This window comes from Krasilnikovia sp. MM14-A1259, from assembly GCF_047159535.1.
Classification (GTDB): Bacteria; Actinomycetota; Actinomycetes; order Mycobacteriales; family Micromonosporaceae; genus Actinoplanes.
The window spans coordinates 4,612,975-4,725,229 of record NZ_BAAGAJ010000002.1 but is presented as its reverse complement, the minus strand read 5'-3'; the positions used below and the strand labels follow the sequence as shown (position 1 = coordinate 4,725,229).

Below are 112,255 nucleotides of genomic sequence, written 5' to 3'. Positions count from 1 at the left end.
CACACCGGGCCGTCGCGTAGCGCAGGAACTTGCGGGATGGGCCGGCGAAAGGCAGCCCGGGGATTGCCGATCCGAACACCAGGGGCGCCAACAACCGGAGGGTCGAGGAAGAAGCCCGGGCCAGGCGAGACGCCTGACATGCGGTGCTGGGTGACGTCCGCAAGCGGCCGTGGATTGGGGTGTCAAGGCCACCTGAGCTGAGAGTGGCTTTCGCTGTCATGGCGAAGTCCATTCCCACATCCGACCCGGCCCAAGGTGAAGCGTTCTCTCAATTCCCGCATGGAGCACCGAACGCCGTGATTTCGGGCGTTCAAAACGAGCCGATCAGCCGGAATCGAGTACTGAGAAATCTCAGGAGAATCGCTCTGGGAGAACCGTATCCACAGCCCACAGATCGCCTGATTCGGCGCTGAACGCGTAGAGCCGATTCAGTCAGCCGTTTTCGGGCACCTGCATGAGGTGGTGCTCACTTCGTGCATGGAGAGTCCGTAGCCACTGGCGGCGGAACCAGCACAAGCAAATGGGGCACGCTGCCGGACGGCCGCGTGCCCCATTAGGACGCCCGACCGTCGTGCCGGCGCGGCGCAGGTCCGTTCAGCGTCGGTCGCTGTCGCCCTCCTGGTCGACACCGATCATGCCGACGATTCGCTCCAGGTCATCGACGGTCGCGAACTCGATCGTGATCTTCCCTTTGTTCCGGCCGATGTCGACCTTGACGCGGGTGTCGAACCGGTCGGAGAGCCGGTCCGCAAGATCGTTGAGCGCCGGGGCGTGAACCTTGGGGCGCCGTGTCGGCGCGGCCTTCTTCGCCGGACCGTCCGCGAGCGCAAGCGAGACCAGCTCCTCGGTGGCGCGTACGGAAAGTCCCTCGGCGACGATGCGCAGCGCCAGCTTCTCCTGTGCGTCGCCATCATCGAGGCTGAGTAGCGCCCGAGCGTGACCCGCAGAGAGCACCCCCGCCGCCACCCGCCGCTGGACGGGAGCGGGCAGGTTCATGAGCCGAATCGTGTTGGAGATCTGCGGGCGGCTGCGGCCGATCCGGCGTGCAAGTTCCTCGTGCGTGGCGCCGAACTCGTCAAGCAGCTGCTGATAGGCGGCCGCCTCTTCGAGCGGGTTCAGGTTCGCTCGATGGATGTTCTCCAGCAGCGCATCACGCAGCATGGCGTCGTCACGGGTGTCGCGGATGATCGCGGGGATGCTTTCCCGGCCGATCGCTTGGGCCGCGCGCCAACGCCGCTCGCCCATGACGAGCTCGTACTTGCCGTCGCCGATCTCCCGCACGACGATCGGCTGCAGGAAGCCGACCTCTTGGATGGAGACCTTGAGCTCCTCGAGCGCCTCTTCCTCGAAGACATGCCGGGGCTGCTTCGAGTTCGGCTCGATCGAGGTGACCGGAAGATCGGCGAAGCGCGCTCCTGGGACCGGTGCAAGCCCTTCGTCAGCCGAGGCGTCCTCGACCGGTTCCGGTTCACTCTCATCGGGGCCCATGAACTGCGCCGGGGGAGCAGCCGGCGGCGGCGTAGCGGCCGGAGGTGCCACCGGCGCGGCAGGCGCGGGCGCCACGGCCGCGGGCGCGGCAGATACAGCCGCGGCAGGGGCAGCCGCGGGCGCGGCGGGCGCGACCTCTGGCGGCGCCTCCTCGGTGGCGACGGCCGCCCCGGATGGTGGCGCCGTGGGAATCAACGCGCCCAGGCCCCGTCCGAGACCTCCCCGTGGCCGGTTCTTCATGCCGTGCCTCCCGTGTTGACCCCGCGCATCGCAAGCTCCAGCGCGGCTTCGAAGTAGCTGGTCGCGCCTCGCGAACCCGGATCGTAGGTCATCACGGACTGGCCATAGCTCGGAGCCTCCGAAACCCGGACGTTACGCGGGATCACGGCTTGGAGCACCTTGGCGCCGAAGTGGTTACGGACGTCCTGCTCGACAGCGTCCGCCAGCCGCGTACGGCGGTCGTACATCGTGAGCAGGATGGTCGAGACGTCGAGCGTCGGGTTCAGGTGCTGGCGCACCAGGTTGATGTTGTTGATGAGCTGGTTGAGACCCTCAAGCGCGTAGTACTCGCACTGGATTGGGATCAGCACTTCCTGTGCCGCCACGAGCGCGTTCACCGTCAGGAGGCCGAGCGACGGGGGGCAGTCGATGAACACGTAGTCGAACGTCTCCGGGTGCGCAGCGATGGCCCGGGCCAGGCGCGACTCTCGGGCCACCACGGAAACCAACTCGATCTCAGCGCCGGCGAGGTCGATGGTCGCGGGAACGCACCACAGGTTCGGAATGCCCTCGACTCCCTGCGCCACCTCGGCGAGCGGGACGTTGTCGATAAGGCAGTCGTATACGTCGGGCACACCCGCGTGGTGCGGCACGTTGAGCCCGGTCGAGGCGTTGCCTTGCGGGTCGAGGTCGACCACGAGTACGCGGTTTCCGTGCAGGGCAAGCGCAACGGCAAGGTTCACCGTCGTGGTCGTCTTGCCGACCCCGCCTTTCTGGTTCGCCACGCACAGGATGCGGGGATGGTCCGGCCGCGGCATGGTGATCTCACCGCTCGGGTTGAGAATCTGCACGGCACGCAACGCTTCCATCGCGAGCGGGGGATCGTCGTCTCGCTCCGATGTTTCACGTGAAACAGCTTCATCGTCGGCCGAAGCGGCGGCGGAAGGCGAAGTTGGCGGAACCGGCACGGAGGCGCTTCCGGTCGTCGGCCCCGTACGTGGCGCGGGCGCGGGGCGGCGACTCTCTTCCTGACCATCCTCCTCAGCCTGGTCGGCCGAAGTCGATGTCGGCGTGCCGTACACCTGACCCGCGGCCGTCTGGCTCCCGTGTCCGTTTGCTCCGCGTGGCTGCGGCACGCCTTGCTCCCCCCTGTCGAACCCCAACCCGGGCGGATCGGAGACAGCGATTGGATCGGTTTCACGTGAAACACCGTTCCATGCGCCACGGCCACCGTCGACACCTCTGCCGTACTCCTGCACCGTCTTATCCCTGCCTGGTTGGAATGGATCGGACCCGCGAACACTCACCCTGGCACCGTGTGGCGATGCGTGGGATCCGGCAGAAGGCGGTGGGGTGACGCATGCGTCCACCGTCGGGTCCACACTATCGACGCGCGGCCAGCCTACGGCCGCGGGGCGTGGCTCGCCACGATTCTCCGCCTGATGAGGCCTTGAGGGCGACCCCGATCCCGCTTCGAAGACCATGAATCCCGACACGAAACGAAGCGCCACGGCACCGGGCGGGGGAGCCGGGCACGGCGGCCAAACGTCGCGACCTGCACCGGGTCGCTTGGTCATCGCGTTTCCCGCCGGCCGCGTTGTGGAAGCCGCCCCGAAATCCGCCGACCCCGTGACGGAAGGCGCGCAGCAATCCGCCGGGCCCGTGACGGAAGCCGCGCCGAGGTCCGCCGCGCCCGTGACGGAAGCCGCCCCGAAATGCGCAGGGCCTACAACCGAGGGCGCCGTGAATTCGGCCGGCCCCGCGACGGGAGTCGCTTCGGCATCCGCCGGCTCCGTCACAGAAGCCGCCCCGAAGCCCAATGGCTCAGGCGCGGGAGGAGGTGGCTCCACCACAGGACCGACTGATACGGCGCTGGGGACGGGCGACACCTTCGCACCGGACGCGGACGAGAGCGACACCCCCGCGATCGGCTCGAGAGCGGCCGCCACTACCGCGCCCGAGGTGGATGCGGCAGATACGGGAGCAGGCGGTGCCGCCGGTTGACCCGGCCCCGATGCGGCGCGTGGAACTCGTCCGGCTCGCTTGCGTGCTCCCCGCCTGCCCATCTATCTCCTCCGCGTTCTCCCTTGCCCGGAGCCGCGTTCCCCGCCGCCACGCGTGGGCCGCCCCGTACCGGTCGCCCGCGCGGACGACCTCGACCGTGGCGGCACGACGTCCCGTTCCCGCACGATCTCAACGACCGTGCTGGGGGGATCGATCACGCCGGCCCCGCAGGACCGGATGACCGGGTCCGAGCCGCCGAGGCGGTGGATCACCTCGCGGTGCTCCGCCACCTCCTCCGCGGCCGAGGCCCCCTTCAGTGCCAGCAGCCGGCCGCCGACGGCGGCGAGAGGCAGACACCAGCCGGCGAGCCGGTCCAGCGGAGCGACCGCCCTGGCGGTGACGACGTCGGCGGCGACGGGGGGCCCGCCGGCGACCTCTTCGGCTCGGCCACGGACGACCGTCACGGTCGCGTCGAGGCCGAGCGTTGTCACCGCCTCGGACAGAAAGGCGGTACGCCGTGCCAGTGGTTCGACCAGGGTGATGGTGAGGTCCGGCCGGGCCACAGCGAGCACGATACCGGGCAAACCAGCACCGGATCCGACATCCACCACATAAGCGCCTATAGGGATTAGATCCGCCAAGACGGCGCAGTTGATGAGATGCCGTTCCCAGATCCGTGGGGCTTCGCGCGGCCCGATCAGGCCACGCACCACACCGTCCGTCACGAGCAGTCGCGCGTACGAGGTGGCAACCGCGAGCCGATCCCCGAAGACGCGCCGCGCAGACTCGACCAGCTCGGTGGGAGGGTCGGGTGATATCGAGCCTGCAGGCGGGCCGGAGTCGCCCGGACCAGAAGGCTGTGCAGACGACGGCGGCCCGGGCAGTTCAGCACCCGGGCCGCCGTCACCCACACCGAAGCGAGGTGTGGTCATCGCGTCAGTCAGCCGGCCGTACCACGATGCGCCGGTTCGGTTCGACGCCCTCCGACTCGCTCTGCACGCCGCTGATCGCGTTGACCACGTCGTGCACGCACTTGCGCTCGAACGCCGACATCGGCTCCAGGCGTACGGCGTCGCCGTGCTCCTTGACCTTCTCGACCGCGTTGCGGGCGACCGCGGCCAGTTCCTTGCGCCGGCTGGCCCGGTACCCGCCGATGTCGAGCAGCAGGCGGCTCGGCGAACCGGTCGCCCGGAAAATCGCCAGCCGGGTCAGTTCCTGCAGCGCCTCCAGGGTGGCGCCACGCTGGCCGACCAGCGGCTGCAGCCGGCCACCGACGACCTCGACCATCGGGCGTCCGCCGGACACCAGTTCGTCGATGTCTCCGTCGTAGTCGAGGATGTCGAGCAGACCCTCGACGTAGTCGGCCGCGATCTCGCTCTGCCGGAACAGGTCGCTGTCGGAGGAGCCGGACTCCGGCTTCTCCTGCTCGCCGCCGGCCGACGATGCGCTGCCGCTCTCCGCGGAAACGCCACCCGCCTCCGGGTCCACGGCTTCGCTGGACTGGGCGGCGCTGGGCGTGCTGGTGTCGGTCACGGTGTCATCTCCGTACTCTCGTGCCGGACCTGCCGGTCCGCTGTTTCCCGCGCCGCCGGTGTCCGTACGCCGACGCGGGCAGGTCTCTGCGGCGGGGGCCGCGCTGCGGGCCGGCGGCCCGCGCGCCGGCTATCCCTGGGGTTTGTTCGCCGGTCTGGCGCCCTTCTTGGGATTGGTCGGCTTGGCACCCGGCTTGGGCGCGAGAGCCTTGGTGTCGACCACGGGGCTGTTCGACTCGTCCGCCGCGCTCGCCTTGCCGCGGCCGAACAGGCCGCCCGTGCGTGCGGGCTGGACCGGGCTCTTGGCGGAAGTGCCCTTCGCGGCGCCGGAACCACCGGCCGGGCGCGCGCCCGACGAGCTGCGACCGGCCATCTGCGGCGGCGGGAACTTGCGCAGCACCCACTGCTGCTGGGCGAGGGTGAAGAGGTTGTTCGTGACCCAGTAGATGATGACACCGATCGGGAACAGCGAACCCGAGATCAGCAGGGACAGCGGGATGCCGTACAGCATCAGGCGCTGGATCATCTTCTGCTGCGGGTCCTCGGCCCAGCCGGTCTTGAGGATCATCTGGCGGCTGGTCATGTACGTGGTGGTCATCATGACCAGGATCAGCACACCCGCGACCACCTTGACCGTGGCGCTGTGCGCGCCCAACGCCACCAGGTCGGCCGGGGTGGAGCCGAACTTTGCGGGCAGCGGGGCGTTGAACAGCGCCGCGTGCGTGGCGGAGTTGAACTGTTCGACGGTCCAGCCGTACAGCGTCTTGTTGGTGTTGTCGGGGTGCAGGCGGCGCAACACATGGAACAGGCCCAGGAAGACCGGGATCTGCAGGAACATCGGAAGGCAACCCATCAGCGGGTTCGCCTTCTCCGTCCGGTACAGCTCCATCATTTCCTTCTGGAGCGTTTCCCGGTCACCCTTGTGCTTCTCCTGCAGCTCCTTGACCTTCGGCTGCAGGGCCTGCATGGCCCGCTGGGATTTGATCTGCTTGACGAAGACCGGGAAGAGGATGACCCGGACCGTCACCACCAGGAAGACGATGGCCAGGACCCAGGTCCAGTTGGTACCTAGGACCCGCTCTTCGGGGATGCCGATGGCGGCCCACAGGTCGTGCCAGCGCAGGAGGATCCACGAGATCGCGTAGTAGATCCAGTCGAGACTCAATTCAGGCTCCTGTCACATCGGCAGGACGGCGACGCGTCGGGTCAGGTACCGGGTCGTACCCGCCGGGGTGGAAGGGTTGGCAGCGCAACAGCCGCCAGATCGCCAGTCTGGTCCCGCGCAGAGCGCCGTGCCGCGACAACGCCTCCTGGGCGTAGGCACTGCACGAGGGGTAGAACCGACAGCGGGCCGGCAGTGCCGGGCTCAAATACCGACGGTACGCGACGACTGCGCCGATCATCAGCCGGGCGACCGGCGAGCCGCGTCCCGTCGGTCGCGACCCTGTTTCCGGCGCGCGGTCGTCCGCCGTCGGGCCCGGCCCCGTTGCCTGCGTTCCCCCGTCCGCCGAAGGGTCCGGGGAGTCGGCGGTCACCGGCCCCGGCCCCGGCGCGGCGCGCTCGCGGCCGCGAGTGCCGCCCCGAGGTCGGCGTCGAGCGCGGCACCGGATGCTGCGGCGGCCGCCGGCAACGCACGGACCACCAGCAGGGCGCCGGGCGGCAGCGTGGCGAGCCGGGGTCGAACCAGGTGGCGCAACCTGCGCCGGACGCGGTTGCGCACGACCGCGTTCCCGACCGCCTTGGACACGACGAAGCCGGCGCGTGCCGGGGAGTCGGAACTCTCGGCAGGCGCCGGCTCGTCAGAGATCGGCGGGATGCTCAGGTGAACGACCAGCGTGCTGCGACCGGCTCGGCGGCCGCCGCGGACCGCTGCGGCGAAGTCGGTGCTACGCCGCAGTCGTTGCGCCGCGGCCAGCACGATTACCTGGGCATTCCGGGCCCGGACAGGCGTCGGCTCAGGCCGACAGCTTGTCGCGGCCCTTGGAGCGGCGGGAAGCGAGGATGGCACGGCCGGCCCGGGTGCGCATGCGCAGCCGGAAGCCGTGGGTCTTCGCGCGCCGGCGGTTGTTCGGCTGGTAGGTGCGCTTGCTCACGTCAGAAACTCCGTCTTCGTGCTACGTGCATAGGGGATCGGCTGCAAGACGCCACTCTAGCAGAGCGCGGCGGAGCAACCGTTCGACCCTACGCAGGGCCAATTCGCTGGTCAACCACCTGCGGGGATGGCGCGCTGCCGTGCCCGGGCCGCTGAACTGCAGACCGGTCGATGCGTGCGTCGATGAACATCAGGGGACGCCGTACGGGCGGACGGCGGTTGAAGCCGGTGCCACCGCGCTGTTAGCGTGCCCGTTTGCCGGTCTCCCCAAGCGCTATTCGCATACCGCATAGAGGGGGCCAAAACCGGACAAGGCGGTTAATCGTTCGGCACGGTGAGCCTGTTTTCCCGCGCCAGCACAGGCTCCGGGGAATCTGCCGACCATCCGGCCGGGGAGCGACCGCCAAGGTGTGCACAGGTTGTGGATAACCTGTGGACAGCCGGCGGCGCCATGCACGTGAAGCACGTATGAATGTGCTGGGTTGTGGGTGACGACGGGCAGAGGCGGAAAGCCGGACAAGGCACCGGGGCGTCCGGTGGCGATGGGGGTGGCGCGGCGGTGGCCGATTCGGTCGACCTGAGCGAGGTCTGGACTGCGGCGACGAACGAGCTGGCCGACGAGATCGTGTCGGGCCAGCAGCGGGCGTACCTGCGGCTCACCCGTCTGCGCGCGATCGTCGAGGACACCGCGCTGCTGTCCGTCCCGGACGCCTACGCCCGCGACGTCATCGAATCGCGGCTGCGCCCGGCGATCACGGACGCACTGTCGCGCCGGCTGGGCCGCCCCATCCAGGTCGCGGTCACGGTGCGCCCGCCCGACGACGGCTCCGGCCACCCCGGCACGGTGTACGGCACCCCGCCTCCCGAGGGCTACGGCAGCCCGGCACCCGAGCCCGACAACCGGCCCGGCCACTACGCGGACGACCGCGACCACGGCGCACCCCCGTCCGGGTACGGCACCGACGGCCTGCCATACCCGCCGGACGAGTTCGACCCGGATCGGTACGGCGCGGCACCGACCGGATCCGCTCAGCACTCGGCCCCGGCCACCCCGTACCCCCGGGGGGTGCCGGCCGCGCGCGACGCGCAGGATGCGCTGTTCGCCGCGCCCGTGCCGCAGCCGGCCCAGATGCCCGCGCCCGCGCCGACCCATCCGGCGGCCCCGCACCAGAGCGCCGGCCGCCGCGAGACCGAAGCGCCGCGCCGCGAGGCCCCCCGGCAGTCTCCGCACTATCCGGAACCGCCCTACCCCGAGCCGCCGAACGAGTCCGGTCGCCTGCTGGCCACCGATCCCGGTCCCCGGCGCAACGACCGGGCGCCCGGGCCGGAGCGCCGCGACGAGTCGCTGCGGATGGCCCACGCCGGCGACAACGGTCCGGGCCGCGCGATGGACATGCGGGCGCCCAACAGCAACCCGCGGCCCGGCGGAGACGGCGGCAACCGGCTCAACCCGAAGTACATGTTCGAGACGTTCGTCATCGGGTCGTCCAACCGGTTCGCGCATGCCGCCTCCGTCGCGGTGGCCGAATCACCCGCCAAGGCGTACAACCCGCTGTTCATCTATGGCAGCTCGGGACTGGGCAAGACCCACCTGCTGCACGCGATCGGCCACTACGCCACGACGCTCGGCCACGCCCGCTCGGTGCGGTACGTGTCGACCGAGGAGTTCACCAACGACTTCATCAACAGCCTGCGCGACGACAAGACCCAGGCGTTCCAGCGGCGCTACCGCGACGTCGACATCCTGCTGATCGACGACATCCAGTTCCTGGAGAACCGCGAGCGCACGCAGGAGGAGTTCTTCCACACGTTCAACACGCTGCACAATGCGAACAAGCAGATCGTGATCAGTTCCGACCGGTCGCCGCGGCAGCTCGCCACGCTGGAGGACCGGATGCGCACCCGGTTCGAGTGGGGCCTGCTCGCCGACATCCAGCCGCCGGACCTGGAGACGCGTATCGCCATCCTGCAGAAGAAGGCCACCCAGGAGCGGATGTACGCCCCGGACGACGTCCTGGAGTTCATCGCGTCGCGAGTGTCGAACTCGATCCGCGAGCTGGAGGGCGCGCTGATCCGGGTGACCGCGTTCGCCAGCCTGACCCGCTCGCCGGTCCAGCTCTCGCTGGCCGAGGAGGTGCTGCGGGACTTTATGCCGGACGGCGCCGGCCCCGAGATCACCGCCGACCAGATCATGGTGTCCACCGCGGACTACTTCGGCGTCAGCCTGGAGGATCTGCGCGGCCACTCGCGCTCGCGGGTCCTGGTCAACGCCCGCCAGGTCGCCATGTACCTGTGCCGGGAGCTGACCGAGCTGTCCCTGCCCCGCATCGGCCAGGCTTTCGGTGGCCGTGATCACACGACCGTGATGCACGCCGATCGCAAGATCCGTCAGCACATGGCGGAACGCCGATCGCTGTACAACCAGATCGCGGAGCTCACCAACCGGATCAAACAGAACACCTGAGTACCTCTCGCCCCTCCGGCCGGCTTACACGCCCGTGCCGCAGGGAGGCCCGCCCGGGCCGGTGCCGCTCGGCGCCGGCCCTTCTTCGTACCTGCTGAACCCGGCACACCCCGCCACGCCGATGAACCAGCAGGGGCAGCACGGTCCCGCCTCATCCACACGCTGCAACACGAACGTGTCGTGCCAACGTTTTCCACCGGCTATCCCCAGCCGTTGTCCCCACCCGTGGACAACGGTCGACCGCGTTACCCACAGATGTGGACGACTCATGGGGAAATCGATGTGGACAGACACGGAAAGTGACGAGACTGTCCACCGCCTGTGGACGAGTGTGGATGGCCTGTTGAAGGTTCTGGGGACGACGAGTCCGTGCCGTCGCGGCGTTATCCCCAGACCCGGGGACAACCCCCGTGGATTTCCGGTGGACAACCGGTGGACAGCGGTGGACAACCGTCCCCGGCTCGGCGACTGTGGACGCAGACCCCCGTTCGTACCCGGGTTACCCACATGTCGGACACCGGTGGATAACTCTCTGACCAGCACGAACGGCAGTTCTCCACACTGTGCACAGGACCGATGAAGACGACTAGTTATCTCTTCTAAGACAACAAAAACCAATCATCAGCGTTGGGGAAGGTGTGGATGGGTTCGGATTGGCCCGCCCATGTCAGGCTCAGTTCTCAGCACCGGGGTCGGGCGCGCGGCGGGACCGTACGCGCCCTAGAGTTCGGTGGTCCGCCCCTACAGAGGAAGCCTTGCGGAGGACAGCATGAAATTCCGGGTGGAGCGCGACGCGCTCGCCGATGCCGTGGCATGGACGGCCAAGAGCCTGCCCAGCCGTCCATCGGTGCCGGTGCTCGCCGGCGTCATGCTGCGCGTGGCGGACGGGAGACTGCACGTCTCCGGCTTCGACTACGAGGTCTCCAGCCAGGTCAGTGTCGAGGTCCAGGCTGACGCCGACGGCGCCGCGCTGGTCTCCGGCCGCCTGCTCGCTGAGATCACGAAGGCGCTGCCTGCCAAACCGGTCGACATCGCAGCCGTCGGATCGCACCTCGAGCTGGTGTGCGGCAGCGCCCGCTTCACCCTGCCCACCATGCCGGTGGAGGACTACCCGACGCTGCCGGAGATGCCGTCCAGCACCGGCACGGTCGACGCGCAGACGTTCGCCGCCGCGGTGGCGCAGGTCGCGGTCGCCGCGGGCCGCGACGAGACGCTGCCGATGATGACCGGGGTCCGGGTCGAGCTGAACGGCACCACCCTCGCGATGCTCGCCACCGACCGGTACCGCCTGGCCATGCGCGAGATCGAGTGGGCACCCGACGACCCCGAGGTCAGCCTCAACGCGCTGGTGCCCGCCAAGACGCTGAACGACACCGCCAAGGCGCTCGGGCCCCTCGGCGGCGGGGTCACCCTCGCGCTGGCCCAGGGCACCGCGGGCGAAGGCATGATCGGTTTCGCAGGCGGCACCCGGCGCACCACCAGCCGCCTGCTCGACGGCGCGAACTACCCGCCAGTGCGCTCGCTGTTCCCCGCCAGCCACAACGCCGAGGCGCGCGTGCAGGTCGGCGCGCTGGTCGAGGTGGTTCGCCGGGTCGCGCTGGTCGCCGAGCGCACCACCCCGGTGCTGCTGAGCTTCAGCGCCGACGGCCTCGTGGTCGAGGCGGGCGGCACCGAGGAGGCCCGGGCGAGCGAGGCCATGGAGGCTACGTTCACCGGCGAGGAGCTGACCATCGGCTTCAACCCGCAGTACCTGATCGACGGCCTGCAGAACCTGAACGCCCCCACCGCGGTGCTGTCCTTCGTCGACGCGTTCAAGCCCGCGGTGATCTCGCCCGCCGGCGAGGACGGCGAAATCGTGCCCGGATACCGCTATCTGATCATGCCGATCCGGGTAACGCGCTGATACTGAGCTGAAGTACGCACACGTAGGGGGACATCATGCAGCTCGGCCTCGTCGGTCTCGGCCGGATGGGCGGCAACATGCGGGACCGGATGCGCGCCGCCGGTCTCGAGGTCATCGGGTACGACCAGCACAAGGAGACCTCGGACGTCGCCAGCCTCGCCGAGCTGGTCCAGAAGCTCGCCGCGCCACGCGTGGTGTGGACCATGGTCCCGTCCGGCGAGATTACCGAGGGCACCATCAACAAGCTCGCCGAGCTGCTGTTCCCCGGTGACATCGTCATCGACGGGGGCAACTCCAAGTTCACCGACGACGCCCCGCGCGCCGAGCGGCTCCAGGCCAAGGGCATCCACTACCTGGACTGCGGCGTCTCCGGCGGCATCTGGGGCAAGACCAACGGGTACGCACTGATGGTCGGTGGCGAGACCGAGATCGTCGCGCACTGCCGGCCGATCTTCGACGCGCTCAAGCCGGCCGGCGAGTTCGGCTTCGCCCACGCGGGCCCGCACGGCGCCGGCCACTACGCCAAGATGATCCACAACGGCATCGAGTACGGCCTGATGCACGCGTACGCCGAGGGCTACGAGATCCTCGAGGCCTCCGAGCTGGTGCAGAACGTCCCCGCCGTGATCAAGAGCTGGCGTGAGGGCAGCGTCGTCAAGTCCTGGCTGCTCGACCTGCTGGACCGCGCTCTCGACGAGGACCCGACGCTCGCCGGGATCCGCGGCTACGCCGAGGACACCGGCGAGGGCCGGTGGACCGTCGACGAGGCCGTCCGGCTCGGCGTGCCGGCCAACGTCATCGCCGCGTCGCTGTTCGCCCGGTTCACCTCCCGCCAGGAGGACTCGCCCGCGATCAAGGCCGTCGCCGCGCTGCGCAACCAGTTCGGCGGCCACGCCGTCAAGCGCTGAGGCAGCCATGTACGTACGCCGGGTCGAGCTCACCGACTTCCGCTCGTACGAGCGGGCGGCGGTCGACCTCGAACCCGGCGTCACCGTGCTGGTCGGCCCGAACGGCACCGGCAAGACCAACCTCGTCGAAGCCCTCGGGTACGTGGCCACCCTGGACAGTCACCGGGTCGCCACGGATGCCCCGCTGGTTCGCGCGGGCGCCGCATCGGCGGTCATCCGCTGCGCGATCGTCCACGACGGACGGGAACTGCTCGTCGAACTGGAGATCGTTCCCGGCAAGGCGAACCGGGCGCGGCTCAACCGTTCCCCGGTACGCCGCGCCCGCGAGGTCATCGGCGCACTGCGCATGGTCCTGTTCGCCCCCGAGGACCTGGAACTCGTCCGCGGCGACCCGGCCGAACGCCGCCGGTACCTCGATGAACTGCTCGTCGCCCGGCTGCCCCGGTTCGCCGGGGTCCGCGCCGACTACGACCGGGTCGTCAAGCAGCGCAACGCACTGCTGCGCACCGCGTACCTGACCCGCAAGGTCGGCGGCACCCGCGGCCAGGACCTGTCCACGCTGTCCGTGTGGGACCAGCACCTCGCCCACCACGGCGCGGAGTTGCTGGCCGGGCGGCTGGAGCTGGTCACCGCGCTCGCCCCGCACCTGACCAAGGCGTACGACGCGGTCGCCGCCGGCCGGTCGTCGGCGGCCATCACGTACTCGTCCGGGTTGGGTGAGGTCCTGGCCCCCGACCGCGCGGCGCTGGAGCTGGCCCTGCTGGCCGCCCTCGAGGAGCGCCGCGCCTCGGAGGTCGAACGGGGTGTGACGCTGGTCGGCCCGCACCGCGACGACCTCGCGCTGACCCTGGGGGACCTGCCCGCCAAGGGCTACGCGAGCCACGGCGAGTCCTGGTCGTTCGCGCTGGCCCTGCGGCTTGCCGCGTACGACCTGCTGCGGGCCGAGGGGATCGAACCGGTGCTGGTGCTCGACGACGTCTTCGCCGAGCTGGACGCCGGGCGCCGGGAGCGGCTTGCCGCGCTGGTCGGCGACGCCAGCCAGCTGCTGGTGACCTGCGCCGTCGCCGAGGACGTGCCCGCCGCGCTGCGCGGCGCCCGTTACGACGTCGCACCCGGGACGGTGACCCGTGCCGCCTGACCCCGCAGACGCCCGTCCGAGCCGGCGAGCCGGCGGAGCCCCCGACGCGGCAGCGCACGCCACGGGGCAGTCCCACCAACGCGGCCCCACAGGCCACGCCGTTCCCGCCGGCGCGAGCGGCCACGCCGGTCCGTCAGGCACGGCGAGAGTGAGCGGGCAGGACGGTCCAGCGGGCACCCCAGAGGTGAGCGGCCACGACGGTCCGGCCGGTCCGGAACTGGCCCGTGCCGTGCTGGACGCGGCGCTGGCCCGGCGCCGTGCCGCCCCGCGTACGCGCCGGTCCGGTGGCGGGGCCGACGGAGGCGGTCGTCGGCTGCGCGGCTACTCGGGGCCCGGACCCGACCCGAGGGACCCGCAGCTGTTCGGCGACGTCCTGCAACGGCTGATGAAGCAACGCGGCTGGCAGAAGCCCGCGGCCGAGGCCACGGTGTTCGGTGCCTGGGAGAAGGTCGTCGGCCCGGACATCGCCGCCCACAGCCACCCGGTCAAACTCGACGCGGGCGTGCTCACGGTCGAGGCCGAGTCCACGGCCTGGGCCACCCAACTGCGTCTGCTCGCCGCGAACCTGCTCAAGCGCATCGCCGCCGAGGTCGGCAACAACGTCGTCACCCGGCTGAACATCCACGGCCCGGCCGCACCCTCATGGAGCCGCGGCCCGCGCCGAGTCCAGGGCCGGGGCCCCCGCGACACGTACGGCTGACCCGTCCGGCTCAGTAGTCGGCGAAGATGGCGAAGCCGCGCTCCGCACACCGGCGGTAGAAGCCGGCCAGCACGGCAAGCTCCGTACGGGCGAAACTCCAGTGCGGCGCATTGCCCGCGTCGTCGCGCAGCGCAGCCAGCCGGTGGTCCAGCCAGCGAAGCTGCTGCTCCGCGAGCCGCCCGCCCGCCACGGCCGCCCGCAGCACGCCCGCCACGCTGTCGAACGTGACCAGGTCGCCGTACTCGTGATGCCCCTCGACGAACCGTTCGAGCCCGCCGGCGATCCACGCGCAGCCGTCCGGGTCGATCACCGGGTCCTCGTCCTCCGCGGCCGCGTCGGTCGCGTACAGGACCCCGTCCAGCCCCAGGAGAAGGTCGACCAGCTCCGTGTACGCGGTCGCCCGCACCGTACCGGTCTTCGCGATGTGCAGCGCGAGCGCGCCGGTCGGCGCCGCGATCTCGGGCGCCTCCGCGATGCCGCCGAAGTCGACGAACTCGGCGGGCGCCACCGGGTCGTAGAACTGGTTCGTCCGCGGCCAGCGCACCGCGACGTTGTCCAGGCCCTTGTCGTGCGCCATTGGGGGGCCACCTCCTCGACCTACCCTTGCGGCCGTCCGGCCGTACACCGGCCCGCGCGGGGAGGTTACGACACCGCCACCGGTGGCCGTGAGGCAGTGTCGCAGCGCGTGGCCCTCGGGTGCGGCAGGCGCGCCCCACCGGGCGGCGCCGGATTCCTGGGCCGTTGCGGTCAGGCACCACTTCCGTGTAGGGGGAGACGCGGATGGCGCCCTGCGAGCCGCTACGGCAATCTGAGGCCCCGGAATGGGTGCCGGACCCTCGAGAACTCGCTCCGGCGGAGTAGAATCGCCGAAGACCGGGAAAACGCCAGCATGACGATGATCCGTCACGCTGCGCGATTTTTCCAGCCGATCACGATCCGCGGGTGACCGCGGCGACCGGCGCGGCTCGGCTCCACCGGTGGTCCGCCTTCTCCCCGCGGGTTGTCGTCTGTGGTGCGCCCTGTCCGCCGGCGTCGCAAGCCGCCCGCCGACCCCGGGTCCGGCCCACACGGGCCAGGCGCGAGAAAGTGGCCGAGGTGGCAGAGAAGAAGCACGAATACGGTGCCGAGTCCATCACCGTGCTCGAGGGCCTCGAGGCGGTGCGCAAGCGTCCCGGCATGTACATCGGCTCCACCGGCGAGCGCGGTCTGCACCACCTGGTCTGGGAGGTTGTGGACAACGCGGTCGACGAGGCGATGGCCGGCTACTGCGACACCGTCGACGTCGTTCTGCGCGCCGACGGTGGTGTCTCGGTCACCGACAACGGTCGCGGCTTCCCGGTCGACCTGCACCCGAAGCTCAAGAAGCCCGGCGTCGAGGTCGCGCTCACGGTTCTGCACGCGGGCGGCAAGTTCGAAGGCACGGCGTACAAGGTCTCCGGCGGCCTGCACGGTGTCGGCGTCTCGGTCGTCAACGCGCTGTCCACCCGCATGGCTGTGGAAATCCACAAGTCCGGCTTCGTCTGGCGCCAGCAGTACAACTCGTCCAAGCCCGGCCCGCTGGAGAAGGGCGAGCCGACCACGACGACCGGCTCGACGGTCCAGTTCTGGCCCGACGCGACGATCTTCGAGACGGTCGACTTCGACTTCCAGACGATCTACCGCCGGCTGCAGGAGATGGCCTTCCTCAACCGCGGCCTGACGATCAACCTGCTCGACGAGCGTCCCGGGCAGGAGGACGAGAACGGCAAGGCCCGCGAGGTCACCTTCATGTACGCGGGTGGCATCGCGGACTTCGTGCGCCACCTCAACGCCACCAAGACCGCCATCCACAAGTCGGTGATCGAGTTCGGCGCCGACGCGAACGAGGAGGGCATGGCGGTCGAGGTCGCCATGCAGTGGAACGAGTCGTACGGCGAGTCGGTGTACACGTTCGCCAACACGATCAACACCCACGAGGGCGGCACTCACGAGGAGGGCTTCCGGGCCGCGTTGACCAGCATGGTCAACCGGTACGGCGCGGAGAAGAAGCTCCTCAAGAACGACGAGAAGCTCAGCGGCGAGGACATCCGGGAGGGTCTTGCCGCGATCATCTCGGTCAAGTTGGCCAACCCGCAGTTCGAGGGTCAGACCAAGACAAAGCTGGGCAATACCGACATGAAGAGCTTCGTCCAGAAGGTCGCCAACGACCAGCTGGCGGACTGGTTCGAGCGCAACCCGGCCGAAGCCAAGATGATCGTCACCAAGGCCTCCCAGGCCGCACGCGCCCGCATCGCCGCCCAGCAGGCCCGCAAGCTGGCCCGCCGCAAGTCGCTGCTGGAGTCCGGCTCGATGCCGGGCAAGCTGGCCGACTGCCAGTCCACCGACCCGCGGCTGACCGAGCTGTTCATCGTCGAGGGCGACTCCGCCGGCGGCTCCGCCAAGTCCGGCCGGGACAGCATCACCCAGGCGATCCTGCCGATCCGCGGCAAGATCCTTAACGTGGAGAAGGCCCGGATCGACCGGGTGCTGAAGAACAACGAGGTCCAGGCGCTGATCACTGCACTGGGCACCGGGATCCACGACGAGTTCGACATCGCCAAGCTGCGGTACCACAAGATCGTGCTGATGGCCGACGCCGACGTCGACGGCCAGCACATCCAGACGCTGCTGCTCACTCTGCTGTTCCGCTTCATGCGTCCGCTGGTCGAGGTCGGTCACGTCTACCTGGCCGCCCCGCCGCTGTACAAGATCAAGTGGAACAAGAAGGGCGACGACGCCCAGTACGCGTACTCCGATCGGGAGCGCGACGGCCTCATCGCGCTGCGCCAGCAGAAGAAGGCCAACGCCAAGCCGGACGACATCCAGCGGTTCAAGGGTCTCGGCGAGATGAACTTCCTGGAGCTGTGGGACACCACGATGAACCCGGCTACCCGGACGCTGCGCCAGGTGACATTGGATGACGCCGCCGTCGCCGACGAGCTGTTCAGTGTTCTCATGGGCGAAGACGTCGAGGCACGCCGGACGTTCATCCAGCGCAACGCCAAGGACGTGCGCTTCCTGGACATCTGACGGGTGGGTCGGCGGTCATCGAAACAACGCCGACCAGTGGTTATGCACAGTCCCCCACTAGTTTCCACAACGTTATCCACAGCGAAATGCGTAGCTCGACCCTTGATGTCGGGTTCCACTGCAAGTAAGGGTTAACTGTGACGGACACTCCCGAGACCCCTGGCGACGAGCCCCAGGACGACGTCGGCGGCGGCGTGACCCAGCGCATCGAACCGGTCGGCCTTGAGGTCGAGATGCAGCGCTCGTACCTCGACTACGCGATGAGCGTCATCGTGGGCCGGGCCCTGCCGGACGTGCGCGACGGCCTCAAGCCGGTGCACCGCAAGATCCTGTACGCGATGTACGACTCCGGCTTCCGCCCGGACCGCGGCTACGTCAAGTGCGCCCGCGTCGTCGGCGAGGTCATGGGCAACTACCACCCGCACGGCGACTCGTCCATCTACGACGCGTTGGTGCGGATGGCGCAGCCGTGGTCGCTGCGCTACCCGCTGATCGACGGCAACGGCAACTTCGGCTCGCCGGGCAACGATCCGCCTGCCGCGATGCGCTACTGCCTGACCGCGGACGCCCTGGTCAGGACCCCGTTGGGCTCGGTGCGGATCGGTGACATCGTCCCGGACGCGGCGCCGAACTCCGAGACCGACATCGACCTCAAGGTCTACGACCGCAACGGCGACCCGGTCCGGGCCACGAAATTCTTCCACTCGGGCGAGCACCCGACGCTCACGCTGCGCACCCGCGAGGGCTTCGAGCTGACCGGTACGCACAACCACCCGGTCCTGTGCCTGGTCAGCGTGGCGGGCGTGCCGACGCTGCTGTGGAAACTGCTGGCGGAGATCCAGCCGGGCGACCGGGTTGTCATGCAGCGGGTCGTGCCCGACGAGGTCGGCATGCCGATGTTGGAGCACCTCGAGGCGGCGGTGCTGGCCGGAGCGTTCGTCAGCGAGGGATGGGCGTCGGAGAGCCGCGCGGGCTTCAACAACGTCGACGCGAGCTTCTTTGCCCGGGTCGTCTCCGCCTACGACATCGCGGTGGGTGGTCCGCGCTACGTGGGTAGCCGGACGATCGCGTCCGGCAGTGTGCTGCACGAGCTCGACATCCAGAACCTGGGCGCACTGCGTCGGAGCGTGCTCGGGGAGCTGATCGGGGCGCGCAGCGCGGCCAAGTTCGTCCCCTCGTTCGTGTGGGCCGGTCCGGCCGCCCTGAAGCGGGCGTTCCTGCAGGCTCTGTTCGAGGGCGACGGGTCCTCGTCGCTGCTGCCGCGCAACACCATCCAGATCTCGTACTCGACGCGCAGTGCCCGTCTCGCGGCCGAGGTCCAGCAGTTGCTGCTGGAGTTCGGCGTGGTGGCCCGGCAGTGCCGGTATGAGAGCGGCGAGATCAAGGTCGTCATCACGAACCGCCGCGACGCCCGTCAGTTCGCGCTCCACGTCGGCTTCCTCGGCCGCAAGCAGGCGAAGCTGGAGTCGGAGCTGGGCTCGATCCCGGCGACGAGTACGGCGATGTCCGGCGACCACGTGCCGTTCGTCGGCGACTTCATCCGTACGCATGGTGCCCGTCGGTGGACCGAGCGTGACTGGCTGGTCAAGCACAACGTCGACCGCATCGAGTGCTGGGAGCGGGACGGCGCCGAGATTGCCGCGCGGATCACCGAGCCGGGCGTGCTGGACGTCGTCGAGCCACTGGTGGACGGCCGCTTTTACTACGCCGAGGTGGCCGGCCTTTCGGACGGCGGCGTGCGTCCGGTGTTCAGCATCCGCGTCGACACCGACGACCACGCGTTCGTGACGAACGGCTTCGTCAGCCACAACACCGAGTCGAGGCTCGCGCCGCTCGCGATGGAAATGCTGCGCGACATCGACGAGGACACCGTCGAGATGCAGGACAACTACGACGGCCGGGCGAAGGAGCCCACGATCCTGCCGGCGCGGTTCCCGAACCTGCTGGTGAACGGGTCCGAGGGCATCGCGGTCGGTATGGCCACGAAGATTCCGCCGCACAACCTGCGGGAGATCGCGGCGGCGGTGCAGTGGTGCCTGGACAACCCGGAGGCGGACGAGGCGACCACTCTGGAGGCCGCGCTCGACATCGTCCAGGGTCCGGACTTCCCGACCAAGGGCCTGATCGTGGGCAAGTCGGCCATTCAGGACGCGTACCGGACCGGGCGTGGGTCGATCCGGATGCGGGCGGTCGTGGAGGTGGAAGAGGACGCCCGGGGGCGTACCAGCCTCGTGGTGAACGAGCTGCCGTATCAGGTCAACCCGGACAACCTCGCGGAGCGGATCGCGGAGCTGGTCAAGGAGGGCAAGCTCACCGGGATCGCCGACATCCGGGACGAGTCGTCCGGGCGTACCGGTCTGCGGTTGATCCTGGTGCTCAAGCGCGACGCGGTCGCCAAGGTCGTGCTGAACAACCTGTACAAGCACACCCAGCTGCAGGACACGTTCGGCGCGAACATGCTGGCGCTGGTCGACGGCGTCCCGCGTACGTTGAATCTGGCGCAGTTCCTGCGCCACTACGTGGCGCACCAGATCGACGTGATCCGCAGGCGGACGGCCTTCCGGCTGCGCAAGGCCGAGGAGCGGGCGCACATCCTGCGCGGTCTGGTGAAGGCGCTGGACATGCTGGACGAGGTGATCGCCCTGATTCGGCGTTCGCCGACGGTGGAGGACTCTCGCCAGGGCCTGATGCAGTTGCTGGACGTGGACGAGGTGCAGGCCACCGCGATCCTCGACATGCAGTTGCGGCGGCTCGCCGCTCTGGAGCGTCAGAAGATCATCGATGAGTTGGCGAAGATCGAGGTGGAGATCGCCGACCTCAAGGACATTCTGGACAAGCCGGAGCGGCAGCGGGCCATCATCTCGCAGGAGCTGAAGGAGATCGTCGACCGGTGGGGTGACGAACGGCTCACCCAGATCATCCCGTTCGACGGCGAGGTCTCGATGGAGGACCTCATCGCCCGCGAGGACGTCGTGGTGACCATCACCCGAACGGGTTACGCCAAGCGGACCAAGATCGACATGTACCGGTCACAGAAGCGCGGCGGCAAGGGCGTGAGCGGGGCGACGCTGCGGCAGGACGACATCGTCAGCCACTTCTTCGTGATCTCGACCCACGCGTGGATCCTGTTCTTCACGAACAAGGGCCGGGTGTATCGGGCCAAGGCGTACGAACTACCAGAAGCAAGCCGCACTGCCAAGGGGCAGCACGTCGCGAACCTGCTGGCGTTCCAGCCCGACGAGCACATCGCGCAGGTCATCCAGATCGCGAATTACCAGGTCGCACCGTATCTTGTGCTGGCAACGAAGAATGGTCTGGTGAAGAAGACCCGGCTGGAGGAATTTGACTCCAACCGGAGCGGTGGCATCATCGCGATCAACCTGCGGGAGGACGACGAGTTGGTGGGGGCGGCGCTGGCCAGTGCGGCGGAGGACCTGCTGCTGGTCTCCAAGCATGCCCAGGCCATCCGGTTCAACGCGTCGGACGAGGCGCTGCGGCCGATGGGCCGGGCGACCTCGGGTGTCATCGGCATGCGGTTCAGCGGCGACGACGAACTGCTGGCGATGGAGGTCGTCCGCGAAGGGCTGGACGTCCTGGTCGCCACGGACGGCGGGTTCGCCAAGCGGACGCCGATCGAGGAGTACCCCGTACAGGGACGGGGCGGCAAGGGCGTACTGACCGCCAAGATCACGGAGCGTCGTGGTGGTCTGGTCGGTGCGTTGGTGATCAGCCCGGAGGATGAGCTGTTTGCCATCACCAGCAATGGTGGAGTCATCCGGACTCCCGTGAAGCCTGTACGGCGCACGCGGGATCGGAACACAATGGGGGTCAAGCTGATGGACCTCCCAGAAGGTGTAACCATCGTGGCGCTTGCTCGCAATGCCGACGAGCCTGACGAACAGGACTAGTTGATGACGGAGACCACGGCGAAGTCGGGGAGTTCGGGGACCTCGGCAACTCCGGTCGACGAGGAGCCGAAGAAGGACGGTTCCACGCCGGCCGGGCGCGAGGCCACCGGCCGCGCGACAGTCCCCGCGGATGCCCCGTCCCCGCCGAAGTTCACCCGTGCGCCGGGCATGGCCCCGCCGCCGAACGAGCCGCCGGCCGATGGGGACGCCCCGGCGAAGGCGGACCGGCCCGGCAGCACGCAGGCGGCGGCGATCGCGAAGGGCTCGGCGGCGGTGCCGATCGTCACCAAGAGCGGCAGCAAGGGGGCGACCCCCAACGGGTCGGCCGGCCGTACCGGTGTCCTGCCGCCCGTGGCACCCGGCACCGCTGCGCCGAAGCCCGGCACCACGGCGACCGACGGCGCGAAGCGGCCCGCCGCCGCGGCGGCCGGCGCCGGGGCATCCGCGGTCGGTGCGGCCCGGGTGTCCGAGACGGTTCGCGCCGCGCGCTCGACGGTCTCGTCGGCTGCCGCGCGTGGCCCCCGCCGCGCCCGCCTGAACCTCAAGCGGATCGATCCCTGGTCCGTGATGAAGTTCGCCTTCGCCGTCTCCGTGGTGCTCTTCATCGTGGTCGTGGTCGCCACCTCGGTGTTGTATCTCGCGCTGGATGCGATGGGCGTCTGGACGGAGATCAACAAGGGTTTGGGCGACCTGGTGAGCGCGAGCGGCGGCAGCGGTTCGAGCGGCTCGGGCTTCCGGGTCACCGCGTGGGGCGTCATCGGCACATCGATGCTCGTCGGCGCGGTGAACGTGGTTCTCTTCACGGCACTCGCCACGCTGGGTGCGTTCATCTACAACGTCTGCGCCGACCTGGTGGGTGGCATCGAGCTCACCCTGGCGGAGCGCGACTGAACGGTACGGGAGGGGTCGACGCGCCGGGCGACGACTCCTCCCAGGTCCGGCGGCACGACGGGGGTCCCGATTTGAGGGACGAAGTCGGGGTACGGTAACCTTCGGTGTCGCACGCACGGGGCTATAGCTCAGTCGGTTAGAGCGCAGAGCTGATAACTCTGAGGTCGCTGGTTCGATTCCAGCTAGCCCCACCACAGTGCGTTGGCAGTCTCCGATCGTGAGAGGTCCAGCCATGCTGAAGAAGCTCCTGATCATCGCCGGTGTCGTCGGCGCGGCTGCGCTGATCGTCAAGCGGGTCAAGGCATCCAGCGACGAGCGGGCCCTCTGGCACGAGGCCACCACGGCCACCGACCTGCGCTGACGGCCGTCCCGGGGCCCTAGCTCAACTGGCAGAGCACCGCCTTTGCAAGGCGGGGGTTAGGGGTTCAAGTCCCCTGGGCTCCACCAAAGTGTCCTCTGACCTGCGGTAACGCGGAATCAAGATCACGTACGACAGTTCTACGACAGATCGTAAATGATCTTTAGTCAATCACTGGGTCGGTTGTCCCTCCGCCGCCGCCTGGAGCAGTGCCCCGACAACGCCCCGGCGACGCTCCCGGCGAGGCCACCAATGGACGTACGTCTCCAGGGTGATTTGAAGCGCCTTGTGCCGCAGCGCCCGTTGCACGTCCTTCGGGTCGGCGTGGTTGCTGATCAACGTGGTGGCGAAGAAGTGCCGCAGCGCGTGGAAGCCGCCGTGCTCCTTGGGCCATCCCGCCTTGTCCCGCCACTTGCACCATTCCTTCGACCAGGTCTTGTCCGTGAACGGGTTGCCCCGGGTGGTGGTGAACAACAACGGCACTAGCCGCCGTCTCGGCTCAGGCCCGGTGAGGTCGACCAGCTCGAATTCGGTGGGCGGGAACTCCATGACGTGGTGTGCGAGCGCCCTGCTGACCACGGGATCGAGGTCGACCGTCGCGGCGGCCGGATCCAAGGTGCGGACGCCCTTGGGAAGGCTGAGGTAAAAGCCGCCGTACTCGCGTGGCGAGTAGCGGAGCTGCTGCACCACGTGCAGTTCCTGATGAACGGAATCGACGCACCGGCCACCGTCCTCCATGCCGAGAACCTCACCGATCCGAAGTCCCTGCCCGGCACCCAGCCAGAGGGCGGCGTGGTATCGAGGCGGAACCGCGTCGAATAGCGCCAGCACGTCATCCTGGGTCGGCACCCATTTCGGTGCCCGGGAAACGCCTCGGAGGATCTGACCGAGCTTGACGCCATCACAGGGATTCTCGGTGGCCTCCTTGTCCGCGACCGCTGCGGCGAGCACGGTATCCAATAGTTCGAAGTACAGCCGCAATGACGACTTGGGTGTGTTCTCGGCAAGTCGCCGTGAGATCCATTCGAGGATCGCCGTCGTGGTGATCGCCCGGGTGTGCGGCGTCGGGTTGTTCGAACCCGGCAACCTCATGTCACCGAACTCCGGCAGAAGGTGAAGCCGGAGATTCGCGGGTATCCGCCGCCGAGTTTCGACCGCCCACGTCACGGCCCGAGAAGCGCACCAGCGGTCCGCGTACTCCCGGAACGTCAGGACCTGTTGAGCGGCCCGGCCGCGAACGACGGGAGCCACGCCAGCTCGCTGGGCGGCGTCGAAGTCCTTGGCATCCGTCTGGCGCTCGAAATACTGCGTTCCGCCGTCAAACCGAACCCGCCACCGTTTGCCCTTACCGTGCAGCTTGGACGGAAGTGGCTTCTTGTCAGGGCCGCGCTTCTTCAGGTACCACATGTCATCGACTGCCATTACGCGGCCTGCCCTTTCAGCCATTCCCGAACCTCAATCGGGTCGTAGCGAAGGTGGCGGCCGACCTTGTAGGCGCGGGGACCGGTCCGGCGGTGTCGCCATTGGTAGAGCGTCCCGGGCGGAATACGGAGGTACTTGGAAGCCTCCTGGATGCTCCACAGTTCGTCGTCATGGGTTGGGGTGGTCAATGGGCTTCCTCCTTCGGGGTCAGGGTCAGGTACACGCGGGTTTCCCCGGCGTGGCTGGCGGGGCGGGTGCTGGTCCGGCAGGTCGCGCGGCGACCGTATGCGGCGGTCAGTTGAGCGACGAGCTGGGCCTTGTGGATGGTCACGATGTCGGCGGGTCCGATGAGCCGGACCGCCAGCAGCGGGCGGGGTCTTGGTGGCATGGGCTGCTCCTGGTGGTGCTGATCTAGGGTGTGGGCATGTCGGCGTTGGTCCTGCTGGTGTTGTCGGGCTGCCTGTTCGCAACCTTGTTCGTAGCGGTGGCCGCCGCGATCGGCCTGGCCCTCGCACGCAAGCGGTAGAGCCGGGCTGGTCAAGTCACTGTGGAATTATCAAGAGACGTGTTGACACGTACGTGTCACGCGGCGGTGGGGAGTGCCGACGGCTGGTCGTCGGCGTAGTCGCGGGCTGCTTGGGCGCGGCGGCGGGCGGCGTCGGCGGCGGAGTTGGCGAGCAGGGCGTCGCCGGTGGTGATCCAGCCGGTGGCGTGGTAGCCGAGCCGATACACGACGAGGTCGGCTTGTTGGTCGTCCCACAGGTGGGGGAAGCCTTGGGTGCGCCGCCAGATGGTGCGTTCCCACCGCTTGTAGGTGTAGGTGACGGAGAAGCCGCGGCTCTTGGTGGTGATGTGCCCGCCGACGCCGTATTGGTGGGCGTAGCGGCGTAGCCGGTGCCAGCCGTCGGCGGTGCCGAGGTCCCAGCAGGCTTGGATGAGCCGCCCGGTGTGGGTGTCCGGGGCGGCGTACAGCTCGATGCTCATGTCGTCGAGGCGGCGGAAGATCGCGCCGGTGGCCTCGGTGCTCTTGGTGACGTATTTGGCGAGGTAGCCGGACAGCTTGGTCAGGTTCGCGTCGTCACCGTCGGCGTTGATGTGCACGATGTCGAGACCCTGCGCGCCCCACGCCATCTCCCAGCCGTGGCCGTTGTTGGCGGGGTGGCCGGCGGTGGCGTAGCGGGTCTTGCCGAACGCGGTTTCCAGGACGCTGGCGAACATGCCTCGGGTGACGATCCGGTCCGGCGGGACGATCGCGCCGGGGCAGTCCGGGTGGTAGCCGTCGAGGCGGATGATCGCGTGGTAGTGGATGACGCCCCGGGCCTGGAACTCGTACACCTTCAAGTACCGGCGGCGCAGGTCCACGCCGAGGCGCTTGCCGAGGCGTTCCAGCTCGCGGTCGAACTCCTGGATGGTGCGCCGCCACAGTTCGGTGGCTTGCAGGTTCCACACGACCTGGTGCCGGTGGTCGTAGCAGTCCAGGCACAGCGGCGTCCCCAGCAGGGGGTCGCTGGCGGTGTGCCGGGAGGTGCAGCGCATCTCGCGGCCGTGATCGCAGGGCTTGCCGAACGGGCGGCACACCTGGGCGCGGCAGGTGCAGCGGTCCTTGCTGCGGCAATCCGCGGCGTGGGTCTTCACGACGCGGTGGTGCACCGGCCCGAAGGAGGGGGCGGTGGCGGTGAGGAACACGGCCAGGTGCTGCCCGAGCGGGGGCAGCCCGTAGCGGCCGCCTTTGAGCCCGGCCCGGATGATCTGGTAGGTGTCGCGGCGGTACACCTCCGCACAGGACGGGCAGACGCTGGCACGGCGGTTGCCGCAGGGGGTGTAGATGACGCCGTCGGGCATCGAATCGGTGTCGATGGTGTGCATGAGGGTGCCGTCGGGGTTCTTCACGTCGATCGACCCGGACAGGCGGATCGGTCGGGTGCACGCGGCGGCGGCGGAGACGTGGTCGAGCCATTCCGGGTAGTCGCCACTGCGGACCCGGTCGCGGGCGGTAATGGTCTCGGCGGGGTCGAAGCCGAGTTGCGCGTCCGGGTGCTCGACCCGGCGGTCAGTGGTCCACGGCCAGGTCTCGGCGTTCTCCCCCACACCCACAACAGAGGTTGTGGGTGTGAGAGGCAGCGTCGAGCTGGTCATCAGGCAGTGACTCCATCGGTGGTGGCGGGTTCGGTGTGCATTCGCTGGTAGGCGTCGATCAGTGCGCCGAGCCAGGCCAGGGGGTGGCAGACGGTGCAGTCTTCGGCCCAGCCGCACTCACGGGCGGGGTGTGCGGTGTCGAGGTCGCGGGCGGCGTCCGTGAGGTGCTGGATGGTGTCGGTGGTGTGCGTCCGGTTCTTTACGTCGGTGGCGACCTGGGCGAGGGTGTGCAGCGGTGCGGCCACGGCGGCGAGGTCACCGGACCGGTTGTAGTGGTACGGGTCCGCGATGTGCAGGTCGCTGACGGTTGCGGCGAGCTGGCGGCTGAACTCGGGCAGGAAGTCGCCGTGCTGGTCCTGCTCGTCGCGCAGCAGGTAGTAGAGGACGAGGCCGTGGACCGTGCGGGTGGTAGTGGTCATGGTGGGTCCTTCCGGGTGGTGGTTGCCGTCGAAGGGGTTTCGGCGGCGTCTCCCGGACCCGCAACCTTGGTGAGGTTGCGGGCGCGAGAGGCAACGTCGAACGGTCATGCAGTGACAGGGCTGCCGTTACGGGGCCGGGTGTCGGCCGGGACGGTCGGGTGGTTTGCGAGTTGGGTGAGGATGTCGGCGGCGTCCGTGGTGGGGACGCGGAGCCGGACCGCGAGCTGGTTGGGGTTGATGTCGTCGCCGTGGCTGTGCCGGTGGGAGGCGGCGATGGTGCGGGCGCTGGCGAGCAGCGGTGCCGGGAACTTCTCCACGGCCGGGGCCGCAGCGGGTGCCGGGGCCGGAACCGAGGCGGCGGTGGCCGGGACGGTCGAAGCCGGTGCCGGGGCGGTCTTGTTCGCCGGTGTCGGGGTGCTCGGGATCTCCACCGAAGTGCTCTCGGGTGTGGCAGTGGCCCTGGTCGTTGGTGTTGCGGCGGCCGGAGGAGTCTCGGGGCGCGTGATGTCTGGTGACGGGGCGCGGGAGACGTCCGGCAGGGTTGCCGTGACCTGGTCAGTGGTGGGCCGGGTGGTGGTGAAGACGAGCTTGGACAGGGCGAAGAAGGCCAGCGCCGGGAGGGCGGAGACCATCCAGCCGAACACGCCGGGTGTGGCTACGGCGAGCTGCGCGGTCAGGGAGAAGCCGACAGCGCCGACCAGCAGCACCATCGGATAGCCCACGCTCGCATCGGGGTTGCGTCGGCGACGGCGGGCGATCTCGATCAGGGATGCGGTCGGGATGAGTTCGGAGATGACGGCGTTGGCCCAGCCGAACCAGTCGGCGGTGCCGGTGGGGCTGTGGTCGATGGTGAAGTCGTGGACGTGGTTGAACGAGGCCGCGCCGGCCATCACGCCGACGAGTAGCACGATGATGAGCAGGGTCACGTCTTGCAGCGCGTTCACACGCGACGACGCGGGACGGGACGCGGGTTTGGGTGTGGTGGTCATGGGATGTCCTCCGTGGCGGACATGGCCGAGAGGGCGATGACGCCGGTGCAGCCCAGGCAGAAGACCGGGGCGAGGCGCAGCACGGCCAGGTCGGCCGCGAGTTCGAGCGGGGTGTTGTAGTTCGCCGGGTAGACGGCGACACCGTCACAGCGCGGGCAGGGCTGGGTGCAGACCGGGCAGCGTTCGAACAGTTCACCGATCGCGTCGTCGCGTCCGGCGGGCATCTGCGTGTCGATGCAGTACAGGCAGTCGGTCATCGGGTGCCCCCAGCGGGTTCGCAGTCGAGGCATGCGCCGGTCCGGCGCGGGATGTAGTAGGGCTTCAGCTCTGCGCAGGTGGGGCAGGTGCGGCGCGCGGTCAGCGCCTTGTCGACGGCGGCCCGCTGGGCGGGCGTGGCAGTCCGCTTCGGCTTGGCCAGGTCGACGCGGTAGAGGAACGCTTTGCGGTCACCGCGACGCCACAGGATCTGGGCGGCAGGGGTTTGACCGCCGGGGCGAAGTCCGTCAGCGCGGAGCTGCCGGACCGTGGCCAGCCCGGAAGGGGCCATCTTGAAGGGGTAGGTGGGGATGCCGTACTTGCTGCCGGTGGGGTCGTAGAACACCATCGGGTCCTCCGATTCTTCGCCGGGAGCGCGGTCGTCGGCCTGGTCGTCAACGCCGTGCGGGCACGGCTGGCCGAAGGTGGGGAAGTCGTAGGTGTCGCGGTCGACGTCTTCGTGCAGGAACGGCGATTCGCAGACGGCGCAGACGATCGGGCCTTCCTCGAACGCTTTGGTGGAGAGGCGGATCTTGCGGGGGCATTCGCATTCGCAGGAGACGCCGTTGTTGTTGTTCGTCCGCTCCTTGCCGTCCCCGGTCGGTTCGGGATGCCGGTAGGCGTTGAGGGCGGTGGCGAGAGTGGTGATGGTGTCCGCGTATTCGGCGGCGGTGGTGTCGGTGAGGGTGCAGGGGGAGTAGCCGAGCCGGTCGTCTTTGCTGGCGGTGAGGCCGAGTTCGGCGGCGAGGGTGGCGAACTTCTTGTTGTGCCACCGGCCCTGCCGGGAGGTGTCCTGGATGCCGCGCGTGTCGGCCAGGCCGTGGGTGGCCTCGTGGAGCAGGGTGGTGAACACCTCGGCGGGGGTGCGCTTGAGTCCTTCGCCGGAGATGAGGACTTCGGGGAGTTGGGTGTCGCCGTGCTGCCAGCGCAGGGAGGCGAAGTGGCCCCACTTCATGGACTGGCTGCCCTTGGCGGGTGATCCGGAGCCGACGATCAGGACGGCGGCGGGGACCTCGGGGTGCCGGGTACGGATGGCGGCCCACGCGGTTTCCAGCGCGGACAGCAGACCGGCCGTGGTGAAGGGTTGACACGTACGTGTCACGTCGGCGGTGTCGGTGGTCATGCGGCTGTCCTCCGCTCGGTGTGGTGGCGGTAGGCGTTGGCGGCGGCGTGCAGCGCGCCACAGATGTCGGCCAGGTCGCGGCCGGGAGCCTTCTGCCAGTCGAAGACCGGGCCGTGTTGCCCGGCGTGGCCGTAGGCGATGAGGTAGGTGTTGAGCCATTCGACGGCGGCGGTGTAGGTGTGCCGGTCGTGGTCGGTGGCGGTGTCGAGGTACCAGCGGGGCTGGCCGAACACGGCGACCCGGATCGCGCCGATGATCGACGCCGGGTAAAGGCCGGTGCGGTGACACACGCAATTGCGGGTGCAGCCGTCGTGGTGGTCGTAGAGGCCGGCACTCGTCCAGCCATGGCGGGCCAGGTAGCAGGCGGCCCGGTCGAGGATGAGGTCCGTGTGGCCGGTCGGCAGAGCGGCGACCGTGGCAGTGGTGGTGGTCATCGCGGTTCTCCCGTCCTTAGAAGGGCTGGCAGGTGTGCTCGGGTTGCGTGCCGTGGCAGCCGCACGCCAGGTAGCCGCCGGAATCCAGCAGCGGCACGTCCGCCGCTACGGCGTCGAGGTCGGTGGTGGTGATGTGCCGCTGGTCGTAGTCGTCGGCGGCGGCGTTCAGGGCCGCGATGACCTGCTCGGCGGTACGGCCGTGCTCGTCGTTCCAGACCGCGACGTCGATCTCGGCAACGCCGCCGTTGACCCAGTCGGTCGAGGCGACGGTGAGGGTCAGGTATTCGGTGAGGACGTCGACGGCGTCGGTGAAGTCACCGCGGAGTGCCGGGTCGATGCAGGCGAAGGGGTCTTCGGTGCGGCGGCCGTAGGCGGCCATGCCGATAGCGCCCAGGGCGCAGCACGGCGGCAGTTGGGTCGTGTCGGTGGCGATGAAGGCGTAATAGTCGTCGGTTGCCCACCCGTAGGTGGTCAGGTAGCGGGCGGCTCCGCGCAGGGTCGTCGCCGGGGTGACGGTGGTGTTCTCGTCGGTGTCGGCAGCGGGGCCGGTCGGGTTTTCGGTACGGTGCATGACGCCACGTCCTTTCGTGGGCGGTGGTGGTGGCCGACGGGCCGGGCAGCTTTCCTAGGGCGTGGTCCGGTTCGTCGGCCGTTCCTATGGGGTCCTGCTGGTGGTGCCTTGGTCAGTCGTGCCAGCCGTTGCGGCAGGCGCGGCAGGTGGTGGAGCTGCGGCCGTACTGGCGCGGGTTGCGCCACAGGCGGCAGGTGGTGCACCGGATGGCGACGACGCGGCCGGTCCGGAACCGCAGACGCGGGCTAGTGGTGGTGTTCATCAGGCGGCGTCCTTCCACTGGTGGGGCAGCTCGATGGGGCTGCTGTGGGTGTGGCTTCGGGTCCACGCGGCGTAGTCCGCGACGCGGATGATGTCGGCGTTGGACATGAAGCAGGCTTTGACCAGGGCGGGGATGCCGCCTTCCGCGATGAGGTAGCCGCAGCCCTGGTTGTTCGGGTCGATCCGGTTGGAGCTGTAGCCGCGAGCGGCCCAGCCGTGGCCGAGGACGATGTCGGAGGACACGTCGTTGGTGCAGCGTCCGGCGAACCGCCAGGCGAACAGGTCCCGTAGCGACGGGGCGATGATGTCCGAGCTGGGGCGTTGGGTGGCGGCGACGACGATGATGCCGACGGCCCGGCCCCGGGCGACCAGGTCGCGTAGCAGCGCGACGAATTTCTCCTGGTCCTTCTTGTCCCCGGCGGTGGCGGAGAAGTAGGCGATCTCATCGATCGCGACGAGGATCGCGTTGAACACGTCGCGCGGGAGGAACTTCTGGCGGCGTACCGAGCGCAGGAACGCGTACCGGTTGTCCATCACGGTTTGCAGCCGGTGCAGGGTGAGGATGGCGAGGTCGAGGTCGGGTCCGACGAACACGTCGGCGGAGTCCTCCCACAGGCCGAGTTCGACCTGTTTGCCATCCAGCAGGCACAGGCTGACGTCGTGGCACAGGGCGGCGTGCCCGACGACGGTGTTGAGCAGGGATGATTTCCCGGCGCCGGGTTCACCGCCGATGAGCATGTTGCGGTAGATCAGCGGTAGGTAGACCGGGTGACCGAACTCGTCGATGCCGAGGAACAGCGGGTCGAAGATGGACATCAGCGTGCCGACGGGGACGGCCGGTGCGGCCCCCCGGACGGCGGGAACGGTGGTCATGGCTACTCCGGGGCTTTGCGGTCGAGGTGGGCGATGGTGCGGACGTAGGCGACGTCGGCCGGGCGGTAACAGATCCGGACACCGGAGATCGACATGCCCGCCGCTTCGGCGAGGTCGGCCAGCCGGTACGGGCAGGGGCGAACCTGGGTGCGGGCGTAGGCGACCAGGCGGCGCAGGCACAGGAGGGCTTGGTCGCGTTCGTCGCGGGCGGCGGCGAGGTCATCGAGCAGGGTGGCGGAGTCGAAACGCAGCGGGCGGGTCATGTCGGGGTGCTCCTTCAAGGGATGGTGGGTGGTGGTCCGGCGCGGCGCTGGTGACCAGGGGTCGACGGCCGCGCCGGAACACGTCGGGCAAGGGTTTTGACACGTAGGTGTCAGGCGGTGCGGGTTAGTTGAGGTGGGCCTTGCTCGCCGGGGCGATGGCGATCTGGTCGGGCTCGCCGAACACGGCGCTGATTGCGTCGCTGAGGAGTTGTTTGTCGACGTGGCCGTCGAGCATGAGCGTGGCGTGGACACAGCCGTGGATCAGCGAGCAGGGGTGCGGCAGGTCCAGGTCGACGATGACCACGCCGGGAGTCCGGTCGAAGGTCATCGCGGCTGCGGTCACCACGGGGTACGGGCCGTACAGGTTCACGGCGGTCGACGGGACCGGCGGGTCGTACATGTCGTCGGCGGTCTGCACGTCGAGGGTGAAGCCCAGGTGGCCGACCTCGATGTGAGTGTTGTGGTCGAACATGGCTGGCTCCCAAGGGTTAGGCGTAGTCGCTGGGGTCGTAGTCGTCCGGGGATGACGGTTCGGCCGGGCGTTGGCGGCGCGGCCGGGTGTCGTTGTCGTTGGAGGACCGTTTGCGGGGGGCCGGGACGTCGGCCAGGTTCACGCCGGTCGGGGCCTGTGTCGGCAGGGCGAGGGTTGGTGTGTCGTCGGTGTGGTTGGCGGGGACTTTGCCGGGCAGGTTCGACCGGACGGTGCCGGTCAGCGGGTCACGGCGCAGGATGTCGACGCGGATGAACGCCGCGTACCGGGTCGAGGCGGGGGCGACGCGGGCGTCGGTGCCCCAGCAGGCGGTGGCCAGCTTGTGCATCTGGTCGTCTTGTTCGAGGTTGCGGATCGACAAGCCGGGGCGGAGCCAGATCCAGACCCGTTCCCCGGCCGGGGTGGGCCGGGCGAGCATGATCAGGGGCAGGGTGCCTTCCCGGTTCGTCGCGATGAACGCGGCGAAACAGGTCCGCAGCCGGTGCCGGACGGCGAGGCAGTAGAACGGGGCCAGCATCCAGAACCGCGAGGTGCGGAACAGTGCCGGTGTGCCGAACCCGACCGTGACCAGCAGCAGCGCGAGCCACAGCGGGGTGACGTTCATCAGCCACGTCCAGCCGTAGGTGCCGGCCAACCCGATCAGGATCTCGGGTAGCCACCACCAGATGATCCGCAGCACCGGCCAGATCACGATCAGCACATACAGTGCTGAGCCGCAGGTGCCGCCGACGAGCAGGCCGAACAGGAACCCGAGGATCGGGTGCCAGTAGTGCGACGCCACCGTGGCGGTCAGCAGGCCGACCACGAACAGCGCCACCCAGAACGCGACCTTCGCCTTGCGGCGCTGGCTGTAGCGGGTCGGGGCCTCGATGACCGTGACGGTCTGCCCCTTGTTGTTGCGGCCGAACATGCCGCGACCGGTGCGCTCACTCATGGCACGCACCGCCCCGGTAGCAGCCGTCGCACTGCAGGTAGCCGGGGTATATCTCGCAGCCGCGGGCGTACCAGACCCGGCCGGTGACGGGCGCACGGTCACCGTTGGCGGCGGCCGGGAAGACGGGGTCCGGGAAGTCGCTGCCGAAAGACAGCCGCAACCGAGGGGTGTTGAGGTGGAAGGGGCGGATAGACTTGGACACGACGATTCCTCCCTGTTGCAGGGCTAGGGAATTGGGTTGAACAGGTGCGGGGCCGCACTGGACGCCAATCTCTGGCGGCCCCGCGTCCTGGACTCAGGTGGCTACAGGAGCCAGCAGATTCAGGGGATCTAGGCGGCCACCTGGCCGCTGGACACGACCACGTCCAGGGCCGAAGCCTTGAACGCGACACCGTTGCGCGTCTTGCCGTTCTGCTCCGAGACCCACGGCAGAGCCTCCAGATCGACCGGAACGACCCGGTCACCGTCCTCGGCTACCGGCTTCTCCGCACTGACGATCGTGACGTTCAGCTGACCGGACCACTTCCGGCCGACCGCACGGCCACGCCCGAACATCGGCGCGGTCCACATCGGCAGACCCGTCTCCCGGTCCAGCTTCTGAGCGCCCTTGTCGTCGAACTTCGGCACGATGTCGTCCGCCATCTCATAGATGACGTTCGTCGTGTCCAGCATCAGACGCGGCTGGCTACTGATACGAGGCTGTGGCATAGCTGACTCCCTTGATCGATGTCGCGCCCACCATGGGCGACTGACTATGCCTAGAAGCATCCATCGACAGAGGGTGACGTATTCACCACACAGCAGGACGACTCGGGACGTCCTCGTGTGATAAAGTCGTCCCTAGGAAATCCCTCCCGGGAGGCAAGCATGCCGAACGAACGTCTTCGCGACGCCCTCCACAAGCAAGGTCTGACACCCACCGAGCTGGCCGCACGCGTGAAGGTTGACCCAAAGACCGCCGAGCGGTGGGTTACCCAGGGGCGCGCGCCGTACCCGAAGTACCGCAGCGCGATTGCCGCTGCGCTCCGGGAAAGCGAGTCCTACCTGTGGCCGGATGCCTACTCCGACGAGCGTAGGAACGAGGCAAGCCAATCCGAGGTAGCCCACATCTATCCTCGCCGAGGGGCCTTACCGCCCGAGCTTTGGCAACGACTTCTCGACGGCGCAACTCGGCAGATCGGCATCCTGGCCTATGCGGGCCTCTTCCTGCCCGAGCAGCATCCGCGCTGGGTGCCCACCATGCGCGCGAAGGCCGAAGCCGGGGTACAGATCGAAATCCTGCTTGGAGATCCGGACGGTAGCCAGATCGCCGAACGGGGTGAGGACGAAGGCATCGGAGACGCGATGGCAGGCAAGGTGCGCAACGTCCTTGCCTTCTACCGGGAGTTACGAGACCTGGAGAACGTCGCCATCTACTTCCACAACACCACGCTGTACAACTCGATCTATCGGTTCGATGACGACATGCTCGTGAACACCCACCTGTACGGAACTCCCGCCGCATATGCGCCGGTTATGCACCTTCGGCGCATTGCAGGGGGTGAGCTTTTCGACAACTACACCGCGAGCTTCAACCGGGTCCTGTCGAAGTCACGGGTCGTGTGGCCCGAGGCTTGGTGAGACCATGGAAGCATGTCCCGTACGGAGTACCTGAACGATCCCAACGCACCGAAGGCCAACAGCATCGTCGTGGCCGTCACTGCCTTCGTCCTGGATCGTCAGGACCGTGTGCTGCTGATCCGACGAACCGACAACGGGCTGTGGGCACTCCCAGGCGGGGCGCAAGAGTTCGGCGAGTACATCGCGGATGCCGCAGTGCGAGAGACCAAGGAAGAGTCCGGAATAGACATCGAGGTTGACGGTCTAATCGGGATCTACACCAACCCGAACCACGTCGTCGCCTATTCAGATGGCGAGGTCAGGCAGCAGTTCTCCATTTGCTTCAGAGGTCACTACCTCGGCGGCACACCGCAGCCGAGCGATGAATCCTCGGAGGTACGATGGGTTCCCCGCAGCGACTTGGACTCAGTTCCAATCAATCCATCTATGCGGCTGCGCATCGACCACGGCTACGAGAACCGCTCAAGCCCCTACATCGGTTGACCGGGCGAGAGCGGCCTCGGTGCGGCGAACCGCCTCCATCAATTCTGGCTCCGCCTTCTTCCAGAACCGCGTTACGGGATCATCCGGGCCATATCTACGGGCGATTTCCGCAAGCCGATTTTCAACCGTGAGATCGGATCCGTCTGGTCCCGTAGTCATGTCTGCGTACCACAGCGCGTCAGCGGTAGGTGACATTTCCTGGTTGAACTCCGCAAGGAGAAGTTGGTCAAGACCCCGTTCGACGGATTCATAACGCGCGCATGAGTGATATGCAACAAGCGATGCAACCCTCCGGTCGAAGCCGTTACGAGCCAGCCACCGTGCCCCATCCAACGCATGAAGACCGGTATCTTTCAAGGGCGGAGAGTACCCGACATCGTGCAGCCACGCCGCCGACACTAGCGCATTAAAATCGACCCCAGAAATGCGCCGACCAACCTTCTCGGCTTTGGCGGCTACCGCCTTGACGTGCTGCCAGCGCACAGGCAGGGCAGCGGATAGCAGTCCCTCGGACGCCGAGGCTGCGCGCTCAGGGCTGTCATTCGTCATGCGGTGATTCTAGACAGTGGGCATTGTCCAACGAAATCCGCACCCCTTCAGCGATCAACGGCAAACGACGGGACACAGACGACGGGCAGACGACGGGCCAGCAGACGACGGGCAATTCTTGTGATGAATTTCTGTACGGGTTTAAACGGCCCGCTGGCGCGGGCCGGTCGCGCCGCCCAGCAGGGCCGCGCCGGAGGCGCGCCGCGCCGGGCACGCGCCCTAGCCTGGCGGCACGGGCGCGACCCGGGCGGTTCCAGCCCTGCGGCAGGCGCGAACGACCAATAGCCCCAGAGCCGTACCCGCAGATCGGGGCAAGGTTCCAGGGCTATTCGTAGTCGCGGGGGCCGCCTATCGTGCGGGGATGGTCGGGATCTTCGATCGACCACGGGCCATCATCGCCGGGTGGAGCCGCCGCAGGCGATGGATTGTTGCGGTCTGCCTGATGGCCGGCTTCTGCCTCTGCGGCCTGGGAGCCGTGCCGATCGTGGCGTTGCTCGACTACACGCAGCGGCAAGGCGACGCGTTCGGGACGCCCGTCGAGGCGGCCGACGCCTACCTGTTGCAGCTCAACCTCAACCTCGCGGCGGTCGGCGGCGAGCTTGATGAGGTCGGGTTGTCCCGGGCTCTCGATGCGGACCGTCGTGACGAGCTGCTGAAACAGTGGGAAGGGCTGCGGACCGAGATCGGCCGGACGGACCCGCCACCGAGCAAGCTGACCTGGTCGTCATTCCAGAGCACCAGCCAGGGCGGCGAGACGGTGACCGTGACTGTGCCGGTGTCGGCGCAGTGGTCGGGCGGGACTGCGACCAGCTACAAGAGTGAGCCGCATCCGTGGACCTTCACCGCGAGGCACCAGGACGGAGGGTGGAGGCTCAGCGCCGTGCAGCCCTACCCGTGGTGCGGCGGGTACGTGGACCAGGCGCACTGCCACTAAAGACCTGTCCTCGCCGGACGGGCAGGCTCCCAGGATGATCCCGACGGGCCGGTCCCGGCCCGAGGGTGGTCAAGGTCGGTGCGGAGTCATCCCGGCCGCCTGCCCAAGGGATGCCAGACCCCCGCCCGGCCGTCAAACGGAAGAGCTGTTTGACACCCGGGCGGCGGCCCGGCATGGCGAAGCCCAGGCGACCGGGATGACTCCTTGGGGATGGGGGCGTGGCGATGGCGGGTGCGCCAAGTCCACGGGGGTCGCTGGGGGAGCTGTCCGGATCGTCTTGATTCGTGTACCGGATAGCGGTATGACGTCGGCGGCGTGACGATGGCGTGGTGGGGCTCCTGGAATGCGTGGTCGAGCAGTTCGGCGACAGGTTGCTGGTACGGCTGTCCGGTGACCTGTCGCTGGACAGTGCCCCGCAGGTTCGGACGGCCTTGTTGAAGGCGCTGGCGGAGCAGCCCGACGCAGTGGTGGTGGACCTTTCGGGCCTGGTAGTTCGGCAGCCGCTCGCGGCATCGGTGTTCGCGGCGGTGGTCCGGCAGGCCGCGATGTGGCCGGGCACGCCGATGCTGGCGGCGACCGCGGATGAGGAGATGGCACGGCTGCTTACTCGACGCGGCAGAGGCCGAATGCCAGTATTCCGATCGGTCCAGCAAGCGCTGTCGGTGCCCGCCCGGCGCCGGATGACGCTGATCTGCGACACATTGCTGCCGGTGGCCGAGGCCGCTAGTCGGGCGCGGGAGCTGGCCACCGAGGCGTGTGCCCGCTGGGAGCTGCCGCACCTGACCGGGTCGGCATGTCTGATCGCAGGCGAATTGGCCACCAACGCGGCGGTGCACGCGGGCACGTTGGCCGCGCTTCGGTTGACGCTGGGCCGCCGACTCTTGCTGATCAGCGTGCGGGACGGCTCCACCGCCGCGCCCTGCTTGGGGGAGCCTGGGTCACTAGAACCGACCGCCGGGCGAGGGCTGCTGCTGGTGGACGCGACCGCGCTGTGGTGGGGCTGGCACCTGCACGAGGACGGCAAGACCGTGTGGGCAGGCCTGCGCGCGGGGCGGTCCGCCAGCGCATGAGCCGAACCTGCCAGTTCAGCGACGGTGCTGCGGTCGGCCGCTGGGCGGTGCGTCCAGGTGAAGGCGGCGGTGCCCGCGGGCACCGTGTCGGGGTAGGACGCGGTCATCGTGCTGAAGCAGGTCGAGCAGCTCGACGATGCTCAGCACCTTGCGGACGATGCCGTGGGCGTTGGCCACGCGGTAGTAGCAGCCGTGTCGGATGGCTGCGGCCCGGCCCTCCAACAGGCTGGTGATCCCAGCCGCAGCGAGGAACGACACCTGCCGCAGGTCGATGATCAGCTCGGTGGTCTCCGGTCGGCTGGCTGCCTGAGTGATGCGTGCGGCCAAGGTCGGTCCGACGGCTTGGTCGATCTCGCCCCGAACGATCAGGCGGCTGACTCCGTCACGACCGCGCTCTTCACACACTCTGAAACATTCCGTCGTACCCACCCCTGCCGGTCTGCCCCACCCCCGCGCGCTCGTCTCGCAAGTTCCATCCTGGCACCGAGACCAAGATCAGATAGGGATCTCCACTGACCGTCATCACGCGGTACCGGTGGTGCGTTTGGCCGGCCGCCTTCTGGATTGGAAGGCGGCCATCGGGAACACTTCCCGCCTTGGCGAGCGCTCAAACCCGATAGTTGTCAGGGGGAATAGACAGGCGATGCGGTGGGCACCATGAGTGATAACCGTGGCCCCCGAGATCTCTCCGGCGCTTGAAGGAGGAGGCCACATGGCGCTCATTCTGGTGGCTGAGGACGAGGACGACATCCGAGCCGTGGTTGTTCGAATCTTGCTTCGGGCAGGCCATGAAGTGATTGACGCCGCAGACGCCGCGGTTGCACTACACGACGTGCGGGAACGCCACCCCGACGCCGTCATCAGCGACCTAGACATGCCAGGGATGTCCGGCGTTGAACTCTGCCAGGCCATCCGTGCCTGTGCGGACACGGCCGACCTGCCCGTGATCTTCGTCAGCGGGACTCTGCTGCCGGGTGACCACCGCGCTGCTGATGCGCGAGCCACCGCGCTCCTGAGCAAGCCTTTCCTCTCGCGGGACCTCGTCGACTGCCTTGATAAGGCGCTAACCGCCGGGCATCACGATGGACTGCCTCCCATGACGTGCCCGTAGAGCCAGGGCCGCGACTCTGGGGTCGTCGGCTCCAGCAAGCCCGCACGACAGCGACGGCAGCCGCCCGACGGGAAGATCATCCGGTCGGCGTCTCCGCACCCGTCCTCATGACGGACGATTCTTGTAGGCCGTCATTTCGGCCCAACTCGACAGCTCGGGCGGCACAGTCTCCAGCATTCGCCGAAGCATCGCCCGCGCGTCGCCCTCCTGGTCAAAGTAGTGGAGCACTTCCCGGCCCTCAGCTCCACCCACGCGCCCAAGAACCTGCCATCCGGTGGCGGTGCGGACCAAGTAGACGTCATGGCGGGCCATGCCGTAGCGGCGGTTGAACCAGTGCTCCACCCGCTCGACCATCTCGGCAGCGTAGAACACGTGTACGAGACGATCAAGGTTCGCCAAGATCCACTACGACACTTCCACGACAAACGGCTGGCAAAAGCAGTGTCAAACGTCGGCAACCTATGGCAGCGCCACCGCAGGTCAAAGGGGTCAGCAAGGTCCATATGCGCGCCCGGCGATATTCGGGGTTCGAGTCCCCTGGGCTCCACCAGGCATTCTCGCAGCTCAGAGGGCATCCAGACCTTCCTCGTCGGCTTGCGAAGTCCCCGTGTTGGGTGATCCGGTCAGCGGATCGTCAGTCTCAGCCTCAAAAGCGGCCCTGGTCAAGAAAGCGGCATCCCTGCCGGTCGTTGGAGCTGGTGGAGTTCCGGTGTCGGCCGGGTCGACACGATCTGCTGGTGACGCCCGGCATGCTGTAGGCATGACTGAGGAGCCGAAAGCGCGGTCCGCCTTGACCGGCGGCACGACATCCGCTTCACCACCGGTGATCTCTGTGATGCTGATCGTCCCGGAAGCAGACGCTGCGGTTGCCTGGTACAAGGCTGCTCTGGGCGCGACAGAGCTGTGGGACCTCGGCGGTGTTGCCGGCCTTGAGATCAGTGGCGCCGCCTTCTTCCTCCATGAGGTCAATCCCCGGAACCCGGCAGAGACCAGCCCCGGCCAGGCGGGGGTCACAAGTACCCGCATCGAGGTGTTTGTTGATGACCCCGACAGCTTCATCGAGCGCGCCGTCACCGCGGGCGCTGAAGCCGGAGCGGGAATCGAGGATCACCAGGTGCCCTGGGGGACCCACCGCCAAGGCGGATTCACGGACCCGTTCGGTCACAAGTGGTCCGTAGGCGACAAGTCACCTCTGGGTCCGTTCCCACGCTGAACGTCGGTCTGCACATAGGACGCAACCGTCAGCTCGTACGCTGCGTCGGTGAAGAGACCCCAATCCTCCTGCGGCGGTGCTTGTTGCTGATCCGCTGATCATGGTGGCTGCCTGGGCAGTGTCAGGATTCCTGCCCGCTGTGTCGACCAGGGCCCGAGGGCTTTCCCGCAGCCTGCAGCTGATCGACCAGAACCAGGCAGAACCTGTCGTAGCAGACCCCGACCATGAGGTTGGCCAGCGCGTCGTTGGCCAGCGACGCTTCCGGTGTGCCAGGGAATAACCCGCGGAGCAGGGAGAATGTGTCGACCGCCTGCTGGCGCTGCTCGGCCGCCACGCAGTCACGGCCCAGGTCGAGCAGCGTACGGGCGATCTGTTGCCGGTCGGCGGCTGGTCCTTGGGCGGCGAGCTCGTCGAGGGTGAGCTTGCCCAGGGCGATATTGCGATCAGCACGCCGGATCCGGCCCGCGTACGTGGCGTGGCCGAGGTGGTGCAGCTGCAGCGTGGCCGCGGGTAGGACGCCCTGATCCGGCGCCGTGGAGTCGGGCCGGACCAGCCGCTCGTGCACCCGTCCGGTCCAGGAGACCGAGTCCGGCCGGTACAGCCGGGTCTCGAGCTGGGTATGGGGACCGGTGGGGTGCGCGCCGTCGACCTGTACCAGGAGGGCGTCAGCGGTCTCCTCGGCCAGCCGCAGCCGTAGCGCGCCGGGGTCGGCAGTCACCCGGTGGTCCGCGTCGACGGCGAGAATCCAGGTCGCCGGGCAGCCCTGTCGCGCCTCGTTGCGCGCGGCTGAGAAGTCGTCATGCCAGCTGCCGCGGGTGACGGTGGCGCCGTACCGGGCGGCCACCGCCAGAGTGCCGTCGGTGGAGCCCGTGTCGTGCACGTAGATCTGGTCGACCACGCCTGCGAGCGACTCCAGGCAGGCGGGCAGCATCGCGGCCTCGTCCTTGACGATCAGTACCGCGGCCAGCAGTGGCCGGGCCATAACTATCTGTTCGGCAGGCTGGGCCGCATGCTGAGCCGGGCCGGCCGGTCGTTCCGATCGTGAAGTGCGAAACCAGGGCCTCGAGGCCGCCGGACGACAGCCTGGGTCCTGACGGCGCCAGCGAATAGGCGTGCCCGCGGATCGCGGATGTCCCCTATCTCGGCGGGAGGATCAAGACGTGATCACCGGTAAATCATGTCGGACTTGCTCGACGTGTTCGCAGACGTCAAGACGCGGCGACGCGACGGCCCTTGAGGCCGCCAAGACCACTTGAGACAGAATCCGCCTATGCCCCTCACGAATGCGCGCGACGTCTACCTGGTCGCGGGGTCGCGGGCTGTCTCCGTCTGCGGAGACTTCCTCGCCGCCACCACACTCGCGCTCGTACTCCAGCAGGCGGGCCACGGCGGCGTGGCCGTGTCGGGCCTGACCATCGCGGCGGCGCTGCCGATCGCGTTGCTGGCGCCGCTCGCGGGCCGCGTGGTCGACCGAGTGGACAGCCGTACGCTGCTGGTTGTCGTGGGGTTCCTGCAGGCTGCGGTGTGCGGCCTCCTGGCGTACGTGAGCAGCCCGGTCCTGATCGTCGCCCTCGTTGCCGTGCTCGCGTCCGGGCTGGCGTTCACGCAGCCCACGTTCGGGGCGCTGGTGCCCGAGATGGTCCGTCCCGACGAATTCGGCAGGGCCAGCGCCCTGGTGCAGACCGCGGGGCAGATCGGGATGCTGTCCGCACCCGCGCTGGCCGGCCTGCTCGTGGGACATGCGGGGGCGCGTCCCGCGCTGCTGCTCGACGCGGCGAGCTACCTCGCGCTGGTGGGCGCCGGCATGCTGATCCGTACGCGCCGCCGTCCGGATGCCCGGAGGAGGACCACCGTGGTCACGGATCGGGGATGGCGGGTCCGTGACGACCGTACGCTCCTGGTCATGATCGCGGCGCTCGCTGCCGCCTGCGCAGGGGTCAGCCTGATCAACGTGGTCGACGTCTTCTTCGTGCGGGAGACGCTCGGCGCCTCGCCGGTCTGGTACGGCGTCATCACCGCCTCGTGGACCGCCGGCCAGCTGATCGCCACGCCGTTCGTCGGCCGGGTCGACCGCAACCGTGTGACCGTGCCGCTGATGCTGCTGGTCACCGCGGGTGCCAGCGTCGCGATTCTGGCGATCGCCGCCGTGCCGAGTGCGGCCTGGATGCTCGTGCCGATGACCGTCGGTGGGCTGTTCAACGCGGGCATCAACATCTTCAGCAAGGTCATCCTGGTGGACCGTGCCCCGTCCGAGCACCGGGGAAAGGCGTTCGCCACGTTGAGCGCGTCCGTGCAGGGCGCGATGCTGGCCGGCCTTCTCGCCGCCGGGCCGCTGGTCGACCGTTTCGAGCCGCGGCTGCTGGTGCTGGTGTCGGGCGTCGGCGGTGTGTTCGCGACGGCGGTGGCCTATCCGGTGGCGCGGGCGCGACGTGCCCCGTCCGTCACCGTGGTGCCCGACGATCTGCCGCCCCGTGAGGACAGCGTGGACAGTGGAGCGGGAGCGTCAGCCGGACGCGGGTAGTGCAGCGTCGGTTCGTGAGCCACCAGCGGCGTCCCGCGCGCGGTTACACCACGCTCGGTCGGTCGAGGCTGGATGCCAACATGTGGCCCTGTGCGCCGAAACGCCTGGCCAGCTCCCGTCGGCCGGCTTCTCCGTACTCGGCGGCGTAGGCCAGCTCGTCCAGGGTCAGCAGTTTGATGTTGATGAGCCGGATCGTGGACAGAGGCCCGGCGACCGTCGCCGGCGGCTGTGCGTCGGTCAGGCCGAGCAGAACACCGACGCGCTCGTCGGCATTGATGAAGTTGCCGGCGTACGGGTCCGGTATGCGTACGTCGTAGAGCTCCATCGACAGCAGTCCGATGTCGTCGATCAGCTCGGCGAGGCCGCCGTGGCGGGCGGCGTTGTTGCTGGTCTGCCAGACCACGTCCCACAGCCAGGAAGCGGCGATCGGGTCGATCGGGTCGGTCGTCGTGGCGTAGAACTCGTGCCCCAGCCCGTTCGTGTCCGGCTCGTCCTCGTCGTACGGGTCGGACAGGCCGTCACTGGCCAGCAGCAGTTCGCCGGGCCGGCGGCCCACCACGTACGCCTGCCGGATGTTCGGCCACGCCGGTCCACCCGTGAACACCGGGTTGACGAGATGGGTCAGCACGTCACCGTCAACGGCGCCCCATTGTGACCAGGCCGCTACCCGGGCATCGAACGACTGTCTCGTCAACTCGTCATGATCCACGGAGCGCACCGTACACAGACCTCGCAAAGCCCGGCCGCGACCTGCGAAAACCGAGCGGGCGCGAGGGTTCCTCCGGTTTGCCGTGGTGATCTAGCCTACGTGGCCATGGGTGGCATAGCACCGTGGCAGCTCATCCTCTGCCTGCTGATGACTGCGCTGATCGCGTTCGGCGCGTTCATCGCAGTTGCCGCCCTGCGGGCGGCACGCAAGCGGTAGCACTGCCTCGTGGCCGAGACCACGAGCGCGAGCTTTTTGCGTACGGATATGAGAGCCGCAACCCGGGCCGGCGGAGTTCCCCCGGCGTAGCGTGGCCGCATGGCTGATTTCGTCCATGCCGACCTGCGGAACGCGCGGTTCGAACGAGCCGACCTCACCGGCGCCCAGTTCTTCGCCGTCGACCTGCGCGACGCCCGGCTGCGCGGCGTCGACCTGTGCGGCGTCGTCATGCGCGGCGTCGAGTTGGGCAACGTCGCCATCGACGGCGAGATCGAGAACGTCACGATCAACGGGGTCGACATCGGGCCGCTGGTCGAGGCCGAGCTCGACCGGCGTCATCCCGACCGGGTCAAGATGCGCCCGACGGACCCGGCAGGTTTCGTCGAAGCGTGGGACATCGTCGAGCGGCTGTGGGCAGAGACGGTCGGCCGGGCGCGCCGCCTGCGACCGGAACTGCTGCACGAGTCCGTCGACGGTGAGTGGTCGTTCGTCGAGACGTTGCGGCATCTCGTGTTCGCCACCGATTCCTGGGTCGGCCGGGCGCTCCTCGGTGACCCGGCACCGTGGGATCCGCTGGGACTCCCGTGGGACGAGATGCCCGACACCCCGGGAGTGCCGCGTGATCGCGAGGCGCGGCCGTCGCTCGACGAGGTGCTGGAGCTGCGCCGGGACCGGATGGCCACGGTGCGCCGGTTCATCGAGGCGTTGACCGCCGAATCACTCGCTGCCGACACCGAGCCGGTCGAAGCCGCGGGCTGGCCGCGGCCGCGCAGCTATCCGGTACGCCAGTGCCTGTCGATCGTCCTCAACGAGGAGTGGCAGCACCGGCTCTACGCCGAGCGGGATCTGGCCGTGCTCGCGGGTGCATGATCCGGCAGACGACCGCGGTGGGATCATGGGCGCCGTGACGACTGCGACCTGGTACACCGATTTCGCCGAGCGCGAGGCACACGGGGTGTCGCCCGCCTACGAGCGCCTGGCGCACGCGGTCGCGAGCGACGACGATCTCCTCGCCCGGCTCGACACGCTGCCGGAGCCCAAACGCCAGCCGAACCTGCTGTTCGGGGCCGTGCGGCTGCTCGGCGGCCCGGTGCTGGACCCGGCCGCCTTCCGCCGGTACGTCATGGCGAACTGGCCGGCGATCGAGCGGGAGATGCGCGCCCGGGCCACGCAGACGAACGAGGCCGGCCGGTGTGCGGTGCTGCTGCCGGTGCTCGCCGCGTTGCCGCAGCCGATCGCGCTGCTGGAGGTCGGCGCGTCGGCCGGCCTGAATCTGTACCCGGACCGGTACGCCTACCGGTACGGGACCCACACGGTCGGCACGGGCGAGCCGGTTCTGGAATGTGCCGCCACGGGTGTGGACACACCGACGTCGTTGCCCACGTGGTGTGGCGGGCAGGGCTGGACCTGAACCCGCTCGACGTGACCGCCCCCGGGGACCTGGCCTGGCTGGACGCGTTGATCTGGCCCGAGCACGAGCACCGGCGCGCTCGGCTGCAGGCGGCGGCCGCGGTCGCGGCGGCGGATCCGCCGCTGCTGCGCCGAGGCGACCTGGTCGACGATCTTCCGGCCCTGGCGGCGCTGGCGCCGAAAGATGCCACCCTGGTCGTGTTCCACACGGTCGTGCTTTATCAGGTCCCGCCCGCGCGCAGGACCGCGTTCACCGAGCTGGTGCGGGCGTTGCCCGGCCATTGGCTCAGTCTCGAAACCCCGGATGTCCTGGGCTTCGACATGGCATCGCCGCCTGCCGCGGGCGTACACCACGTGCTCGCGCTGGACGGCCGCCCGTTGGCCTGGGCCGGAGCGCACGGCCAGGCGATCGTGGGGATCGGCTGACTCCACACCGGACACCGCAGCGGTCACCATTCACTTTCATGCTGCGTACCGGCGACCTCGCGTATGGCCGTTCGGGTGTTGTGCGGCGGCGGTCACGGGGACGAACATCCACCTGTGACGATGCGTACGGGTGGGCTGCTGACGACCGGTGAGGCGGCCGTCCTTCTGCGCTCGTCCCGGGCCCACGTCGTGGACCTGTGCCTGCGCGGCCTGCTGCCGTACGTGCGGGTCGGCGGCGACCGGAGGATCCGGCGGGCCGATCTGGAGGCGCTGGTCCACCCCAGCCTCGGCCCGGCGGAGTTGCGGTCGTTGTGGCTGCACCGGGCGGTGGCGGGAAAGCTGGTCGCCGACCCGGGCGGGGTGCTCGCGGCGGGTATGGGCAACCTGCACCGGTTACGCCGAATGCATCCGGACGGCAGCGCCTGGGAGTGGCTCGACCGCTGGGAGGTCGTGCTGGAACAGGGCGTCGAAGCGGTGCTGGACGCGCTGACCTCGTCCGCCCGGTACGCCGTGGAGTTGCGTCGCACCTCCCCGTTCGCCGGCGTGCTTACGGAGCGTGAGCGGCACACGGTGCTGGCGGCGCTGGCGGAGAGCCGCCGCGACCGGGCCCGCCCGATGAGCCCGGAACACCGCGAACGCGTGCTGCACCACGTGTGACCGATCGTTTCTTGCGCTCTGTCCGACGTATCTGACGTTCTGTCTGACGTATACAGCGGCCCGGTCACCGGGCGCTCGTAACGGCGGCCGGACGGTCACGATGCGGGCCGCGCCGGATGACCTTCAACACGCTGACGGCGCTGCGGTGCGCGCCATCGGCTCCGGTTGCTTCAGCCGGACCTGCTCGGGCCGATGGGAAGAGTGAACAGAGGGGGGTGGATCTGTGACCGGCGGCGCGCCCGCAGCCGAGCAGTTGTCGGCTGCCCTCCTGACGATGGAGAACGAGATCGTCTGGGACGCCGAGGCCGGTTACGCCGCCGCGGCCGAGCTGGAACGGCAGGCTGCCACCCTGGGCGACGAGTCGCTACTCGTACGGGCCCGGTTCTGCCGGATCTGCATGGAGATGCGTACCGGGGATCTCGCGGGGGCCGCCCGGCAGATCCACGACGTCCATGACTGGGCGGTGGCGCACGGCGACCGCAATCTGCAGGCGCGAGCCCACCTGAACTGGGCGAACATCCACCGGCTGTCCGGTGACGTGGCCAAGTGCCTGGAGCACTCGGTCAGCGCGGTCGAACTGCTCGACGACGACGCCACCCCGTACATGCAGATCAACCACCGCACGCGGCTGGCCGACGCGCTGGGCCTCAACGGCGCGATCGACGCCGCGCGGGTCCGGTACCGCCAGGCCGAGGAGCTGGCCCGGGAGCTGGACCAGCCGGAGCTGCTCACCATGTTGCTCAACAACTGGTCGTACACGGAGTACACCAGCGGCGACTTCGTGCGGGCTCAAGAGGTGGCGCGGCGACTCCAGGCGCACGCCGACGAAAACGGATTCGAGCTCGACCCTGCCGCGCTGGACACCATCGGGGTGATCCAGATCGAGAACGGCGAGTACGCCGCGGCCGTGGACACCATGCGCGCGTGCCTGGCCCAGTACGAGGCCGGCTTCAGTGACGACGCCGACGACCTCGCCGAGTATCAGCTCACCATGGCCCGCGCCCTGCGCGGGCTGGGCGCGGTCGAGGAGGCGCAGGCCAGCCTGGACGCCTCCCGGGAGCTGTGCATCGAGCGGGAGCTGCACGAGGTGCAAGTCCGGGTGCACGAGGAGCAGGCGGAGCTGCACGCCCTGCGCGGGGAGCACGCCGCGGCGTTCGCGATGCACAAGGCGTTCTTCGCCGCCCATGAGCGGCTGGGCTCCTTGCAGCGGGAGGCGCAGGCGCAGAACCGGCTCGCGGAGTTCGAGACGGCCGAGGCGCGCGAGGAGGCGGAGCGGTTCCGCGAGCAGGCCCGCCGCGACCCGCTGACCGGCCTGCACAACCGCCGGTACATCGACGAGGAACTGCCCGGCCTGATCGCCGCCGGGTACGAGCTCACCGTGGCGATCGTCGACCTGGACTACTTCAAGCGGATCAACGACGAGCTCTCCCACGAGGTCGGTGACCAGGTGCTGGTGCGGACGGCAGGAGTGCTGGAACGCGAGCTGGCCGCGGCCGTGCCGGACGGTTTCGTGGCCCGGATGGGCGGCGAGGAGTTCCTCCTGGTCCTACCCGCGACGCCGGTCGCCGCGGCGGCCGCGCAGCTCGACGACATCCGGCGGGCCGTCCGGGCGCACGATTGGCGTGATGTCACCGGCGGCCTGCCGGTCACGGTCAGCATCGGGGTGGCGGGCGCCGACGAGGCGTCGACGCGCAGCCAGTCGGCCGTGCTCGCCCTGGCAGACCATCATCTGTACGCCGCCAAGCGCGCGGGCCGGGACCGCGTGGTGGCCGGCCGCGAGTACCGCGCACGCGCCTTCCGCGACCGCTGAGGCATTCATCGGGAACGAAGATCATCGATGACGTTTCACGTGGAACGTCATCGACGGAGGTCGACGGAATCCCGGCGCAGTATTTCCTCGAACGCCGACCGCAGCACGGCGGGCTCCTGCGCGCCCTGCAGCGCGTACCGGCCGTCGACGATGAACGTCGGGACGCTCGTGATGCCCAGGCGGTCGGCCGCCGCCTGGTCGGCGTGCACCTGCTCGGCACCCGCTCCCGAGCCCAGGTACGCCAGGGCAGCCGCCTCGTCGAGACCGATCGTCCCGGCCAGCCGGGCCAGCGCCGGGTGTGACCCGATGTCGGCCCCGTCCAGGAAATGGGCCCGCTGCACCGCGTTCAGCATGGTGGCCTGGCGGCCCTGATGCGCCGCCCAGACGACCAGCCGGTGCGCGTCGAACGTGTTCGCCGCGACCGCCCGCTCGAAGTCCACCGCCAGCCCTTCGGCCGCGGCGACCTGGGTGAAGTGGGCCCACATCCGTTCCACCCGGGCCGGTCCGCCGAACCGGGCGGCCAGCACCGACTTCAGTGGCAGGGGCGCCGGCACCGGGGAGCGGTCGAGCTGGTACGCGCGGAACGTGACCGTCGAATGGGCGCCGAACTCGGCGAGCGCGTGTTCGAGGCGACGCTTGCCCAGGTAGCACCACGGGCAGATGATGTCCGACCAGACCTGGATGTCCATCGCGCTCCTCCCGGCTCAGGCCGACTGTTCCCGCACCTGGCGCTTGAGGCGTGCCAGGATCGCGGTGCCGCCCCGCACCCGCAGCGGGCTGATGGCCTGGCCGAGGCCCATCCGGTCGTACAGGTCGTCGGGGACCGCGAGGACCTCGGGGGTGCCCGCACCGGCCAGCCCCTCGGCGAGGATGCCCGCGAACGCGCGGGTGGTGGGCGCCTCCGGCGGGCAGTCGAAGTACGCCCGGACGACGCCGTCGGGCTGCACCTCGGCGCGCAGGAAGAACGCGGTCTGACACTCGGGGACCTGCTCCATCCCCTGGTGCCCGGCCAGCTCGGCGGGCAGGGCGGGCACCGCGTCGGAGAACTCCAGCAGCATCTCCAGCACGACCTCGCGCGGCGCGGACGCGAACTCGTCGACGATCTCGGCGAGCTTCGGCGGCATGTCGGTCACGCCTCGACCCTACGCGTGCGGGTCACGCCGGAGCCGGATGTCGAGAGCAGCGACACATCGATCGCCGCCACGATTCCGGCCCCCGCGAGCCGCGAAACCAGTGCCTGGGTCCCGCCGCGGGACACGGAGGCGTCAGTCTGCCGCGGCATCCCGGGCGCGCCGGACAACCGGCCACCGCGCCCGGGGACGATCCCGGCTATCGCGACGTGAGCAGGCGCGGCACGTCGATCAGGCGGACCTCGTCACGCTGCCCGGTGCGGCGGTCGCGCAGTTCCACGTACCCCTCGGCCAGACGGCGGCCGACCACGACGGACCGCGCGATACCGATCAGCTCGGCATCGGTGAACTTCACCCCGGCCGACAGCTGGGGCCGGTCGTCCACCAGCACCCGTAGCCCGGCCGCGACCAGCTCGCCGCCCAGCGCCACGGCCGCCTCGGTCTGCCCGTCCTTGCCGGTGGCGACGATGTGCACGTCGGCCGGGGCCACCTCGTCCGGCCAGAGCAGGCCCCGCTCGTCGTGGTGCTGCTCGGCGATCGCGGCCACCGCCCGGGACACCCCGATGCCGTACGAGCCCATCGTGGGGCGCACCGGTTTGCCGTCGGCGCCGAGCACGTCGACCTTGAACGCGTCGGTGTATCGGCGGCCGAGCTGGAAGATGTGGGCGATCTCGATGCCGCGGCGCATGGTCAACTCGCCTTCGGCGCAGGCGGGACAGACGTCCCCGGCGCGCACCTCGGCGGCCTCGATCGTGCCGTCCGGGGTGAAGTCGCGCCCGGCCACCACCGAGGTGGCGTGCTTGCCGGCCGCGTTCGCCCCGGTCAGCCACGCCGTGCCCGGCGCCACCCGGGGGTCGGCGAGGTAGCGCAGCGTCAGCCCCTGCGGGCCGATGTAGCCCTTGACCAGTTCGGGCCGCGACGCGAAGTCGTCGAACATCGTGGCCGTGGCCGGGCTCAGTGCCGCGTCCAGCCGCTTCAGGTCCACCTCCCGGTCCCCGGGTACGCCGATCACCAGCAGCTCGTCCTCGGCGCCCGGCCGGTGCACCGTGACCACGACGTTCTTCAACGTGTCGGCGGCGGTCCAATCGGTCCGGCCGTCCAGGGCGCGGGCGTTTGCCAGCGCCACGAGCGAGGCGATCGTCGGCGTGTCCGGCGTGTCGTGCACCGTCAGCGCGCCGGTCGCCGGTGTGGTGACCTCGGGCACCGGGGTGGTCACCGCCTCGGTGTTGGCCGCGTAGTCGCAGCGGGTGCACCCCACGTACGTGTCCTCGCCGACCGCCGCGGCGGCCAGGAACTCCTCGGACGCCGAGCCGCCCATCGCACCGGACATCGCGGCCACGACCGTGTGCTCCAGCCCGAGCCGGGCGAACACCCGCTGGTACGCGGCGCGCAGCGTGGCGTACGCGGCAGCCAGCCCGTCGTCGGACAGGTCGAACGAGTACGCGTCCTTCATCAGGAACTCGCGCCCGCGCAGTAGCCCCGCCCGGGGCCGGGCCTCGTCCCGGAACTTCGTCTGGATCTGGAACAGGATCAGCGGGAAGTCCCGGTACGAGATGGTCATGTCCTGGACCAGGAGGGTGAAGAGCTCCTCGTGCGTCGGCGCGAGCAGATACTCCGCCCCGCGCCGGTCGGTGAGCGTGAAGATGTCGTCGCCGTACTCGGTCCACCGGCCGCTGGTCTCGTACGGTTCGCGGGGCAGCAGGGCCGGGAACGCCACCTCCTGGGCACCGGCCGCGGTCATCTCCTCGCGGACGATCGCGCAGACCCGGTCGAGCACGAGCTTGCCCAGCGGCAGCCAGGTGTAGCCGCCCGGGGCGGCGCGGCGGACGTAGCCCGCGCGCAGCAGCAGCCGGTGGCTCGGCACCTCGGCGTCCGCCGGCTCCTCGCGCAGGGTCCGGAGCAGCATGGTGGACATTCGCAGCAACATGGTCGCAGCGTAGGGATCACGAGACGGATCGGTCACGCCGGTTTCGGGGTGTCGGCAGCGTCACGCTGCCGTGCGCCTGCCGATGCCCGGTGTAAAACTGGCGATGCATCGAGGTGAGCAGACGTTAAGGGGGCGGCCGATGGGCTGGGGCAGCTTCGTGGCGATGGGGGACAGCTTCACCGAGGGGATGGACGACGCGTACCCGGACGGCACGTACCGGGGGTGGGCGGACCTGGTCGCCGCGCGCCTCGCGGTCGAGGCCGGACCGGACTTCGGGTACGCCAACCTGGCCATCCGCGGCCGCCTGCTCGATCAGGTGCTGGCGGAGCAGGTCGAGCCGGCCCTGGCGATGCGCCCCGAGTTGATCAGTTTCGCCGCCGGCGGCAACGACGTGCTGCGGCGCAAGGCCGACCCGGCCGCGCTGATCGCCCGGATCGACCCGGTGATCGGCCGGATGCGCGCCGCGGGCGCGGACGTGATCCTGTTCCGGTTCGCGGACGTCGCGGCCATGCTGCCCGGCCAGCGCCTTGTCGGCCCGCGCGCCGCGGTCCTCAACGACGGGGCCAAGCGGCTGGCGGACAAGCATGGCGCCCACCTCGTCGACCTGCACGGCGACGACACGTTCCACAACCCGGCGCTGTGGAGCACGGACCGGCTGCACCTGTCCGAGGCCGGCCACCGGCGCGTCGCGGCGCACGTCCTGGGCGCGTTGGGTGTCGAGGTCGACGCGGAGTGGCTGCTGGCGCCCCCGATGCCCCCGCCCGCCCCGTGGCTGTCGGCCCGCGGCGCGGACCTGCGCTGGGCCGGGCAGTACCTGGCCCCGTGGCTCAAGCGGCGGCTGACCGGCGCCTCGTCCGGGGACCTGGTGACCGCGAAACGACCTGCGCTGGCGCCGGTGCCGACGGCCGAAAAGGGATAGCGTGGGCGGCATGTCCGTCGCGCCAGACCCCGCACCTTCGCTCCACGCGTACGCCCACCCGGAACGGCTGGTCACCACCGAATGGCTGGCCGCGCACCTCGGCACCCCCGGGCTCGTGGTCGTCGAGTCGGACGAGGACGTGCTGCTCTACGACACCGGCCACATTCCGGGCGCGGTGAAGGTCGACTGGCACACCGAGCTCAACGACCAGATCACCCGCGACTACCTGGATCCGGCCGCGTTCGCGGAGCTGTGCGCGGCCAAGGGCATCGGGCGCCACGACGCGGTCGTCTTCTACGGCGACAACTTCAACTGGTGGGCCGCGTACGCATTGTGGGTGTTCAGCCTGTTCGGGCACCGGGACGTGCGACTGCTCGACGGCGGCCGGCAGAAGTGGGTCGCCGAGGGGCGCGAGCTCACCCGGGACAAGCCGGCCCGGCCCCGGGCGCAGTACCCGGTGCCGGAGCGCGACGACGCACCGATCCGGGCATTCCGGGACCAGGTGCTGAAGCACATCATCAACGGCCACCCGCTGGTCGACGTGCGCTCGCCGCAGGAGTACACGGGTGAGCGCACCCACATGGAGGACTACCCGCAGGAAGGTGCGCTGCGCGGTGGCCACATCCCGGGTGCGCTGAGCAAGCCGTGGAAGTCGGCGGCCAACGAGGACGGCACGTTCAAGCCGGCCGACGAGCTCACCAAGATCTACCGGGACGAGCTGGGGCTGGTGCCGGGCGACGATGTCATCGCGTACTGCCGGATCGGCGAGCGGTCCAGCCACACCTGGTTCGTGCTGCACCACCTGCTGGGGTACCCGCAGGTGCGCAACTACGACGGATCGTGGACGGAGTGGGGCAACCTGGTCCGGGCCCCGATCGTGCGGGGGGACCGGCCCGGCGGCCTGGCCTGACACGGGACGCCGTGACTGGCCGGACATCGGTACCGTGTCCGGCCGTGACCAACACCTTCCAGGTCGATCTGCGGGGCATCGTCGACCTGCTCAGCCACCACCTGTACGCCAGCCCCCGGGTGTACGTCCGCGAGCTGCTGCAGAACGCCGTCGATGCGATCACCGCCGCCGGTACGCCCGGTGTGGTCACGATCGCGTCCGCCGAGCACACCGGCGACGGCACGCTGCGCATCGCCGATGACGGCATCGGCCTGACCGAGGCGCAGGTGCACGAGCTGCTGGCCACGATCGGCCGCAGCTCCAAGCGGGACGAGCTGGGCTTCGCGCGGCACGAGTTCCTCGGCCAGTTCGGCATCGGGCTGCTGTCCTGCTTCCTGGTCGCCGACGAGATCCGGGTACACACCCGCCGCGACGGCGCTCCCGCGGTGCTGTGGACCGGTTTCGCCGACGGCCGCTACGCCGTTGCGCCCGGCGAGGACCGCGAGCCGGGCACCACGGTCACGCTCACCCCGCGTCGCGGCACCGAACACTGGCTCACCGGCGCCACGGTGACCGAGCTGGCCCGGCTGTACGGATCGTTCCTGCCGGTCACCGTCACGGTCGACGGCACCAGGACCACTGTGGACTCGCTGCCCTGGAAGGGCGGCCTGCGTCCGGCACTGGACTACGCACAGCAGACGTTCGGGTTCCACCCGTTCGACGTGATCGAGCTGAACGTGCCCGAGGCGGGCCTGACCGGGGTCGCGTACGTGCTGCCCACGTCGGTGAACCCGGCGTCCCGGGGCGGGCACCGGGTGTACCTCAAACAGATGCTGCTCGCCGAATCCGTCGAGGGCCTGCTGCCGGAGTGGGCGTTCTTCGCCCGCTGCGTGGTGGACAGCACCGAGCTGCGTCCGACCGCCAGCCGGGAGGCGCTGTACGACGACAGCCTGCTGGAGGCGACCCGGGACGCCATCGCCGACCAGCTCCGCGGCTGGCTGGTCCGGTTGTCGGTGGCGGACCCCGGGCGGCTGCGGGCGTTCCTGAATGTCCACTATGTCAGCGTCAAGGCGCTCGCCCTGCACGACGACGAGATGCTGCGTCTGGTCGAGCAGTACTGGGACATGGAGACCAACGCCGGCCGGCTGACGCTGGCCGAGTTCCGCGCCCGGTACGGCGTCATCCGCTACGTGAAGGACGGGGACGAGTTCCGGCGGCTGGCGGCCGTGGCGGCCGCACAGGACGTGTTCCTGATCAACGGTACGTACCTGTACGACGCCGAGCTGATGGACCGGCTGGGCCGGATCGACAGCTCGATCGTCGTCGAGCGGATGGACCCGGGTGAGCTGGCCACCCGGTTCGAGGAGCTGCCCGCCGCCACGGAAGTGGACCTGATGCCGTTCCTGCTGACCGCGCAGCGCCGGCTGGACCCGCTGGGCTGCGAGGTGGTGATGCGGGCGTTCGACCCGGACCAGTTGCCCGCGTTGTTCCTGAAGACACGGTCCGCGGAGTTCTATCAGGAGCTGCGCGAAACCCGGGACCGGGCCGACGACGTGTGGGGCGGCGTACTCGACTCGGTCGACAGCTACTCCGTCACCCGGGACCGGCCACAGCTCGTCCTCAACCACCGCAACCCGCTGGTGCGCCGGGTCTGCGCCCTGGGCGACGAGGAGCTGACCGGGCTCGCCGTCGAGGCCCTGTACGGCCAGGCGCTGCTGCTCGGCTACCACCCGCTACGGCCTCAGGACACCGCGCTGCTCAACACGTCGTTCCTCGGCCTGCTCGACCGCGCCGTCCCCGGACAGGACCGGGCATGAGGTCCGTCCAGGAGCTGTGGGCCCTGCTGCGCGAGGCCAAGTCGATGCCGTCCGGTGAGGCCCAGATCGCCCTCACCGAACAGGTGCTGCGGCACGCGGACGCGTCCGGCGACCGGGAGCTGGCCTTCGCCACACGGATCCACGCGACCCACGCGTACGTGTACGGCGGCGAGCCGGCCAAGGCGTTCGTGCCGTTCTCCCGCTGCCTGAGCGACTTCGACTCCGACCCCGCCGACTTCCACCAGCGCTACCAGTACGGCCTGCTGTGGCATTTCAAGGACATGGTCTCCGCGCTGCTCAAGTTCCCCGAAGTGCCGCTGGCCCGCACGTACGCGGTGCTGGACGACATGGAGCGCCGCTACCGCGACAGCGGGTACGGCAGCCAGGCCGTCCACAAGTACCGCATGCTGGTGGCCGCGCACGTCGGCGACGACGCGGCGGCCGACGACCGGTACGAGCGGTGGCAGACCACCCCCCGCGACCGGCTCAGCGACTGCGCCGGATGCGACCCGACCGACCAGATCGCGTACCTGGCCTTGCGGGGGCGGCACGAGGAGGCGGTCGAGCTGGCACAGCCGATCCTCGCCGGACGCCTGACCTGCGTCGAGCAGCCGCACAAGATTCTCACCGCGCTGCTGGAGCCCTACGTGTCGACCGGGCGGCTGGAGCTGGCGACCAACGCGCACCGGCGTGGCTACCGGCTGCTGCGGCCGCGCCTGGCCGACCTGCGGGAGATCGGCGACCACGTCGCCCTCTGCGCACTGTCGGGCAACGAGATCCGGGGCGTGGAGATCGTGCAACGGCACGTCGACTGGCTGGACCGCGCGCCGTCGCCGTCCGCGGCGATGCACTTCGCGGCGGCGTCCGCGATGCTGCTGCGCCGGCTGCCCGCACTCGGGCACACCGAGGTGCAGGTCAGTCGCCGCGGCCGCGGCGACGTTCCGGCGGCCGTGCTCGCCGAGGAGCTGGCGGCGTTCGCCACCGGGACGGCCGCGCGGTTCGACGCCCGCAACGGCACGAGCGCCCAGAGCGGGATGATCGCCGCCACGCTGGCCGCGGAGCCGTTCCCGGAGCCGTTCCGGCTGTCACCGACGGCCCGCCCGTCGTCGGTTCGCCCCGCGCCCGCACCGGAGCCGATGGCGCTGCCCCAGGACGCCGACCCCAACGAGCTGCTCGACCTCGCCGACGAACTGGAGCGGCAGGACCGGAACGACGAGCAGACCGCCCTGATGACCGCGTACGACCGCCGGTTCCGCGCCGACGACCCCGGCCCGCTGGCCCGTGCCCGCCGGCTCATGCAGATAATCGCCGGCGGTCGATGGGCCGGGGACACCGAAGGCACGGTCGATTCGCTGGCCGTCGCGGAGTCCATGTTCCAGGAGGCGGGTGTGCCCGCGGGCGCCGCCACCGCGGTCGGCATCGCGGGCCTCACGCGGGTGATCGCCGGCGAGGTGGAGGAAGGGCTGGCCATGGTCGGGGCCGAGGTCGCCTTCCACGGTGACGGGGACGACCAGTGGGCATCGGCCGAGGCGTGCGCCCGGCTGGCCGCCGCGCTGTCGGCCACGGGGCGTCACGAAGAGGCGCTGGAGGCCCAGGATCGGGCCGACGCGTACGTGGCGAAGCTGGACGACCCGCGGATGGCCGCCCGGTACGCGATGCTCCGGGCGCCGCTGCTGGACAAGCTGTCGCGGCGCGCGGAGGCCGAAACGGCGGCCCGTTCCGCGCTGGAGTTCTACCGCGCGCACGGTCCCGGGGACCGGGTCGCCCGGGCGGCCGTGACGGTCGGCAAGCTGTTCGAGTGGGTCGCCGCGGCTCCGTGTGAAGCCGCGTTCGACGAGGCCGTCGCGTGCGGCGACACCTCGGTGGCGTTGGAGGCCCGGCTCGGCCGCGCCCGCGCCCGGATTCACCTCGACCGCGACGACGAGGCGATCGACGACTTCGTCGAGGCGATCGCGTGGTGCACCGCGCGGGGACTCACCGAGCGGGCCGCGGAGATCCGGCTGGAGCTCGCCGAGGTGTACCAGGAGCTGGAGCGCCTGGAAGAGGCCGTGATGGTCGCCGAGGAGGCCGTGGTGGTGCTCGGCCGACGCGGCCGCACCGAGGACGCGGACAAGGCCCGGAACCTGCTGGCCACCACGCATTCCGCGCTCGGCGACCCCCACGGCGCGGTGTTCTGGTACGACGCGCTGATCGAGGGCATCGGCGACGACGGCGACCTGGCCCGCCGCGCCGAGCTGCGGGGCCGGACCGCGGATCTGATGTACGACGCGGACGAGGACGCCGAGGCGGCCGCCCGCTACGCCGCGGCCGCCGACGACCTGCACGCGGTGGGCGACCTGCGCGGCGAGGTACGGGCGCTGCGCCGACTCCTGATGTCCCGGTGCTGGTCCGGCGACCTGGCCGGGGCCGAGGAGGCGCTGCGCCGGGCCGAGCAGCGGTACGAGGCCCTGGGCGGGTCCGCGCAGCGGTCGGCGCGGTGGGAGCGGGCGATGCTGGACCGGGAGGCGGCCCGGCTGATGCTGCAACTGGACCGCGCCGAGGACGCTGTGGGGTATGTCACCGACGTCCCGCAGCGGCTGCGCGAGATCCAGTACACGCAGGACGCGCAGGACGCCGAGGTTCTGCTCGGGCGCGCGTTGCTGGCGAACGGTCGCGCGGCGGAGGTGGAAGACCTGCTCCGGCCGCTGGTCAGCGGCGAGGCCCGGACGAAGCGGATCCGGCGTATCGCGGCGAAGGCGCTGGCCGAGGCGCTCGATGAGCTGGGCCGAACGGACGAGGCGGCGGCTCTGCGCGAGCGCGAGGGCGTCTAACTGGCTGAACGGTCGTTCAGGGAATGGCTTGACAGCGGGTTAAAGTTTCCGGGTGACGCTAGACCAGCAGCAGCGGACGACGGCTCCCGCGCCCCGGCGGCGCTCGCGCCGTGAGGAGATCCTGGAGATCGCCGTGGGGCTTTTCGCGTCCCGCGGCTACCACGGTGTGTCGATGGACGACATCGGGTCCGCCGCGGGCGTGACCGGCCCGGCCCTTTACCACCACTTCGCGGGCAAGGAGGCCATGCTGGTCGCCGCGCTGGTCCCGGTCAGCGAGGGGCTGCTCAGCGGGGGCCGGTCCCGGGTGTCGCGGCACAACGGTGACGCGAAGGCCGCGCTGGCCGACCTGATCGACTTCCACGTCGACTTCGCGCTGGCCAACCCGGCCGTCATCGCGCTGCACCTGCACGAGCTGGACCGCCTGCCGGACGAGCCGCGCCGCCAGATCCGCCGCCTGCAGCGCCTGTACGTCGAGGAGTGGGTGATCGTCCTCGGCGAGCTGCGCCCCGAGCTGGACGCCGGTGAGCGCCGGGTGCTGGCCCACTCGGCGTTCGGCCTGATGAACTCCACGCCGTTCCTCGGCGGCGAGGTGGACCGGCAGCGCCGGGCCGCGTTGCTGTGCGAAGCCACCGGGCACGCCCTGCTCGGCCGCTGACCCAGCGCCCTTCCCCACCCCAGAACACCGCAGAGAAAGAGCGCCATGATCGAGTCTTTGCTCATCGCCAACCGGGGCGAGATCGCCCGCCGGATCATCCGTACCGCCAAGCGGCTGGGGATCCGGGCGATCGCGGTCTACTCCGAGGCGGACGCGGGCATGCCGTTCGTCGTGGAGGCCGACGAGGCGGTCTGCGTGGGCCCGGCCAACCCGGCCCAGAGCTACCGCAACACCGAGGCGATCCTCGCCGCCGCCAAGTCGACCGGCGCGCAGGCCATCCACCCCGGCTACGGCTTCCTGAGCGAGAACGCGGACTTCGCCCGTACGGTCGAGGAGAACGGCCTGATCTGGGTCGGGCCCTCGGCGGACGCGATCACCGCGATGGGCGACAAGATCAACGCGCGGAACCTGATGGCCGCCGCGGGCGTGCCGGTGGCTCCGGGCACCCAGGACCCGGCCGCGACGGTCGAGGCGGCGCTGGAGGCGGCCGGCACGATCGGCTTCCCGGTGATGGTCAAGGCCGCGGCGGGCGGCGGCGGCATGGGCATGGCGGTCGCGAACGACGAGGCCGGGTTGCGCACGGAGTACGACAAGGTTCGCGGCTTCGCCGAGCGCATGTTCGGCGACGGCTCGGTGCTGATCGAGCGGTACTTCCCCCGGGTGCGCCACGTCGAGGTGCAGATCCTGGGCCTGGCCGACGGCCGGGTCGTGGCGCTCAGCGAGCGCGAGTGCTCCGTGCAGCGGCGCAACCAGAAGCTGGTCGAGGAGGCCCCGTCGCCCGCGGTGAGCCCGGAGCTGCGCGCCCGGTTCCTGGCCGCGGCGGTCAAGGCCGGTGAGGCGGTCGGCTACCGCAACGCGGGCACGGTCGAGTGCCTGCTGGACCCGGCCACGGGCGAGTTCTTCTTCCTGGAGATGAACACGCGCCTGCAGGTCGAGCACCCGATCACCGAGCTGATCCACGGTCTGGACCTGGTCGAGGAGCAGCTGCGGATCGCGTCGGGCGAGGCCCCCACGTTCGACCCGGACGCGTTGACCACCACCGGCCACGCGATCGAGCTGCGCATCAACGCGGAGGACCCGAAGCGGTTCCTGCCCGGCCCCGGCAAGGTCACCACGTGGGTCGAGCCGTCCGGCGACGGCGTCCGGGTCGACTCCGGGTACGCGGCCGACACCACGGTCACCCCGTTCTACGACTCGCTGATGGCCAAGCTGATCGTGCACGGCACGGACCGGGCAGACGCCATCGCCAAGGCCCGCGCCGCCGTGGCCGGGTTCGAGATCGTGGGCCCGAAGAGCAACCTGCCGTTCTTCGCCGAGCTGCTGGAGAACGACGAGTTCCTCGGCGGCGACTACGACACCGGCATCGTCTCCCGGATGAGGTGATCCACCCATGAGTGCCGTTTCGATCCGTGAGGTGGCCCCGCGCGACGGGCTGCAGAACGAGGCGCCGATCCCCACCGACGCGAAGGTGCGGCTGATCGACGCGCTGTCGGGCACGGGCGTCCGCCGGATCGAGGCGGTGTCGTTCGTGCACCCGAAGGCCATCCCGCAGATGGCGGACGCCGACGAGGTGTGGGCGCGGGCGTGGCACAACCCGGACGTGCGGTACTCCGCGCTGATCCCGAACACCCGGGGTGCGCAGCGGGCCATCGCCGCCGGGTTCACCGAGATCGAGGTCGTGGTCTCGGCCAGCGACACCCACAACCGGAAGAACCTGAACCGTTCGACCGAGGAGTCGCTGGACGACATCGGCGCGCTGATCCCGCTGGTGCACGACGCCGGGGCGACGCTCGAAGTGATCGTGGCGACCAGCTTCGGGTGCCCGTTCGAGGGGGACATCGACCCGAAGCGGGTCGCGTCGATCGTGGAGCGGGTGCGCGCGGACGGCGCGGACCGGATCGCGTTCGGCGACACCACCGGCATGGGGACCCCGCGCCGGGTCCGTGACCTGCTCTCCGAGGTACGTCCGGACCTGCTGCACTTCCACAACACCCGGGGGACCGGGCTGGCGAACATCCTGACCGCGCTGGAGCTCGGGGTGACGGAGTTCGACGCGAGCGTGGGCGGCATCGGCGGCTGCCCGTACGCGCCGGGCGCGTCCGGGAACGTGGCCACCGAGGAAGTGGTGCACATGTTGCACGACATGGGCATCGACACCGGCATCGACCTGGACAACCTGATCACGGTCGCGGAGCTGGCCGAGGACCTGCTCGGCAAGACCCTGCCGTCGGGTGTGCTGCGGGCGGGGCCGCGTACCCGCCTGGTCTGACGTCTTCGTTCACCGACGGCGCAGGGCGTGGCCCTGCGCCGTCGGTGTGTCTCCGGCACCGAAGGTCTCCTGAACGTTCATTTGGATCCGGCCCGCGCGATGCGCTAGCCTAACGATCGTTCAGGTTCGGCTCGGAAGGGGACGACGTGGCCATCGACGGTGAGGCCCTGGCTCAGGTACGCAAGCGCGTGGTGGCCGGCGGCGCCGAGCGCTACCACGCGGCGAACGCGGCCAAGGGCAAACTGTTCGCCCGCGAACGCATCGCGCTGCTGGTCGACGAGGGCTCCTTCGTCGAGGACGGCATGTACGCGAACGCGGTCGCCGAGGCCCTGCCCGCCGACGGCGTGATCACCGGTAACGCCCGCATCGACGGGCGCGAGGTGTGCGTGATGGCCAACGACTCGACCGTCAAGGCCGGCTCCTGGGGCGCCCGCACCGTCGAGAAGATCATCCGGATCATCGAGCGGGCGTACGCGACCGGCGTCCCCATGGTCTACCTGGTCGACTCGGCCGGGGCCCGGATCACCGACCAGGTCGACCTGTTCCCGGGCCGCCGCGGTGCGGGCAAGATCTTCCACAACCAGGTCAAGGCGTCCGGCTCGATCCCGCAGGTGTGCGCGCTGTTCGGCCCGTCCGCGGCCGGCGGGGCGTACATCCCGGCGTTCTGCGACGTGGTCGCGATGGTCGAGGGCAACGCCAGCATGTACCTGGGCTCCGACCGGATGGTCGAGATGGTCACCGGCGAGAAGACGACCCTGGAGGCGATGGGCGGCGCCCGGGTGCACTGCGCCGAGTCCGGGGTCGGCCACTTCCTGTGCAAGACCGAGCGGGACGCGCTGGACGTCGTGCGGCGCTACCTGTCGTACCTGCCGGCGAACTGGGAGCAGCAGCCGCCCGCCGCCGAGGCGTCGGAACCGGCCAATGTGGATCTTGCCGCGCTCGTGCCCGCCAGCGAACGGCAGGCGTTCGACATGCGGCGCTACATCAAGGGCCTGGTCGACGAGGGTTCGTTCCTGGAGATCCAGGCGCTGTGGGCCAAGGAGCTGACCGTCGGCTTCGCCCGTATGAACGGCGAGGTCGTCGGCATCGTCGGCAACAACTCGATGTTCAAGGGCGGGGTGCTGTTCGTCGACTCGGCGGACAAGGCGACCCGGTTCGTGCAGCTGTGCGACGCGTTCAACGTGCCGCTGCTGTTCCTCACGGACGTGCCCGGCTTCATGGTCGGCACGGCCGTGGAGAAGCAGGGCATCATCCGGCACGGCGCCAAGATGATCAGCGCGATCTCGGAGGCGACCGTACCCAAGATCTGCGTGGTGATCCGCAAGGCGTACGGCGCCGGGCTCTACGCGATGGCCGGGCCGGGCTTCGAGCCGGACGCCACGATCGCCCTGCCCACCGCGAAGATCGCGGTGATGGGCGCCGAGGCGGCCGTCAACGCGGTGTACGCCAACAAGATCGCGGCGATCACCGACGAGAACGAGCGGGCGGCGTACGTCGCCGACCTGCGCGCCGAGTACGAGCGCGACATCGACATCATGCGCCTGGCCAGCGAGCTGGTGATCGACGCGATCGTCGAGCCCGCCGAGCTGCGCACCGAGCTGGTCCGCCGGTACCACGCCGCCCGCGGCAAGGACCGCACGTTCTCTCGGCGCCGCCACGGCGTCACCCCGGTCTAGCAGCGTCACCCTCTTCCGACAGAAAGGGCATCGTCATGGTCGACTTCCGGCTCAGCGAGGAGCAGGAGGCGCTGCGCGCCAGCGTGCAGGAGTTCGCGCGCGAGCAGGTCGCTCCCGTGATCGCGGAGCACTACGAGCACAAGACGTTCCCGTACGAGCTGATCCGCCAGATGGGCAAGATGGGCCTGTTCGGGCTGCCGTTCCCGGAGGAGCACGGCGGCATGGGTGGCGACTACTTCGCCCTGTGCCTGGCACTGGAGGAACTGGCCCGGGTGGACTCCAGCGTCGCGATCACCCTGGAGGCGGCGGTCTCGCTGGGCGCCATGCCGATCTTCCGATTCGGTACGGCCGAGCAGAAGGCCCGCTGGCTGCCGCAGCTCACCAGCGGCGAGAACCTGGCCGGTTTCGGGCTTACCGAGCCGGGCTCGGGCTCCGACGCCGCCGCGATCGCCACCCGCGCGGTGCTCGACGAGAAGACGAACGAGTGGGTCATCAACGGCTCCAAGGCGTTCATCACGAACTCCGGTACGGACATCACCGCCCTGGTCACGGTCATGGCGGCCACCGGCACGCGGCCGGACGGCAGCAAGGAGCTGTCGACCATCATCGTGCCCTCGGGCACGCCGGGCTTCACGGTCGCGCCGGGCTACTCGAAGGTCGGCTGGTGCGCGTCCGACACCCACGAGCTGTCGTTCGACGACGTCCGGGTGCCCGCGGAGAACTTGCTCGGCCAGCGCGGCCGGGGCTTCGCCCAGTTCCTGCGGATCCTCGACGAGGGCCGGATCGCCATCGCCGCGCTGTCGGTCGGCCTGGCCCAGGGCTGCGTCGACGAGTCCGTCGCGTACGCCAAGCAGCGCCACGCGTTCGGGCAGCCGATCGGCAACTACCAGGCGGTCCAGTTCCTGATCGCCGACATGGAGCTGCGCGCCCACACCGCCCGGGTCGGCTACTACGACGCCGCGTCCCGGATGCTCGCGGGCGAGGATTTCAAGCGGTACGCCGCAGTCGCCAAGCTGCACGCCAGCAACGCCGCAATGGACAACTCCCGCTACGCCACCCAGGTCCACGGCGGGTACGGCTTCATGAACGAGTCCGCGGTGGGCCGCTTCTACCGCGACGCCAAGATCCTTGAGGTCGGCGAGGGCACCTCCGAGGTGCAGCGCATGATCATCTCTCGGGATCTGGGCCTCTGACGGTCGGTAGGCCGGGCGACCGTGTCGCGGATATCGGCGGCCTCTGCTGGCTCGCCCGGGTCCGATCCCCGACAACCGGGCCTCCCGATTCGCTTCGTATCGACGTGGGTGCCTAGGTTCAAGGGATGACGTCCGAGCATGGCACCGACCGGCCAGGTCCGGGATTCGGTGCCGTGCTGCGCGACCACCGGCGGCGGGCCCGGCTGACCCAGGTGGAGCTGGCGTCCCGCGCCGCGGTCGGTGTGCGGACCGTGCGCGACCTGGAGTGCGGCCGGGCTGCGCGCCCGCAGCGCATGACCGCCGAGCTGCTGGCCGATGCGCTCGGCCTGTGCGGGGCCGACCGGACGGATTTCCTGGAGGCTGCCCGCGGCCACGCGCCCGCGGCGCCGCCCGCGATCGATGCCGCCCCGGCCGATGCGATACCGGCCGATGCGGGGGCACCACCGGCGCCGCGGGTGGTCCGGCTGCCCCCGGCGGCCGATCTGATCGGCCGCGACGCGGACGTCGCCGAGCTGGCCGCGGAGCTGACCCGGCCGGGCTCGGAGGCCCCCGGCGGGGTGACCCTGGTCGGTCTGGCCGGGGTCGGCAAGACCGCGCTGGCGCTCGTGGTGGCGCACCGGATCGCCGCCGCCCATCCCGGCGGGGTCGCCGGCATCGTCGTCACGGACGGCTCCACGGCGGGGGAGATCCTCGGCGGGGTCGCTGCCGTGTTCGCGGCGGGGCGGCCCGACGACCTGCCCGCGCAACTGGCCGGGCGGTCCGCGGTGCTGCTCGTCGATGCGGTCGAGCGGTCCCCGGACGCGGTGGCGGAGGCATTGTCCCGGCTGCGGGAACGCGTACCGGGGCTGCGATTCCTCGCCACCGGGCGGCATTCCGTCGGCCTGCCCGACGAACGGGTGCGGCCGGTGGCGCCGCTGGTCGCCCCGTCCGCCGACAGCGGCGCGGCGTCCGGCGAGGCGGCGTCGTATCCGGCGGTCGCGCTGTTCCTGGACCGCCTCGCCCGGGTCGGGCGCAGCGAGGTCGGGCCGGACGAGGTCGCTGCCGCCGTGACGCTCGTACGCTGCCTCGGCGGACTGCCGCTGGCGATCGAGCTCGCCGCCGCGCGCGGTCGGGTGCTGACGGTCGCGGAGATCCTCGACCGGTACGGCGACCGCGTCCTGGACCTGTCCCGGCCGGACGCCGCCCGGCCCGAGACCGTGGTGTCGCTGCGCGACGCGGTGGACGCCAGCTACCGCCTGCTCGACCCCGCCGAGCGGTACGCGCTGCGCCGCCTCGCCATGTTCCGTCACCGCTGGTCGCTGCGGCTGGCGGAGCAGATGCTGGCGGACGGCCCGACCGCCGGTACGGACGTGGTGCACGTGCTCGACCGGCTGCTGGGGCTGGGTCTGCTCAGCGTGCGCGGAGCCCGGTCCTCCCGGTTCCGGCTGCTGGACGTGGTGCGCGACTTCGGCACCGAGCGGGCGTCCGCGAAGGGTGAGCTGGCCGCGTTCCGCCGCCGGCACGCGGCGGTGCTGGCCGATCTGGCGCAGCAGGCGGCGCCGGACCTGGTCGGTGGGGACCTGACGTCGGCGGCGGCCCGCCTCGACGATGTGGCCGGGGATCTGGGGGCGGCGCTGACGTTCGCGGCCGGGGAGGACCCGCACACCGCGCTGCGCATTGCCGCGGCACTGCCGTGCTGGTGGCAGTTCCGGTCCCGGGAGGTGACCGGACGGCAGTGGCTGCGCCGGCTGCTCGACGACCCGCGTACCGCAGACGCGGACCCCGTGGTGCGGGCCTGGGCGTACGCGGGACTGGCCCGGCTTGCCGGGCCGCAGGAGCGTGCGGCAGCACAGATCGCGCTGGCCAGCTTCGAGCGCCTCGGCGACGCGGCCGGCCGGGTGACCACGCACCTGCTGCTCGCCGTGCCGGCGCGGGGCGAGCCGGACGAGGCCCGTGCGCACGCCGAGGCCGCGCTGGTCCTGGCGCGGCGCCACGCGCGGCTGCGCGACGTGGCGATCGCCCAGCACCACTTGAGCTGGCACGACATCCGGGTCGGCGATCTGGCGGCGGCGCGCCGCCGGCTGGCCGAGGTGGAGCGTCTGGCCCGCCGCTGCGGCGACTACCGGGTGCGCGCGGTGGCGGTGGCGGCGCTGGCCGAGCTGGCCCGCCTGGACGGCCGGCCGGAGGACGCGGAGCGGCTGGGCCGCCGGGCGGTCGCCGAGCTGGACACGGTGGGCCTGGCCGCCCCGAACCACCGGCGCCGGGTACTGGCGACGATCGGGCTGGCCCTGGCGCGTTCGGGCCGGTTCGCGGAGGCGGCCGCGCTGCGTGACGAGGTCCCGTCCGTGTCGCTCGCCGGTACGGAGCTGCCGGGCAGCGGATTCCCGTGGGCGGGCGTGCCGAGTGCGGAGTTCTCCGCGGCGCTGCTGGACGGCGGGATCGCGGCCGGACGCGGGGAGCGGGCACGGGCCGCCGAGTGTTTCGCGCGCGCGGCCGAGGCGCACGCCGTGGGCGACGATCCGCGGGATCTGGTCGCGGCGCTGGTCGGCCTGATCGCCGCCACACCCGACCCGGCGGTACGGCGCGACGCGGCGCACCGCCTGGACGTCCTGTGCGGGTCGGCGAGCATCGCGCTGCTGCCCTGGGAACGGGAGAGTCTCGGCACGATCGCCGCCGATCCGGCGGATCCGGACGTTGCCTGAGTCGGCGGGGACGACCGGCGCTGATGTGCCCCCCACGCGCCGGTCGCCACGCCCACACGGCAGGCGGCGAGAACGCAGACTCCCCGTGATCCGTCCCGGTCGCGCCGCCTCCCCCCGGAGATCACCCTAGCCGCGGGTGACCTGCGATTTGGCCGGGATGAAGCGGTTTCGACCAGGGCGTCCGGCGGTTCTGCCGGTACTTCTGCCGGTTACGGGCGGGGTGCCGTGATCGCCTCGACCTCGCTGCCGGTGCTGCCGGCGGTCGCGCACGGGTTCACCGCGTCGCGCACGATCCGCAGGGACTCGAGGAGCTGATCGAGCTGATCCGGTTCGAGCTGGCCGATGAACCACTGCTGGACCAGTTCGAGGTGGCCGGGCAGCACTTCGTCGAGCCGCTCCAGCCCGGCCTCCGTGATCACCGCGTACGAGCTGCGCCGGTCGCTGGGGCAGGCCTCGCGGCAGACCAGGCCGTCGCGATCCATGCGGTCGACGACGCGGGTGACCCCGCTGGTGGACAGCGAGGTCTGGCCCGCGAGGTCGGTCATCCGCAGTCGCTGACCGGGTGAGCGGGCGAGGCGCATCAGCACCTCGAACTCGACCGTTGACAGGTGGTGCTGCTCGAACTGCGCGGCGAAGCGGGTGGTCAGGCCCGTGTACGCCTCGGCGAAGAGGCCGATCGCCGTGAACCGGGGGTCATCGAGGTTGATACGCACGAGACCAGCGTAACACCGGGCACTTGACAGATGGAATATTGCGGAGCGTATAGTTGCTACGTCAATTAAGTGAACCACCGAGGTGCCGGGCCACTAGGCCGGTACCCGCTTCCGAGAGGACATAGTCATGACCGAGTCCGTCGCCACCACCCGCGAGTTCCAGGGCCTGCAGATCCCGACCGCCGGCACGTACGAGCTCGACGCGGCGCACAAGCGCGTCGGCTTCGTGGTGCGCCATCTCATGGTGAGCAAGGTCCGCGGCGAGTTCGCCCAGGCGAGCGCCACCGTCACGATCGCCGAGGATCCGCTGCAGTCTTCGGTCGTCGCGACCATCCAGACCGCCAGCGTCTCCACCGGCCAGGCGGACCGGGACAACCACCTGCGTACGGGCGACTTCTTCGAGGCGGAGAAGTTCCCGACGATGGAATACCGCAGCACCGGCATCAAGTCGTTCGAGGGCAACGAGTTCGTTCTCGACGGCGAGCTGACCATCAAGGGGATCACCCGGCCGGTCGCGCTCACGGTCGAATTCGAGGGCGTCGGGCGCAGCCCGTACGGATTCGATGTCTTCGGTTTCAGCGCCACCGCGGAGATCGACCGCGAGGACTGGGGTCTGACTTACAACATGGCGCTGGAAACCGGTGGCGTCATGATCGGCAAGAAGGTCAAGCTCGAGATCGAGGGCGAGGCCATTCGCCAGGGCTGATGTCCGATTCGATCGCCAACGGCGCCGTTCCCGAGGGGGAACGGCGCCGTTGTGCATTCGCCGGCACCGCTAGCGGGTGACACGGCAGGGATGGCAAGGTGAACCGAACGCGTGCGTTCGCTCACAGAGTGGTGATCGAAGTCCGCTTTTGTCCCTGTTGTGGAAGTAGGCAAACCACCTACCCGTGAGAAACTCACGCCGCACCGTGCCGGGAGGGCAGATGGGCAAGGACCTCTCCGACGCAGCCTTCTCCTCAGAGGATCGTGCCCGGTATCGGCAGAAAGTTCGCCGGTGCCTCGACGTACTCGCTCTGATGCTCGACGCCGCCGCGTTCGAGGGCGAGAACCGGATGACCGGTCTCGAAATCGAACTCAACCTGATGGACGCCGACGCGGAACCCGCGATGCGCAACGCCGAAATCCTCGCGAACCTCGGCGACCCCGCGTTCCAGACCGAACTCGGGCAGTTCAACCTGGAGCTCAATGCCCGGCCCCGGCCGATCCACGGCGACGGCTTCGGCGAGTACGAGCAGGCCATCCTGGAAAGTCTGGGCCGCGCCGAGGACCGGGCCGAGAAATCCGACAGCACCATCGTGCTCGTCGGCATCCTGCCCACCCTCGGGCCGGAACACCTGGTCGCGAGCAACCTGTCCGCCAACGAGCGCTACCGCGCGCTCAACGACCAGATCGCCGGGGCCCGCGGCGAGCAGTTCGCGGTCGACATCCGCGGCATCGAGCGACTCCAGGCGGCGAACGACTCCATCGCCCCGGAAGCCGCCTGCACCAGCGTCCAGTTCCACATGCAGGTGCCGCCGGACCGGTTCGCCTCGTACTGGAACGCGTCGCAGGCGCTGGCGGCGGTCCAGGTCGCGATCGGGGCCAACTCCCCGTTCCTGTACGGCCGCCGCCTCTGGGCGGAAACGCGGATCGCCCTGTTCCAGCAGGCCACGGACACCCGGCCGGAGGAACTCAAGGCGCAGGGCGTACGCCCACGGGTCTGGTTCGGCGAGCGCTGGATCACCTCGGTGTTCGACCTGTTCGAGGAGAACGTCCGCTACTTTCCGCCGCTGCTGCCGGTCCTCGACGACGAGGACCCGGTCGTGGTCCTGCACGACGGCGACGTACCCCAGCTCGGTGAGCTCCGGCTGCACAACGGCACGGTCTACCGCTGGAACAGGCCGGTCTACGACGTCATGAACGGCCGCCCGCACCTGCGCGTGGAGAACCGGGTCCTGCCCGCCGGGCCGACCGTGGCCGACATGATGGCCAATGCCGCGTTCTACTTCGGGCTGGCCCGCCAGCTCGCCGAGGAGGAACGCCCGGTCTGGACGCAGCTGTCGTTCGCCGCCGCGGAGGACAACTTCCACTGCGCGGCGCGGCGCGGGATCGACACGACCGTGTACTGGCCGCGGGCGGGCGAGATCGCGGTCACCGACCTGGTCCTCGACGAGCTGCTGCCCAAGGCCAGCGCCGGCCTGGACAAGTTCGGCGTCGCCCCGGCCCATCGGGATCGGCTGCTGGCCATCATCGAAGGCCGTTGCCGTTCCTGCCGCAACGGCGCCACCTGGCAGACCGAGGCGGTGCGGGCCGGCGAGCAGCGCGGGCTGGACCGGCGGGCGGCCCTGCACGAGATGCTGCTGCACTACCTCGCACTGCAGCACACCAACGAACCGGTGCACACGTGGCCTGCTGCGTGACGTCCGTCCACTGTGCTCGGATCAGGTGTCGGCGTCGGGCTGACCCGAGCGGCGCCCGAGGCGCCGCAGCAGCCCCCGCTTGGACTCGCCGCCCGTGGATTCCGGGTTGATCTCGGCTACTGGCGGTTCGGCCGGTGGCGGTGCGACCGTGGAATCGGCACGGCGCCGTTCCGCTGCCGGGGCGGCATCGGCCGCGGCGGACGATGCGGCGGCGCGGCCCACCGCCTTCGACGAGGACGGGTTGGCCACCGGGGTCGGGCTGGTGTCGGAACGCGGCGTGGTCGGTGGCGGCGCGGTGGGCGGAGGCCCGGTCGGCGGCGGCGCGCTCGGCAGCGACGACAGAGGTACGGGCGACGCCCCCCGCCCGGCAACCGCGTCCGGCGCCGCCTTCCCCCGGGCGGTCTCCTTCGGCGTGGGTCGGCCCGATGCGCCCGTACCCGATGTGCTCCGGTCCGCTTGTGCCTGACCCGCGGTCTGGCTCCGTTGTTCCGGACCCGCGGCCTGGCTCGGTGTCTGCTCCGTCGCCGGGGCCTGAGTCGGCGGTGCCTTCCGGGGCGCCTTGCCGGTGGCAGCCCGGCCCGTGCCCTGCCTGGTGGCGGATGCCTTGCCGGTCCCGGCCCTGCCCGCGGCCGCCTTGGCCGGCGTTCCCTTCGCTGTGGAGGCGGTGGCGTCACCGGAATCCCCGGTCGGGCGCGATGCCGACTCGCTTCGGTCCGATGACGCCCGCGACGCCTGAGTCCGGGCGGCGTCAGGCTCGGGCGCGTCGTCCCCGGTGGCCTTGCCCGCGGAAGCACGGGCGGCGGCCGCGCGTTCGGTGGCCCGGCGTGGTGCGGCCGCGGTGCTCGCGCCCGTCTGCCCCGCGCCGCCGCCGGGATTTTCGTCGGCCGGACCGGCCTGTGCCGGGATGGTCACACCCGGCCGGTCCAGTCCCTTGACCTGGGCCCGCCACTGCGCCGCCGCCACGGTCGCCGCGGAACCGGCGAGCCCGGCGACCACCGCGTACGGGGCGATCAGGTAGGCCGAGTCGATCGAGCCCAGCGACCCGGTGAGCTGCGGAGCCAGCGCGAGGAACGCGGTCGCCACGAGCAGCGGCCCGACCGCACCGGACGCGGCGGCCCCGACCCCCCGGTCGCCGCGGCGCACCGCGGGGACGGCCCCGACCACTCCGAGGATCGCGGCGACCAGCAGCGTGAGTAACGCGCTGGGTACGGCCACGATGCCGTACCGGGTGCCGGGCGTGGCGAACTGCCAGCTGTTCAGGTAGGTGGCGGACGACCGGTGCAGCGTCAGCTCCACCACCACCGCGGCAGCGGCGAGGGTCCACAGCCAGACCGCGGTGGCGACGAGGTTCGCCGACGCGGGCCGAGACACCACTGCCCAGTACGCGACGACGAGCCCGAGCAGCACGCCGAGCAGCGCGTAACCCGCGGCGACCGTCTGCGGCGAAAACGTGTCCGGCCGTACCGCCGCGCGGGCGGGCAACGCGATGAGCGCGACTGTGAGTAGCGCCCCGACTGCGGCGGCGATTGCCAGCACGAACCGCCAGGGGCCGCCGGAACGCACCCGCATCCGGCCGGCGAGCACCGCACCGAACACGGTGGCGCTCGCGGCGATCCACGTCGCCCAGCCGAGACTGCCCAGCCAGACGCTGTCGTCGACGCCCGCGGTGGTCGGCCACTCGACCACGCCCAGTCCGTACCCGAGGCCGAGCTGAGCCGCGCCCGTCCCCGCGGCGATCCCGGCCGCGGCGCCGGCCTGCACTGTTCTGCCCCTCTCGGCCATGCGGGGCACTGTAGCGGTAGGTGACGATGCCTGCTAATCCGTTGCGGTCCGCCGCAACAAGGTCACGCAGCGGCTTTGCCCGCGGGATGCCGTGTAGCGCGCCCAACATTGGATACGTTGAGCCTCGGCAGGATGCGAGGGAGAGGATCCGGCGATGTCCGACGAGCAGGGGCGACGCCGCGAACCCGACGACAGCGGCCCTGGACCGGACGAGACCGGCCCGGGAGCCCGGGGAATTCAGCCGGACGAGGGGCCCCGATCGGGCGACGATGCGACCACGGCGCACCCGGGTCCACCCGGCGACACCACCGCGATCACGCCGACCCCGTCGGACGGCGACGCGACCAGGCAGATGCCGGCCGCGGCGGACCACGATGCGACCACGGAATTGCCGGCAGACGGCGATGCGACCACGCGGATGCCCGCCGCGACCGATGGCGATGTAACCACGGAAATGCCCGCCGCGACGGACGGCGACGCGACCAGGCAGATGCCGGCTGCGGCGGACGGCGATGCGACCGCCAAGCTGCCGGCTGCGGCGGACGGCGACGCGACCGCTGTGTTGCCGGGCACCGGGGCGGACCGCGATGCGACCGCGGTCCTGCCCGGCACGCCCGGCGGCGGGGCCGGGTGGGGTGCTGCCTGGGCCGGTCAGGCCGGGGTGCGCCCGCCCCGGCCCAGCGCCGCGATCGGCGACACTCGGGAGCAGTGGGCGGTCCCGGCCGAGCGCAAGCCGCGCGGCAGATGGTGGATGCCCGTTCTGGTGGGGATCGTCGTGGTGGCGCTGCTGACGCTGCTCGGCTGGGGGGTCTACATGATCCTCCAGGCGGTGAACCGTGACGAGACGCCGGCTCCGGTGGCGACCACCTCGGCGCCGACGCCGGCATCGACGCCGCCGTCCACAGCTCCTTCCACACCGCCGTCGACCGCACCGTCCACGACGGCCACCCCCGGCACGCCCGCCACCACGGAGCCGACCGGTCCCACGAGCGTGACCATTCCGGCCCTCAAGGGCCTCTCACTGCAGGATGCGATCCAGGCCCTGGACCGTACGGGTCTGGCGTACCGGGTGCGGTTCGTCCGTAGCGATGCGCCGGCCGGGACGGTCATCGACAGTGATCCCGTCGAGGGTCAGCAGGTGCCGTCGGACACCACCGTCACGTTGATCGTTGCGTCCCCGCCCTCGCCGTCCGCTGCGCCGTCATCGACGCCGACGGGCACCTCCGGCCAGCCCGGCAAGGACTGACCGGCGGATTCCGTACCGATCAGCGGTTGGTGCGCAGTGCTCGCGCGGGGACCGCACCGGAGGTCATGCCCGGCTGCCGGCCGTTGCGGGCGCGTGGGTCGGGTGCCTTGCCGACCTGACGCAGCCCGTTGGCCTGTACGAAGATCGACCGGCGTTCGACGGCGTCGCCGGCGGAGTTGAGCTCGTATCCGTCGAGCCAGACCCATCCCTCGTACGTCGGCCAGTCGTGAACCCTGATCACCCGGAACAGCATCGGCGCGGAGAATTGGACGCTCGCGGCCTTCGTCACGTGGATGACATCACCGGACCGAGGAAGCACGTCAGCTCCTGTTCTGATCTCGTCTCGGGGTGAAACGTTAGGCTGCTGCACAGTGGACGCAGATGCTCCAGTGTGCCCAGGTCATGCTCATTTGCAACCATCCGATGATGCCAATCATCTGGCGGTTACGGAAACGTCGCCTCCGCCGGTCGGGCTGAAGTCGCAGGCGGTCCGGGAACCACTTCCCGGCGGGGGTCCACCCGGGACCAACGCTCGACCGACGCCCCGCGAAACGGCGTCACTTTCTGCGTGCGGTGCATCGGCCCGGCCGCCTCGCCCAAGAACGTTTGTGACGCGCGGCCTACAGAAAGATTGCCCTACCGATCGGATCGATGCAAGTTGCATGTCAGCCGTCCGTGATTATTTGATCACGGAGGATGCTTGAAGGATCAAGAGATCAACAGACAGACTGGCATCGACGCCGCCGTCGGGGGGATACCGTGTCGATCCCTCGTAGATGTGGCGCAGTTTTCCGGAGGTCAGTGTGATCCAGCGCCGCAGTCCCACGATCCGTCGCCGTCGGCTCGGGGCTGAGCTTCGCAAGTATCGCGAATCCGCCGGTGTCACGATCGACGTGGTGGCGGAGCGAATCGGATGTTCACCGTCGAAAGTGTCCCGGATCGAAACCGGGCACACGAGTGCCACACCTCGTGACGTAAAGGACATGTTGGACATTTACGGTGTCGACGTGGCTGCTACCGAGGAATTGGTGCAGATTGCCCGGGAGGCGCGGCAAAAGGGTTGGTGGCACCCGTACAGCACCGTGCTTGTGGGGGCATATGTCGGGCTTGAGGCGGCTGCGTGTTCCGTTCGTGCGTATGAGCAACAGGTGATTCCCGGGCTGTTGCAGAGTGAGGAATATGCGGCCGCGATGATCCAAGCTGCTCGATCGGGTGACACACAGATGGAAATCAACCGCAGAGTCCACGTCCGCATGGCTCGGCAGTCGTTATTGATCCAGGACGATCCGATCGATCTTTGGGTGGTGCTCGATGAAGCCGTACTGAGTCGCCCGGTCGGCGGCGACGAGGTGATGCGGGATCAGCTCGTACGCTTGGTCGAGGCAGCGAAGTTGCCGAACGTGACCCTCCAGGTGTTGCCGTTCGCCGTGGGGGCGCACGCCGGCATGGACGGGACCTTCGCGATCCTCGACTTCCCGGACGACCAGGACCCGGCCGTCGTGTACGCGGAGAACGCAACCGGCGGGCTGTTCCTGGAGAAAAGCGACGAACTGCAGAAGTACAGCTCCATCTTCGACACCATCCAGGCGACCGCCCTCACCCCCGAGGCGTCCACGGAGATGATCGAAATGCTGGTAGAGGAGCCATTGTGGAAATTGAGACCAAGGGTTTCCGGATCGATCTGAGCCGCGCACAGTGGTTCAAGAGCACCCGTAGTGGACCGAACTGCGACAACTGCGTCGAGGTCGCCTTCGTGGACGAGGCGATCGCGGTGCGCGACTCCAAGAATCCGGCCGGCCCCGCCCTGATCTTCACGGCGGCCGAGTGGGACGCATTCGTCGGCGGCGCGAAGGACGGCGAGTTCGACCTCTGAGTTCGTCGTTCCGGCACCGCGCGGCCGGCTTCCCCGGTCACCCGGCCCGGAGAAGTCGGCCGCGGGTGAATGCGGATGCCGTACGTCCACATTTCACCGCCCGCGTCGCCGTCGCCCGACCGCACCCCGCCTCGTTGAACGCTCGAAGCGCGGACCGGACCGCGTGGACCCGGTTAATGCTGCGCAACGGCGGGCGGGCGCTACACAGCGAAGCGAGGCAGGCGGACGATGACCATTTCCGAGAATCTGAACAATGGCGCCTCCTCGGCGCAGGACCGGTTCAGCGGTGGGGTGAACGCGTACCGGCAGAACCGGCGGGACGGGCTGGCCGGTGACGCCGATGCCGAGCTGATCGGGCGCGGTGGTCCGCCGAGCCTGCCGCCCAGTTTGCCGCCGAGTCTGCCCTCAGGCCTGCCGATCCGCTCCCCGGGAATGTCGCAGAGCCTTGAACCGACCAGCGCACTGGACCGTGCGGGCAAGCTGCCGTCGCTCGACCTGCAAGGCCTTTCCGAGCCGGTCTTCCCGCCGTGGGGTGAGCCGAGCCGGTCGCTCGTACCCAGCATGTCCATGTCCATGGCGGACCACCCGTTGCTTCGTGGTCTGCTGCTGGAACTGCCGCCGCGCGGCACCATGCCGCCCTCGGACTGGCTGGACCGCTGGTTCGAGGCGGCGCGGTCGATCCTCGAACTCCTCTACGTGCAAGAGGCCAAGCGCGGCTGAACCGGACCCCGGCGCCGGAGGATCCGAAGATCAGCCGATTCGGGTCGTCCGGCGCCGGATCGGCGCGAGAACCAGGAGCCTGAGCCGGCTGTGCCGCAGGGCATGCCGTACGCCCACGGCGACCATCGCCAGCCCGGCCAGACCGATCGCCATCCCGGCGACCGTATCGCCGGGTACGGCCACCACCCCGCCCGCGATCGGCAGCCCGACCAGCGCCGCGATACCCGTGGCCTGCAACGGCGCGGCGATCAGCGGGTGCGCGGCGGCCGCGCGCAACGCGGGCGGCATGGGGGCGCGCGGCGCGGTGCTGAACGTGCCCGCCCCCCGCCGCAGGGCCAGGAGCCGCCGCAGCGTCGTACCCAGCACGACCGCTGCGGGAATGGCCGGCAGCAGCACCGCCGCGGGAGCCGCGGACGGCCCCGGCATCGCTCCCGCCACCGCGGGTACGGCGAGGAACACCACGAATCCGGCGGTGACCAGCACCGTCAGCGTCCCGGCGCGGCGGCGGAGTTCGCGGGCGGAGCCCGCGGCCGGCAGGCCGTCGGCGAGTAGCCCGGCGGCAAGCCAGATCACGGCCAGGGCACCCGCGAGTGTGAGATCTGCGGCGACGGTCATGGTGACAGCCTTCACCCGTCAGACGCGCCGCGAAACCGGGTGATGTCCGGACCCGGCACCCGTAGGGGTCCGGGAGTGTGTCAATCCAACGGGCGATGTGGCTGTCGTCGAGCAGACGAGTGTCCTAGTGTCGACTGCCAGTTGCCGACGACCGCACCCGGCACCGCGGACCCGACCTGGGGAGGTCGGCCGGGGTCCCACGAATGATGCAGGGACCCCGGCACCGGGCCGCGGTGCAGGCTGGGCCGCCGGTCAGGCCGAACGCTGGACTCGGGCCAGGCCGACGGCGCGACTGCGCCGAGACGGGACCAGGACATCCACTCCCGCGCCGGCGCCTTCCCCGGGCGTCGCCTCCCAGCCGCGGAGTTTGCCGGCGACCTTCGCCACCCGCGTGTCGTGCGGACCAGCGGCGAGGTAGAACAGCGACTCGTCCACCGTACGATCGTCCCCGCCCCAGCGGACGACTCCCTCGCACTCGGCCAGGATGTCCCGCAGCACCAGTTCCTGCAGGGGGAAGAACCCGCCCTTGGCCGCCGCGCCCGGGCGGATGCGGACCGCGGTCCCGGAGGCGAGGTTCGACTCCGGCAGGCCCTTGTGGAGAGTGCCGATCTCGCGCCAGCCGGCCAGGTCGATCCGCGGGATCTCCTCGATCTCGTAGTGGAACCGGCGAACGACGTGCAGCAGGATCGTCTCGACGTCACCGATCCACACGGCCACGCTCAGACCCGTGCCTTCCACCGGCCGGGTCCACACCTGGGAGTCGTGGTCCGCGTTCGCCTGGATCGTCCAGCCGTTGGCCGACGTCGCCGGGCGCTTCGGCTCGCGGCCTTCGACTGCCGACGCGGAAGCGGCCGGAAGGACCGAGCCGACGGCAGCGGTTGCGCCGGCGAATGCGGCGGTCCGGAGGACCGTACGCCGTGTCATCTGGTGATTCATGTATCCCGTGCCTCTTTCCGAGGTCGTCAGAACAGTTCCTCACCTACCGGCGCGGCTGAGCTTGTTGTAGTTCTCCAGCACGTTGTACAGGCCGACCAGTTCCCGTCCGTACTGCTCCGCACCGTCACCGGTGCCGTTGTAGCGGGCGAGCAACTTCTGGGCGTCGGCCTGGCCGGTCGTCAGCGACGGACGGTCGATCCCGACCTGATGGGCGTTGTAGATCGTCAGGTACGCCGCGGTGGTGATGTTGTAGTTCGGGTCCTGCAGGCGGTCCCACACCGTACGTTTGTCGTTGCCGTTCAGTGGCGTGCCGTTGATGATTCCCTGCTGGATGCAGTAGTTGCGGGCCTCCATGGCCACCCAGGCGAAGATCTGTCCCCAGCCGGTGCTGCTGTCATCCTTCAGCCCGTGCCGGACGGCGTCGTCGGCGATCGGATCGAGCGCGTTCAGCTTCCGCAGTTCCCACAGCACCGGCGCCTGGATGAGTGCCTTGCGGAGCCTCAACTGCCGGGCCAGGTTGGTGAACAGCCAGTCCTTGTCCATGACGGCGTCGAACGCCTGCGTCGTGGTGATGGCGTCGTAGGTGACCCAGTCCTTGTCCGCGGTCCAGCCCTCGCCGCCGGTCTCCGGGACGCCGATCGAGGTGAGGTACGCCTGGACGTCGGTGAGCAGAGTCGCCCGGTACTTGGCCTTGTCCAGGTCGACGTCCAGATCGTCCGTGCGCGGCACCCCAGGGTCGAAGTCGCCCTGGCCCGTGTCGCGCCCGGAGGCGATGTTGTTGTCGATCTCGATCCTGCCGTCGCCGGAACCGACCGTGACCGTGGCGATCTGGTCGAACGCCCAGTTCGTCGGCAGCGGATAGCCGAGGTTGCCGGAGAAGCCGGACGACATGTCGGACACGAACGAGGTTGCTGCGTACCCCGCGTCGGAGACGCGCTGGCACACGTTGCGGGGACCGTAGATGCCGACGCCGTAGCCGGAGAGCTCACCGATGGTGCGCTGGATACCGCTGAAGTGCGGGATGATGTGGTCGGTGACCTCGCTGTCCAGGGCGTCGTAGTCGACCGCGAAATAGATGATCGAGCCCGGCTTGAAACCGTGGATCCGCGCCCATTCGATGGCGTTGGATGCGTCTGTGCACCCCTGCTCGTAGCGGAAGTAGTCAGCCGATCGGGACCACGTCTGATAGATCGGGAAGCAGCGCAGCCCGTACTGCTTGATCGTGTCGAGTTCGCCCGGCTGGATCTGCTTCTCCGGCAGGCTCGTGCTGGACGGGTTGTAGAGGTACCGGCCGATGTATTTGTAGCCGGCGGCGACCAGCGCCTGTGCCCGTGCCGACGTCACCTTCGTGACACCGTCGCACGCCTCGCCTTTGCGGGTCTGGTCGCCGTAGGAGACGAGCAGCGAGGCCCACGTCGGGAAGTCACCGGCTCCGGTGACGGGGAGTTTCGCGAACGACTGGAAATCGCGTACGGCCGCCTGGACCTCGGCGGTGAAATTGCCGAACGCGGTGTTGCGCCCGTTGAGCACCATGCCCGCGGTGAACAGTTGCGCCCACGCGCCGGTGGCGCCGGTCGTGACCGTGTGCGACTTGAGTCCGGCCTGGGTACCGGGCCCGAACACGCCGTTCGCGGTGCCGTCGGCCATGCCCAGCTCGTACTGGATGGCGAACAGCATGGACTTGGCGACATCGCGGGAGTGGTGGCCGTCGCTGGGGATGATGAAGAAGTCCCGGCGGTTGACGTAACGGCCGTTCAGCCATTGCTGAATGGACCGGATCGCGTCGGACCCGTTGTTCACCGTGACGTAGGCGTCCATGTTGAACAGCGCCTTGACGACCTTGGGTTCGAGGGAATTTCCCGGGAACGCCCCGTCGACCCCCATGTCCTGCTTCAGCTTCGCGACGGAAGCCTGGACCCGAGCGTTGTACTCGCCGTCGATACCGCCACCGTCGTAGCCCTTGCAGTACAGGGCGGACTGGAGAATGCAGCCGAACGCCCACGACGGAACGGTGGACTGATCGAGCTTGGGAAACTTCGTCTGAAGCGTCGAGAGCGTGGTCGGCCCGAACGTGTTCGACAACGCGGTGATGCCCATCTCGTACTGCAGCGCCCGGGTCAAGGCGTACATCGTGGTCCAGCCCGTGCGGCCGTCCTCCTCCAGCTTCGATATGCCGAGAGTGGCGCCGTTGTTGTACGTGCTGTTGATGAAACGCTGAGCCCGGACGATCATGTCGTCGACATTGGACACCTGAGAAATACCCCCGCTTGTTCCGTCACGGCAGATTCTGATCTTGCCGTGGCGAAACGTAGCAGACGTATGGAAGGCCTTCGACGTGTCCGGCGGTCACCCGGCCGTCACACGGCGAAGCTGGTGACCGGCTCCGACGCGGCGGCCGGCGGGTCGGCCTTCCACAGGCCGGAGCGCTGCGCCCCCAGCCGGGCCAGGTACGCGGGGTTGAGCAGCACGTAACGCTTCCACAGCCGCTTGGGTTCCAGCCCGAGCCGCCACAGCCACTCCAGCGAGTACCGCTGCATCCACGGCGGCGGGTTCTTCAACAGCCCGGCGTGGTAGTCGAACGCGGCGCCCACGGCGAGCAGCGGCATGTCCAGCAGTGGCCGCATCGCGTACGCGAAGACCTCCTGGCGTGGGCAGCCCAGGCCGACCAGCACGATCCGCGCTCCGGACGCCTTGATCCGCTCGGCGATCTCCGCGGCCTCGCCCGGCTGCACCGCGCGGAACTTCGACGCCTCGACCCCGGCGAGCTTCAGCGCGGGGAACATCCGTTCCAGTGCGGGCACCAGGCGGTCCAGGGTCGGCTGGGTGGAGCCGTACAGGTAGACCGGAAGGCCCTCGGCGGCGGCGCGCTCCAGCACCTTGAGCGTGAGCGTGGGGCCGTAGACCCGGTCGGCGAGGTGCGTGCCGTGCACCAGGTTGAGTGCCCAGCGCACCGGCTGGCCGTCCGGGGTGACCAGGTCGAAGGAGTTGAGGCGGGCATTGTGCGCAGGGTCCTGCACGCCGGTCATGACGCCGTGCACCGCCAGCGCGGTGACCGCGTAGTGCCGGCGCTCGCGGGCGGCCGTGACGATCTGGTCGGTGGCGGCTTCGTAATCCACCGCGTCGACCAGCACGCCGAGGACGCTGCGCTTGCCCTGGGCGATCATGGGGCCGGGACCCATTTGTCGACGTTCGCCTCGTGGATCTCGCGCAGGATCATCGGAACGTCGTACACCTGCTTCCAATCCGGGTAGTCGGCCTGGAAAGCGGCATTGGAGCCGATCCACCACTTGTGGTCGCCGATGCGGTTCTGCTCCACGTACTCGGTGATCATCTGGTGGCCGCTGATCTGCTCCGCGATCGCGAACGCCTCCAGGTGCGAGCTGTTGGAGAAGCGGCCGCCGCCGAGGTTGTAGACCGCGGCGCTGCGCGGGTTGCGGAAGAACGCCTCGAACGCGGTCAGCACGTCGTGGCTGTGGATCGAGTCGCGCACCATCTTCCCCTGGTACCCGAAGATCTTGTATGTGCGCCGTTCCATGTTGCAGCGCATGACGTAGCCCAGGTAGCCGTGCAGCTCCGTCGCGGAGTGCGCCGGGCCGGTCAGGGTGCCGCCGCGGAACACGACGGTCTTCATGTCGAAGTACCGGCCGTACTCCTGGACCATGACGTCCGCCGCGACCTTGGAGGCGCCGAACACCGAGTGCAGGCACTGGTCGATCGACATGTCCTCGGTGATGCCCTCGTAGTACGGGTGGTCCGGTGCCAGTTCCCAGCGGGTCGCCTGCTCGGTGTAGGGCAGCGAGTTGGGCCGGTCGCCGTACACCTTGTTGGTGGAGCAGTGGATCACCGGGGCGTCGATGCAGTGCTCGCGCACGTTCTGCAGCACGTTGAGCGTGCCGACCGCGTTCACGTCGAAATCGGTGAACGGATCGCGGACCGCCCAGTCGTGCGACGGCTGCGCCGCTGTGTGGATCACCACTGCGATGTCGCGGCCGTAGTGCGTGAAGATCTTCGCCAGCGCGTCCCGGTCGCGCAGGTCGATCCCCTGATGGGTGTACGCCGCGCCGAGCTCGTCGGTGAGGCGCCGCACGTTCCAGGCGGTGGACGCCTCGGGGCCGAAGAATTCCTGCCGCATGTCGTTGTCGATGCCGACCACGTCGAGGCCGAGCCCGGCGAAGTGCCGGACTGCCTCGGAGCCGATCAGACCACCGGAACCGGTTACCAGGGCGACTGCCACGTACGACACTCCGAGTCTGCGGGGATGGGGAAAACAGAGGCGAGCATAACGCGGCGGCCCGCGCACCTGGCTTTTCACTCGAATGGGCCGAGTCGTGGGCGGGCCGGACTGATCAACGAAGAAGGGCCCCGCGGTGACCCGCGAGGCCCTGCATCATGGTGGGGATGGGGGGAGTTGAACCCCCACGTCCTTTCGGACACACGGACCTGAACCGTGCGCGTCTGCCATTCCGCCACATCCCCGTGGCCTTGTTGCCGATTACTAGCTGCGACAGACTACGCTGTCCCACGTCACACAGCGAGCTATATCGCCCCGCGACGCCAGGAGAGATTAGCACGGCGGCGTGGGCAGTCATACGAGGGTCAGAAGTGCCGGCAGCACTTGGCGCGAGATGCGCAAGCGGCCGCCGGATACCATCATGTCCTCGGAACCCGAGGAGGAGCCGGTGAGCGTGCTGCAGCGCTTCGAGAAGCGGTTGGAAGGCCTGGTCGAAGGGGCCTTCGCGAAGGTGTTCAAGGGTGTCGTGCACCCGGTGGAGATTCTGAATGCCATGCAGCGGGAGGCCGAGGCACACAAGGCCATCCTGGCGGGTGGCCGCACGCTGGTACCCAACCGGTACGTGATCGACCTCTCGCCGTATGACCACAGCCGGCTGGCGCCCTACGCGGCCGCGCTGGCCCAGGAGCTGGCCCAGTCCCAGGCGGAGTTCATCGGCGAGCAGGCCTGGACGGTGTACGGCGACGTCATCGTCGAGATCGAGCGGGGCGACGGGCTGGACACCGGCATGTTCCGGGTCACCGCGGAGGTGTACACCGGTGGCGAGGTCGCCCCGGTGCAACAGCCCTCGTACGACGCGGGCCCGCCGGCGTACGCGCCGTACGACCAGCAACAGCAGGGTGGCTACCAGCAACAGGGGCACAACGGGCGCAGCGTCGGGCTGGTCTCGGGCGACGGCCGGACGTACCCGTTGCAGATGGGCTCGACCGTCATCGGACGTGGTGACCAGGCCAACCTGCGCCTGCCGGACGTCGGCATCTCGCGCCGGCACGCCCGGCTCGACTACGACGGCAGCCAGGTCGTGCTGACCGATCTCGGCTCGACGAACGGCACGATGGTCAACGGCCAGCGGGTCTCCGCAGTGGCGCTCAACCCCGGCGACATGATCCAGCTCGGCACCACCACGCTGACGTTCCGAGTGGACGGCTAGCCACCTTGCCCGCATTCGTCCTCACCGTCGCCCGGTTCGGCTTCCTGATCCTGCTGTGGATCTTCGTGTTCACGGTGGTCGGGGTCATCCGCCGGGACCTCTTCGCCGGGGTGCGCTCCAAGAGCATCGTCGCCAGCCCTCGGGGGGTGGGTGGCGCGGTGCTGCAGGGCCGTCCGGCCAAGGCGAAACGCGGTAAGGCGGCACGTCAACTCATCGTGACCGCCGGTCAGCTGGCCGGGACGCGGATCACGCTGGGTGAGGCACATATCACAATCGGTCGAGCCGAGGACTCGACCCTGGTCATCACGGACGACTACGCGTCGGCCCGGCACGCTCGTCTGGTGCCGCGGGACGGTCAATGGTTCGTCGAGGATCTCGGCTCGACGAACGGAACCTATCTCGATCGCGGTAAGGTCGCCGGACCCACTCCCGTCCCCCTTGGCGTGCCGATTCGCATCGGCCGCACGTCTCTCGAGTTACGGCCATGACCCTGACCCTGCGCTACGCCGCCCAGAGCGACCGCGGTCTGATCCGAGACGGAAACCAGGATTCCGTCTACGCCGGACCGCGGCTGCTCGCCGTCGCCGACGGCATGGGCGGCATGGCCGCCGGTGACGTCGCCAGCAACATCGTCATCGCCGCCATGGCCCCCCTCGACGAAGACGTGCCCGGAGACGCGCTCGTCGACGCCCTGCGGCACGCCGTCGGCACGGCCAACCAGCAGCTCCGCGACACCGTGGACGCCAACCCTCATCTGGAGGGTATGGGCACGACACTGACCGCGGTGCTGTTTTCCGGCAGCAAGTTCGGCATGGTGCACATCGGGGACTCCCGGGCGTACCTGGTGCGCGGCGGTGAATTCGCCCAGATCACCAAGGACGACACGTACGTGCAGATGCTGGTCGACGAGGGGCGGATCAGCCCCGAGGAGGCCAGCAGCCACCCGCAGCGCTCGCTGCTCACCCGCGCCCTCGACGGCCGCGACATCGACCCCGAGTACTCGGTGCGTCAGGTGCTCAAGGGTGACCGGTACCTGATCTGCAGCGACGGGCTCTCCGGCGTGGTCAGCGCGGAGACCATCGCGGAGAGCATGCGCACCATCGCCGACCCGCAGGAGTGCGTGGAGCGCCTGGTGCAGCTCGCCCTGCGCGGCGGCGGCCCGGACAACATCACGGTCGTGGTCGCGGACGCGACGGACGCCGACATCGTCGAGCAGGCCCCGATCGTGGGTGGCGCCGCCGCCCGGGACCGGGGCAACGCCACCCGGGCGGACAGCTCCAGCGCCGCGGCCCGCGCCGCCGCCCTGCAGGCACCCCGTCCGGCGCAGCCCGAGGGCGCCGTGTACGACCGGGAGGACCCGGAGCCGAGCCGGCACCCGGTGCGCACCAGCCTCCTCATGTTGCTGCTGCTCGCCACGCTGGGCGGCGGCTTGTGGCTGGGCTGGCAGTACACCCAGGACCAGTACTACGTGGGCGCCACCGACGGCGGTCAGCTCGCCGTCTTCCAGGGCGTACCGGGACAGATCGCCGGTCTTGATCTGTCCAGCGTCGACCAGACCAGCACCGCCCGCCTCGACGACCTCACCACGGTCGCGCAGGAACGCGTCAAGCAGGGCATCCACGCCGACAGCAAGCCCGACGCGCAGCACCGCCTCGCCGAACTGACCAGCGACGTGCCGACCAACCCCAACCTCAAGCCGATCTGCGCCACCACCGCGCCGACCGAGACCGCGACACCCACGCCGTCCGCCACGCAGAACACCCCGTCGCCCCCGGCGGAGAAGACCACGTCGCCCGCGGCAGGGAAGACCACCCCGCCGGCGGCCGGGAAGGCCTCGGCTCCCGGCCGGACCATCACCCCGTCCACGTCGGCATCCGTGCCCGTGACCACCCCGGACGCTCAGGCCTCCGACCCGACCCCGCCGGTCGTCGACCCGGTCGGGTGCCGGACGGTCGGCTGAGCGCCCGCACACCGAAGTCTGGGGACCCCTTCTTGACCGCGCCCGCCGTACCGGCTGCCACACCCGCCACCACGGGTGAGATGTCGCGTATCCCGGGAATCAAGACCCGGCGCAACGCGGAGCTCGGCCTGCTCGCGTTCGCGATGACCCTGGTCGCCGTGTTCGCGGCGACGGTCGAGGCGAACCAGCTCGGCACGGTCAGCTCCGCGTTCTGGGTGCCGGCGGCACTGCTCGGCCTGCTCTTCTTCGGCCTGCACATGGTGGTGCGGTTCACCGCCCCGTACGCCGATCCGGTCCTGCTGCCGGCGGTGGCGCTGATCAACGGCATCGGCGTGGTGTTCCTGCGCCGCCTCGACCTGGCCAAGGCGATCGCCACCAAGCAGCCCATCCCCGGGGTGTTCGCGCTGACCGGTGGCCGCCAGCTCGCCTGGACGCTCGGCGCGCTGATGCTCGCGGCGATCCTGCTGCTGGTGATCCGCGACCACAAAGTCGTCTCCCGATACGCGTACACGCTCGGCCTGGTCGGCATCGTGCTGGTGATGCTCCCGGCCGTGCTCCCGGCCAGCCTCTCCGAGGTCAACGGCGCGAAGCTGTGGATCAAGCTGGGCGGGTTCTCGATCCAGCCCGGCGAGTTCGCCAAGCTGGCCCTGGTCTCGTTCTTCGCGTACTACCTCGTGCGCAAGCGTGAGGTGCTGTCGCTGGCCAGCCGCCGCTTCGTCGGCATCGACTTCCCGCGCGGTCGCGACCTCGGCCCGGTCGTCACGGTGTGGCTGCTCTCGCTGCTCGTCCTCGTCTTCGAGAAGGACCTGGGCACCGCGCTGCTGTACTTCGGCCTGTTCGTCGTCACGCTGTACGTGGCGACCGAGCGGGCAAGCTGGCTGATCATCGGCCTGGTCATGTTCTTCGGCGGCGTGTACGTGGCGTACCTGCTGGGCGCCGCGATCGGCGGCCCGTTCAAGAACTTCTACGACCGCGCGTCGATCTGGCTCGACCCGTTCAGCACCCAGTTCTACAACCGGCCGGTCGGCGGCAGCTACCAGCTCGTGCAGGGCCTGCTCGGGCTCGGTACGGGCGGGCTGTTCGGGTCCGGGCCGGGCGCCGGGTCGCCGGGCCAGGTGCCCGAGGTGCGTACCGACTTCATCTTCGCGGGTCTCGGCGAGGAGATCGGCCTGTTCGGGCTGTCCGCCCTGCTCGTGGCGTACCTGCTGATCGTGGAGCGGGGGCTGCGTGCGGCGATCGGGGTGCGCGACTCGTTCGGCAAACTGGTCGCGGGCGGTCTCGCGTTCACGCTCGGGTTGCAGATCTTCGTGATCGTCGGCGGCATCACCGGGCTGATCCCACTGACCGGCCAGACCACCCCGTTCCTGTCCGCCGGTGGCTCGTCGCTGATGGCGAACTGGCTGCTGATCGCCATGCTGTTGCGGATCTCGGACGCGGCACGCCGACCCGAGACCGGAGGCGGCCCGGCCGCCCCGGCCGGTGGTGGGCTCATGCAGCCGCCCGCGCAACTGCACGGAGCCATGACGGAGGTGATCAAGCCGTGAACGCACCACTGCGCAAGGCCGGCGTGGTCATCCTCGTCCTGTTCGGGCTGCTGTTCATCAACCTGAACTACGTGCAGGCGTACAAGGCGGACGACTACCGCACCAGCGACTACAACGGCCGGGTCCAGGTCGCCGAGTACGAGCGCCCGCGCGGCGTCATCGAGGTCGGCGGTCAGGCCCTGGCGGAGAGCAAGCCGACCGGGGACACGCTCAAGTACCTGCGCGTCTACCCGAGCAAGCAGGTCGAGGCGTGGGCCCCGGTGGTCGGGTACAAACCGGTCAACGGCGCGGCCACCGGTATCGAGCGCAGCGAGAACGAGCTGCTCGCCGGCACCAGCGACACCCTGTTCGCGGACCGGATCAGCGACATGTTCACGGGCGACAACACCGGCGGCGGCAACGTCGTGCTGAGCCTCAAGACCGATGCGCAGAGCGTGGCGTACCGGGAACTGGTGAACAACAAGCGGGGCGTCGGCAAGGGCGCCGCGGTCGCGATCGACCCGCGTACGGGTGCGATCCAGGCCATGGTGACCATGCCCAGCTTCGACCCGAACCCGCTGACCAGCCACGACAAGAAGGTCGCGCAGGCGGCGTACACCAAGCTCATCAAGGACGCGGATCAGCCGTTGCTGAACCGCGGGCTCAACGAGACGCTGCCGCCGGGCTCGACGTTCAAGACGATCATCTCCGCCGCCGCCCTGCAGAACGGCTACGACGTGGACTCCGAGCTGCCCGCCGGCTCGGTGTACAAGGAGAGCGGCGCGGTGATCCGCAACGCCGAGGACGAGGTCTGCCCGACCGCTCAGGTCACCCTCAAGGAGGCGCTGACCGACAGCTGCAACACCGCGTTCGCGCAGCTCGGCGTCAAGCTGGGCGCCGACAAGGTGAAGCAGACCGCGCAGGCGTTCGGCTTCGAGACCGATGACCTGACCGTGGGCAACCTGAAGGACGGTGGGCTGCCGGTCGCCGCCAGCCACACCGGCAAGATCCAGAACCCGGACGGCAGCACGGACAAGGGTGCCCTCGCCCAGTCCTCCATCGGTCAGCGCGACGTCCGCATGACCACGCTGCAGGGCGCCCTGATCGCCGCGACCGTGGCCAACGGCGGCAAGCAGATGCGGCCGTACCTGGTGCAGCAGCAGCTCGGCCCGGACCGGCGTCCCCTCTACACCGCAAACCCGCAGACCCTGCGCACCCCGATCGACGGCACGGTCGCGGGCAAAATGCAGGAGATGATGGTCAGTGTCGTCGAGAACGGCACCGGCAAGAACGCGCACATCGACGGCATGCGGGTCGGCGGCAAGACCGGCACGGCACAGAACGCCGAAGGGAAGGACCCGCACGGGTGGTTCGTCGGCTTCGCATTCAACGATCAGGGTGAGCCGGTGTCCGCGGTCTGCGTCATGCTGGAGAACGTGCCCGGCGGCCATGCCAGCGCCGAGGCCGCGCGGATCTCCGGGCTCATCATGAAGGCCGCGGCGGGTCGGGGAGGGGACTGACATGATCAGCCCTGGCGTGACCCTGGGTGGCCGGTATCGCCTCGACGAGCGGATCGCAGGCGGCGGCATGGGCGACGTGTGGCGCGGCACCGACGAGGTGCTCGGCCGTACGGTCGCGGTGAAGATCCTGCTGCCCGCACTGCTGGAGGAGCCCGGCTTCGCCGAGCGGTTCCGCGGCGAAGCCCGCACGATGGCCACGATCAACCACCCCGGCGTTGTCGACGTCTACGACTACGGCAGTGACCAGCAGCTGGCGTTCCTGGTCATGGAGTACGTCGAGGGCGACGCCCTGTCCCGGACGCTGAGCCGGGTCGGCCGGCTCACCCCCGGCCGTACGATGGCGCTGGTGGCCCAGGCCGCCGACGCGCTGCAGGCCGCGCACGCCAACGGGATCGTGCACCGTGATGTGAAGCCGGGAAACCTGCTGGTCCGCCCGAACGGCACCCTGGTGCTGACCGATTTCGGCATCGCCCGGTCCGAGCTGGTCGGCCAGCTCACGGTCGCCGGGTCCGTGCTGGGCACGGCGTCCTACATCTCCCCGGAGCAGGCGTCCGGCGGGGTGGCGACCCCGGCGTCCGATGTGTACGCGCTCGGCGTGGTCGCCTACCAGTGCCTGTCCGGTCACCGTCCGTTCGACGGGGCGACCCCGATCGAGATCGCCATGAGGCACGTCCGCGACACCCCGCGGCCGCTGCCGCCGGACATCCCGCCCGCGGTCCGGGCCATAGTCGACCGCGCGTTGGCCAAGGACCCGGCCGCCCGGTGGCCCACCGCTTCGGCGATGGCCGCGGTGGCGCGGCAGGCCGCGTCGTCGCTGACCACCGCGGCGCAGCAGCCGGTACCGAACGGCGTGCCGATCAACCGGCCCCAGTCCGGCAGCCCGGCGATGGCCCGGCCGCAGGCATCCGGCCCGGTCACGAATCGCCCGCACTCCGGAGCGCCGTCGTCGGGGCCGCCCGGGCATCCGATGTCGGGCCAGGCGCGGCCGCCGTACCCGCCGGTGCCCCGGCCCGTATCGGGCAGCCAGGCGCGCGGTGCCGCGTCCGTGCCGCAGGTCAACCCGTACGGGCCGCCGACCGCGCCGCCGGTGCAGCAGCAGCCCGCTGCCCCACAGAGTTCGGGCAGCCGCCAGGTGCTGATCGTGCTTGCGGTGGTGCTCGCCCTGCTCGTCCTGCTGTGCGCGGGGGTCATCTCGTTCCTGCTCAAACAGGGCAACTCGAACTCGTTGGGGGTCGTCGGGCCCCGAGGCGCGGTGATCGCTGAACTGTCGGCAGGGTCGTACCGTGCTATTGAGCAGGTTGGCGGACCGCGCTGCCTGGACCATGCGAGCGAAGGACGACAGACGCTATGACGGCGCAGGCCCGCCTGCTCGGTGGCAGGTACCAGGTCGGCGAGCTGCTCGGATACGGCGGCATGGCCGAGGTCCACCGTGGCCGCGACCTCCGGCTCGGCCGGGACGTGGCGATCAAGATGCTGCGGACGGACCTGGCCCGCGACGCCACGTTCCAGGAGCGGTTCCGGCGTGAGGCGCAGAACGCCGCCGCACTCAACCACCCCGCGATCGTCGCCGTCTACGACACCGGCGAGGAGATCTCCTCGACGGGCGAGAAGCTGCCGTTCATCGTCATGGAGTACGTGAACGGCCGCACGCTCAAGGAGGTGCTGGCCGCCGAGCAGCGGATCCAGCCGCGCCGTGCCCTGGAGATCATCGCGGACATCTGCGCGGCGCTGGAGTTCAGCCACCGGCACGGCATCATCCACCGCGACATCAAGCCCGGCAACGTGATGATGACCCAGAACGGCCAGGTCAAGGTCATGGACTTCGGCATCGCGCGGGCTCTGGCCAGCGGCGCCACCACCATGACCCAGACCAGCGCGGTCATCGGCACGGCCCAGTACCTCTCCCCGGAGCAGGCGCGCGGCGAGTCGGTCGACGCCCGCTCCGATGTGTACGCGGCCGGCTGCGTGCTGTTCGAACTGCTGGTCGGCCACCCCCCGTTCGTCGGGGACAGCCCGGTCAGCGTGGCCTACCAGCACGTACGGGAGGATCCACGCGCCCCGAGCGACATCAACCGTGAGGTGCCGCCGGACGTCGACGCGATCGTGCTCAAGGCGCTGGCCAAGAACCCGCTGAACCGTTACCAGAGCGCGCAGGAGATGCGCGCGGACGCGTTGCGCGCGGTCGCGGGCCGTCCCGTGATGGCCACCCCGGTGATGTCCGAGGCCGAGACGATGGCCATGGGCGGGCAGATGTACCAGCAGTCCGGCCAGACCACCATGACCCGGCCCATCCCGGGTGCGATGCCGCCGCAGGCGCCGCAGCGGCGCGGCTCGTCGTCATTCGTCGTGGCGATCATCGCGGCGCTGGGGATGCTGGCCGCGGTGACGCTGGGCGTCGCGTGGTGGCTCAACCGCGACGCGAACAACGGGACCCCGCAGAAGCAGCCGGTCGCCATGCCGACCCTGGTTGGCCTGTCGCCGTCGAGTGCCCAGAATGCCCTGACCGCGAAGGGGCTCACCGGCATCACCGAAGGGCCAGCGGACACCAGCAACGACTGCGAGAAGGGCAAGGTGAGCAACCAGGACCCGCAGGCCGGAACGATGATCCTGCCGGACCGGACGGGCAGCTACAACGTCTGCACCGGCCCGAAAGCGGTCAGGGTTCCCGATCTGGTGGGTTCGACTCGCGACGCGGCGGCGAAGGAGCTGGAGAGCAGGGGCCTGACACCGGACTTCGTGAGCAAGAGCAGCGACAAGCCGGTGGACACGGTGATTTTCGTGGAGAAGGCCGGTGTGCTGGTTCCTCCGGGTTCGACGATCACGGTGCAGATCTCCAAGGGCAACCTCGTACCCGTGCCGAAGGTCGAGGGGAAGTCCGAGGATGCGGCGCGAGCGGCCCTGGACGCCGTGGGCCTGCTCGGTAGCCGGGTGAACGGTCCTCCGTCGGACACGCCCGGCATCGTCGTCGACCAGAACCCGAAGGCCGGCAAGAAGCTCGCGAAGGGCGAGACGGTCATCCTCACGGTCAGCGTGCCGAACAACACGTCGCCCAGCCCAAGCGATTCCGGGCCACCGAACCCGGGCGGCTCCACGCCGCCGGGCGGCGGTAACGGCGGCGGGGGCGACAACGGCCCGCTCGGCGGACTGCTGGGGCAGTAGCGGCTGACTCGGCGGGCTCAGGCGGCGAACGCCGCCCGGCGGCGGGCCTCCACCTCGGCGGCCAGTTCGGGCGCCCGGTCCCTGGCCTGCGGCAGCCCGCACCTGGCCAGCCAGTTCGCCAGCATCGTGTGCCCGCCTTCGGTGAGCACCGACTCCGGGTGGAACTGCACCCCTTCGATGGGCAGTTCCCGGTGCCGCATCGCCATGACGACGCCGGAATCCGTCCAGCCGGTCACCTCGATCTCGGCGGGGAGCGTCTCGGGCAGCACCGCGAGCGAGTGGTAGCGGGTCGCCGTGAACGGATCGGGCAGCCCGGCCAGCACGCCCTCACCCTTGTGCCGGACCAGCGACGTCTTGCCGTGCAGCAGTTCCGGTGCGCGGGTCACCGTAGCGCCGAACGCCGCCCCGATCGCCTGGTGGCCGAGGCAGACACCGAACAGCGGCACGGTGTCCCCGTACGCCTTGATGACGTCCATCGTGATCCCGGCGCGTTCCGGGGTGCCCGGGCCGGGGGAGAGCAGCACGCCCGCGGCACCGAACCGGCCGACCTCGGCCACGGTGATCTCGTCGTTGCGGCGGACCTCGCACTCGGCGCCCAGTTGGCCGAGGTACTGCACGAGGTTGAAGACGAACGAGTCGTAGTTGTCGATCACGAGGATGCGCACGTCGTCACCGCTTGCTGGGGCTCGGTTCGGGCTGGTTCGAGTGGGTGCTGTATGGGATGTCGTCCGGGCCGAGCCCGGGGTCGTCCGCGCCGGGCACCGCGTTCGGGTCCTGCTGTGCCGGGCCGGTCTGCTCGCTGGAATTCGTGCCGACCTGTACGTCGTCGAACGGCAGCAGCGGGGTCGCCCACGGGAACACGAAATACCACAGCAGCAGCCCGACCGCCGCGGTCAGCGCGACCGAGCCGGTGAGCTTGGCCCACAGGCCACCGGGGAGCTTGCGCCAGATCCAGGCGTACACGGCTACTCCGCCTTGAACTTGATCTCGGCCGGCTTGCCGGCGTCGGCCAGCGCCGGATCGCGTTTGGTCGCGGAGACCAGCTCCGCGTGCACGATCAGCCGCTGATAGTTGTTGAACTTCGGGTTGCACGTGGTCAGTGTCAGCAGCGCCTTGGTGGGCTTCACTCCGGGTTTGTCCGGCACCGGCGCCACCACCTCGACCGCCGAGGGTTTGACGATCTCCTGGTTCGTGACCCGGTACAGGAACCAGTCCGTACGGGTCTCGACGCCGATCACGTCGCCCTTCTTCAGCTCGTCCAGCCGCCAGAAGATCTTCTGGATGCGGTGGCCGGCGACCGAGAAGTTGCCCACCTTGCCGGGTAGCGCGGTGTCCGGGTAGTGCCCCGGCGCGTAGCGGATGTCCTGCGGCCGTACGCCGTTGACGACCACCCACTCCTTGTCGAGCTTGGGGATGTAGAGGCGGCCGATCAGGTTCTTACCGGGGGCGGCAGGGGCGTTCTTGGCCGGTCCCGTGCTGGGTGCGACGGTCGGGTCGGCCCACTGCTGGTCCAGCTCGCTGCCGAGGGTGCTCTGCTCGGCGTCCACTTCGGCCGAGTTGCCGAACACCTCGTACCCGGCGAACAGCAGCACGACCACCCCGAAGGTGATCATCAGCTCGCCCGAGACGCGGACCGCCGAGCGGATCCGGGTCGCGAGCGTGGGCCGGGTCAGCTCCGAGTAGACGCTCTTGTACCCGTCCTGCGTCTGCTCGGGGCGAAGCTGGACGACCTTCTCGCCGCGGCGTTGCTTGCCGTCCTCCGCGTCCGCTCCGCCGTTGCCTGCCCCGGCGCTCAACGCGGCGGCCGCGGGCACGGAGGCCGCGCCGACCGCGACGTCGCCCGCGGCGGAGGCGGCGCGCGGCGTCACGGCCGCGGCGGCCTGGCCCGGTGGCGGGCCGGCCATCGCGGCGGCCGGGCTCACCGGTGGAAGCGGGCCGGTCGGGGAATCGAACGTACGCATGGCCGCGGTCGCCATGGGGTCGGGGGTCCGGGGCGCGGCGCCGAACCCGGGTGGCGTCCCCAGCCGGAGGCCGTTCGGTGGCTGTGGCGTGCCCGTGGAATAGCGGCGCGGAGGTTCGGCGTCGAGGCTGTCGGACGGCGACACCGGGGCCGCCGCGGCGCTGCCGCGCGCAGGCGGCCGCGGCGAGACGTCCCCCGGCTGGGGGTGCGGTGGGCCGTCCCCCGATCGGTACGTCCCGGCTTGCGGTGCGGGCACGGCGGCCGCGCCGGCAGCCGGGTGGGCGCTCCGCATGCCCGGCACCGAAGCGCGTGCCGACGGCGGCTCGGGCTGAGTGGCGTCGGCGGGCCGCGGCGAGCCGTGCGCCAGGTCCAGAGCAGGGGCGGGGGAGATCGTGCCGCCGAGACCGACCAGGGGATCCAGGGGGCCGCCGGGCACCCCGCCCGGCGCGGCGTCGGTGACCCGCGGAATGTACGCCGTGTGCGCATCGCCGTCTGGCGCGCGGTGCCGGCCGGTGTTCGGGGAACCCTCCGGGTGGTCCGGTGGGTTCATCACTCGGCAACCCGCGCGGATCGGAGGTCACTCGACCCGTCGTACGCCCGCACTGTCACGTTCCCTTCGACGGTTTCCTGATAGCCGAGGCCGAAGTCGGCGACCGCATCGCGGAATTGTTGGACACCTTCCGCCGACTCCAACGCCCGATGGAGCGCTGTGGGTTCGCCGATCGCCGTGATCTTGAACGGTGGTGAGAACACCTGGCCGTGGAGCAGCAGCGTGTTGCCGACACAGCGTACCGCGCTGGTGGAGATCACACGGACATTCATGATCGACATTGCCTCCGCCCCACCTGCCCAGAGTGCGTTGACGACCGCCTGGACGTCACCCTGGTGCACGACGAGATCGTCGTTGTCCGGGGCGGTCGGGCTGCTCCCGGGGCTGCGCCGGGGGGAGTCGTTGAGCACGACGGTGAGGCCGGGGCCGCGTACCGCGGTGAAGCCGGCCGCGGAACGCCGCGAGTCGGCGAGCTGCCTCGCCTGCTTGACCGGCTCGTCCACCTCGGCGAGCTGGCCGGCGTTCTGGTCGACCTCCGCGCGCAACGTCGCGGCCTGCCGTTCCCGCCCGGCCAGCCGCTCCCGCTTGTCCGAGATGAGCTGGGCGAGCTGCGGGCGCCGGTCGTCGCGCAGCGCGGTGCCGTCCGCGGTCGTGGCCGAGGTGGTGAACAACAGGCCGGCGGCGAGCGCGATCAGCGGCACGCCCACGGACCAGCCGCGCTGGCGCTGACCGGCCCGGCGAGGCCGGAAGCCGCGAACCGCCCGCCGCAGGACGAGCCGCCACGAGGGGGTGCCCGTGGTGTACTCCACGTCGTTCTCCTCCTCCCGATCGCCCTTTGACCGCTTCGTACGCGCCCGCCGGGGCATCTTTGTGCCCCGGCGGGTGCCTGCACTCACACCGACTTGACTACGCTAACTGCCGAACACTATTCGCCACGGGCAGCGTTCGGGGTCCCCCGAGCCGCTCAGAGGTGGGTTGTTCGCCACTTGTTGCCCTCAGGAGACCACCGTGCCGAAGTCACAGGTTCGCAAGAAGAAGGTTTACACCCCGCCGACGGACATCCGCCCGTCAGCGACGGCGCAGTCCAAGAAGCCGAGCCCGGTGTGGCTACCGGCCAGCGCGGTCATCCTCATCGTCGTCGGGATCGCCTGGCTGGTGGTCTACTACCTGTCCGAGCAGCAGTACCCGGTAGCGGCGTGGGGTTACTGGAACCTGGCCATCGGGTTCGGCTGCATGGTGGCGTCGCTCGGCATCCTGTCCCGCTGGCGCTGAGCCGCGGGGGCCGAGGCCCACGACGCCCGGATCGGGGGCCCGGCGCGATGAGCCGTACCTGCCCGATTTGATCGACTGCGCACCCCGGCGTCACGCTCGGGGTGCGCTTTCGCGCTGAGGGAATGCGGGTCCGCCTGGATGCAAAAGCATTACTCGTGGGTAACATAGGGCGGCTCCAGCAAGCCGCACCGAGGAGGGCACAACGCAGATGGGCGCAGTCCAGATCGTCGCCACCGTCCTGGCGGCCGCCATCACCGTGGTCGCCGTCTCCCTCGCCGTCCGTGCGGTGCTGAAGATGACCGCCGTCATCCGCCTCGGCCAGCCAGACCCGGGCCGCTTCGACAGCAAGGGCACCCGCACGGTGACCATGCTGAAGGAGACCGCCGGGCACACCCGGATGTTCAAGTGGGGCGTGGTCGGCGCGGCCCACTGGTTCGTGATGGTGGCGTTCATCGTCCTGTCGCTGCTCGTGCTCGAGGCGTACTTCGAGGTGGTCGACCCCGACCTCGGGCTGCCGCTGATCGGCGAGACCGCGTGGTTCGGGCTGATCACCGAGATCATCGGCGTGCTGGGTTCGGTCGGCATCGTCGTGCTGATCGCCATCCGGCTGCGCAACCGGCCCGGCCGCGGCCGTGGCCTGTCCCGGTTCACCGGCTCGACCATGTGGCAGGGCTACTTCGTCGAGTGGATCATCGTCGCGGTCCTGATCTGCGGCTTCCTCATCCGTGGGTTCAAGGCGGCCACCGGCCACCTGGAGTTCCCCGTCTGGGCCGCCCCGGTCAGCCACGCCATCGGCGGGATCCTGCCGCACTGGGAGGCCGGCGCCACGGTCGTCGCGTGCGTGAAGATCTGCATCTCGATGACCTGGCTCATCGTCATCTCGCTCAACGTCACGATGGGTGTCGCCTGGCACCGCTTCCTGGCGTTCTTCAACATCTTCTTCAAGCGCTCGCCGGACAAGCCCGCCGGCTCGGGCCTGGGCGCGCTCAAGCCGATGACCAGCGCGGGCAAGCCGCTGGACTTCGAGGAGGCGGACCCGGAGAAGGACCAGTTCGGCGTCGCGCACGTCGAGCAGTTCACCTGGAAGGGCCTGCTCGACTTCTCCACCTGCACCGAGTGCGGCCGCTGCCAGTCGCAGTGCCCCGCCTGGAACACCGGCAAGCCGCTGTCGCCGAAGCTGCTCGTGCTGTCGCTGCGCGAGCACGCGTACGCCAAGGCGCCGTACCTGCTGGCGGGTGGCGGCAAGGACCTGACCGGCGAGGAGAAGGCCACCGAGGACCAGCTCAAGGGCGTCGACGTGCTGGCGATGGCCGAGTCCGAGCGACCGCTGATCGGCGGCGTCGACGAGCAGGGGATCATCGACCCGGACGTGCTGTGGTCGTGCACCACGTGCGGCGCCTGCGTCGAGCAGTGCCCGGTGGACATCGAGCATGTCGACCACATCGTCGACATGCGCCGCTACCAGGTGCTCATCGAGTCGAGCTTCCCGTCCGAGGCCGGCGTCATGCTGCGCAACCTGGAGAACAAGGGCAACCCGTGGGGCGCGCCGCAGAACACCCGCGAGGACTGGACCAAGGGCCTGGACTTCGAGGTGCCCCGGGTCGGCGAGGTGGAAGACTTCGAGTACCTGTTCTGGGTCGGGTGCGCGGGCGCGTTCGAGGACCGGGCCAAGAAGACCACCCGGGCCGTGGCGACGCTGCTGCACGAGGCCGGCGTGAACTACGCGATCCTCGGCGAGGGCGAGACCTGCTCCGGTGACCCGGCCCGGCGCATCGGCAACGAGTTCGTCTTCCAGATGCTCGCCCAGCAGAACGTGGAGACGCTCAACGAGGCGTTCGGCGACCGGCCGACGAAGAAGATCGTCGCCACCTGCCCGCACTGCTTCAACACCCTGGGCAACGAGTACGAGCAGGTCGGCGGCAAGTTCGAGGTGGTGCACCACACCCAGCTGCTGGCGCACCTGGTCGCCGAGGGCAAGCTCACCCCGGTCCAGCCGGTCGACGGCGGTGTCACGTACCACGACCCGTGCTACCTGGGGCGGCACAACCGGGTCTTCGAGGCTCCGCGCGAGGTGCTCGGCACCGCCATTGCGGGCGGGCTCACCGAGATGCCGCGCAACTCGGAACGCTCCTTCTGCTGCGGCGCCGGCGGCGCCCGCATGTGGATGGAGGAGAAGATCGGCAAGCGGATCAACGTGGAGCGCACCGAGGAGGCCCTGGCCACCGGTGCCAAGACGATCGCCGTGGGCTGCCCGTTCTGCTACACGATGATCGGCGACGGGGTCACCGGAAAGGGCGAACAGGACAACGTCGAGGTCGTCGACGTCGCCTCGGTGCTGCTGCGTTCGATCAAGGGTGACAATTCACCGGCGTAGGCCTTCACGGTCCGTGGCCGCGGTCCGGCACAATGAGGGCCGAGGTGAGAACGGATCATGGACGGGCTGTTCCTGACCGCGGCGCTCCCGCTGGTGGCCTTCGCGCTGCTCACGGTGGGCAACGCGTTCTTCGTGGCGGCCGAGTTCGGGCTCGTCACGGTCGACCGGGTCGAGATCGGCCAGCGCGCCGACGCCGGTGACCGGCACGCCCGTACGGTCCGGCGGGCGCTGCAGGAGCTGTCGTTCCAGCTCTCCGGCGCCCAGCTCGGAATCACGATCACCGCGCTGCTCACCGGCTACCTCGCCGAGCCCGCCCTGTCGAAACTGTTCGTGCCGCTGATCGAGCCGCTCGCCGGGAACGCCACAGCCGGCGTCTCGCACGTGCTGGCGCTCGTCGTGGCGACGCTGCTGTCGATGCTGTTCGGGGAGCTCGTACCGAAGAATGTCGCCCTGGCCCGGCCCATGGGCGTCGCGCTGGCGACCGCCGGGCCGCTGCGCCGCTTCTCCCGGCTGCTCACCTGGGTGATTGCCGCACTGAACGGCTCCGCGAACTGGCTGGTCCGCCGCATGGGCATCGAGCCGCAGGAGGAACTGGCCAGCGCCCGCTCCCCCGAGGAACTGGGCCTGCTCGCCGCGATCAGCGCCCGGGCAGGTGCGCTGCCGACCGAGACCGCGACGCTGCTGCGCCGCACGATCCGCTTCGGCGAGAAGCGGGCCGCCAAGGCGATGACCCCCCGCGTCGACGTCGTCGCACTCAAGACCGACGCCAGCGTCGCCGACCTCATCGAGCTGGCCCGGGAGACCGGCCACACCCGCTTTCCCGTGTACGAGAACACCCTGGACATCGTCATGGGGGTGGCCGGGGTGCCGGACGCGCTCGGCGTGCCCCCCGAGGACCGCGCCACCACGCCGGTCTCCACCGTGGCCCGCGAGCCGGTGTACGTCCCGGAGAGCCTCGATCTCGACAAGGTGCTGGCCGCGCTGCGCGCCGCGGACTCCGACCTGGCCATCGTCGTCGACGAGTACGGGGGCACGGACGGCGTGGTCACGGTCGAGGACCTCATCGAGGAGTTGGTCGGCAACATCGCCGACGAGTACGACACGGACGAGGACGGCCTGACCGAGACGGGCAGCGCCGAGCTGACCGCCCCGGGCGGGGAGCGGACGTTGCTGGTCGACGGGCTGCTGCGCGAGGACGAGGTGGCCGAGCAGACCGGTTTCGCGCTGCCCGAGGGCCCGTACGAGACGTTGGCCGGGTTCCTGCTGGCCCGGCTCGGCCACATCCCGGTGGTCGGCGAGTCCCTGGTGTACGAGGGCTGGGAGTTCACCGTCATGGAGGTCGACCGGCACCGCATCGAGCAGGTCCGCGTGGTCGCCCCGCCGGAGCCCGACGATGAGTGAGCTGTTCGTGGCGGTCCTGCTGCTGCTGGGCAACGCCACGTTCGTGGGCGGGGAGTTCGCGCTGATCGCCTCGCGGCGTACCGCTCTGGAGCCGCTGGCCGCCACCAGCAAGCGGGCCCGGTGGGCGCTGTCCGCGATGAACCAGATCCCGCTGATGATCGCCGGGGCGCAGCTCGGCATCACGATCTGCTCGCTGGGGCTGGGCGCGATCGCCGAGCCGGCACTCGCGCACCTGCTGGAGGTGCCGTTCGCGGCGCTCGGGTTCCCCGAGGATGCGGTGCACCCGGTCGCGTTCGTCATCGCCCTGGCGGTGGTGGTCTTCCTGCACACCGTGGTCGGCGAGATGGTGCCGAAGAACATCACGCTGGCCGGCCCGGAGCGTTCCGCGCTGTGGCTGGGGCCGTACATGCTGGCGTTCTGTGTGGCCACCAAGCCGTTGCTGACCGCGATGCGCTGGGCCGCGCGGACCGTCCTCTCCCTGTGGAAGATTGAGGCGACCGACGCGGTGAAGACCGTGTTCACCGCCGAGGAGCTGGCCGGGATGGTCACCCAGGCGCGCAGCGAGGGCCTGCTCGGCTCGGAGCAGTACGCCCGCATCCACGCCGCACTCGGGCTGGCCGACCGGACCGCGGGCGACGCGCTGCGGCCCTGGGGGAAGACCACGACCGTGCCGGACGACGTCACTCCCGCGACGCTGGAGGCGCTGTCCACCCAGAGCGGCCGGTCCCGGTTCCCGGTGGTGCAGCGCGGCAGCCGGCGGGTGCTCGGCTTCGTCCACGTCAAGGATCTGCTCGGCGAGGACGGGGCGCAGCGGCACGAGCCTGTCCCCGCGTCGATCATCCGCCCGCTCGCCGTGGTGCCGCCGGACCGTTCGCTGGCCGACCTTCTGCTCGCGATGCGCCGCGACCGCCTGCACATTCTGCTGGTCGGTGACGGCCGGGTGCCGCTCGGCGTGATCACTCTGGACGACGTTCTGCACGCCGTGGTGGGAGAACCCGCCGTTCGGCCGACCGCGTAGGGGTAGTTCGCCGGTCATCGCCCTTCGGGTCGGGGGTGCGTGTGGCGCGGGACGGGCGCATCCGGACAATAGGGGAATGCCTGACAACCGACGGCTGAGCCGGCTGAGCGTGCGCTCGTGGCCCTCGCCGCGCTCGGTGCGCTCGCGCACGCGGAGCCGACGCCTCGGCCCGCTGGGCGCCATCGCCGCCGCCGGCATCCTCGCCGCCGGCCTGCTCGGAGCCGGCCACCTTGCGACCCGACCGGACCCGGCCCCGCACGCGGCGGCGCAGCCCGCGTTCGCGGTGGTGCCCCCGCCCGCCCGCGGCGTACTGCCGCTGGGCGAGCCCGCGCCGCCGTCCAGCCGTACCGCAGACATCCGAGTGGGCACGGAGCCGGTCTCCCTGCGGTACACGTTCGACGCCGGGGTGGATCAGCCCATCACCGACGCCAACGGCGGCCACGAGCTGCGCGCACTCGGCCAGAACGGCGGCCTGCTGACCCTCGTCCCGCAGGGTACGGGCCTGGCGGTCGCGTTCCCGCAGCGCTGCCAGCTCCCCCGCGAGCGTGACTGCCCCCGGGCCATCCTGGAGGGCGATCGCGACGACGAGCTGAACCCCGGCACCCGGCCGATGCGCTACGGCGCCTCGATCCTCATGACCCGTGCCGACCTCGCGGACGGCGCGAACGTGGTCCAGAAGGGGTACTCCGTCGGGGGGGTCAGCCAGTTCAAGCTCCAGGTGGACCACGAGCAGGGGCATCCCAGCTGCGTGATGGCCAGCCAGACGCACATCTACCGGGCGGAGCCGGCCCTCGACGTCGCCGACGGCACGTGGCACCACCTCATGTGCGTACGTTCCGCCGAGAGCCTCGCCATCGTCGTGGACGGCACGGAACGCGCGGCCGTGGACGTCCCGCACACCCTGTCGATCGCCAACGCGGAACCGCTGCGCGTCGGCGGCAAGGGCCCGAACAAGGGCAACGACCAGTACGCCGGGCAGATCGACGACGTGTTCCTCGAAATCCCCTGATCGGGGATCCCCCGCGCCCTGATCGACGTCAGGGGCGCGGGGTGGGCCAGGTGCGCCAGTTGTGCGAGCTGCGGCTCGGCGTGGGGCCGCGCTGGCCCTGGTAGCGGGAGCCGTACACCGCCGAACCGTACGGGTGCTCGGCGGGCGACGACAGCCGGAAGATGCAGAGCTGGCCGATCTTCATGCCCGGCCAGAGCTTGATGGGCAGGTTCGCCACGTTGGACAGTTCCAGCGTCACGTGCCCCGAGAACCCCGGGTCGATGAAGCCCGCGGTCGAATGCGTCAGCAGTCCCAGGCGCCCGAGGCTGGACTTGCCCTCCAGGCGCCCCGCGAGCTGGTCGCCCAGCGTGATGACCTCGAGCGTCGACGCGAGCACGAACTCGCCCGGGTGCAGGACGAACGCCTCACCGTCGGCAACCTCGACCTGCGCGGTGAGGTCGTCCTGCTGCTCGGCCGGGTCGATGTGCGTGTACAGGTGGTTGTTGAACACCCGGAAGAACCGGTCCAGCCGCACATCGATGCTGGACGGCTGCATCAGCGCCGGCTCGAACGGCTCCAGGGCCAGATCGCCCGACTTGATCTCGGAGACCAGGTCACGGTCGGAGAGCAGCATCGCCACACTGTACGGCCTGCCCGAACGAGTACAATCAGTGGCTCCGTCGAACGTATGTTCGATATCATGTCCCCATGGCATCCTGGTCCCAATTCGCCGCCTCCGAGCCCCGGCTCGCCGCCGCCGTTCGCGCGCTCCTGCTGCAGTACGGCCCCGGCATGGGCTACCTGGCGACCGTCCGCCCCGACGGCGGTCCCCGCCTGCACCCGGTCTCACCGGTCATCACCGACGAGGGGCTGTACTGCTTCGTCGTCGACTCCCCGAAGCGCCGTGACCTTGAGCGCGACGGGCGCTACGCGCTGCACTCGTACCCGCCGGAGGACTCCGACGACGAGGCCTACCTGACGGGCGTCGCCGTCCCGGTACTCGATCCTCTGGTGATCGACCGTCTGGCGGTCGCGCAGCACGCCTCCCCGTTGGTCGAGTGGCGCCTCTTCGAACTGCTGATCGAGGTCGCCATGGTCCGCCGCCACGGCCCGGTGGGTGCGGTCCCGCCGACCGCGGCCCCGCGCCTGCGCATGCTCACCCAGACGTGGCGCGACCCGGCCACCGGGTTATCCCGGCCGCTGGCGGGCGTGCGGTGAGGCGGTCGCGCCACTCGTGCCCGGTATCGGGTACAGTGGGGCGGCCCGCGGGTGTAGTTCAATGGCAGAACATCAGCTTCCCAAGCTGACAGTGCGGGTTCGATTCCCGTCACCCGCTCCACGACAAAGGCCCTGGCAGGGACACATCCCAGCCAGGGCCTTCATCATGCCGGCACTCTCGCCACGGTCGCGGGCCATCCACGGGCCACTAACGTCCCTGGCCAGTGCGTCGCCCGGAGCGCTGGGGACCCCGGTCCGCGTCGACGTCCTGGCGGTGCAGCGCCGTCACCTCACCCCAGCGCGGGCAACCAAAAGTCGCCACCAGCACCAACGCCCGGAACCGCGGCTCCATCGCGTCGGCCAGCGCGACGACCTGGGCGAGGCTGAGCACCGGCCGCTCGGCCGCCTTCTCCTGATCCGGCCCCCGGGATCCGGCACGGATTACGGCGCAGCAGCTCGTCAGCCGATGTGCGGTCGTACGGATGACGCCTTCCGGTCGCCGGGCAGAATGGAAGCATGGCAGACGCAGGCGGGGTCGCACGGCAGCAACCGATGTATGTCGTCCTTCGCGAGGTCGCCGAAGGGTCGTGGCTGCTGGTCGGCGAAGTCGCCCGGCGCCCGGGTCTGCCGGCTCGGCGTGGCCGTGCGCAGGCTGCGGCAGACGCGCTGGGGCGTCCGCCGATGGAGGGCGAACGGCTTGCCGTCATTCCGCGGAGCGAGTGGCGCGTCGGTCTCGATTGGTGAGCGCCGAACCGAACCAACAGCGTCCGGATCTAGCCGCGATCCGGGCGGCGTCCCGCCAGGGCCTCCGTGGTTCTCGGGTGCTGAAACAGGCTTGCGTGCCGTTGGCGCGCCTCGGCGGCCGTCCCCGCCGCTACATCAGCCCGTCTTGGTGAAGTAGCTGGCTACGGTGAAGTGGATCTCGGCGTAATCCTCGCTGCCCTTTTCGTGGTTGTCTACGCGCAGCATCTTGTTCACGCTGGTGTTCGGAGGCACCTCGAAGGACATGCTGGCCGTGCCGTCGTGGTCGTCGTTGGGGCAGTCCCACATCTCGTAGAGATCGGCCTTGGCGTTGATTTTGACCCAGCCGGGTCGGTCGGCGATTCGGGACGCATCCATGTGGAGTTCGACGTACACCTCGTCGCCCTGGCACCACGACCAGGCGGCCCATTGCTTGGGGACAGTGTCCAGCAGGCGAAGCGTCTCAACATGCATGTCATAGTTGTCGATGTCATCGTGGTGCCTCTCGTCGTCCTTGATGTGCACCCAGCCGTTGATGGTGACGTCGTGGAAGTCGTTGATTGGCGCGGCGGATGCGGCGGACGGTGCGCCAAGAAGGCTCACAACGGCGGCAAGGACGAGTCCCGCCCGGACTGACAAGCGTCTCATTTGTGCACGAACCCTTCTTGGGAAAGCAAATTCCAAGATCATTTTGACCTTTGTGCCGGGCGACGCCGAGCCCGAAGGGGCGGCTGTCGGGGCAGCATTGCCTGCCTAAATCAGAGAGCCGCCAGCAATGGCAGTCGGACATGTGGACCAGTGCGGGTTCGACTCCTGTCACCCCGCTCCACGACAAGGACCCGGGTTGAGCCGGGGTGTCGCTACAAAACCCCGACGGCAGCGCCCGCACCCCGCACCATCGGGATCCGACGTCCACGGGACCTCTCGCGGCGGCGAGCCGTACACAGTCGACCGGGAATCGGTCACGAGGTTTTGTCGCGGTACGCCGTTCCCTCGTACGTCAGCGAGCCGTCGCGGTGCACAAGTCCTCGCCCGAAGTGGTTCTCGTCATCGCCCGACGCGGCGGCGGGGCCGACGGCCGCTCCGATGAGCCCCAGTGACTTCATGCCGACCAACTGCGTGAGCGCTGCCTCGGTCAGCTTGCGCGTGGCCGCGTTGTCGAGGAAACGCTCGTCGTCGGCCGACCCGACGTTCCAGCTGTGGATGAAGACCGGGATGTTCTGCCCGATCCGCGCGTTGACCAGGGCGTTGGTGCGCTGGAGATGCCACGCCATGGTGGGGATCCGGCGGGCGCACACGTCGTCGCTGATGTCGCGGTGGCACAGCTGCTCGGACCAGCCGAACGCATCGGGCCGGGGGATCGTGCCGGCGGCCACCAGCGCCCAATCCGGGTTGTTGATGGTGGGCGACGCCACAAACGTGTAGTTGGCCGGCGCGATGGCCTTCAGCGCTTGGATCTCACGGTTCCAAGTATCGACGTAGTCCTGTGTGCCCATGCTGCCGCCGGTGAACTCCAGGTACACCTTCGCGTCGCCGAACTTCTGCTTGGTCAGCTCGATCCAGCGCTTTGCCGCCGTGTCGGTCGCGCTGGTGGGCAGTGAGATGCTCAGGTACGGCGTTGCGCCCGTGCGCTGGATGGCCGAGAGGACGCCGTTGATCGACTGGTCCGTGGAGTTCCAGCCGGTGTTGACGACAAGGACCGGCACGCCGATGGTCTTGAGCGCATCCTGGGCGATGGTGTTGCCGACGAAGTCGTTGACGTTCCCCACGGCCGCACCGAAGTACGGCGTCCGGGCCGTGGCGGCCACGGCCTGCCGGGGGGCGTCGATCGGGTCGGTGACGCTCAGTGCTCCCAGGCCGGTGACCAGCATCCCGGCCAGGATGAAACGGCCCGCCGCGCGCCGAACTACGGACGCCCCCGCGGCGCCGGATCGCATCTGCATGAGTGGTGGCCCCTTCAGAGATCAGGTGAATCCCGTGCCAGGCATCGTCGCAGTCGCCGCGCGGCGCGCGCCTGCACGATGGGGCAACCAAGTGGACCTTGACGACGGCACTGCCAGGTTGGAACCGCGCGCCGCTGTGTTACGTCCCCAGGGTTCCACGAGGTTGTTCCCGTAGACGGCGTCCCGCCGTGCCGCCCGATACCGCGGACTGAGGGGTGCAGGCCGACGCGCCCTGACGTCGTGTGCGGGGCGGCGGCACAATGTTGGTGAGGAGGTTGGCGATGAACGATCACCGCGCACCCGACGAGGAATTCTCCGACCAGGAGATGGCATTCCTGAGGCATGCCCAGTTCGGTGAGCTGCCACCTCGGGTGCGGCCCGATCAGCAGGTCGAGCTGACCGAGACCGACGCTCCCCCGGCTGCCCCGGAGCCGCACTGGATTTGGGTTCCCCAGGGCTGAGCGGAGGTCCAGGTCGGCGACGCCCGCGTCGTTCCTGACTCAGGTGGGCTGTTGATCGGCCGATGGAGTTGCCATGTCGTTGCGCCGCCTCCCGCCGCTGTACGTCCTCGCGACTGCGGTCGCTCTCCTCGCGGCGTGCGATCCCGGCACGTCCGACAAGGCGGGAGACGCGGTAACTCCTGCTCGGGTGACCTACACCTGCTGTTCGGCCAAGGACGTCGACCCGCCCTACCGGCCGGGCCAGACGATGTCCGTTCATTGGAAAGCCGCGCCGCCGGACGGTCCATCAGCCGGCGCGCCGCAGGTCGAGCTCACGGCACGGCTGACCGGGCCGTACGCATCGGTGGACGGGCTGAAGGCCGCGACGGAGGATCTGCAAGGCGCGGCCGGGGATGTCACGTTCACCGCCCCGGCGATTCGGCCATCCGGTACGCCCGGTGAGCAACCGGTCAGCACCATTCTGATCGACGCCGATGCCCGACCGGGGTACTACGACCTGATCACGTCCGTGAAGCAGGGCGGAACGAGCAACAGCGGGGCTTCCGTCATCCAGGTGGTGTCCAACGGCTGACCCCCGGAACAACAGCGTTCAGGCGCTGGAGTAGCCCGCGTCTGCCCACAGGCTCTCGGGACCGTATGTGGAGAAGTCCCGTACGTTCGCAAATGGGGTGGTCGACGCTCGCGGTCGCGCAGGCGTACCCGGAGGCTGAGGTGTGGGGTTTCGACACCGACCGGCGTCGGTCGCCGAGGCCGGCGCGGAGGACCGGGAAGGGCCCGGCCCTCCGCTGAGGATCAGGCCAGGACTCGCACCGTTCCGGAGTAGACCGTGAGCGACCAGGTGCAGTCCACCCACGTGTCGATGTCGAAGTAGCCGCTGCGCGCGCCCTGGTGTCCGTTCAGGGTCAGGGTTCCGGTGGGCCTGTTCGACCCGACGGACTCGTAGCCGAACGAGTCGCCGTTCCAATGCAGGTACATGTACCCGCCGGCGGGGCACTGGTACGAGACGACGGCGCGGAAGTCGGCGGTGGGAATGTTGATGCGCGGGCCCTGCCACGTCTGGTCGGTGGACGTGTAGATCACGAGGCGGCGGGGCACCCGGTGCAGGACGGCGACGGCGTCGAGGCGGGTGATCGCCGCCCGGGTGGACGTGCCGAGGTACATGGCCCGCCACGTTCCGGTGTACCGCGCGGTGGTTCGCTTGCTGAAGTAGCCGCGGTCGTCCGAGTCGGCGTAGCCGGCGGCGGCCCAGGCGTTCTCCGTCGACCGGCGGAACCAGAAGAAGACCCGTGAGCGGTTGCCGGTGGCGCCGAGCCACACCCGGCCGGACAGCGTCAGTGCCGCGCCCTGGTCGGCGGGCTCCGGGGCCGCGTTGAAGGTCATCTGTACGGGTGCGGGCGCGGGGGCGGCGAAGGCTGCCGGACCGGCCATGCCGATGAGTGAGACGGCCGCCGTCACGGCGCTGAACCATCGGAGTGTTTTCCGGTACATCGGGACGGATGCCTTTCGGGTCGGCGGGGTTGTCATTCCTGACAACGCCGACGGTGTGGCGAGTGTCGCCCTTATTGTCCGATTACGACAGAAACCACCGATTCAGGATCGGCCGTCCGGGGCGCGGTGATCGTACGATGGCCAGCATCCGCCGCCGGTGAGAGGAACCGCCGTGTATCTGATGATCTCCACCTATCTCGCCCCGCTCGACGAGATCGACCAGGCCCGGACCGATCACTTGACGTTCCTCGACGAGTTGAGTGATTCCGGTGTCCTCGTCTCGTCGGGTCGGCAGGATCCGCCCACCGGCGGCGTGGTCCTGCTGGACGCGGCGTCCGCGGAGCAGGCTCGCGACCTGATGGCGAACGACCCGTACGTGCGGCGCGGGCTGGCCCGGTACGAACCGGTCGGCTGGCAGCCGACCCGCGGTGTGCTGGCCGACTGGAAGGGCTGACCGCGTTCTACCCGGCATCCAGGTCCGCGTCGGTCAACATGCTGCGGAGGTTCAGCTCGGCCGCGGAGGCGGGGTCGCATTCGGCGACGATCGCCGCCGTACCGATGATCTTGGCGCCGCGGGCGGCGGCGAGCGCGTGCACGGCCCTGGCCTGTGCTCCGGTGGCGACCCAGTCGTCCACGACGAGCACCCGGTCGGCTGGGCCGAGAAGCCGGGTACGCAGCCCGAGCCGTTGCCGCGCGTCGCGGTGGTCGGCGGGCACCTCGGCCCAGGTCATCGGTTCGGCGATGGGTAGTCGTACGCCCTCGCGGTAGACCTCCACGAACCCGGCCCCGACCGCCCGCGCCACCAGAGGACCGACGAGGAAGCCGGTGACCTCCGGGGCGAGGACGACCGTGGGCTCCGCGCCGGGGAACAAGCCGGCCAGGGCCGGACCGAGGCCGTCCAGGATCGTGGGATCACGCCACCAGCCGGACCGATCACTCACCAGGTACTCGCTGCCGGCGCCCGGATCGGTCCACCGGAACGCGGCACGCAGCAGATTGCGCAGGTCGGTCGGCACGCGGACATCCTGTCACCGAGGCGCGGACGGGATGGCTCGACCGGGCGGCACCGGGCGCAACGTGCACCGACTCCGGGTCAAGGTGGTGCAGTCGCTCGCGTCGATCAGGCATGCTGTTCGGCGAAGCCATGCCTATTCTCCCGGCGGGCAGACGCTCGCTCAGCCCTGGTTCCCGCGCCGGCCTCGGCGCGGCTCTCGTGCTGCTTGCCGTCGTGTCGGCGGTCGAACTCGCGGACGGCGGCGACGTGAACTTCGTCGGCCTGCTGGCGGCCGTGCCGTTCCTGGCCGCGGTGTTCGCCTCGTGGCAGATCGTTCTCGGCGCGGGCGCGTTGGCCGCGGTGGTCGGCACGGCTTTCGCCGGGTCGCACGGGCGGTTCGACATGGTGGGCATGGTCAACGTGCTCGGGGTGATGCTGGCGACCGGGATCGCGGCGAGCGTGGCCACGATCCGGCAGCGCCAGGCGGACCGGATCGCGGAGCTGCTGCGGCTCGCGGCGGTCGCGCAGCAGGCGGTGCTGCGGCCGATCGGTCCGCAGGTCGGCTCGCTCGCGGTGGCGGGCCGCTACATCTCGGCGTCGGCAGCCGCCGACATCGGCGGCGACCTCTACGAAGCCCTGGACACCCCGTACGGGGTGCGGATCATCATCGGCGACGTGCGGGGCAAGGGCCTAGACGCGGTGCGCCTGGCCAGCATCGTCCTGGGCTCGTACCGGCACGTGGCGTACGAGCGGGCGGACCTGCGCGCGATCGTCGCGGATCTGGACCGGGCGGTGGCCCGCAGCGTGGGCGACGAGGATTTCGTCACCGCGGCGCTGGTCGAGGAGCGGGGCGGGACGTTGACGATCGTCAACTGTGGACACCCGGCGCCGTTGCTGCTGCGCCGCGGCGAGGTGATCGCGCTGGAGCCGCCCGCCCCGGCGCCCCCGCTGGGCTTCATGCCGGTCGCCCGGCCGCGCGTGGAGCGGCTGGAGCCGGGCGACCGGTTGCTGCTGTTCACGGATGGTTTGGGCGAGGCACGCCGGGAGGGTGAGTTCTTCCCCACCGCGGACCGCGCCTGGCGGCTGCTGGGTCACGGCACCGTCGGCGACGGCCTTGCCTCGCTGGAAACCGCTCTCGTGGACTGGGTTCACGGCCGGCTGGACGACGACATCGCCCTGGTGCTGCTGGAGTACTCCGGGCGGGACGGCGGCGCCTCCGTACCCATGCCGAGCTGGGAGGTCGGCGCCGCCGGCAGCTGAGCCGCCTTCGTCGTCAGGCCGCGTCCGCGGGCGCGTCGTCGGGCGCCTCCGCGGCGGGGCGGGCCGGGTCGGGGTCACGACCCCCCGGGCCCGGCACGACCGTGACCTGGGCGCGTGCGGTGAACTTCTCGGGCTGGCGGTGCCGGCCCACGTACGCGCGGGGCTGCTGGTCGGCCTGGCGTGGCTCTGGAATCAGATTCTTGATCGTGGCGAACATCGTGACCTCCCCAGGTCGTTCGCCGCCATGTCGGCGGTCGGCGAGCTGTCCCTGCTCTGCGGGTACGCGTGTGACGCGTACACCGGGAGCAACGAGCCGGGGGGCCCTCCGATACTTCCGGGAGGCGCGCCGGTCGGCAAATGACCGAATGGCGACACCGGTTCCACCTGATCGAGGGCGATTGGTCGCTTTTTGATGCTCAGCAAAGTTCGGGCGCGGGTTGTCGACGCCTACCCGCGGGTAATACAGTGCTGGTTACTGACGAGTAACACGCGTTCGGGAGGCGGGGCCAAGCACCATGACTCACTACAAGAGCAACCTGCGTGACCTTGAGTTCAACCTCTTTGAGGTGTTCGGGGCTGACAAGGCGTTCGGCCAGGCGCCGTTCGACGAGATCGACGCCGACACCGCGCGCGACGTGCTTGCCGAGGTCAACCGCCTCGCTCGCGAGGACCTGGCGGCGAGCTACGCGGATGCGGACCGCAACCCGCCGAAGTTCGACCCGGCGACGCACACGGCGGATCTGCCCGCCTCGTTCAAGAAGTCCTTCGAGACGTTCATGGCGTCCGAGTTCTGGCGCCTCGACCTGCCCAGCGAGCTCGGCGGCACGCTCGCCCCGCGCGCCCTGTGGTGGGCCATCGCCGAGCAGGTGCTCGGCGCCAACGCGCCGATCTGGATGTACTCCTCCGGCCCGTCCTTCGCGCACGTCGTGCACGTCGAGGGCACCGAGGAGCAGAAGAAGTGGGCCAAGCTTTTCGTCGAGAAGCAGTGGGGCTCGACCATGGTGCTCACCGAGCCCGACGCGGGTTCGGACGTCGGCGCCGGTCGTACCCGGGCCATCCCGCAGCCGGACGGCTCGTGGCACATCGAGGGCGTCAAGCGCTTCATCACCTCGGGTGAGCACGACCTGAGCGACAACATCATCCACTACGTGCTGGCCCGCCCGGTCGGCGTCGAGGGTGTCGGTGGCCCGGGCACCAAGGGCCTGTCGCTGTTCATCGTGCCGAAGTTCCACTTCGACCCGGAGACCGGCGAGATGGGCGAGCGCAACGGCGCCTTTGCCACGAACGTCGAGCACAAGATGGGCATCAAGGTCAGCAACACCTGCGAGATGACCTTCGGCGAGCACGGCATCCCGGCCAAGGGCTGGCTGCTGGGCGACGTCCACCAGGGCATCCGCCAGATGTTCATGATCATTGAGTACGCCCGGATGATGGTCGGCACGAAGGCCATCGCGACGCTGTCGACGGGCTACCTCAACGCCCTGGAGTACGCGAAGAACCGCGTTCAGGGCGCGGACCTGCTGCAGAACGCGGAGAAGGACGCCCCGCGTGTGGCGATCACCGCCCACCCGGACGTACGCCGCTCGCTGATGCTGCAGAAGGCGTACGCGGAGGGCATGCGCGCCCTGGTGATCTTCACCGGCACGTGGCAGGACAAGGTCGCGATCGCCGAGGCCGCCGGCGACGAGAAGGCCGCCCGGGCCGCCGCCCGAGTCAATGACCTGCTGCTCCCGCTGGTCAAGGGCGTCGGCTCGGAGCGGGCGTACGAGCTGCTCGGCCACGAGTCGCTGCAGACCTTCGGCGGTTCCGGCTTCCTGCAGGACTACCCGCTGGAGCAGTACGTCCGCGACGCCAAAATCGACACCCTGTACGAGGGCACCACGGCGATCCAGAGCCTCGACCTGATCTTCCGCAAGATCGTGAAGGACCAGGGCCGGGCGCTGTCCGTCCTCGCCACCGAGATGCAGTCCTTCGTGGAGACCGAGGCCGGCAACGGCCAGCTCAAGGAGGAGCGGGCCGCGCTGGCCAAGGCCCTCGGCGAGCTGCAGGCCATCCTCGGCATCGAGATGGGCTGGCTGCAGGCCGTCCAGGGCGGCGAGGCCCGCGAGCTGTACAAGGTGGGCCTCAGTTCCCGCCGCGTGCTGCTTGCGATCGGCGACGTGGTGATCTCCTGGCTGCTGCTGCGCCAGGCCGAGGTGGCTCTCAAGGCGCTCGGCGGCGAGCTGAGCCCGGCGGACCAGAACTTCTACACCGGCAAGGTGGCCGCGGCTCGCTTCTTCGCCCGGGAGATCCTGCCGCGCGTCGGCGCCGACCGCCGGATCATCGAGAACACCAACCTCGATCTGATGGACCTGCCCGACGAGGCGTTCTGACCCGAACGCTCCCCCGATACGACGAGGGCCGGTGGACAATGTTGTCCACCGGCCCTCGGCGCGTCCGCGCCTTCCTCAGGCGCGGGCGGTGTGAACCGTGACCAGCGGCAGCGCGCCCGGCTCGGTCTGCGACCACGGACCCGGCACCCGGTGCACCGCGATCCCGGCCGTCTTGAGTTCCGCCATGTCGTACTCGCCGTCGTCGCCGCGTAGCAGCAGGCTCACATCGGACATGGTGGGGTTGTGGCCGACGACGAGCACGGTGCCGGAGTCCTCCGGCACCGCCCGGAGCAGATCGATCACCTCGGTGCGGCCGCCCGCGTACAGGCCCGGGTCGTAGCGCACGTCGGGGGCCGCACCGGCCGGATCGGCGTCGGCCAGCGCCATCGCCACCGCGTGCCAGGTCTGCCGCGTCCGCATGGCGGGGGAGCAGAACACCAGGTCCGGACGCAGGCCCTCGGCGGCCAGCCACGCCCCGGCCGCCCCGGCGTCCGCCCGGCCCCGGTCGGTGAGCTGCCGCTCGATGTCGGGGAGCTCTCCGGGGGTTTCCGTCTTGGCGTGGCGCAGCAGTACGACAGTGCGTGCGGTCATGCCGAACAGCTTGCCTGATTGAGCTTCGGGTCACCTGGGTAAACACGCGCATCGACGTACCGCTGTCGTCACCGGCGGCGGTGGCGACGAGCCAAGGAGGGCCCCATGGGCATCGGCGGAAGCATCTTTCTCCTGGCGTTGGGGGCGATTCTCGCGTTCGCCGTCAACGCCCACATCAGCGGTCTCGACCTCAATGTCGTCGGCTGGGTCCTGATGGCGGCCGGCCTGGTCGGGCTCATCATCACGATCTGGTACTGGAACAGCCGGCGCCGCGCCGTCGTGGTGAACCGGGGCCGCCCGGTAGCGGGTGGCACGGTCAGCGAGTACCGGGAGACCCGTTCCGCGGATGCGCCCCCACCGCCTCCGCCGCCGGGCTACTGACGGTGTACCGCGCGGGCCGCCCCCGCCGGGCGGCCCTTCGGGCATCCAGCGCCGCGCCGCCTCGACCAGCGACCGGTGCGCGGCGTCCGGCATGACGTCCGGGGGGCAGCCTCAGATCTGCCGCGTTCAGATTTGCCGCGCTCAGGCGTAGAGGGCGAAATAGATCGCGATGTGGTGCAGGATCGCCGCCACCAGCGTGCAGGCGTGGAAGAACTCGTGGTGGCCGAACACCGTGGGCCACGGATTGGGGCGGCGCAGGGCGTAGAACACCGCCCCCACGCTGTACGCCGCGCCCCCGGCGGCCAAGAGCACCAGCACGGTCACCCCGCCGTGATGCAGGACATCCGGAAGGATCGCGAGCGCGGCCCAGCCCAGGGCGAGATACAGCGGTGCACCCGCCCACCGGGGCAGATGCGGCCAGATCATCTTCAGCGCGACCCCGGCGGCGGCGCCGATCCAGATCATGCTCAGCATCAGCGTGCCCGTGGGGCGCGGTAGCAACAGGACACAGAACGGCGTGTACGTGCCCGCGATGAAGATGAAGATCATCGAGTGATCCATGCGCCGCATGATCTGATAGCCGCGGTCGGTCCAGAACCGGCGGTGGTACAGCGCGCTGACGCCGAACAGGCCGCACACCGTGAAGCTGTAGACCAGGCAACTCAGGAACGGGGCGATGCCTGGCCGGCTCGCGGCGATGGAGCTCAGCACGATGCCGCAGACCACGGCGACGAAGAATGCGTACTGGTGGAGACGGCCGCGCAGGCGCGGCTTGCCGAGGTCGGCAGGCTTCATCCGGAGCGGGGCGGAGGTCGTCACGGCTCTAGGTTACGGCACCGTAGGTTACCAGTGGGTAGTGTTTGGTCTCACGACACTCCACCTTCGTCCAAGCCCCGCAGAACCAGCGGCAGGCGCGCGGGTGCACCTTCGGTGACACGTACCGGCACCCCCCAGTCCTGCCTGGTCAGATGGCATGCGGCGTGCTCGACGTCAGCGTCGCACGTGGCCGCCTGCGCGACGACCTGCAACACGCCATGGGTCAGCGCCGGATTCACCACCAGGCTCCGCGACAGCTCCGTGCCGACGCCCGCGCCCGCCAGCAGGAGCTCCGGCGGCGACGCCGAGACCTCCAGTCGCGTCGACGGCCCGTACGTGTCGTCCAGCTTCTGACCCGGCGCCGGGGTGAAGATGATGTCCAGCGTGACCTCGCCCGGGGCCAGCGGTGAGGGCGGCCGTTCCACGCGGTGCCGCTCACCCGCGACCGTGTGCACCGCCCCCGGCGCCAGCCGGATCAGCCGGTGCGCGGCCGACTCCACCACCAGCACCGCGCCCGCCGAGGTGACCAGCACGTCGCTCGGCTCGGCGAGCCCCGACTCCACCGTGGATACCGCGCCGGTGCCCGGGTCGAAGCGGCGCACCGCGCCGTTGTACGTGTCCGCGACCAGTACCGCGCCGTCCGGCAGCGCCGCCACCCCCAACGGGTGCTGCAGCAGCGCCTCCTTGGCCGGGCCGTCCACGTGCCCGAAGTCGAAAAGGCCCTGGCCGATCGCGGTGTGCAGCACCCCGTCGGCGATCCAGCGCAGGGCGGACGTCTCGCTGTCCGCGATCCACAGCCGGGCCCCGTGCACCGCCAGGCCCGACGGCTGCGCCATCCACACGTCCGGCAGGGGGCCGTCGCGCAGCGCCTCGACCGTCGTCCCCGCGTACACGCCGGTGGTGCCGCGTGCCGGGTCGAACCACCAGAGCTGGTGAATGCCGGCCATGGCGATCACCACCCGGTCGTCGTACCAGGCGACATCCCACGGGGAGGACAGATTCGCGGCGAGCGCGTCCTG

Annotated in this window: 111 protein-coding genes, 4 tRNA genes and 1 pseudogene (1 of these 116 cut by a window edge); 59 read left to right on the top strand and 57 right to left on the bottom strand. The window is 69.9% G+C overall.

All coding sequences use genetic code 11. The features are described from left to right. Positions 1-594: 594 nt before the first annotated feature. The 8 genes from ACMCNK_RS21475 to rpmH form a co-directional block, all read right to left on the bottom strand. Entirely contained in the window at positions 595-1,728 is a 1,134-nt protein-coding gene (locus ACMCNK_RS21475; protein ID WP_412738176.1) for a ParB/RepB/Spo0J family partition protein, read from the bottom strand. After that, positions 1,725-2,789, bottom strand: a complete 1,065-nt coding sequence (locus ACMCNK_RS21470) for a ParA family protein (protein ID WP_412740941.1) — start codon at positions 2,787-2,789, stop codon at positions 1,725-1,727. The genes ACMCNK_RS21475 and ACMCNK_RS21470 overlap by 4 nt, the downstream gene beginning before the upstream one ends. A 984-nt stretch (positions 2,790-3,773) precedes the next feature. Beyond that, positions 3,774-4,643, bottom strand: a complete 870-nt coding sequence (gene rsmG, locus ACMCNK_RS21465; RefSeq protein WP_412738175.1) for a 16S rRNA (guanine(527)-N(7))-methyltransferase RsmG — start codon at positions 4,641-4,643, stop codon at positions 3,774-3,776. A 4-nt stretch (positions 4,644-4,647) separates the two neighbouring features. Beyond that, entirely contained in the window at positions 4,648-5,244 is a 597-nt protein-coding gene (locus ACMCNK_RS21460; RefSeq protein WP_412738174.1) for a protein jag, read from the bottom strand. Between the two features lie 129 nt (positions 5,245-5,373). Continuing rightward, on the bottom strand, positions 5,374-6,408 hold the full coding sequence (gene yidC, locus ACMCNK_RS21455) for a membrane protein insertase YidC (RefSeq protein ID WP_412738173.1): 1,035 nt from the start codon (positions 6,406-6,408) through the stop codon (positions 5,374-5,376). A 1-nt stretch (position 6,409) separates the two neighbouring features. Further along, positions 6,410-6,646, bottom strand: coding sequence for a membrane protein insertion efficiency factor YidD (gene yidD, locus ACMCNK_RS21450; protein WP_412738172.1), 237 nt, complete (start codon positions 6,644-6,646; stop codon positions 6,410-6,412). Between the two features lie 128 nt (positions 6,647-6,774). Further along, positions 6,775-7,161, bottom strand: coding sequence for a ribonuclease P protein component (gene rnpA / locus ACMCNK_RS21445; RefSeq protein WP_412738171.1), 387 nt, complete (start codon positions 7,159-7,161; stop codon positions 6,775-6,777). Positions 7,162-7,198: 37 nt separating this feature from the next. After that, a complete protein-coding gene (rpmH, locus tag ACMCNK_RS21440) occupies positions 7,199-7,336 on the bottom strand; it encodes a 50S ribosomal protein L34 (RefSeq protein WP_133873797.1) in 138 nt (45 codons plus the stop codon). A 558-nt stretch (positions 7,337-7,894) separates the two neighbouring features. Between rpmH and dnaA the strand changes: the two genes are divergently transcribed. From dnaA to ACMCNK_RS21415, 5 genes are all read left to right on the top strand, one after another. Then, positions 7,895-9,799, top strand: a complete 1,905-nt coding sequence (gene dnaA / locus ACMCNK_RS21435) for a chromosomal replication initiator protein DnaA (protein WP_412738170.1) — start codon at positions 7,895-7,897, stop codon at positions 9,797-9,799. 769 nt (positions 9,800-10,568) lie between these two features. Continuing rightward, complete coding sequence (gene dnaN, locus ACMCNK_RS21430) at positions 10,569-11,702, top strand: DNA polymerase III subunit beta (RefSeq protein ID WP_412738169.1); 1,134 nt, start codon at positions 10,569-10,571, stop codon at positions 11,700-11,702. Between the two features lie 35 nt (positions 11,703-11,737). Beyond that, positions 11,738-12,610: a phosphogluconate dehydrogenase (NAD(+)-dependent, decarboxylating) gene (gene gnd, locus ACMCNK_RS21425; RefSeq protein ID WP_412738168.1), complete on the top strand. Its 873-nt coding sequence runs from the start codon at positions 11,738-11,740 to the stop codon at positions 12,608-12,610. A 7-nt stretch (positions 12,611-12,617) separates the two neighbouring features. Further along, complete coding sequence (gene recF, locus ACMCNK_RS21420) at positions 12,618-13,748, top strand: DNA replication/repair protein RecF (protein ID WP_412738167.1); 1,131 nt, start codon at positions 12,618-12,620, stop codon at positions 13,746-13,748. A gap of 148 nt (positions 13,749-13,896) precedes the next feature. Then, a complete protein-coding gene (locus ACMCNK_RS21415; RefSeq protein ID WP_412738166.1) occupies positions 13,897-14,448 on the top strand; it encodes a DUF721 domain-containing protein in 552 nt (183 codons plus the stop codon). A gap of 10 nt (positions 14,449-14,458) precedes the next feature. Here ACMCNK_RS21415 and ACMCNK_RS21410 read toward each other — a convergent pair whose 3' ends face one another. After that, a complete protein-coding gene (locus ACMCNK_RS21410) occupies positions 14,459-15,025 on the bottom strand; it encodes a hypothetical protein (protein ID WP_412738165.1) in 567 nt (188 codons plus the stop codon). A gap of 518 nt (positions 15,026-15,543) precedes the next feature. On the opposite strand from ACMCNK_RS21410, the gene gyrB reads away from it, so the two are divergent. The 6 genes from gyrB to ACMCNK_RS21380 all read left to right on the top strand — a co-directional run bounded on the left by gyrB (position 15,544) and on the right by ACMCNK_RS21380 (position 22,742). Beyond that, positions 15,544-17,496: a DNA topoisomerase (ATP-hydrolyzing) subunit B gene (gene gyrB / locus ACMCNK_RS21405; RefSeq protein WP_412738164.1), complete on the top strand. Its 1,953-nt coding sequence runs from the start codon at positions 15,544-15,546 to the stop codon at positions 17,494-17,496. 233 nt (positions 17,497-17,729) lie between these two features. Beyond that, on the top strand, positions 17,730-21,404 hold the full coding sequence (gyrA, locus tag ACMCNK_RS21400; RefSeq protein ID WP_412740940.1) for an intein-containing DNA gyrase subunit A: 3,675 nt from the start codon (positions 17,730-17,732) through the stop codon (positions 21,402-21,404). A gap of 3 nt (positions 21,405-21,407) precedes the next feature. Then, positions 21,408-22,295, top strand: coding sequence for a DUF3566 domain-containing protein (locus tag ACMCNK_RS21395; RefSeq protein ID WP_412738163.1), 888 nt, complete (start codon positions 21,408-21,410; stop codon positions 22,293-22,295). A 117-nt stretch (positions 22,296-22,412) separates the two neighbouring features. Further along, positions 22,413-22,489 (top strand) — tRNA-Ile (locus ACMCNK_RS21390). Between the two features lie 38 nt (positions 22,490-22,527). Next, positions 22,528-22,656, top strand: a complete 129-nt coding sequence (locus ACMCNK_RS21385) for a DLW-39 family protein (protein ID WP_242624868.1) — start codon at positions 22,528-22,530, stop codon at positions 22,654-22,656. Positions 22,657-22,666: 10 nt separating this feature from the next. Next, a tRNA-Ala gene (locus ACMCNK_RS21380) sits at positions 22,667-22,742 on the top strand. Positions 22,743-22,824: 82 nt separating this feature from the next. Here the strand turns inward: ACMCNK_RS21380 and ACMCNK_RS21375 are convergent. From ACMCNK_RS21375 to ACMCNK_RS21295, 17 genes are all read right to left on the bottom strand, one after another. Next, the gene (locus ACMCNK_RS21375; RefSeq protein ID WP_412738162.1) at positions 22,825-23,745 is read right to left on the bottom strand and encodes a tyrosine-type recombinase/integrase; all 921 of its coding nucleotides are present in this window, start codon (positions 23,743-23,745) and stop codon (positions 22,825-22,827) included. A gap of 329 nt (positions 23,746-24,074) precedes the next feature. Then, positions 24,075-24,263, bottom strand: coding sequence for a helix-turn-helix transcriptional regulator (locus ACMCNK_RS21370; RefSeq protein WP_412738161.1), 189 nt, complete (start codon positions 24,261-24,263; stop codon positions 24,075-24,077). Continuing rightward, positions 24,260-24,463 carry a hypothetical protein gene (locus ACMCNK_RS21365; RefSeq protein WP_412738160.1) on the bottom strand — a complete coding sequence of 68 codons (204 nt, stop codon included), beginning with the start codon at positions 24,461-24,463 and terminating at the stop codon, positions 24,260-24,262. The genes ACMCNK_RS21370 and ACMCNK_RS21365 overlap by 4 nt, the downstream gene beginning before the upstream one ends. Positions 24,464-24,657: 194 nt before the next feature. Beyond that, positions 24,658-26,169 carry a replication initiator gene (locus ACMCNK_RS21360; protein ID WP_412738159.1) on the bottom strand — a complete coding sequence of 504 codons (1,512 nt, stop codon included), beginning with the start codon at positions 26,167-26,169 and terminating at the stop codon, positions 24,658-24,660. Positions 26,170-26,210: 41 nt separating this feature from the next. Then, positions 26,211-26,630, bottom strand: a complete 420-nt coding sequence (locus tag ACMCNK_RS21355; protein WP_412738158.1) for a hypothetical protein — start codon at positions 26,628-26,630, stop codon at positions 26,211-26,213. A gap of 104 nt (positions 26,631-26,734) precedes the next feature. After that, a complete protein-coding gene (locus ACMCNK_RS21350; RefSeq protein WP_412738157.1) occupies positions 26,735-27,619 on the bottom strand; it encodes a DUF2637 domain-containing protein in 885 nt (294 codons plus the stop codon). Then, positions 27,616-27,876, bottom strand: a complete 261-nt coding sequence (locus ACMCNK_RS21345) for a hypothetical protein (RefSeq protein WP_412738156.1) — start codon at positions 27,874-27,876, stop codon at positions 27,616-27,618. The genes ACMCNK_RS21350 and ACMCNK_RS21345 overlap by 4 nt, the downstream gene beginning before the upstream one ends. Continuing rightward, a complete protein-coding gene (locus tag ACMCNK_RS21340) occupies positions 27,873-28,223 on the bottom strand; it encodes an RRQRL motif-containing zinc-binding protein (protein WP_412740939.1) in 351 nt (116 codons plus the stop codon). The genes ACMCNK_RS21345 and ACMCNK_RS21340 overlap by 4 nt, the downstream gene beginning before the upstream one ends. A gap of 770 nt (positions 28,224-28,993) precedes the next feature. After that, complete coding sequence (locus tag ACMCNK_RS21335; protein ID WP_412738155.1) at positions 28,994-29,431, bottom strand: hypothetical protein; 438 nt, start codon at positions 29,429-29,431, stop codon at positions 28,994-28,996. 16 nt (positions 29,432-29,447) lie between these two features. After that, positions 29,448-30,002 carry a hypothetical protein gene (locus ACMCNK_RS21330; RefSeq protein ID WP_412738154.1) on the bottom strand — a complete coding sequence of 185 codons (555 nt, stop codon included), beginning with the start codon at positions 30,000-30,002 and terminating at the stop codon, positions 29,448-29,450. Positions 30,003-30,114: 112 nt separating this feature from the next. After that, on the bottom strand, positions 30,115-30,264 hold the full coding sequence (locus ACMCNK_RS21325; RefSeq protein WP_412738153.1) for a hypothetical protein: 150 nt from the start codon (positions 30,262-30,264) through the stop codon (positions 30,115-30,117). After that, entirely contained in the window at positions 30,264-31,136 is an 873-nt protein-coding gene (locus ACMCNK_RS21320; RefSeq protein WP_412738152.1) for an FtsK/SpoIIIE domain-containing protein, read from the bottom strand. The genes ACMCNK_RS21325 and ACMCNK_RS21320 overlap by 1 nt, the downstream gene beginning before the upstream one ends. Positions 31,137-31,138: 2 nt before the next feature. Continuing rightward, positions 31,139-31,399, bottom strand: a complete 261-nt coding sequence (locus ACMCNK_RS21315) for a hypothetical protein (protein ID WP_412738151.1) — start codon at positions 31,397-31,399, stop codon at positions 31,139-31,141. 124 nt (positions 31,400-31,523) lie between these two features. Next, on the bottom strand, positions 31,524-31,871 hold the full coding sequence (locus ACMCNK_RS21310) for a hypothetical protein (RefSeq protein ID WP_412738150.1): 348 nt from the start codon (positions 31,869-31,871) through the stop codon (positions 31,524-31,526). 16 nt (positions 31,872-31,887) lie between these two features. Further along, a complete protein-coding gene (locus tag ACMCNK_RS21305) occupies positions 31,888-32,823 on the bottom strand; it encodes a hypothetical protein (RefSeq protein ID WP_412738149.1) in 936 nt (311 codons plus the stop codon). Continuing rightward, positions 32,816-33,025 (bottom strand): hypothetical protein, encoded by a 210-nt coding sequence (locus ACMCNK_RS21300; protein ID WP_412738148.1) that lies wholly within the window; start codon positions 33,023-33,025, stop codon positions 32,816-32,818. Before ACMCNK_RS21300 ends, ACMCNK_RS21305 begins: the two co-directional genes overlap by 8 nt. A 128-nt stretch (positions 33,026-33,153) precedes the next feature. Next, the gene (locus tag ACMCNK_RS21295) at positions 33,154-33,531 is read right to left on the bottom strand and encodes a hypothetical protein (protein WP_412738147.1); all 378 of its coding nucleotides are present in this window, start codon (positions 33,529-33,531) and stop codon (positions 33,154-33,156) included. 159 nt (positions 33,532-33,690) lie between these two features. Between ACMCNK_RS21295 and ACMCNK_RS21290 the strand changes: the two genes are divergently transcribed. Continuing rightward, entirely contained in the window at positions 33,691-34,443 is a 753-nt protein-coding gene (locus ACMCNK_RS21290) for a helix-turn-helix domain-containing protein (protein WP_412738146.1), read from the top strand. A gap of 12 nt (positions 34,444-34,455) precedes the next feature. Then, positions 34,456-34,926: an NUDIX hydrolase gene (locus tag ACMCNK_RS21285; protein ID WP_412738145.1), complete on the top strand. Its 471-nt coding sequence runs from the start codon at positions 34,456-34,458 to the stop codon at positions 34,924-34,926. Here ACMCNK_RS21285 and ACMCNK_RS21280 read toward each other — a convergent pair. Further along, positions 34,906-35,475 carry an HD domain-containing protein gene (locus ACMCNK_RS21280; RefSeq protein WP_412738144.1) on the bottom strand — a complete coding sequence of 190 codons (570 nt, stop codon included), beginning with the start codon at positions 35,473-35,475 and terminating at the stop codon, positions 34,906-34,908. The genes ACMCNK_RS21285 and ACMCNK_RS21280 overlap by 21 nt on opposite strands. Positions 35,476-35,836: 361 nt before the next feature. Here ACMCNK_RS21280 and ACMCNK_RS21275 point away from each other — a divergent pair, with 361 nt between their 5' ends. Together ACMCNK_RS21275 and ACMCNK_RS21270 are read left to right on the top strand one after the other, a co-directional pair. After that, positions 35,837-36,409, top strand: coding sequence for a hypothetical protein (locus ACMCNK_RS21275; protein ID WP_412738143.1), 573 nt, complete (start codon positions 35,837-35,839; stop codon positions 36,407-36,409). A 329-nt stretch (positions 36,410-36,738) separates the two neighbouring features. Beyond that, positions 36,739-37,479, top strand: coding sequence for an STAS domain-containing protein (locus ACMCNK_RS21270; RefSeq protein WP_412738142.1), 741 nt, complete (start codon positions 36,739-36,741; stop codon positions 37,477-37,479). 15 nt (positions 37,480-37,494) lie between these two features. Here the strand turns inward: ACMCNK_RS21270 and ACMCNK_RS21265 are convergent, their stop codons facing one another. Further along, the gene (locus ACMCNK_RS21265; RefSeq protein ID WP_412738141.1) at positions 37,495-37,884 is read right to left on the bottom strand and encodes an STAS domain-containing protein; all 390 of its coding nucleotides are present in this window, start codon (positions 37,882-37,884) and stop codon (positions 37,495-37,497) included. A gap of 307 nt (positions 37,885-38,191) precedes the next feature. Here ACMCNK_RS21265 and ACMCNK_RS21260 point away from each other — a divergent pair, with 307 nt between their 5' ends. After that, the gene (locus tag ACMCNK_RS21260) at positions 38,192-38,590 is read left to right on the top strand and encodes a response regulator (protein WP_412738140.1); all 399 of its coding nucleotides are present in this window, start codon (positions 38,192-38,194) and stop codon (positions 38,588-38,590) included. Positions 38,591-38,695: 105 nt separating this feature from the next. Here ACMCNK_RS21260 and ACMCNK_RS21255 read toward each other — a convergent pair whose 3' ends face one another. Continuing rightward, the gene (locus ACMCNK_RS21255; protein WP_412738139.1) at positions 38,696-38,944 is read right to left on the bottom strand and encodes a hypothetical protein; all 249 of its coding nucleotides are present in this window, start codon (positions 38,942-38,944) and stop codon (positions 38,696-38,698) included. A gap of 406 nt (positions 38,945-39,350) precedes the next feature. Here ACMCNK_RS21255 and ACMCNK_RS21250 point away from each other — a divergent pair, with 406 nt between their 5' ends. Continuing rightward, positions 39,351-39,803, top strand: a complete 453-nt coding sequence (locus ACMCNK_RS21250) for a VOC family protein (protein ID WP_412738138.1) — start codon at positions 39,351-39,353, stop codon at positions 39,801-39,803. Positions 39,804-39,924: 121 nt separating this feature from the next. Here the strand turns inward: ACMCNK_RS21250 and ACMCNK_RS21245 are convergent, their stop codons facing one another. After that, a complete protein-coding gene (locus tag ACMCNK_RS21245; protein ID WP_412738137.1) occupies positions 39,925-40,785 on the bottom strand; it encodes a glycosyltransferase in 861 nt (286 codons plus the stop codon). A gap of 288 nt (positions 40,786-41,073) precedes the next feature. On the opposite strand from ACMCNK_RS21245, the gene ACMCNK_RS21240 reads away from it, so the two are divergent. Next, positions 41,074-42,324 carry an MFS transporter gene (locus tag ACMCNK_RS21240; RefSeq protein ID WP_412738136.1) on the top strand — a complete coding sequence of 417 codons (1,251 nt, stop codon included), beginning with the start codon at positions 41,074-41,076 and terminating at the stop codon, positions 42,322-42,324. A gap of 43 nt (positions 42,325-42,367) precedes the next feature. Here the strand turns inward: ACMCNK_RS21240 and ACMCNK_RS21235 are convergent, their stop codons facing one another. Beyond that, positions 42,368-43,033: a hypothetical protein gene (locus tag ACMCNK_RS21235; protein WP_412738135.1), complete on the bottom strand. Its 666-nt coding sequence runs from the start codon at positions 43,031-43,033 to the stop codon at positions 42,368-42,370. Positions 43,034-43,348: 315 nt separating this feature from the next. On the opposite strand from ACMCNK_RS21235, the gene ACMCNK_RS21230 reads away from it, so the two are divergent. The 4 genes and pseudogenes from ACMCNK_RS21230 (at position 43,349) to ACMCNK_RS21215 (ending at position 47,552) form a co-directional block, all read left to right on the top strand. Next, positions 43,349-44,119, top strand: coding sequence for a DinB family protein (locus tag ACMCNK_RS21230; RefSeq protein WP_412738134.1), 771 nt, complete (start codon positions 43,349-43,351; stop codon positions 44,117-44,119). 25 nt (positions 44,120-44,144) lie between these two features. Next, positions 44,145-45,085 (top strand): annotated as a pseudogene (locus ACMCNK_RS21225) (DUF2332 domain-containing protein). A 120-nt stretch (positions 45,086-45,205) separates the two neighbouring features. Then, the gene (locus ACMCNK_RS21220) at positions 45,206-45,742 is read left to right on the top strand and encodes a helix-turn-helix domain-containing protein (RefSeq protein WP_412740938.1); all 537 of its coding nucleotides are present in this window, start codon (positions 45,206-45,208) and stop codon (positions 45,740-45,742) included. 223 nt (positions 45,743-45,965) lie between these two features. Next, positions 45,966-47,552, top strand: coding sequence for a diguanylate cyclase (locus ACMCNK_RS21215; RefSeq protein WP_412738133.1), 1,587 nt, complete (start codon positions 45,966-45,968; stop codon positions 47,550-47,552). A gap of 47 nt (positions 47,553-47,599) precedes the next feature. On the opposite strand, the gene ACMCNK_RS21210 is transcribed toward ACMCNK_RS21215, so the two are convergent. The 3 genes from ACMCNK_RS21210 to ACMCNK_RS21200 all read right to left on the bottom strand — a co-directional run bounded on the left by ACMCNK_RS21210 (position 47,600) and on the right by ACMCNK_RS21200 (position 50,609). Further along, complete coding sequence (locus ACMCNK_RS21210) at positions 47,600-48,241, bottom strand: DsbA family protein (protein WP_412738132.1); 642 nt, start codon at positions 48,239-48,241, stop codon at positions 47,600-47,602. A gap of 15 nt (positions 48,242-48,256) precedes the next feature. Then, on the bottom strand, positions 48,257-48,685 hold the full coding sequence (locus ACMCNK_RS21205) for a SufE family protein (protein ID WP_412738131.1): 429 nt from the start codon (positions 48,683-48,685) through the stop codon (positions 48,257-48,259). A gap of 196 nt (positions 48,686-48,881) precedes the next feature. After that, entirely contained in the window at positions 48,882-50,609 is a 1,728-nt protein-coding gene (locus ACMCNK_RS21200) for a proline--tRNA ligase (protein WP_412738130.1), read from the bottom strand. A 139-nt stretch (positions 50,610-50,748) separates the two neighbouring features. Between ACMCNK_RS21200 and ACMCNK_RS21195 the strand changes: the two genes are divergently transcribed. From ACMCNK_RS21195 to ACMCNK_RS21150, 10 genes are all read left to right on the top strand, one after another. Then, complete coding sequence (locus ACMCNK_RS21195; protein ID WP_412738129.1) at positions 50,749-51,528, top strand: SGNH/GDSL hydrolase family protein; 780 nt, start codon at positions 50,749-50,751, stop codon at positions 51,526-51,528. A gap of 10 nt (positions 51,529-51,538) precedes the next feature. Next, positions 51,539-52,438: a sulfurtransferase gene (locus tag ACMCNK_RS21190; RefSeq protein ID WP_412738128.1), complete on the top strand. Its 900-nt coding sequence runs from the start codon at positions 51,539-51,541 to the stop codon at positions 52,436-52,438. Positions 52,439-52,482: 44 nt separating this feature from the next. Further along, positions 52,483-54,234, top strand: coding sequence for an HSP90 family protein (locus ACMCNK_RS21185; protein WP_412738127.1), 1,752 nt, complete (start codon positions 52,483-52,485; stop codon positions 54,232-54,234). Next, positions 54,231-57,044 (top strand): tetratricopeptide repeat protein, encoded by a 2,814-nt coding sequence (locus ACMCNK_RS21180; RefSeq protein ID WP_412738126.1) that lies wholly within the window; start codon positions 54,231-54,233, stop codon positions 57,042-57,044. Before ACMCNK_RS21185 ends, ACMCNK_RS21180 begins: the two co-directional genes overlap by 4 nt. A 52-nt stretch (positions 57,045-57,096) precedes the next feature. Continuing rightward, a complete protein-coding gene (locus tag ACMCNK_RS21175) occupies positions 57,097-57,699 on the top strand; it encodes a TetR/AcrR family transcriptional regulator (protein ID WP_412738125.1) in 603 nt (200 codons plus the stop codon). Between the two features lie 45 nt (positions 57,700-57,744). Then, the gene (locus tag ACMCNK_RS21170) at positions 57,745-59,082 is read left to right on the top strand and encodes an acetyl/propionyl/methylcrotonyl-CoA carboxylase subunit alpha (RefSeq protein ID WP_412738124.1); all 1,338 of its coding nucleotides are present in this window, start codon (positions 57,745-57,747) and stop codon (positions 59,080-59,082) included. Positions 59,083-59,089: 7 nt separating this feature from the next. Continuing rightward, positions 59,090-59,968 carry a hydroxymethylglutaryl-CoA lyase gene (locus tag ACMCNK_RS21165; protein ID WP_412738123.1) on the top strand — a complete coding sequence of 293 codons (879 nt, stop codon included), beginning with the start codon at positions 59,090-59,092 and terminating at the stop codon, positions 59,966-59,968. Positions 59,969-60,114: 146 nt separating this feature from the next. Then, positions 60,115-61,644, top strand: a complete 1,530-nt coding sequence (locus ACMCNK_RS21160) for an acyl-CoA carboxylase subunit beta (RefSeq protein ID WP_412738122.1) — start codon at positions 60,115-60,117, stop codon at positions 61,642-61,644. Positions 61,645-61,679: 35 nt separating this feature from the next. Continuing rightward, complete coding sequence (locus ACMCNK_RS21155) at positions 61,680-62,837, top strand: acyl-CoA dehydrogenase family protein (protein WP_412738121.1); 1,158 nt, start codon at positions 61,680-61,682, stop codon at positions 62,835-62,837. A gap of 125 nt (positions 62,838-62,962) precedes the next feature. Then, positions 62,963-65,518: an ATP-binding protein gene (locus tag ACMCNK_RS21150; RefSeq protein WP_412738120.1), complete on the top strand. Its 2,556-nt coding sequence runs from the start codon at positions 62,963-62,965 to the stop codon at positions 65,516-65,518. A gap of 209 nt (positions 65,519-65,727) precedes the next feature. On the opposite strand, the gene ACMCNK_RS21145 is transcribed toward ACMCNK_RS21150, so the two are convergent. Next, positions 65,728-66,231, bottom strand: a complete 504-nt coding sequence (locus tag ACMCNK_RS21145; protein WP_412738119.1) for a MarR family winged helix-turn-helix transcriptional regulator — start codon at positions 66,229-66,231, stop codon at positions 65,728-65,730. A 127-nt stretch (positions 66,232-66,358) separates the two neighbouring features. Here ACMCNK_RS21145 and ACMCNK_RS21140 point away from each other — a divergent pair, with 127 nt between their 5' ends. Both ACMCNK_RS21140 and ACMCNK_RS21135 read left to right on the top strand, forming a co-directional pair. Next, positions 66,359-66,937, top strand: a complete 579-nt coding sequence (locus tag ACMCNK_RS21140; protein WP_412738118.1) for a YceI family protein — start codon at positions 66,359-66,361, stop codon at positions 66,935-66,937. Between the two features lie 220 nt (positions 66,938-67,157). Then, entirely contained in the window at positions 67,158-68,633 is a 1,476-nt protein-coding gene (locus ACMCNK_RS21135; protein WP_412738117.1) for a glutamate-cysteine ligase family protein, read from the top strand. 21 nt (positions 68,634-68,654) lie between these two features. Here the strand turns inward: ACMCNK_RS21135 and ACMCNK_RS21130 are convergent, their stop codons facing one another. Next, positions 68,655-70,415 (bottom strand): Hansenula MRAKII killer toxin-resistant protein 1, encoded by a 1,761-nt coding sequence (locus tag ACMCNK_RS21130; protein ID WP_412738116.1) that lies wholly within the window; start codon positions 70,413-70,415, stop codon positions 68,655-68,657. A gap of 154 nt (positions 70,416-70,569) precedes the next feature. On the opposite strand from ACMCNK_RS21130, the gene ACMCNK_RS21125 reads away from it, so the two are divergent. Then, positions 70,570-71,661, top strand: a complete 1,092-nt coding sequence (locus tag ACMCNK_RS21125; RefSeq protein ID WP_412738115.1) for a PASTA domain-containing protein — start codon at positions 70,570-70,572, stop codon at positions 71,659-71,661. A gap of 19 nt (positions 71,662-71,680) precedes the next feature. Here ACMCNK_RS21125 and ACMCNK_RS21120 read toward each other — a convergent pair whose 3' ends face one another. Continuing rightward, the gene (locus tag ACMCNK_RS21120; RefSeq protein WP_412738114.1) at positions 71,681-71,980 is read right to left on the bottom strand and encodes a hypothetical protein; all 300 of its coding nucleotides are present in this window, start codon (positions 71,978-71,980) and stop codon (positions 71,681-71,683) included. A gap of 484 nt (positions 71,981-72,464) precedes the next feature. Here ACMCNK_RS21120 and ACMCNK_RS21115 point away from each other — a divergent pair, with 484 nt between their 5' ends. The 3 genes from ACMCNK_RS21115 to ACMCNK_RS21105 all read left to right on the top strand — a co-directional run bounded on the left by ACMCNK_RS21115 (position 72,465) and on the right by ACMCNK_RS21105 (position 74,254). Continuing rightward, positions 72,465-73,346 (top strand): helix-turn-helix domain-containing protein, encoded by an 882-nt coding sequence (locus ACMCNK_RS21115; protein WP_412738113.1) that lies wholly within the window; start codon positions 72,465-72,467, stop codon positions 73,344-73,346. Beyond that, entirely contained in the window at positions 73,316-73,534 is a 219-nt protein-coding gene (locus ACMCNK_RS21110; protein WP_412740937.1) for a DUF397 domain-containing protein, read from the top strand. The genes ACMCNK_RS21115 and ACMCNK_RS21110 overlap by 31 nt, the downstream gene beginning before the upstream one ends. Positions 73,535-73,762: 228 nt before the next feature. Further along, a complete protein-coding gene (locus ACMCNK_RS21105; protein ID WP_412738112.1) occupies positions 73,763-74,254 on the top strand; it encodes a hypothetical protein in 492 nt (163 codons plus the stop codon). A 30-nt stretch (positions 74,255-74,284) separates the two neighbouring features. Here ACMCNK_RS21105 and ACMCNK_RS21100 read toward each other — a convergent pair whose 3' ends face one another. The 6 genes from ACMCNK_RS21100 to ACMCNK_RS21075 form a co-directional block, all read right to left on the bottom strand. After that, a complete protein-coding gene (locus tag ACMCNK_RS21100) occupies positions 74,285-74,869 on the bottom strand; it encodes a hypothetical protein (protein ID WP_412738111.1) in 585 nt (194 codons plus the stop codon). A 252-nt stretch (positions 74,870-75,121) separates the two neighbouring features. Continuing rightward, positions 75,122-75,793: a hypothetical protein gene (locus ACMCNK_RS21095; RefSeq protein WP_412738110.1), complete on the bottom strand. Its 672-nt coding sequence runs from the start codon at positions 75,791-75,793 to the stop codon at positions 75,122-75,124. A 51-nt stretch (positions 75,794-75,844) separates the two neighbouring features. Further along, positions 75,845-78,055 (bottom strand): glycoside hydrolase domain-containing protein, encoded by a 2,211-nt coding sequence (locus tag ACMCNK_RS21090; protein ID WP_412738109.1) that lies wholly within the window; start codon positions 78,053-78,055, stop codon positions 75,845-75,847. Positions 78,056-78,162: 107 nt separating this feature from the next. Next, positions 78,163-78,969, bottom strand: coding sequence for a WecB/TagA/CpsF family glycosyltransferase (locus ACMCNK_RS21085; RefSeq protein ID WP_412740936.1), 807 nt, complete (start codon positions 78,967-78,969; stop codon positions 78,163-78,165). Next, positions 78,966-80,039, bottom strand: coding sequence for an NAD-dependent epimerase/dehydratase family protein (locus ACMCNK_RS21080; protein ID WP_412738108.1), 1,074 nt, complete (start codon positions 80,037-80,039; stop codon positions 78,966-78,968). Before ACMCNK_RS21080 ends, ACMCNK_RS21085 begins: the two co-directional genes overlap by 4 nt. Before the next feature lie 156 nt (positions 80,040-80,195). Then, positions 80,196-80,281 (bottom strand) — tRNA-Leu (locus tag ACMCNK_RS21075). 176 nt (positions 80,282-80,457) lie between these two features. On the opposite strand from ACMCNK_RS21075, the gene ACMCNK_RS21070 reads away from it, so the two are divergent. From ACMCNK_RS21070 to pknB, 7 genes are read left to right on the top strand one after another with little or no spacing between them, the layout of a single operon-like run. Beyond that, positions 80,458-81,246, top strand: coding sequence for an FhaA domain-containing protein (locus ACMCNK_RS21070; RefSeq protein WP_412738107.1), 789 nt, complete (start codon positions 80,458-80,460; stop codon positions 81,244-81,246). Positions 81,247-81,251: 5 nt separating this feature from the next. Next, on the top strand, positions 81,252-81,734 hold the full coding sequence (locus tag ACMCNK_RS21065) for an FHA domain-containing protein (protein WP_412738106.1): 483 nt from the start codon (positions 81,252-81,254) through the stop codon (positions 81,732-81,734). After that, positions 81,731-83,206: a protein phosphatase 2C domain-containing protein gene (locus ACMCNK_RS21060; RefSeq protein WP_412738105.1), complete on the top strand. Its 1,476-nt coding sequence runs from the start codon at positions 81,731-81,733 to the stop codon at positions 83,204-83,206. Before ACMCNK_RS21065 ends, ACMCNK_RS21060 begins: the two co-directional genes overlap by 4 nt. A gap of 32 nt (positions 83,207-83,238) precedes the next feature. Beyond that, positions 83,239-84,750 carry an FtsW/RodA/SpoVE family cell cycle protein gene (locus tag ACMCNK_RS21055; protein WP_412738104.1) on the top strand — a complete coding sequence of 504 codons (1,512 nt, stop codon included), beginning with the start codon at positions 83,239-83,241 and terminating at the stop codon, positions 84,748-84,750. Then, positions 84,747-86,249 carry a penicillin-binding transpeptidase domain-containing protein gene (locus tag ACMCNK_RS21050; RefSeq protein WP_412738103.1) on the top strand — a complete coding sequence of 501 codons (1,503 nt, stop codon included), beginning with the start codon at positions 84,747-84,749 and terminating at the stop codon, positions 86,247-86,249. Before ACMCNK_RS21055 ends, ACMCNK_RS21050 begins: the two co-directional genes overlap by 4 nt. 1 nt (position 86,250) lies before the next feature. Beyond that, positions 86,251-87,600: a protein kinase domain-containing protein gene (locus ACMCNK_RS21045; protein WP_412738102.1), complete on the top strand. Its 1,350-nt coding sequence runs from the start codon at positions 86,251-86,253 to the stop codon at positions 87,598-87,600. Next, positions 87,597-89,408, top strand: coding sequence for a Stk1 family PASTA domain-containing Ser/Thr kinase (pknB, locus tag ACMCNK_RS21040; RefSeq protein ID WP_412738101.1), 1,812 nt, complete (start codon positions 87,597-87,599; stop codon positions 89,406-89,408). The genes ACMCNK_RS21045 and pknB overlap by 4 nt, the downstream gene beginning before the upstream one ends. A gap of 17 nt (positions 89,409-89,425) precedes the next feature. On the opposite strand, the gene ACMCNK_RS21035 is transcribed toward pknB, so the two are convergent. The 4 genes from ACMCNK_RS21035 to ACMCNK_RS21020 are packed head-to-tail and all read right to left on the bottom strand — an operon-like array spanning position 89,426 to position 92,727. Beyond that, positions 89,426-90,073 (bottom strand): aminodeoxychorismate/anthranilate synthase component II, encoded by a 648-nt coding sequence (locus ACMCNK_RS21035; RefSeq protein WP_412738100.1) that lies wholly within the window; start codon positions 90,071-90,073, stop codon positions 89,426-89,428. Positions 90,074-90,077: 4 nt separating this feature from the next. Continuing rightward, on the bottom strand, positions 90,078-90,371 hold the full coding sequence (locus ACMCNK_RS21030; protein WP_412738099.1) for a hypothetical protein: 294 nt from the start codon (positions 90,369-90,371) through the stop codon (positions 90,078-90,080). Positions 90,372-90,373: 2 nt separating this feature from the next. Continuing rightward, a complete protein-coding gene (locus ACMCNK_RS21025; protein WP_412738098.1) occupies positions 90,374-91,918 on the bottom strand; it encodes a class E sortase in 1,545 nt (514 codons plus the stop codon). Continuing rightward, positions 91,918-92,727 (bottom strand): DUF881 domain-containing protein, encoded by an 810-nt coding sequence (locus ACMCNK_RS21020; RefSeq protein WP_412738097.1) that lies wholly within the window; start codon positions 92,725-92,727, stop codon positions 91,918-91,920. The genes ACMCNK_RS21025 and ACMCNK_RS21020 overlap by 1 nt, the downstream gene beginning before the upstream one ends. A gap of 199 nt (positions 92,728-92,926) precedes the next feature. Between ACMCNK_RS21020 and ACMCNK_RS21015 the strand changes: the two genes are divergently transcribed. The 5 genes from ACMCNK_RS21015 (at position 92,927) to ACMCNK_RS20995 (ending at position 98,992) form a co-directional block, all read left to right on the top strand. Further along, positions 92,927-93,190 carry a cell division protein CrgA gene (locus tag ACMCNK_RS21015; protein WP_412738096.1) on the top strand — a complete coding sequence of 88 codons (264 nt, stop codon included), beginning with the start codon at positions 92,927-92,929 and terminating at the stop codon, positions 93,188-93,190. Positions 93,191-93,398: 208 nt separating this feature from the next. Continuing rightward, positions 93,399-95,564, top strand: a complete 2,166-nt coding sequence (locus tag ACMCNK_RS21010; RefSeq protein ID WP_412738095.1) for a (Fe-S)-binding protein — start codon at positions 93,399-93,401, stop codon at positions 95,562-95,564. Positions 95,565-95,621: 57 nt separating this feature from the next. After that, positions 95,622-96,965 (top strand): hemolysin family protein, encoded by a 1,344-nt coding sequence (locus ACMCNK_RS21005; RefSeq protein ID WP_412738094.1) that lies wholly within the window; start codon positions 95,622-95,624, stop codon positions 96,963-96,965. Next, positions 96,958-97,983, top strand: coding sequence for a hemolysin family protein (locus ACMCNK_RS21000; protein WP_412738093.1), 1,026 nt, complete (start codon positions 96,958-96,960; stop codon positions 97,981-97,983). The genes ACMCNK_RS21005 and ACMCNK_RS21000 overlap by 8 nt, the downstream gene beginning before the upstream one ends. 76 nt (positions 97,984-98,059) lie before the next feature. Beyond that, positions 98,060-98,992, top strand: coding sequence for a LamG-like jellyroll fold domain-containing protein (locus ACMCNK_RS20995; RefSeq protein ID WP_412738092.1), 933 nt, complete (start codon positions 98,060-98,062; stop codon positions 98,990-98,992). Positions 98,993-99,020: 28 nt separating this feature from the next. Here ACMCNK_RS20995 and dcd read toward each other — a convergent pair whose 3' ends face one another. Next, positions 99,021-99,605 carry a dCTP deaminase gene (gene dcd, locus ACMCNK_RS20990; protein ID WP_130509797.1) on the bottom strand — a complete coding sequence of 195 codons (585 nt, stop codon included), beginning with the start codon at positions 99,603-99,605 and terminating at the stop codon, positions 99,021-99,023. A gap of 74 nt (positions 99,606-99,679) precedes the next feature. Here dcd and ACMCNK_RS20985 point away from each other — a divergent pair, with 74 nt between their 5' ends. Next, positions 99,680-100,189 (top strand): pyridoxamine 5'-phosphate oxidase, encoded by a 510-nt coding sequence (locus ACMCNK_RS20985; protein ID WP_412738091.1) that lies wholly within the window; start codon positions 99,680-99,682, stop codon positions 100,187-100,189. A gap of 47 nt (positions 100,190-100,236) precedes the next feature. Further along, positions 100,237-100,310, top strand: a tRNA-Gly gene (locus tag ACMCNK_RS20980). Positions 100,311-100,397: 87 nt separating this feature from the next. Here the strand turns inward: ACMCNK_RS20980 and ACMCNK_RS20975 are convergent. Continuing rightward, positions 100,398-100,580: a hypothetical protein gene (locus ACMCNK_RS20975; RefSeq protein WP_412738090.1), complete on the bottom strand. Its 183-nt coding sequence runs from the start codon at positions 100,578-100,580 to the stop codon at positions 100,398-100,400. A 125-nt stretch (positions 100,581-100,705) separates the two neighbouring features. Here ACMCNK_RS20975 and ACMCNK_RS20970 point away from each other — a divergent pair, with 125 nt between their 5' ends. After that, positions 100,706-100,933, top strand: a complete 228-nt coding sequence (locus ACMCNK_RS20970; protein WP_412738089.1) for a hypothetical protein — start codon at positions 100,706-100,708, stop codon at positions 100,931-100,933. Positions 100,934-101,068: 135 nt separating this feature from the next. On the opposite strand, the gene ACMCNK_RS20965 is transcribed toward ACMCNK_RS20970, so the two are convergent. Then, positions 101,069-101,578 carry a hypothetical protein gene (locus ACMCNK_RS20965; protein ID WP_412738088.1) on the bottom strand — a complete coding sequence of 170 codons (510 nt, stop codon included), beginning with the start codon at positions 101,576-101,578 and terminating at the stop codon, positions 101,069-101,071. Between the two features lie 314 nt (positions 101,579-101,892). Beyond that, entirely contained in the window at positions 101,893-102,873 is a 981-nt protein-coding gene (locus ACMCNK_RS20960; RefSeq protein WP_412738087.1) for a hypothetical protein, read from the bottom strand. A gap of 281 nt (positions 102,874-103,154) precedes the next feature. Between ACMCNK_RS20960 and ACMCNK_RS20955 the strand changes: the two genes are divergently transcribed. Next, the gene (locus tag ACMCNK_RS20955) at positions 103,155-103,334 is read left to right on the top strand and encodes a hypothetical protein (RefSeq protein ID WP_412738086.1); all 180 of its coding nucleotides are present in this window, start codon (positions 103,155-103,157) and stop codon (positions 103,332-103,334) included. A 73-nt stretch (positions 103,335-103,407) separates the two neighbouring features. After that, positions 103,408-103,905, top strand: coding sequence for a hypothetical protein (locus tag ACMCNK_RS20950; protein WP_412738085.1), 498 nt, complete (start codon positions 103,408-103,410; stop codon positions 103,903-103,905). Positions 103,906-104,126: 221 nt separating this feature from the next. On the opposite strand, the gene ACMCNK_RS20945 is transcribed toward ACMCNK_RS20950, so the two are convergent. Then, positions 104,127-104,789, bottom strand: a complete 663-nt coding sequence (locus ACMCNK_RS20945) for a hypothetical protein (RefSeq protein WP_412738084.1) — start codon at positions 104,787-104,789, stop codon at positions 104,127-104,129. A gap of 214 nt (positions 104,790-105,003) precedes the next feature. On the opposite strand from ACMCNK_RS20945, the gene ACMCNK_RS20940 reads away from it, so the two are divergent. Beyond that, positions 105,004-105,276: a YciI family protein gene (locus ACMCNK_RS20940; RefSeq protein WP_412740935.1), complete on the top strand. Its 273-nt coding sequence runs from the start codon at positions 105,004-105,006 to the stop codon at positions 105,274-105,276. A 7-nt stretch (positions 105,277-105,283) separates the two neighbouring features. Here the strand turns inward: ACMCNK_RS20940 and ACMCNK_RS20935 are convergent, their stop codons facing one another. After that, the gene (locus ACMCNK_RS20935; protein ID WP_412738083.1) at positions 105,284-105,838 is read right to left on the bottom strand and encodes a phosphoribosyltransferase family protein; all 555 of its coding nucleotides are present in this window, start codon (positions 105,836-105,838) and stop codon (positions 105,284-105,286) included. Positions 105,839-105,948: 110 nt separating this feature from the next. Here ACMCNK_RS20935 and ACMCNK_RS20930 point away from each other — a divergent pair, with 110 nt between their 5' ends. Beyond that, positions 105,949-107,076, top strand: a complete 1,128-nt coding sequence (locus tag ACMCNK_RS20930) for a PP2C family protein-serine/threonine phosphatase (RefSeq protein ID WP_412738082.1) — start codon at positions 105,949-105,951, stop codon at positions 107,074-107,076. Positions 107,077-107,089: 13 nt separating this feature from the next. Here ACMCNK_RS20930 and ACMCNK_RS20925 read toward each other — a convergent pair whose 3' ends face one another. Then, positions 107,090-107,293: a hypothetical protein gene (locus ACMCNK_RS20925; RefSeq protein WP_412738081.1), complete on the bottom strand. Its 204-nt coding sequence runs from the start codon at positions 107,291-107,293 to the stop codon at positions 107,090-107,092. Positions 107,294-107,591: 298 nt separating this feature from the next. Between ACMCNK_RS20925 and ACMCNK_RS20920 the strand changes: the two genes are divergently transcribed. Continuing rightward, complete coding sequence (locus ACMCNK_RS20920; protein WP_412738080.1) at positions 107,592-109,448, top strand: acyl-CoA dehydrogenase; 1,857 nt, start codon at positions 107,592-107,594, stop codon at positions 109,446-109,448. A gap of 75 nt (positions 109,449-109,523) precedes the next feature. Here the strand turns inward: ACMCNK_RS20920 and ACMCNK_RS20915 are convergent, their stop codons facing one another. Continuing rightward, positions 109,524-110,039 (bottom strand): SixA phosphatase family protein, encoded by a 516-nt coding sequence (locus tag ACMCNK_RS20915; RefSeq protein WP_412738079.1) that lies wholly within the window; start codon positions 110,037-110,039, stop codon positions 109,524-109,526. A gap of 105 nt (positions 110,040-110,144) precedes the next feature. Between ACMCNK_RS20915 and ACMCNK_RS20910 the strand changes: the two genes are divergently transcribed. After that, positions 110,145-110,420 (top strand): DUF6458 family protein, encoded by a 276-nt coding sequence (locus ACMCNK_RS20910; protein WP_412738078.1) that lies wholly within the window; start codon positions 110,145-110,147, stop codon positions 110,418-110,420. 141 nt (positions 110,421-110,561) lie between these two features. On the opposite strand, the gene trhA is transcribed toward ACMCNK_RS20910, so the two are convergent. Next, positions 110,562-111,239, bottom strand: coding sequence for a PAQR family membrane homeostasis protein TrhA (gene trhA / locus ACMCNK_RS20905; RefSeq protein WP_412738077.1), 678 nt, complete (start codon positions 111,237-111,239; stop codon positions 110,562-110,564). A gap of 47 nt (positions 111,240-111,286) precedes the next feature. Continuing rightward, a protein-coding gene (locus tag ACMCNK_RS20900; protein ID WP_412738076.1) for an NHL domain-containing thioredoxin family protein crosses the window boundary here: on the bottom strand, positions 111,287-112,255 show its 3' portion. The gene runs 876 nt beyond the window's last position; 969 of the gene's 1,845 nt are visible here — the last part of the coding sequence; the start codon falls outside the window, past its right edge; it ends in the stop codon at positions 111,287-111,289.

Coding starts and splice junctions, on each gene's coding strand:
- ACMCNK_RS21165 (WP_412738123.1), top strand. CDS start 59,090: ATGAGTGCCGTTTCGATCCGTGAGGTGGCCCCGCGCGACGGGCTGCAG.
- ACMCNK_RS21385 (WP_242624868.1), top strand. CDS start 22,528: ATGCTGAAGAAGCTCCTGATCATCGCCGGTGTCGTCGGCGCGGCTGCG.
- ACMCNK_RS21325 (WP_412738153.1), bottom strand. CDS start 30,264: ATGAACACCACCACTAGCCCGCGTCTGCGGTTCCGGACCGGCCGCGTC.
- ACMCNK_RS21245 (WP_412738137.1), bottom strand. CDS start 40,785: ATGGCCCGGCCACTGCTGGCCGCGGTACTGATCGTCAAGGACGAGGCC.
- ACMCNK_RS21335 (WP_412738155.1), bottom strand. CDS start 29,431: ATGACCACCACCACTGCCACGGTCGCCGCTCTGCCGACCGGCCACACG.
- ACMCNK_RS20950 (WP_412738085.1), top strand. CDS start 103,408: ATGTCGTTGCGCCGCCTCCCGCCGCTGTACGTCCTCGCGACTGCGGTC.
- ACMCNK_RS21305 (WP_412738149.1), bottom strand. CDS start 32,823: ATGAGTGAGCGCACCGGTCGCGGCATGTTCGGCCGCAACAACAAGGGG.
- ACMCNK_RS21125 (WP_412738115.1), top strand. CDS start 70,570: ATGTCCGACGAGCAGGGGCGACGCCGCGAACCCGACGACAGCGGCCCT.
- ACMCNK_RS21025 (WP_412738098.1), bottom strand. CDS start 91,918: ATGAACCCACCGGACCACCCGGAGGGTTCCCCGAACACCGGCCGGCAC.
- ACMCNK_RS21150 (WP_412738120.1), top strand. CDS start 62,963: ATGACGTCCGAGCATGGCACCGACCGGCCAGGTCCGGGATTCGGTGCC.
- ACMCNK_RS20910 (WP_412738078.1), top strand. CDS start 110,145: ATGGGCATCGGCGGAAGCATCTTTCTCCTGGCGTTGGGGGCGATTCTC.
- ACMCNK_RS21240 (WP_412738136.1), top strand. CDS start 41,074: ATGCCCCTCACGAATGCGCGCGACGTCTACCTGGTCGCGGGGTCGCGG.
- ACMCNK_RS21085 (WP_412740936.1), bottom strand. CDS start 78,969: ATGATCGCCCAGGGCAAGCGCAGCGTCCTCGGCGTGCTGGTCGACGCG.
- ACMCNK_RS21340 (WP_412740939.1), bottom strand. CDS start 28,223: ATGGTGTTCTACGACCCCACCGGCAGCAAGTACGGCATCCCCACCTAC.
- ACMCNK_RS21210 (WP_412738132.1), bottom strand. CDS start 48,241: ATGGACATCCAGGTCTGGTCGGACATCATCTGCCCGTGGTGCTACCTG.
- ACMCNK_RS21285 (WP_412738145.1), top strand. CDS start 34,456: ATGTCCCGTACGGAGTACCTGAACGATCCCAACGCACCGAAGGCCAAC.
- ACMCNK_RS21310 (WP_412738150.1), bottom strand. CDS start 31,871: ATGTTCGACCACAACACTCACATCGAGGTCGGCCACCTGGGCTTCACC.
- ACMCNK_RS20920 (WP_412738080.1), top strand. CDS start 107,592: ATGACTCACTACAAGAGCAACCTGCGTGACCTTGAGTTCAACCTCTTT.
- ACMCNK_RS21330 (WP_412738154.1), bottom strand. CDS start 30,002: ATGCACCGTACCGAAAACCCGACCGGCCCCGCTGCCGACACCGACGAG.
- ACMCNK_RS21130 (WP_412738116.1), bottom strand. CDS start 70,415: ATGGCCGAGAGGGGCAGAACAGTGCAGGCCGGCGCCGCGGCCGGGATC.
- ACMCNK_RS21190 (WP_412738128.1), top strand. CDS start 51,539: ATGTCCGTCGCGCCAGACCCCGCACCTTCGCTCCACGCGTACGCCCAC.
- ACMCNK_RS21060 (WP_412738105.1), top strand. CDS start 81,731: ATGACCCTGACCCTGCGCTACGCCGCCCAGAGCGACCGCGGTCTGATC.
- ACMCNK_RS21170 (WP_412738124.1), top strand. CDS start 57,745: ATGATCGAGTCTTTGCTCATCGCCAACCGGGGCGAGATCGCCCGCCGG.
- ACMCNK_RS21135 (WP_412738117.1), top strand. CDS start 67,158: ATGGGCAAGGACCTCTCCGACGCAGCCTTCTCCTCAGAGGATCGTGCC.
- ACMCNK_RS20930 (WP_412738082.1), top strand. CDS start 105,949: ATGCTGTTCGGCGAAGCCATGCCTATTCTCCCGGCGGGCAGACGCTCG.
- ACMCNK_RS20960 (WP_412738087.1), bottom strand. CDS start 102,873: ATGCAGATGCGATCCGGCGCCGCGGGGGCGTCCGTAGTTCGGCGCGCG.
- ACMCNK_RS21155 (WP_412738121.1), top strand. CDS start 61,680: ATGGTCGACTTCCGGCTCAGCGAGGAGCAGGAGGCGCTGCGCGCCAGC.
- ACMCNK_RS20995 (WP_412738092.1), top strand. CDS start 98,060: ATGCCTGACAACCGACGGCTGAGCCGGCTGAGCGTGCGCTCGTGGCCC.
- ACMCNK_RS20970 (WP_412738089.1), top strand. CDS start 100,706: ATGGCAGACGCAGGCGGGGTCGCACGGCAGCAACCGATGTATGTCGTC.
- ACMCNK_RS21410 (WP_412738165.1), bottom strand. CDS start 15,025: ATGGCGCACGACAAGGGCCTGGACAACGTCGCGGTGCGCTGGCCGCGG.
- ACMCNK_RS21140 (WP_412738118.1), top strand. CDS start 66,359: ATGACCGAGTCCGTCGCCACCACCCGCGAGTTCCAGGGCCTGCAGATC.
- yidD (WP_412738172.1), bottom strand. CDS start 6,646: ATGATCGGCGCAGTCGTCGCGTACCGTCGGTATTTGAGCCCGGCACTG.
- ACMCNK_RS21475 (WP_412738176.1), bottom strand. CDS start 1,728: ATGAAGAACCGGCCACGGGGAGGTCTCGGACGGGGCCTGGGCGCGTTG.
- ACMCNK_RS21105 (WP_412738112.1), top strand. CDS start 73,763: ATGACCATTTCCGAGAATCTGAACAATGGCGCCTCCTCGGCGCAGGAC.
- ACMCNK_RS21000 (WP_412738093.1), top strand. CDS start 96,958: ATGAGTGAGCTGTTCGTGGCGGTCCTGCTGCTGCTGGGCAACGCCACG.
- rsmG (WP_412738175.1), bottom strand. CDS start 4,643: ATGACCACACCTCGCTTCGGTGTGGGTGACGGCGGCCCGGGTGCTGAA.
- ACMCNK_RS20940 (WP_412740935.1), top strand. CDS start 105,004: ATGATCTCCACCTATCTCGCCCCGCTCGACGAGATCGACCAGGCCCGG.
- ACMCNK_RS20925 (WP_412738081.1), bottom strand. CDS start 107,293: ATGTTCGCCACGATCAAGAATCTGATTCCAGAGCCACGCCAGGCCGAC.
- ACMCNK_RS21220 (WP_412740938.1), top strand. CDS start 45,206: ATGCGTACGGGTGGGCTGCTGACGACCGGTGAGGCGGCCGTCCTTCTG.
- ACMCNK_RS21255 (WP_412738139.1), bottom strand. CDS start 38,944: ATGGTCGAGCGGGTGGAGCACTGGTTCAACCGCCGCTACGGCATGGCC.
- ACMCNK_RS21010 (WP_412738095.1), top strand. CDS start 93,399: ATGGGCGCAGTCCAGATCGTCGCCACCGTCCTGGCGGCCGCCATCACC.
- ACMCNK_RS21200 (WP_412738130.1), bottom strand. CDS start 50,609: ATGTTGCTGCGAATGTCCACCATGCTGCTCCGGACCCTGCGCGAGGAG.
- ACMCNK_RS21345 (WP_412738156.1), bottom strand. CDS start 27,876: ATGACCGACTGCCTGTACTGCATCGACACGCAGATGCCCGCCGGACGC.
- ACMCNK_RS20985 (WP_412738091.1), top strand. CDS start 99,680: ATGGCATCCTGGTCCCAATTCGCCGCCTCCGAGCCCCGGCTCGCCGCC.
- ACMCNK_RS21365 (WP_412738160.1), bottom strand. CDS start 24,463: ATGCCACCAAGACCCCGCCCGCTGCTGGCGGTCCGGCTCATCGGACCC.
- ACMCNK_RS21095 (WP_412738110.1), bottom strand. CDS start 75,793: ATGACACGGCGTACGGTCCTCCGGACCGCCGCATTCGCCGGCGCAACC.
- dnaN (WP_412738169.1), top strand. CDS start 10,569: ATGAAATTCCGGGTGGAGCGCGACGCGCTCGCCGATGCCGTGGCATGG.
- ACMCNK_RS21375 (WP_412738162.1), bottom strand. CDS start 23,745: ATGAGGTTGCCGGGTTCGAACAACCCGACGCCGCACACCCGGGCGATC.
- ACMCNK_RS21290 (WP_412738146.1), top strand. CDS start 33,691: ATGCCGAACGAACGTCTTCGCGACGCCCTCCACAAGCAAGGTCTGACA.
- ACMCNK_RS21280 (WP_412738144.1), bottom strand. CDS start 35,475: ATGACGAATGACAGCCCTGAGCGCGCAGCCTCGGCGTCCGAGGGACTG.
- ACMCNK_RS21005 (WP_412738094.1), top strand. CDS start 95,622: ATGGACGGGCTGTTCCTGACCGCGGCGCTCCCGCTGGTGGCCTTCGCG.
- ACMCNK_RS21355 (WP_412738158.1), bottom strand. CDS start 26,630: ATGACCACTACCACCCGCACGGTCCACGGCCTCGTCCTCTACTACCTG.
- ACMCNK_RS21395 (WP_412738163.1), top strand. CDS start 21,408: ATGACGGAGACCACGGCGAAGTCGGGGAGTTCGGGGACCTCGGCAACT.
- recF (WP_412738167.1), top strand. CDS start 12,618: ATGTACGTACGCCGGGTCGAGCTCACCGACTTCCGCTCGTACGAGCGG.
- ACMCNK_RS21350 (WP_412738157.1), bottom strand. CDS start 27,619: ATGACCACCACACCCAAACCCGCGTCCCGTCCCGCGTCGTCGCGTGTG.
- ACMCNK_RS20955 (WP_412738086.1), top strand. CDS start 103,155: ATGAACGATCACCGCGCACCCGACGAGGAATTCTCCGACCAGGAGATG.
- ACMCNK_RS21100 (WP_412738111.1), bottom strand. CDS start 74,869: ATGACCGTCGCCGCAGATCTCACACTCGCGGGTGCCCTGGCCGTGATC.
- ACMCNK_RS21070 (WP_412738107.1), top strand. CDS start 80,458: ATGTCCTCGGAACCCGAGGAGGAGCCGGTGAGCGTGCTGCAGCGCTTC.
- ACMCNK_RS20915 (WP_412738079.1), bottom strand. CDS start 110,039: ATGACCGCACGCACTGTCGTACTGCTGCGCCACGCCAAGACGGAAACC.
- dcd (WP_130509797.1), bottom strand. CDS start 99,605: ATGCTGCTCTCCGACCGTGACCTGGTCTCCGAGATCAAGTCGGGCGAT.
- ACMCNK_RS21260 (WP_412738140.1), top strand. CDS start 38,192: ATGGCGCTCATTCTGGTGGCTGAGGACGAGGACGACATCCGAGCCGTG.
- ACMCNK_RS21045 (WP_412738102.1), top strand. CDS start 86,251: ATGATCAGCCCTGGCGTGACCCTGGGTGGCCGGTATCGCCTCGACGAG.
- ACMCNK_RS21320 (WP_412738152.1), bottom strand. CDS start 31,136: ATGACCACCGTTCCCGCCGTCCGGGGGGCCGCACCGGCCGTCCCCGTC.
- gyrA (WP_412740940.1), top strand. CDS start 17,730: ATGCAGCGCTCGTACCTCGACTACGCGATGAGCGTCATCGTGGGCCGG.
- ACMCNK_RS21315 (WP_412738151.1), bottom strand. CDS start 31,399: ATGACCCGCCCGCTGCGTTTCGACTCCGCCACCCTGCTCGATGACCTC.
- ACMCNK_RS21250 (WP_412738138.1), top strand. CDS start 39,351: ATGACTGAGGAGCCGAAAGCGCGGTCCGCCTTGACCGGCGGCACGACA.
- pknB (WP_412738101.1), top strand. CDS start 87,597: ATGACGGCGCAGGCCCGCCTGCTCGGTGGCAGGTACCAGGTCGGCGAG.
- ACMCNK_RS21195 (WP_412738129.1), top strand. CDS start 50,749: ATGGGCTGGGGCAGCTTCGTGGCGATGGGGGACAGCTTCACCGAGGGG.
- ACMCNK_RS21295 (WP_412738147.1), bottom strand. CDS start 33,531: ATGCCACAGCCTCGTATCAGTAGCCAGCCGCGTCTGATGCTGGACACG.
- ACMCNK_RS21230 (WP_412738134.1), top strand. CDS start 43,349: ATGGCTGATTTCGTCCATGCCGACCTGCGGAACGCGCGGTTCGAACGA.
- ACMCNK_RS21275 (WP_412738143.1), top strand. CDS start 35,837: ATGGTCGGGATCTTCGATCGACCACGGGCCATCATCGCCGGGTGGAGC.
- ACMCNK_RS20965 (WP_412738088.1), bottom strand. CDS start 101,578: ATGAGACGCTTGTCAGTCCGGGCGGGACTCGTCCTTGCCGCCGTTGTG.
- ACMCNK_RS21180 (WP_412738126.1), top strand. CDS start 54,231: ATGAGGTCCGTCCAGGAGCTGTGGGCCCTGCTGCGCGAGGCCAAGTCG.
- gnd (WP_412738168.1), top strand. CDS start 11,738: ATGCAGCTCGGCCTCGTCGGTCTCGGCCGGATGGGCGGCAACATGCGG.